This window comes from Nocardia terrae (assembly GCF_009760405.1).
Lineage (GTDB): Bacteria > Actinomycetota > Actinomycetes > Mycobacteriales > Mycobacteriaceae > Nocardia > Nocardia terrae.
The window spans coordinates 1-115343 of sequence record NZ_WRPP01000011.1 but is presented as its reverse complement, the minus strand read 5'-3'; the positions used below and the strand labels follow the sequence as shown (position 1 = coordinate 115343).

Annotated in this window: 80 protein-coding genes (1 of these 80 running past the window's edge); 41 read left to right on the top strand and 39 right to left on the bottom strand. The window is 69.1% G+C overall.

Features of this window, described 5'->3' with window-relative positions; all coding sequences use genetic code 11:
* The 3 genes from pdxR to GPX89_RS37460 form a co-directional block, all read left to right on the top strand.
* Positions 1-475: the end of a MocR-like pyridoxine biosynthesis transcription factor PdxR gene (gene pdxR / locus GPX89_RS37470; RefSeq protein WP_328602779.1), read on the top strand. Its footprint begins 920 nt before the window's first position; 475 of the gene's 1395 nt are visible here — the last part of the coding sequence; its start codon lies off the left edge, out of view; the stop codon is at positions 473-475.
* Complete coding sequence (locus tag GPX89_RS37465) at positions 472-717, top strand: DUF2630 family protein (protein WP_157392503.1); 246 nt, start codon at positions 472-474, stop codon at positions 715-717. Before pdxR ends, GPX89_RS37465 begins: the two co-directional genes overlap by 4 nt.
* A gap of 120 nt (positions 718-837) precedes the next feature.
* Complete coding sequence (locus tag GPX89_RS37460; protein ID WP_157392502.1) at positions 838-2451, top strand: carboxylesterase/lipase family protein; 1614 nt, start codon at positions 838-840, stop codon at positions 2449-2451.
* A gap of 16 nt (positions 2452-2467) precedes the next feature.
* Here GPX89_RS37460 and GPX89_RS37455 read toward each other — a convergent pair whose 3' ends face one another.
* Complete coding sequence (locus tag GPX89_RS37455) at positions 2468-3334, bottom strand: Fpg/Nei family DNA glycosylase (protein WP_328602754.1); 867 nt, start codon at positions 3332-3334, stop codon at positions 2468-2470.
* Positions 3335-3387: 53 nt separating this feature from the next.
* Positions 3388-4050, bottom strand: a complete 663-nt coding sequence (locus GPX89_RS37450) for a nitroreductase family protein (protein WP_157392501.1) — start codon at positions 4048-4050, stop codon at positions 3388-3390.
* Positions 4051-4119: 69 nt separating this feature from the next.
* On the opposite strand from GPX89_RS37450, the gene GPX89_RS37445 reads away from it, so the two are divergent.
* Positions 4120-4506 (top strand): winged helix-turn-helix transcriptional regulator, encoded by a 387-nt coding sequence (locus GPX89_RS37445; protein WP_328602753.1) that lies wholly within the window; start codon positions 4120-4122, stop codon positions 4504-4506.
* On the opposite strand, the gene GPX89_RS37440 is transcribed toward GPX89_RS37445, so the two are convergent.
* Both GPX89_RS37440 and GPX89_RS37435 read right to left on the bottom strand, forming a co-directional pair.
* Positions 4491-6101, bottom strand: coding sequence for an AMP-binding protein (locus GPX89_RS37440; protein ID WP_157392500.1), 1611 nt, complete (start codon positions 6099-6101; stop codon positions 4491-4493). The genes GPX89_RS37445 and GPX89_RS37440 overlap by 16 nt on opposite strands.
* A 98-nt stretch (positions 6102-6199) precedes the next feature.
* The gene (locus GPX89_RS37435) at positions 6200-7105 is read right to left on the bottom strand and encodes a LysR family transcriptional regulator (protein ID WP_157392499.1); all 906 of its coding nucleotides are present in this window, start codon (positions 7103-7105) and stop codon (positions 6200-6202) included.
* Positions 7106-7184: 79 nt separating this feature from the next.
* Here GPX89_RS37435 and GPX89_RS37430 point away from each other — a divergent pair, with 79 nt between their 5' ends.
* Positions 7185-7862, top strand: coding sequence for an SDR family oxidoreductase (locus GPX89_RS37430; protein ID WP_157392498.1), 678 nt, complete (start codon positions 7185-7187; stop codon positions 7860-7862).
* Positions 7859-8410, top strand: coding sequence for an ester cyclase (locus GPX89_RS37425; RefSeq protein WP_157392497.1), 552 nt, complete (start codon positions 7859-7861; stop codon positions 8408-8410). The genes GPX89_RS37430 and GPX89_RS37425 overlap by 4 nt, the downstream gene beginning before the upstream one ends.
* Here the strand turns inward: GPX89_RS37425 and cobF are convergent.
* Positions 8407-9171, bottom strand: a complete 765-nt coding sequence (gene cobF / locus GPX89_RS37420; protein ID WP_328602752.1) for a precorrin-6A synthase (deacetylating) — start codon at positions 9169-9171, stop codon at positions 8407-8409. The genes GPX89_RS37425 and cobF overlap by 4 nt on opposite strands.
* A 20-nt stretch (positions 9172-9191) precedes the next feature.
* Here cobF and GPX89_RS37415 point away from each other — a divergent pair, with 20 nt between their 5' ends.
* The 5 genes from GPX89_RS37415 (at position 9192) to GPX89_RS37395 (ending at position 12880) form a co-directional block, all read left to right on the top strand.
* Positions 9192-9998 carry a thymidylate synthase gene (locus tag GPX89_RS37415; protein ID WP_328602751.1) on the top strand — a complete coding sequence of 269 codons (807 nt, stop codon included), beginning with the start codon at positions 9192-9194 and terminating at the stop codon, positions 9996-9998.
* Positions 9999-10068: 70 nt separating this feature from the next.
* On the top strand, positions 10069-10554 hold the full coding sequence (locus GPX89_RS37410) for a dihydrofolate reductase (protein ID WP_328602750.1): 486 nt from the start codon (positions 10069-10071) through the stop codon (positions 10552-10554).
* 113 nt (positions 10555-10667) lie between these two features.
* The gene (locus GPX89_RS37405; protein ID WP_157392495.1) at positions 10668-10994 is read left to right on the top strand and encodes a cupin domain-containing protein; all 327 of its coding nucleotides are present in this window, start codon (positions 10668-10670) and stop codon (positions 10992-10994) included.
* A gap of 61 nt (positions 10995-11055) precedes the next feature.
* On the top strand, positions 11056-12066 hold the full coding sequence (locus GPX89_RS37400; RefSeq protein ID WP_157392494.1) for a Dyp-type peroxidase: 1011 nt from the start codon (positions 11056-11058) through the stop codon (positions 12064-12066).
* Positions 12067-12082: 16 nt separating this feature from the next.
* Positions 12083-12880 carry a family 1 encapsulin nanocompartment shell protein gene (locus GPX89_RS37395; RefSeq protein ID WP_157392493.1) on the top strand — a complete coding sequence of 266 codons (798 nt, stop codon included), beginning with the start codon at positions 12083-12085 and terminating at the stop codon, positions 12878-12880.
* Positions 12881-12903: 23 nt separating this feature from the next.
* Here the strand turns inward: GPX89_RS37395 and GPX89_RS37390 are convergent, their stop codons facing one another.
* Positions 12904-13890, bottom strand: a complete 987-nt coding sequence (locus GPX89_RS37390; RefSeq protein ID WP_328602749.1) for a GlxA family transcriptional regulator — start codon at positions 13888-13890, stop codon at positions 12904-12906.
* 136 nt (positions 13891-14026) lie between these two features.
* Here GPX89_RS37390 and GPX89_RS37385 point away from each other — a divergent pair, with 136 nt between their 5' ends.
* On the top strand, positions 14027-14617 hold the full coding sequence (locus GPX89_RS37385) for a cysteine hydrolase family protein (RefSeq protein ID WP_157392492.1): 591 nt from the start codon (positions 14027-14029) through the stop codon (positions 14615-14617).
* A gap of 73 nt (positions 14618-14690) precedes the next feature.
* Complete coding sequence (locus GPX89_RS37380; protein ID WP_157392491.1) at positions 14691-15089, top strand: DUF4870 domain-containing protein; 399 nt, start codon at positions 14691-14693, stop codon at positions 15087-15089.
* Positions 15090-15154: 65 nt separating this feature from the next.
* Here the strand turns inward: GPX89_RS37380 and GPX89_RS37375 are convergent, their stop codons facing one another.
* A complete protein-coding gene (locus GPX89_RS37375) occupies positions 15155-16525 on the bottom strand; it encodes a serine hydrolase domain-containing protein (protein WP_157392490.1) in 1371 nt (456 codons plus the stop codon).
* A gap of 70 nt (positions 16526-16595) precedes the next feature.
* Positions 16596-17627, bottom strand: a complete 1032-nt coding sequence (locus GPX89_RS37370; RefSeq protein ID WP_328602748.1) for a zinc-binding dehydrogenase — start codon at positions 17625-17627, stop codon at positions 16596-16598.
* 112 nt (positions 17628-17739) lie between these two features.
* On the opposite strand from GPX89_RS37370, the gene GPX89_RS37365 reads away from it, so the two are divergent.
* From GPX89_RS37365 to GPX89_RS37345, 5 genes are all read left to right on the top strand, one after another.
* The gene (locus tag GPX89_RS37365) at positions 17740-18372 is read left to right on the top strand and encodes a TetR/AcrR family transcriptional regulator (RefSeq protein ID WP_328602747.1); all 633 of its coding nucleotides are present in this window, start codon (positions 17740-17742) and stop codon (positions 18370-18372) included.
* Positions 18373-18397: 25 nt separating this feature from the next.
* Entirely contained in the window at positions 18398-18940 is a 543-nt protein-coding gene (locus GPX89_RS37360) for a hypothetical protein (RefSeq protein ID WP_157392489.1), read from the top strand.
* 148 nt (positions 18941-19088) lie between these two features.
* A complete protein-coding gene (locus tag GPX89_RS37355; RefSeq protein WP_157392488.1) occupies positions 19089-19535 on the top strand; it encodes a hypothetical protein in 447 nt (148 codons plus the stop codon).
* Positions 19536-19568: 33 nt separating this feature from the next.
* Positions 19569-19964 (top strand): NUDIX hydrolase, encoded by a 396-nt coding sequence (locus GPX89_RS37350; RefSeq protein ID WP_328602745.1) that lies wholly within the window; start codon positions 19569-19571, stop codon positions 19962-19964.
* A 141-nt stretch (positions 19965-20105) separates the two neighbouring features.
* Complete coding sequence (locus tag GPX89_RS37345) at positions 20106-20588, top strand: hypothetical protein (protein WP_157392487.1); 483 nt, start codon at positions 20106-20108, stop codon at positions 20586-20588.
* On the opposite strand, the gene GPX89_RS37340 is transcribed toward GPX89_RS37345, so the two are convergent.
* On the bottom strand, positions 20576-22201 hold the full coding sequence (locus GPX89_RS37340) for an MFS transporter (protein ID WP_157392486.1): 1626 nt from the start codon (positions 22199-22201) through the stop codon (positions 20576-20578). The two genes, GPX89_RS37345 and GPX89_RS37340, sit on opposite strands and share 13 nt — an antisense overlap.
* Positions 22202-22369: 168 nt before the next feature.
* On the opposite strand from GPX89_RS37340, the gene GPX89_RS37335 reads away from it, so the two are divergent.
* A complete protein-coding gene (locus tag GPX89_RS37335) occupies positions 22370-23677 on the top strand; it encodes a TerD family protein (protein ID WP_157392633.1) in 1308 nt (435 codons plus the stop codon).
* Positions 23678-23702: 25 nt separating this feature from the next.
* Here the strand turns inward: GPX89_RS37335 and GPX89_RS37330 are convergent, their stop codons facing one another.
* Positions 23703-24377 (bottom strand): TetR/AcrR family transcriptional regulator, encoded by a 675-nt coding sequence (locus tag GPX89_RS37330; RefSeq protein WP_328602744.1) that lies wholly within the window; start codon positions 24375-24377, stop codon positions 23703-23705.
* Between the two features lie 184 nt (positions 24378-24561).
* Between GPX89_RS37330 and GPX89_RS37325 the strand changes: the two genes are divergently transcribed.
* From GPX89_RS37325 to atzF, 6 genes are all read left to right on the top strand, one after another.
* Positions 24562-26115, top strand: coding sequence for an amino acid permease (locus GPX89_RS37325; RefSeq protein WP_157392484.1), 1554 nt, complete (start codon positions 24562-24564; stop codon positions 26113-26115).
* A gap of 16 nt (positions 26116-26131) precedes the next feature.
* Positions 26132-26290, top strand: coding sequence for a hypothetical protein (locus GPX89_RS37320; protein WP_157392483.1), 159 nt, complete (start codon positions 26132-26134; stop codon positions 26288-26290).
* A gap of 2 nt (positions 26291-26292) precedes the next feature.
* Positions 26293-27039 (top strand): DUF1989 domain-containing protein, encoded by a 747-nt coding sequence (locus tag GPX89_RS37315; protein WP_328602743.1) that lies wholly within the window; start codon positions 26293-26295, stop codon positions 27037-27039.
* Positions 27036-27653, top strand: coding sequence for an urea amidolyase associated protein UAAP2 (locus GPX89_RS37310; protein ID WP_157392482.1), 618 nt, complete (start codon positions 27036-27038; stop codon positions 27651-27653). The genes GPX89_RS37315 and GPX89_RS37310 overlap by 4 nt, the downstream gene beginning before the upstream one ends.
* 62 nt (positions 27654-27715) lie before the next feature.
* The gene (locus GPX89_RS37305) at positions 27716-29662 is read left to right on the top strand and encodes a 5-oxoprolinase/urea amidolyase family protein (RefSeq protein ID WP_235949024.1); all 1947 of its coding nucleotides are present in this window, start codon (positions 27716-27718) and stop codon (positions 29660-29662) included.
* Positions 29663-29814: 152 nt separating this feature from the next.
* A complete protein-coding gene (gene atzF, locus GPX89_RS37300) occupies positions 29815-31422 on the top strand; it encodes an allophanate hydrolase (RefSeq protein WP_157392480.1) in 1608 nt (535 codons plus the stop codon).
* A 23-nt stretch (positions 31423-31445) separates the two neighbouring features.
* Here atzF and GPX89_RS37295 read toward each other — a convergent pair whose 3' ends face one another.
* Positions 31446-32288, bottom strand: coding sequence for a patatin-like phospholipase family protein (locus GPX89_RS37295; RefSeq protein ID WP_157392479.1), 843 nt, complete (start codon positions 32286-32288; stop codon positions 31446-31448).
* An 88-nt stretch (positions 32289-32376) separates the two neighbouring features.
* On the bottom strand, positions 32377-32850 hold the full coding sequence (locus tag GPX89_RS37290; protein WP_328602742.1) for a MarR family winged helix-turn-helix transcriptional regulator: 474 nt from the start codon (positions 32848-32850) through the stop codon (positions 32377-32379).
* A gap of 110 nt (positions 32851-32960) precedes the next feature.
* On the opposite strand from GPX89_RS37290, the gene GPX89_RS37285 reads away from it, so the two are divergent.
* Positions 32961-34103 carry a GDSL-type esterase/lipase family protein gene (locus GPX89_RS37285; protein ID WP_235948997.1) on the top strand — a complete coding sequence of 381 codons (1143 nt, stop codon included), beginning with the start codon at positions 32961-32963 and terminating at the stop codon, positions 34101-34103.
* On the opposite strand, the gene GPX89_RS37280 is transcribed toward GPX89_RS37285, so the two are convergent.
* From GPX89_RS37280 to GPX89_RS37265, 4 genes are all read right to left on the bottom strand, one after another.
* Positions 34104-35522, bottom strand: coding sequence for a vanadium-dependent haloperoxidase (locus GPX89_RS37280; RefSeq protein WP_157392476.1), 1419 nt, complete (start codon positions 35520-35522; stop codon positions 34104-34106).
* Between the two features lie 158 nt (positions 35523-35680).
* A complete protein-coding gene (locus tag GPX89_RS37275; RefSeq protein ID WP_157392475.1) occupies positions 35681-37249 on the bottom strand; it encodes a hypothetical protein in 1569 nt (522 codons plus the stop codon).
* Positions 37234-38001 (bottom strand): ABC transporter ATP-binding protein, encoded by a 768-nt coding sequence (locus GPX89_RS37270; RefSeq protein WP_157392474.1) that lies wholly within the window; start codon positions 37999-38001, stop codon positions 37234-37236. The genes GPX89_RS37275 and GPX89_RS37270 overlap by 16 nt, the downstream gene beginning before the upstream one ends.
* Positions 38002-38085: 84 nt before the next feature.
* Complete coding sequence (locus GPX89_RS37265) at positions 38086-39099, bottom strand: TIGR03617 family F420-dependent LLM class oxidoreductase (RefSeq protein WP_157392473.1); 1014 nt, start codon at positions 39097-39099, stop codon at positions 38086-38088.
* A gap of 113 nt (positions 39100-39212) precedes the next feature.
* Here GPX89_RS37265 and GPX89_RS37260 point away from each other — a divergent pair, with 113 nt between their 5' ends.
* Both GPX89_RS37260 and GPX89_RS37255 read left to right on the top strand, forming a co-directional pair.
* The gene (locus GPX89_RS37260) at positions 39213-39953 is read left to right on the top strand and encodes an IclR family transcriptional regulator (RefSeq protein ID WP_157392472.1); all 741 of its coding nucleotides are present in this window, start codon (positions 39213-39215) and stop codon (positions 39951-39953) included.
* Complete coding sequence (locus tag GPX89_RS37255; protein WP_157392471.1) at positions 39950-40750, top strand: enoyl-CoA hydratase/isomerase family protein; 801 nt, start codon at positions 39950-39952, stop codon at positions 40748-40750. The genes GPX89_RS37260 and GPX89_RS37255 overlap by 4 nt, the downstream gene beginning before the upstream one ends.
* Before the next feature lie 140 nt (positions 40751-40890).
* On the opposite strand, the gene GPX89_RS37250 is transcribed toward GPX89_RS37255, so the two are convergent.
* Positions 40891-41730 (bottom strand): hypothetical protein, encoded by an 840-nt coding sequence (locus tag GPX89_RS37250; RefSeq protein ID WP_157392470.1) that lies wholly within the window; start codon positions 41728-41730, stop codon positions 40891-40893.
* Positions 41731-41812: 82 nt separating this feature from the next.
* Here GPX89_RS37250 and GPX89_RS37245 point away from each other — a divergent pair, with 82 nt between their 5' ends.
* Positions 41813-42265 (top strand): MarR family winged helix-turn-helix transcriptional regulator, encoded by a 453-nt coding sequence (locus tag GPX89_RS37245; RefSeq protein ID WP_157392469.1) that lies wholly within the window; start codon positions 41813-41815, stop codon positions 42263-42265.
* Between the two features lie 51 nt (positions 42266-42316).
* Here the strand turns inward: GPX89_RS37245 and GPX89_RS37240 are convergent, their stop codons facing one another.
* The 7 genes from GPX89_RS37240 to GPX89_RS37210 form a co-directional block, all read right to left on the bottom strand.
* Positions 42317-86554: a non-ribosomal peptide synthase/polyketide synthase gene (locus GPX89_RS37240; protein ID WP_235948995.1), complete on the bottom strand. Its 44238-nt coding sequence runs from the start codon at positions 86552-86554 to the stop codon at positions 42317-42319.
* A 298-nt stretch (positions 86555-86852) separates the two neighbouring features.
* A complete protein-coding gene (cobM, locus tag GPX89_RS37235) occupies positions 86853-87611 on the bottom strand; it encodes a precorrin-4 C(11)-methyltransferase (protein WP_157392467.1) in 759 nt (252 codons plus the stop codon).
* A gap of 22 nt (positions 87612-87633) precedes the next feature.
* Positions 87634-87990: a DoxX family protein gene (locus GPX89_RS37230; protein ID WP_157392466.1), complete on the bottom strand. Its 357-nt coding sequence runs from the start codon at positions 87988-87990 to the stop codon at positions 87634-87636.
* A complete protein-coding gene (locus GPX89_RS37225; RefSeq protein ID WP_157392465.1) occupies positions 87987-88595 on the bottom strand; it encodes a TetR/AcrR family transcriptional regulator in 609 nt (202 codons plus the stop codon). Before GPX89_RS37225 ends, GPX89_RS37230 begins: the two co-directional genes overlap by 4 nt.
* A 49-nt stretch (positions 88596-88644) precedes the next feature.
* Entirely contained in the window at positions 88645-89070 is a 426-nt protein-coding gene (locus tag GPX89_RS37220) for a PPOX class F420-dependent oxidoreductase (RefSeq protein WP_157392464.1), read from the bottom strand.
* Positions 89071-89088: 18 nt separating this feature from the next.
* Entirely contained in the window at positions 89089-89724 is a 636-nt protein-coding gene (locus GPX89_RS37215) for a LuxR C-terminal-related transcriptional regulator (protein ID WP_157392463.1), read from the bottom strand.
* A complete protein-coding gene (locus GPX89_RS37210; protein WP_328602741.1) occupies positions 89721-90875 on the bottom strand; it encodes a sensor histidine kinase in 1155 nt (384 codons plus the stop codon). The genes GPX89_RS37215 and GPX89_RS37210 overlap by 4 nt, the downstream gene beginning before the upstream one ends.
* Before the next feature lie 129 nt (positions 90876-91004).
* Here GPX89_RS37210 and GPX89_RS37205 point away from each other — a divergent pair, with 129 nt between their 5' ends.
* Entirely contained in the window at positions 91005-92054 is a 1050-nt protein-coding gene (locus tag GPX89_RS37205; RefSeq protein ID WP_157392462.1) for an ABC transporter permease, read from the top strand.
* A gap of 35 nt (positions 92055-92089) precedes the next feature.
* The gene (locus tag GPX89_RS37200) at positions 92090-92815 is read left to right on the top strand and encodes an ABC transporter ATP-binding protein (RefSeq protein ID WP_157392461.1); all 726 of its coding nucleotides are present in this window, start codon (positions 92090-92092) and stop codon (positions 92813-92815) included.
* Between the two features lie 16 nt (positions 92816-92831).
* Here the strand turns inward: GPX89_RS37200 and GPX89_RS37195 are convergent, their stop codons facing one another.
* Positions 92832-93794, bottom strand: a complete 963-nt coding sequence (locus GPX89_RS37195) for a helix-turn-helix transcriptional regulator (RefSeq protein ID WP_157392460.1) — start codon at positions 93792-93794, stop codon at positions 92832-92834.
* 201 nt (positions 93795-93995) lie between these two features.
* Here GPX89_RS37195 and GPX89_RS37190 point away from each other — a divergent pair, with 201 nt between their 5' ends.
* The 3 genes from GPX89_RS37190 to GPX89_RS37180 all read left to right on the top strand — a co-directional run bounded on the left by GPX89_RS37190 (position 93996) and on the right by GPX89_RS37180 (position 95985).
* A complete protein-coding gene (locus GPX89_RS37190) occupies positions 93996-94577 on the top strand; it encodes a TetR/AcrR family transcriptional regulator (protein WP_157392459.1) in 582 nt (193 codons plus the stop codon).
* A gap of 79 nt (positions 94578-94656) precedes the next feature.
* Positions 94657-95418, top strand: a complete 762-nt coding sequence (locus GPX89_RS37185; protein WP_157392458.1) for an SDR family NAD(P)-dependent oxidoreductase — start codon at positions 94657-94659, stop codon at positions 95416-95418.
* Positions 95419-95559: 141 nt separating this feature from the next.
* Entirely contained in the window at positions 95560-95985 is a 426-nt protein-coding gene (locus GPX89_RS37180; RefSeq protein ID WP_157392457.1) for a DUF4254 domain-containing protein, read from the top strand.
* Here GPX89_RS37180 and GPX89_RS37175 read toward each other — a convergent pair.
* Genes GPX89_RS37175 through GPX89_RS37160 form a run of 4 tightly spaced genes read right to left on the bottom strand, consistent with a single transcriptional unit; the run spans position 95968 to position 97658 of the window.
* Entirely contained in the window at positions 95968-96123 is a 156-nt protein-coding gene (locus GPX89_RS37175; protein ID WP_157392456.1) for a hypothetical protein, read from the bottom strand. The genes GPX89_RS37180 and GPX89_RS37175 overlap by 18 nt on opposite strands.
* Entirely contained in the window at positions 96098-96322 is a 225-nt protein-coding gene (locus tag GPX89_RS37170) for a hypothetical protein (RefSeq protein ID WP_157392455.1), read from the bottom strand. Before GPX89_RS37170 ends, GPX89_RS37175 begins: the two co-directional genes overlap by 26 nt.
* Positions 96319-97365: an isopenicillin N synthase family dioxygenase gene (locus GPX89_RS37165; RefSeq protein ID WP_157392454.1), complete on the bottom strand. Its 1047-nt coding sequence runs from the start codon at positions 97363-97365 to the stop codon at positions 96319-96321. Before GPX89_RS37165 ends, GPX89_RS37170 begins: the two co-directional genes overlap by 4 nt.
* Positions 97362-97658, bottom strand: coding sequence for a hypothetical protein (locus GPX89_RS37160; protein WP_157392453.1), 297 nt, complete (start codon positions 97656-97658; stop codon positions 97362-97364). The genes GPX89_RS37165 and GPX89_RS37160 overlap by 4 nt, the downstream gene beginning before the upstream one ends.
* Before the next feature lie 135 nt (positions 97659-97793).
* On the opposite strand from GPX89_RS37160, the gene GPX89_RS37155 reads away from it, so the two are divergent.
* Positions 97794-98390, top strand: a complete 597-nt coding sequence (locus tag GPX89_RS37155) for a helix-turn-helix domain-containing protein (RefSeq protein ID WP_328602740.1) — start codon at positions 97794-97796, stop codon at positions 98388-98390.
* A 9-nt stretch (positions 98391-98399) separates the two neighbouring features.
* Here the strand turns inward: GPX89_RS37155 and GPX89_RS37150 are convergent, their stop codons facing one another.
* From GPX89_RS37150 to GPX89_RS37125, 6 genes are read right to left on the bottom strand one after another with little or no spacing between them, the layout of a single operon-like run.
* Positions 98400-100331, bottom strand: a complete 1932-nt coding sequence (locus tag GPX89_RS37150; RefSeq protein WP_328602739.1) for an acetoacetate--CoA ligase — start codon at positions 100329-100331, stop codon at positions 98400-98402.
* A gap of 11 nt (positions 100332-100342) precedes the next feature.
* On the bottom strand, positions 100343-101176 hold the full coding sequence (locus GPX89_RS37145; protein ID WP_157392452.1) for an HpcH/HpaI aldolase/citrate lyase family protein: 834 nt from the start codon (positions 101174-101176) through the stop codon (positions 100343-100345).
* Positions 101173-101652, bottom strand: a complete 480-nt coding sequence (locus GPX89_RS37140) for a MaoC family dehydratase (protein ID WP_328602738.1) — start codon at positions 101650-101652, stop codon at positions 101173-101175. The genes GPX89_RS37145 and GPX89_RS37140 overlap by 4 nt, the downstream gene beginning before the upstream one ends.
* Positions 101649-102809, bottom strand: a complete 1161-nt coding sequence (locus tag GPX89_RS37135) for an acyl-CoA dehydrogenase family protein (RefSeq protein ID WP_157392451.1) — start codon at positions 102807-102809, stop codon at positions 101649-101651. The genes GPX89_RS37140 and GPX89_RS37135 overlap by 4 nt, the downstream gene beginning before the upstream one ends.
* On the bottom strand, positions 102806-104827 hold the full coding sequence (locus GPX89_RS37130) for an acetyl/propionyl/methylcrotonyl-CoA carboxylase subunit alpha (protein ID WP_157392450.1): 2022 nt from the start codon (positions 104825-104827) through the stop codon (positions 102806-102808). The genes GPX89_RS37135 and GPX89_RS37130 overlap by 4 nt, the downstream gene beginning before the upstream one ends.
* A 5-nt stretch (positions 104828-104832) precedes the next feature.
* Entirely contained in the window at positions 104833-106392 is a 1560-nt protein-coding gene (locus GPX89_RS37125) for a carboxyl transferase domain-containing protein (RefSeq protein ID WP_157392449.1), read from the bottom strand.
* Positions 106393-106480: 88 nt separating this feature from the next.
* Here GPX89_RS37125 and GPX89_RS37120 point away from each other — a divergent pair, with 88 nt between their 5' ends.
* The 3 genes from GPX89_RS37120 to GPX89_RS37110 all read left to right on the top strand — a co-directional run bounded on the left by GPX89_RS37120 (position 106481) and on the right by GPX89_RS37110 (position 108585).
* A complete protein-coding gene (locus GPX89_RS37120) occupies positions 106481-107074 on the top strand; it encodes an SACE_7040 family transcriptional regulator (protein WP_328602737.1) in 594 nt (197 codons plus the stop codon).
* A gap of 219 nt (positions 107075-107293) precedes the next feature.
* Positions 107294-108013: a hypothetical protein gene (locus GPX89_RS37115; RefSeq protein ID WP_157392448.1), complete on the top strand. Its 720-nt coding sequence runs from the start codon at positions 107294-107296 to the stop codon at positions 108011-108013.
* Complete coding sequence (locus GPX89_RS37110) at positions 108010-108585, top strand: hypothetical protein (RefSeq protein ID WP_157392447.1); 576 nt, start codon at positions 108010-108012, stop codon at positions 108583-108585. The genes GPX89_RS37115 and GPX89_RS37110 overlap by 4 nt, the downstream gene beginning before the upstream one ends.
* Here GPX89_RS37110 and GPX89_RS37105 read toward each other — a convergent pair.
* Positions 108582-109343 carry an enoyl-CoA hydratase gene (locus tag GPX89_RS37105; protein ID WP_157392446.1) on the bottom strand — a complete coding sequence of 254 codons (762 nt, stop codon included), beginning with the start codon at positions 109341-109343 and terminating at the stop codon, positions 108582-108584. The two genes, GPX89_RS37110 and GPX89_RS37105, sit on opposite strands and share 4 nt — an antisense overlap.
* 21 nt (positions 109344-109364) lie before the next feature.
* Positions 109365-109808, bottom strand: a complete 444-nt coding sequence (locus GPX89_RS37100) for an SRPBCC family protein (RefSeq protein ID WP_157392445.1) — start codon at positions 109806-109808, stop codon at positions 109365-109367.
* Between the two features lie 70 nt (positions 109809-109878).
* Between GPX89_RS37100 and GPX89_RS37095 the strand changes: the two genes are divergently transcribed.
* Complete coding sequence (locus tag GPX89_RS37095; protein WP_235948993.1) at positions 109879-111096, top strand: TetR/AcrR family transcriptional regulator; 1218 nt, start codon at positions 109879-109881, stop codon at positions 111094-111096.
* On the opposite strand, the gene GPX89_RS37090 is transcribed toward GPX89_RS37095, so the two are convergent.
* Positions 111065-111271 carry a hypothetical protein gene (locus GPX89_RS37090; protein WP_157392443.1) on the bottom strand — a complete coding sequence of 69 codons (207 nt, stop codon included), beginning with the start codon at positions 111269-111271 and terminating at the stop codon, positions 111065-111067. The two genes, GPX89_RS37095 and GPX89_RS37090, sit on opposite strands and share 32 nt — an antisense overlap.
* A 131-nt stretch (positions 111272-111402) precedes the next feature.
* On the opposite strand from GPX89_RS37090, the gene GPX89_RS37085 reads away from it, so the two are divergent.
* Both GPX89_RS37085 and GPX89_RS37080 read left to right on the top strand, forming a co-directional pair.
* Complete coding sequence (locus GPX89_RS37085) at positions 111403-112278, top strand: esterase/lipase family protein (RefSeq protein ID WP_157392442.1); 876 nt, start codon at positions 111403-111405, stop codon at positions 112276-112278.
* A gap of 168 nt (positions 112279-112446) precedes the next feature.
* Positions 112447-114168 carry a hydroxysqualene dehydroxylase gene (locus GPX89_RS37080; protein WP_328602736.1) on the top strand — a complete coding sequence of 574 codons (1722 nt, stop codon included), beginning with the start codon at positions 112447-112449 and terminating at the stop codon, positions 114166-114168.
* Between the two features lie 402 nt (positions 114169-114570).
* On the opposite strand, the gene GPX89_RS37075 is transcribed toward GPX89_RS37080, so the two are convergent.
* Positions 114571-115343, bottom strand: a 773-nt coding sequence (locus tag GPX89_RS37075) for an HNH endonuclease signature motif containing protein (RefSeq protein WP_198347779.1), incomplete at its 5' end; no start/stop codon positions are given.

Sequence of the window (115343 nt, the reverse complement as noted above, 5' to 3'; positions counted from 1 at the left end):
CCTGACCCCGACCCTGGGCGTCGGCTGGATGGTGGCCGATCCCGCCGTCACCGAGGCCGTGCTGGCGTACCGCGAACTCACCGGCACCAGCCCGGCCCCCGCGGGCCAGCAGGTGGTCGCCGAACTGGCGCGCCACGGCGACCTGGCCCGGCACCTGCGCCGCCTGCGCCGCGACATGCCGCACCGCCGCGCCCTGGTCGTGGCCGAACTGCGCGGCCGCGGTCTGGAAGTTCGCGGCGACGATGCCGGTTCGCACGTGTTCGTGCCCCTCCCTTCGGCCGAGCACGAGGATCGCGCGGTCGCCCACGCCCGCGAGCTCGGCGTCTATCTCGACGCCCTCGCCCGTCACCACGTCGGTCCCCGCCACACCTTCGGCATCTCCCTCGGCTATGCCGCCCTTCCGCGCGCGGACCTGCCGAAGGCCGTCCGGTTGGCCGGAGATGCGCTGAGCCGAGTCGTAGAGTGGACCGCATGACCGAAAAGGACATCCACGCGCGCATCAAGGACCTCGTGGATCGTGAGCACGAGCTGCGCGCCAAGACCACCCGCGGTGAACTCGACCCGGAAACCGAGCGCCGCGAGCTGGCCGAGGTCGAGGTCCAGCTCGATCAGTGCTGGGATCTGCTGCGTCAGCGTCGCGCCCGCCTGGACCAGGGCCGCAACCCCGACGAGGCCGAGGTGAGCTCGGCCCGCCAGGTCGAGGGCTACCTGCAGTAAGAGTTCTAGAACTCTTGATCCCTGGGCCGCCCCTGATGGGGCGGCCCAGGGGCCAGTTTTTTCGAGGTCCCGGGGGCCCGAGGGCTCCCGGTGTGATGGCCGCCACCGTACAGTCGATGAATGGTGGCAACGACAGACATCACGACAGCGGACGGTGTGGTCCGCGGGCTTCGGGGCCGCCGCGTTTCACGCTGGCGGTCCATTCCTTTTGCGGCTCCTCCGATCGGAGAGTTCCGCTTCCGCGCGCCGCAGCCGGTGCAACCGTGGAGCGGGGTGCGTGACGCCACCGACTTCGGTTATGCCGCAATGCAACACCGCGACGGGGCACGGATCGGACCGCGGCAAGCGCAGTCGACGGGCGAGGACTGCCTGACGCTGAACGTCACCGCACCGAACCAGCCGTCGTCGACACCGCGCCCGGTGATGGTTTTCATCCACGGCGGCGGCTACATGATCGGAACCTCCGCGCTGCGACTGTATTCCGGTGCCCGGCTGGCGCTGCGCGGTGACGTGATCGTGGTGTCGATCAACTACCGGCTCGGCGCGTTCGGATACGTCGATTTCGGCGAATACTCCACGCCCGACAGCCAATTCGACTCCAACCTGGGCCTGCGCGATCAGGTCGCGGCCCTGGAGTGGGTACAACGCAATATCGGGGCGTTCGGCGGTGACCCGAACAATGTCACCATCTTCGGCGAATCCGCGGGTGCGCACGCGGTGCTCGCGCTCATGTGCACACCCGCCGCGGCTGGCCTGTTCCATCGCGGCATCGCCCAGAGCGCGCCCGCGGACTGGGCTCCGACCCGGGACGAGGCGCGGCTGTTCGCCCGCCGCTGCCTCGACGAACTCGGCGTCGATCCCGCGGACGCGGCCAAGGCCCTGCGCGACGCCCCCGCGAACGACCTTCGCAAGGCCGTCGACCACACCGTCTCCAAGGTGATGCACGAGCAGCCCGGCCTCTTCCCGGTCGCGCCGACGGTGGACGGCGACTACCTGCCCACCGCGCCCATCGCCGCCTTCACGAACGGGACCGCGCACCGGGTTCCGCTCATCATCGGGACCAACCGCGACGAGGCCACCCTCTTCGTCCGCTTCGACGACACCCTCCCCACCACCCCCGACCGCATGCGCTGGCTGTTGCGCCACGTCGATCAGGCCCTCAGCGAGGGCGGCGACAGCCCCATCTTCACCAAGCTCGGCCAGACCATGCCGACGTCGGAGGAGCGCCTGCACGAGGCCCTCGCCGACTACGGCGTCGCCATCGAATCCCGTGTCGCCGCGGCCTATCCCGGCTTCCCCGGCAAGCGGGCGACCGTGCGCATGGGCGGCGATTTCACCTTCTGGCGTCCGTCGGTGCGAGTCATGGAGGCGCACAGCAAGTTCGCCCCGACCTACGCCTACCGCTACGACTTCGCCCCGCGCGCGGTCCAATTGGCGGGTTTCGGCGCGACCCACGCCTTGGATCTGATCCCGGTCTTCGGCGCGGTGGACTCGGTCTTCGGTCGCGCGATGACGAGCGCGGGCGGTCATCGGGCCTTCCGCGAGGTCTCCCACCAGTTCCAGGACAATTGGCTGTCCTTCGCGAAAACCGGTGCTCCCCTGCCGAACTGGCTCCCCTACACCGAGGACCAGCGAGCCACCCTCATCATCGATTACCCGTCCCGCATCGAGAACGACCCCGAGCGCGTCAAACGCCTGGCCTGGCAGGGGGTCCGCATCCCGGCCCTCACCTGAGCCGAGACCATCGCCGCTATTTGAGCAGGCGGGACATGCGACGGTCGGCGAGGATCTTGCCGGAGGTCTGGCAGGTCGGACAGTACTGAAAGGACTTGTCGGCGTAGGAGACTTCGCGGACGGTGTCACCGCAGACCGGGCAGGGCAGGCCGGTGCGGGCGTGGACCTGGAAACCGGAACGCTTCTCGCCCTTGAGGCGGGCGGCGTCCTGGCCCACCGAGCGCTGGATGGCGTCCGAGAGGGTGGCCCGCATGGCGGAGTACAGGCGGGCCGCCTGTTCGGCGTCCAGCGTGCCCGAATTCGCGAACGGGGAAAGCTTTGCGGTGTGCAGGATTTCGTCGGAGTAGGCGTTGCCGATGCCGGCCAGCAGGGTCTGGTCGGTGAGGGCGTTCTTCACTCTTTGCGAGGTGCTGTGCAGGATCTCCGCGAATTCGGGTTCGCTCACCGCGAGGGCGTCGGGGCCGAGGCGGGCGATGCCGGGGACGGAGAGCGGATCCTCGGTCACCCAGACGGCCAGCCGCTTCTTGGTGCCCGCCTCGGTGAGATCGAAGGCGGGCGTTGCCCCTTCTGGGGTGAAGAAGTGCACCCGCAGCGCGAGCGGCCCCTTCCCCGGCTTGGGCGGGTTCGCCGCGGGCTCGTCGATCCACCGCAGCCAGCCACCGCGCGACAGGTGCGTGATCAACCACAGCCCGCCGCACTCCATCCCCAGATGCTTGCCCCAGTGCCCCACCCCGGTGACATCGCGCCCCTGCAGTGCGGTCACCGGCGGATCGAAGGTTTTCAGCACGCTCAGCGCCGCCACATCGACCCGCCCGACAACCGCACCCACCGCATGCTCGGCCAGGAACTGCTCGAGCGCCACGATTTCTGGCAATTCAGGCACAACCGCAGCCTACCGACCAGGACCGACACTGTCCTTCCAGCGCCGATGGCGAGTCAGTTACCCGATTCGGGGCGGGGTCCGGCGAAGGTGTCGCGGAAGACATTGCGGTCCGATGCGCGGCGGCCCGGGTGGCGGCGGGTTTCGGCGGGGTGGCCGACGGACACGAGCAGGGCGATGGCGAGGTCGTCGCGGTCCGCTATGCCGATGACCTTCTTGACCTTGGCCTCATCCCAGCCGTTCATGGGCGAGGTGGCCAGGCCGAGTTCGGTGGCGGCGAGCATGACGTAGGTCGCGGCGATCATGGCGTCCTTGACCGCGTACTCGCGCAGCAGGTCGCGTTCGGCGAGGCCCTGCTGGAATTCGGTGGAAGCGGCGGCGAATCCGGCGATGAACTCGTCGTTCCAGGCGTGATTGCGGCGGGCCAGGTCGAAGATGTCGGTGCGGTCGTTCTTCCAGGCGTGCGGTTCGGCGACGAAGACCAGGGTGACGGGGGCCTCCTGCGGCTGCGGTTGGCCGCCGGTGGCCCAGACCAGGCCCTCCCGCACGGCCGGGTCGGTCACCACGACCACCGACCGGTCCTGCAGATTCCAGCTCGAAGGGGCTTCCATGGCGAGTTCGGTCAGGGTGTCGATGTCCTGCGCGGCAACCGGATCGGGCAGGTAGTGGCGGACGGTGCGGCGGGTGCGGATCGCGTCGGCGACGCTCATCTGTGTCATGCCACTAACTATTGGAGAGTGACACTCTTTTCGGAAGACAGCACTAATTAGTGCGCTACTCTCCTAGAGGTGACAACCGTCGAATCCTCCGGCCTCCCCGCCGATGTCTACTCCGCCAAATGCCCCACCCGACAGGTCCTCGACCACATCGCGGGCAAATGGACCGTGCTGGTGATCGATTCGCTGCTGCAGCAGGGCACCATGCGCTACACCGACCTGTCCCGCCGCATCGGCGGGGTCTCCCAGAAGATGCTCACCCAGACCCTGCGCAGCCTGGAGTCCGACGGGTTCCTCACGCGCACGGTGCATCCCACGATTCCGCCGCGCGTGGAGTACGAACTGACCCCGCTCGGCCGCAGCCTGGCCGAACCCATTGCCGCCCTGCGGGTGTGGACCGAGCGGCACATCAACGAGATCGAACAGGCCAGGGACCGAATCGCTCAGTCGCGGAACTGATTCCGCAGCAGGTAGCGCTGCACCTTGCCGCTGGGGGTCTTGGGGAGTTCGGGGACGAAGTGGATGCGGCGGGGGTAGACGTGCGCCGCGAGTTTCTGTTTCACCAGTCGCTGGAGATCGGCCGCCAGCGCGTCGCCGGGTTCGATGCCGGGTGCGGTCACCGCGATCGCGATCAGGACCTCGCCGCGCAGCTCGTCGGGCACTCCGATGACGGCCGCCTCCGAGATGGAATCGTGGCTGGTGAGAACGCTTTCCACCTCGAAGGGGCCGATGCGGTAGCCGGCCATGAGGATGACGTCGTCGTCGCGGGAGGCGAAGGTCAGATACCCCTCGGCGTCACGGGAGGCGACGTCGCCGGTGAGGTACCACTTGCCGTCCGCGGTGAAGCGGGACGCGCTGGCCTCGGGGGCGTTGCGGTAGCCGCGGAAGGTGAGCAGGGGGCTGTCGGTGGCGATGGCGACACGGCCGGGTTCGCCGGGCGCGGCGAAGTCCTCGGAGTCCAGGGCGAGGATCTCGACGGTGTAGCCGGGCATCGGGTGACCCATGGAACCGATCTTGATGTCGGCGCGCAGATCCGGATGCCAGGCATTGACGACGGTCATGCCGGTCTCGGTCTGGCCGTAGTGGTCGCGGATCTCCACGCCGAGAGCCTGTTTCGACCAGGTGATGACATCCGGGGTCAGCGGTTCACCGGCCGAGGAGATGCGGCGCAGCGAGATGCCCTCGGGCACCGGGCTGTTGCGCAGCGCGCGGAAGACCGTCGGAGCGGCGGCGAAATTGGTGACGCCGAACTCGCGCAGCACCCGCCAGGTGAGGGCCGGGTCGAAGGGCGCGCACACCAGCAGGCTGCGCTTGCCCTTCGCCATCGGCGCGAGGATGGCGATGTAGAGCCCGTAGGCCCAGCCGGGATCGGCGATGTTCCAGAACACGTCCCCGTCGGCGTAGTCGATGCCGTATTCGAGGTACATGACCACGCCGGCCATGCCGCCCAGGCGCATGGGCACGGCCTTGGGCGTTCCGGTGGTGCCGGAGGTGAACAGTTCGACCAGCACCCCGTCACCGCCGATGGTGACGGATTCCGGTGCGGGGCCGGTGTTTTCGAGCAGGTCGGCGAAGCGCACGTCGTCGCCCTCGGGCTCGCCGGTGGTGATGACCCGCCACTCGCGCTCGGCCGGAAGATCCTCGCCCGGCGCGAGTTTGGCTCGCTGCGCGCCGTCGGTGATGACGAACTTGGTGCCGTTCCCGGTGACGCGCATGGCGATCGCACCGGGCGCGAAGGCCGTGAACAGCGGGACGTGGACCGCCCCGAGCCGCCAGATCGCCAGCAGCGCGATCACCAACTCCTGCGACTTGCCCATCAGCGTGGCAACCCGATCCCCTTGCACCACACCGAGTTCCGTGAGCGCTGCGGCGACCCGCTCGGATTTCTCCCGCAACTCGCCGAAGGTCACGTCGACACTGCCCAGATCGGACCCCACGAAGGTGAAGGCGACCGCGTCGGCGGGATGCCGGTCGCACAGCAGCTCGGCGGCGTTGGCGTCGGGCGCGCCGTACTCGTCACGGAGTTGTCCGGCCCGCTGGATCGGAGTTGTCATGCAGAACCTCCACACGCGAGGGGGCCACAGCCACCCAACCTCCGGCTGTGACCCCGCTACATCAGTTGACCCGACTATTGACGCTCCGCCAGTAACAGTCAAGGGGTGAGTTTCGCCCTGATCGACGGGTGCACGGGCACTCCGCGATCGACGACGTCGGAAACGAAGCGGCGCACGAGCAGGTCGGCGGGGGCCCCGATCAGGCAGACGAGATCGCGAGACACGATGGGGTGCAGGCGCTTCAGGGTCCCGGGCAGACCGGGGCCGAGGGCCGAGACGGGGACCAGCGCGATCCCGAGTCCGGCGGCGGCGAGCTGCGCCGCGGTGGCCGCCTGCCGGGTGCGCATGACGGGGTCGAGCGTGACGCCGTGCCCGGCGGCCTGGGCGTCCAACCAACCGGCGAGTCCGTTCTCGGGGTGGTAGTGCACCAGCGGCCGATCACGCAGGTCCTCGAAGCCGAGCCGATCACGGTGGGAGAGCGGGTGATCGGCGGGCAGGACGGCCACGACCTCCTCCACGCCGATGAGTTCGGACGCACCGGTCCAGCGGGTCGGCCGGGGACCCAGCGCCAGGTCGGCGGTTCCGGATTCGATGTGGCGGACGAGGTCGTCGGCGCTGGCGGCCTCGGTCAGCATCACCTCCACCCCGGGCCGGCGGCGCAACCAGTGCCGCAGCACCGGGGCGAGCAGGCTCGCGGTCAGGCTCTCCGCGCAGGCCAGTCGCAATTGACCGCCCGCGCCCCGCGCCGCGGCCCGGCCGCCGTCGACGACACGGGTGGCCGCGGCCAATGCCGCACGGGCGTCGGCCTCGACGGCGCGCCCGATGACGGTGGCCCGCACCCCGCGCGGCAGTCGTTCGAGGACCGGCGCACCGATCTCGCGTTCGAGCGCGGCGAGTTGATGCGACAGCGCCGGTTGCGACATGTGCAGGGCCTTGGCCGCGTCGGTGATCGACCCGGCGTCCAGGACGGCGATCAGGCACTCCAGGGCACGCAGCGTAGGCATTCGAAAATCTTATGGCAACGATCGAAAACCTTCATTCCACGAAGGGATTATCCGTTGCCGGGGCGATGCTGAACCGGGCATGACGACAACACTGCAAGACCAGACAACACTGCAAGACAAGACGATGGTGATCATCGGAGCCGGATCGGGGATCGCCCGTCGTATCGCCGAGGACGCGACAGCACAAGGAGCCCAGGTGATTTCGGTGGGCCGCTCCGAGGTGGACCTGGCCGACGAGGCGACCGTGCGAGCCTTCGCCGAACGGGTCGGCCAGCTCGACTACCTGGTCTCCCTGGCCGCCGACCACGCCAACGGCCCCGTCACCGAATTGGACCGCGCCGCCGTGCACCGCGCCTTCGACGCCAAGGTGATCGGACCGATCCTGCTCGCCAAGCACTTCGCTCCCCGCTTCCGCCCCGGCGGCGCGATGCTGCTGTTCTCCGGCGTCGCCGCCTGGCGCCCCGCCCCGGGGCGCACGGTGATGGCCACCACGAACGCCGCGGCCGCCACCCTCGCCGAAGCCCTCGCGGTCGAACTCGCACCGGTCCGCGTCAACGCGATCTCACCCGGCATCGTCGACTCGGGCGCCTGGGACGGCCCCGGCAAGGAGGCGTTCTTCCAGGCCGTAGCCGAGCGCAATCCGGCACACCGGGTCGGAACACCGTCCGATATCTCCGCCGCTGCACTGCTGGCACTGACCAACCCGTTCCTCACCGGCGCCACCCTGCATGTCGACGGCGGCGGGAGACTGGCATGAGAATCGCTGTTTTCCTTTGCGCCGCGCTGATTCTCACCGGCTGCTCGACACGGTCCGCGCACCCGGCCGACCCCGTCGACCGATCCGGCGACCTGGTCGTACCGCTGGCGGTGCACGTCGACGGCGGACTCGGCACCGACCGGGCCGCACGGGAAGTCCATGTGGCACAGCTGCTGTACACGTTCTGGAATACCGGGAACACCGACTACCTCGACCGGGCGATCACGCCGTCGTTCCGCGACAACACGCTCCCGGCCGGGCGACCGCAGGGACCGACCGGCCCCGCGGTGGCATCGAAAGCCTTCCGCGCCGCCGTACCCGACCTCACGTGCGAGCTCTCGGACCTCTATGTCACCGGGGATACCCTCACCGCGCGGCTGGTCTTCCGAGGCCACTTCACCGGGGTCTACGACGGCGCCCGAGGTGCCGGTCAGCCCGTGGAATTCGACGCGATCGATCTGCAGCGCCTCGGCGGTGACCACACCCTGATCACCGAGGACTGGCACCTCGAGGACAACCTCGCCTTCCTGCGCCAGATCGGCCGCTAGAGCCCGGGGCGCAGCAGGTAGATGTCCATGATCCAGCCCTTGGCCTCACGCAATGCGGCTCGGCGGCGGGTGATTCGGCCCTCGACCACCCGCAGCGGGCCCTCGATGACGACTTCGTCCGGCATGCCCAGATAGGCGCCCCACCAGATGTAGACGTCATCGCCGGGGACCTGGGTGAACGAGCAGTCGCCGTCCAGCATCACCAGCGTGGACTGCCCGGCGGTCAGGCCCTCGTCGCGCAGTCTGCGTCCGGTGGTGATGTGCAGGGGCTCGCCGATCTCGTGCAGGACCATGCGATGCGCGGCGGCGAGCGCCTGCACGCTGGTGATGCCCGGAATCACCTCGTAGTCGAAGGAGATTCGCTCGCGTTCCAGGACCCGTTCCACGATGCGCAGGGTGCTGTCGTACAGCGACGGGTCGCCCCAGACGAGAATGCCGCCGACGCCGTCGGTTTCGGCGAAGGCCCGCTCCAGCAGCTCGGCTCGCGCCTCGTGCCAGTCGGCGACCGCGCCCTGGTAGGCGGCGTCCGCGCCGCTGCCGGGCACGGTCCGGTCGCGCGGCGGGTCGACGATCTCTACGATCGTGTGCGGCTGCCGCGCGTGCTCGGCCAGGATGGCGGCGCGCACGTCTACCAACTCCTGTTTGTCGGCCCCCTTGCCGATGACAAAAAACACGTTTACCTGGCGCATCGCCTTGATGGCCTGCACCGTCACCTGGTCCGGGTCCCCCGCCCCGATTCCGATCACAAACAACTTCCGCACGGTGCGTAAGCTTGCCAGGCGTGGAGAGCGCCCGAGATACCCAGTACGAGGACCTGCTCCGACTGGTCCTGGAGTCCGGTACCCCCAAGGCGGATCGGACGGGTACCGGCACCCGCAGCATCTTCGGGCATCAGCTGCGTTACGACCTGTCGCAGGGCTTTCCGCTGATCACCACCAAGAAGGTGCATCTCAAGTCGATCGTCTATGAGTTGCTGTGGTTCCTGCGCGGCGACTCGAACGTGAAGTGGCTGCAGGAGCACGGCGTCACCATCTGGGACGAATGGGCCGACGCGAACGGCGAGCTGGGCCCGGTCTACGGCGTGCAGTGGCGGTCCTGGCCGACGCCGGACGGTACCCACATCGATCAGATCTCGCAGGTGCTGCAGACGCTGCGCACCGATCCGGATTCGCGGCGCATCATCGTCTCGGCGTGGAACGTGTCGGAGCTGAACAAGATGGCGCTGGCCCCCTGCCACGCCTTCTTCCAGTTCTACGTGGCCGACGGCAAGCTGTCGTGCCAGCTGTACCAGCGCAGCGCGGACCTGTTCCTGGGTGTGCCGTTCAATATCGCCAGCTACGCGCTGCTGACCCACATGGTGGCGCAGCAGACCGAACTGCAGCCGGGCGAGTTCATCTGGACCGGCGGCGACGTCCACATCTACGACAATCACCTCGCCCAGGTGCGCGAGCAGCTGACCCGCGAGCCCTATCCGTTCCCGAAGCTGCACCTGCGGCCCACCACTTCGCTGTTCGACTACGAATACGAGGACGTGGAAATCCTGGATTACCAGCACCATCCGGCGATCAAGGCTCCGGTGGCGGTATGAGTGGTCAGGGCCGGAGGCGGCAGCGAAGCGTAACCATGGAGGCCCCCGGCTCATACCAGGTGGGCACAGCGTGAGCCGGACGATCGGGCTGATCTGGGCGCAGACGCCGAAGGGAATCATCGGGCGGGACAACGCGATTCCGTGGCGCGTGCCCGAGGACATGACGCACTTCAAGGACGTCACCTGGGGGCATCCCGTGGTGATGGGCCGCAAGACGTGGGATTCGCTGCCGCCGCGCTTCCGGCCCTTGGAGGGCCGCCGCAATATCGTCGTGACCCGGCAGGCCGACTGGTCGGCCGAGGGCGCTGAGCGGGCCGGTTCGCTGGCCGAAGCCCTCGAGATGACCGGCGACAGGTCGGTGTGGATCGCCGGGGGCGGTGAGATCTACCGTGCGGCAATGCCTTTCGCCACCGAGCTGATGGTCACCGAGGTGGAGGCCGACGTCGACGGCGACACCCTGGCCCCGGTCATCGACCCGGAGTGGCAGGCCGACGAGGACGATTGGCGGGAGTCTTCGAAGGGGCTGCGCTACCGCTTCCGCCGTTATACGCGGTAAGTCCGATAACGCGGCTATCCCACCTCCGGCAATTCCTGTACACACGCCTCGAAACCGCCGATCCGTCCGGTCGCGTCCGGCATACTCAGCGATACTCCGGCGAAAGGCAGTCCATGGACAAGAAATCGCTGACCGCGGTCGCTCGCCAGCAGCTGAAGCTGGCGGCCACCGCTTCGAGCGGACGCAGCTCGATGACCGTCTGCGGCGGTCACACCCACAGCCTGCGTCAGACGGTGATCGCCATGACGGCCGGACAGACCCTGGCCGAGCACGAGAATCCCGGCGAGGCCACGCTGGTGGTGTTGAGCGGCGTGCTGGTCCTGATCAGCGGCACCAATGAGTGGAAGGGATCGGCGGGCGACCTGATTGTGATCCCCAACGCGCGCCACAGCGTCAAAGCCATCGATGACGTGGCATTTCTGCTGACCGTGGCCAAGTAGCCCGCGGACACGGGGCCACCGGTCGAATCCGCTGTCAGGGCCGGGGCCTAGGCTGGTGATCATGGTTGAGCCACAGCCGATCCTCGACCCGCTCACGCCGGCCGCGATCTTCCTCGTCGCCACGATCGACGAGGGCGGTGAGGCGGTCACGCGGGAGTTGCTCGCCGACCTGCCCGGATTGCGGCGCTCCGTCGGATTCCGGGTCCCCGGTTCCGGTCTCGCGTGCATCGCCGGCATCGGGTCCGAGGCTTGGGATCGCCTCTTCTCCGGGCCGAAACCCGCACAGTTGCACGAGTTTCCGGGGTACCAGGGTGAAAAGCATCAGGCTCCGGCCACGCCGGGGGACCTGCTGTTCCACCTCAAGTCCGAAACCCAGGACGCCGCCTTCGAATTGGCGATGAAGATCGGCGAGCGGCTGGCCGGTGCGGCCACCATCGTGGACCAGACGGTGGGCTTCCGCTACTTCGAACAGCGCGATCTGCTCGGCTTCGTCGACGGCACCGAGAATCCGGAGGGTCAGCTCGCCGCCATCGCCGCGCTGGTCGGTGACGAGGATCCCGAATTCACCGGCGGCAGTTATGTCATCGTGCAGAAGTACCTGCACGATCTGGACTCCTGGAAGGCGTTGTCGACCACCGAGCAGGAAAAGGTCATCGGGCGAACCAAACTCGACGACTTCGAGCTGCCCGATGCCGACAAGCCCGCGAATTCCCATGTGGCCGTCAACGATCAGGACACCAACGGCAATATCGTGCGCGCGAACATGCCGTTCGGGTCGGTCAAGGACGGCGAATTCGGCACCTATTACATCGCTTACGCCGACGACCCGGCCATTACCGAGAACATGCTGATCCGCATGTTCCTGGGCAGCGCCGACGCGGCCTACGACCGGATCCTGGATTTCTCCACCGCCGTCACCGGCACCTCGTTCTTCGCGCCGGCCGCAGGGTTTTTCGACGCGCTGCCGGACCCGCCCGCTCCGGCGGCTGCGGTAGCGCGGGAATCTCTGGAAACCAATGGCGTTGTGTCCGGGGACGGGTCCCTGGGCATCGGGTCGCTACGGAACCGTTGAAAGGACGGAACTGCGCATGAACAACCTGCACCGCGAACTGGCCCCCATCACGTCCGAGGCCTGGTCGGCCATCGAGGACGAGGCAACGCGAACCTTCAAGCGGCACATCGCGGGTCGTCGCGTGGTGGACCTGTCGGGTCCGCACGGCACCGACTATTCCGCGGTCGGCGTCGGCCGCACCGCCGCCATCAACTCCCCCGGTGACGGCGTGCAGGCCCGCCAGCGCGTGGTGCTGCCGCTGGTGGAGCTGCGGGTGCCGTTCGCGCTGTCGCGCGACGAGCTCGACAATGTGGAGCGCGGGGCCCGCGACACCGATCTGGACGCGGTGAAGGAAGCCGCCAAGAAGATCGCCTTCGCCGAGGACCGCGCCATCTTCGAGGGCTATCCGGCGGCCGGGATCACCGGCATCCGCTCGTCCACCTCGTGTGAGCCGGTGAAGCTGCCGGGCGATCCGCGGCTGGCGCCGGAGGCGGTCGCGCAGGCGCTGAGCAAGCTGCGGCTGGCCGGTGTGGACGGCCCGTACTCGGTGCTGCTGTCGGCGGATCTGTACACCGCCGTGAGCGAGACCTCCGACCACGGCCACCCGATCCGCACCCACATCGAGCGGCTCATCGACGGCGAGATCATCTGGGCTCCGGCCATCGACGGCGCGTTCGTCTTGTCCACGCGCGGCGGCGATTTCGATCTCCAGCTGGGCCAGGACCTGTCGATCGGCTACCTGTCCCACGATGCGGAGACGGTGCAGCTGTACTTCCAGGAGAGCCTGACGTTCCTGGTGTACACGGCCGAAGCGGCGGTCGCCCTCGAGGCGTGATCGGGCGAGCCCTCGAGGCGTGATCAGTTGATCCGGAAGCGGTTTCGATACTCCGTCGGCGTCGTGTCCAGCGTGCGCCGGAAGGCCCGGGTGAGGGTGTCGGTGGTGTTGAAACCGCACAGGGTCGCCACCCGTTCCAGGGTGTTGTCGGTCGTCTCGAGCTGATTGCGCGCGAATTCGACCCGGGCGGACTCGATATAGGCGGCCGGGGTGGTGCCGAGATCGGTCTTGAAGATGCGCGTCAGCTGCCGCTCGCTGACGTGCGCCTGCTCGGCCAGGTCGCCGACCGTGAGCGGCTTCGCGATATTGCGGGTGATGTAGTGCCGCAGGTCATCGATGCGCCGGGTGGTCGAGATCGGTTCCAGGGACACGCTGAACTGGCTCTGCCCGCTGGGCCGTTTCAGGAACATCACGAGCTGCCGCGCCACCCGCAGCGCGAGCGCGTCGCCGAAATCGTCGGCGACGAGGGCGAGCGCCAGATCCAGGCAGGCGGTGAGTCCCGCACCGGTCCAGACGTTCTCGTCGCGGATGAAGATCGGGTCCGCGTCCACCTCGATGGCGGGATGCTCGGCCGCCAGCTGCTGCGCGGTCGACCAGTGGGTGGTGGCGCGCTTGCCGTCCAGCAGTCCCGCCTCGGCGAGGATGTGCGCGCCCACGCACACCGAGGCGATCCGGCGGGTATGCGCGGCCAGCCCGCGCACCCGCTCGACGACCGCCGGATCGCACAGCGCTCGTACGCGACCGTCGGCGTCCATCTCGACCGCGCCCGGGACCACCAGCGTGTCGATCCCCCGCTCGGCGATCTCGGCGAAGGTGACGTCGGGCAGCACCCGCACCCCGGCGGAGGTGGTCACCGGGTCGAGGGTCTCGGCGGCCAGCACCACGTGATAGCCGGTCTCCCCGTTGATCTCCCGCTGCAGCAGCGCGAAGACCTCCGGCGGTCCGGTCACATCCAGCAGGTCGACGCGGTCGAACAGCACGATGACGACGAATCGTTCGATGGGGGCCACGGCTCTCCGTCCGGTCGTTCAGGGCATGTCCGGATCTGCAGGTTACATGACATTTCCGACACGCCCGTCGGCCCATAGCGTGGACAACGTCCACCGCACCCGGCGGTTCGGACCATCGACTTCCGGAGGAAATCCCATGTCCGCCACCACTTTGCGCGAACTCAGCGGCCTCGACCAGACCCCGGCCACCCTCGCCGACGCCACGCTGATCCTGGTCGACTATCAGAACACCTACACCCGGGGCGTCATGGAACTGACCGGCTGGCAGCCCGCCCTGGAGGCGGCCGCCGACCTGCTGTCCCGCGCCCGCCGGGCGGGCACGAAGATCATCCACGTCATGAACGACGGCGGCGTCGGCACGCCCTACGACATCACCGCCGAGATCGGCCGGATCCACCCGCGCGTGGCTCCCCTCGAGGGCGAAACCGTTGTCGTCAAGACGGTTCCGAACGGCTTCGTCGGCACCGACCTCGCCGACCATGTCGATGCCGCGGGCCACGAGAACCTCCTCATCGCGGGCTTCATGACCCATATGTGCGTCACCTTCACCGCCGAAGGCGCCTTCCTGCGCGGCAATCGCCCCACGATCGTCGCCGACGCCTCCGCCACCCGGCCCCTGAAGTCCGCGGCCGGCGCGGTCACCGCGGCCCAACTCCACGACAGCGCCCTCGCCACCATCGCCGACCTCTACGGCGTCGTCGTCGCCTCGGCCTCCGACGTGAAGTGATATGAGCTATCGCCCGATGGTTCGCGCCGAAAGTTGGGATCGGTAGGAGACGCGTGCGGCATCTACTTGCCGCATGACATTTTCTCAACCTCCCGCGAACCCTCCTCAGTCCTCCGGCTTGGACAAGAAGACCAGTGCGATCCTGTCCTACGCGCTCGGGTGGGTCACCGGCATCATCTTCCTATTCGTGGGAAAGAACGATCCCGACGTGAAATTCCATGCCTCGCAATCGATCGTCTTCTTCGGGGCGGTGTCGGTCGTGAATATCGTGCTGAGCATCGTCGGGGGCCTGCTCGGATCCCTGGGGATCATCTTCAGCCTCGCCGGACTCTTGGTCGCGGTCTTCGCGCTCGTCATCTGGATCATGGCCATGGTCCAGGCGAACAACACCGGCGGCGTCCGCGCGGAGCTGCCCGTCGTCGGGAAGTACACCGCCCCGTACGCCGATCGGCTGGCCGCCTCGGTCAAGTAACTGCGCCGCCGAAGATCGACGGCCCGGGGCCCGGCCCCGGGCCGTTGTTCGGTTGTCGACAGGGGTCAGGGCTGGCGGGGCATGGCTCGGCTGGTGTGGAGGTAGCGGGCTGCGGGCCGGCCGTCGCCGTCGATGAGGGCGTAGACATTGTGGCGGCCGCGCACGGGGTGGGCGGCGATCAGCGCGTCGGGGCGCAGGCGCAGCAGTTCCATGCGGCCCGGGGAGGGCGCCAGGGCGGCTTCTTCGGTCAGGGGGGTGGTGGTGAGCCAGGCTCGGCCGTCGGCGTCCACGTCGATGGCGTGCTCGACCATGGCCGAGCGGTAGCGTCCGCTGACCAGTGCGGCGTCGATCGGTTCGGGGCGGGCCGGGGGTACGGCGCGGGCGGGGAGGCGAACGCCGGCGTGCACCCACAGCAGATCTCCGACCAGGTCCTGGAACAACGCGAAGGTGTCACCGCCATTGGCCAGCAAGGCGATTGCCACACCGGCGGCGGGGGCTATCCGCAGGAACGCGGTCTGGCCGACGGTGCTGCCGTCGTGGCCGTACAGGCCCGTTCCGGCCGGATCGAACAGCTGCCAGCCCAGGCCCCAGTGGCTGCCGTACCCGATATCGGGCACTGCCACCTCGGGCCGGGTCATCGCGGCGACTTCGGACTCGGCGAGCAAGGGCAGGCCCGCCGCGGTGCGGCCGCCGGACAGGTGCAGCCGGGCGAATCCCATCAGGTCGCGCGCGGACATGGCCAGCCGCGCGCCCGCCGGGGCATTGGAGGCCGGGAGCGCCCAGACCGGCGTGGGTTCCGAGCCGTTGCCGGACGCGGACGCGAAATGCCCCACCGCGGCGCGGAACAGGATCGCCTCGTCGGCGTCGGCGGCCACCCTGACCAGCCCGAGCGGGGTGGCCAGCCGTTCCCGCAGCACCGCGTCGAAAGGCTTGCCGCGCAACACTTCCACGATCCGGCCGAGCAGGACGTAGCCGCTGTTGCAGTAGGAGAACATGGCGCCCGGCCGGTGCACCTGCACGGCGTCGGCGATGGCGGGCACGAACTTCTCCACCGCGTCCGTGCCGCGCCCGGTGTCGAGGAACAGGTCGCCGTCGATTCCCGAGGTGTGGCTGAGCAAGTGGCGAACGGTGACGGCCGCCGCCGCGGCCTCGTCGCGCAGCCGCAACTCCGGCAGGTACCGCCGCACCGGCGCATCCAGCTCGACCCGCCCCTCCGCGACCAACTGCATGATCAGCGTCGCGGTCCACGGCTTGGTGATCGAGCCGATCTGGAACACCGAATCCGTCGTCGCCGCAACACCGGTCGCGGTATTGAGCACCCCCGCCGCCGCGTCGGTGACGTCCCCGCCGATCAACACCGCCACCTGCGCACCGGGAACCCCGTGCTCCGCGATCAGATCGGCCAGCCGGCGCTCGAGGTCGACGACAAACGGCATGGGAGCTCCTTCACCTGTCACAGCCCCTCGATACTCGGCCCCGCGACAGAGCGAGAGAGGGCACCGTAGGTTAGGTCGATCGGAGCGCCGATGTCGAGGTCGAATCCGGGGCCAGAGCGAGCTTGCCCACGGTGGCGCGGTTTTCGAGTTCGGCGAGCACCTTCGATCCGTCGGCCAGGCGGTGGACGGCCGGGTCGACCGGGGTGATCACACCGGTGGCGACGAGCGCGGACAGCTCGCCCATGAGCTCGCCGAAGACCGCGGGGGCGGACCCGATGAGCACACCGATATTGAGGCCGATCAGCTGAACCTGATGCTCGAACACCAAGTCCCGGTTGGTGATCGAGGCGTCGCCGCCGGCGGTTCCGTAGACGACGACACGGCCGGTCACGCGTTTCGCGACGGCCAGGCTCGCCGCGAACGTCTCGCCACCCGCCGATTCCAGCACCAGATCGACACCGGCACCGCCGGTCAGCCGGAACACCTCCGCGGCCAGATCGGCGGCGCGCGAATCGAGTACGTGATCGGCGCCGAGCGCGCGCACGGCGTCGTGTTTGGCGGGTGACGCGGCCGCGAGCACGATCGCACCGTAATGCTCGGCCAGGATCACCGCGGCCCGGCCGGTCGCTCCAGCGGCGGCATGAATGAGCACCGTCTCCCCGGACGCGATGCGGCCCAAGGACTTCAGGGCGGCCAGCGCGGTAGGCCAGTTGATTCCCAAACCCAGGACCTGCGCGTCGGTCCAGCCCGGCGGGACCGGCATGGCGGCCGCGGCGGGGAGTGTCGCGTACTCGGCGAACGCCCCGCCCCGCATGTCCACGCCGACGACATGCGTACCGAGCGGCGGGAATTCGACCCCCTGCCCGATCGCGACCACCTCACCCGCGGCTTCGATGCCCGCCACGTAGGGCGGCCGGGGTCCGCCGGGGTAGGCGCCGTGGGCCTGCATGAGGTCGGCGTAATTGACGCCCGCCGCGGTGACCCGGATCAGGATTTCACCGGGACCGGGTCCGGGCACCGGTGCGTCGGTGACCGGCCGCAGGTCACCGGGACCGTTCAGGGACATCTGCCGCAGGGCGAACATGGTGGCGGGAAGGTTCACGGGACACCGCTCCTAATTTCCGATCGAACGACAAGAAAACCCTGTCACTCCTGTTCGAACGACGTCAAGGTATATTCGATCGAACGACAAAGAATTCTCTGGAGGTGCGACGGTGGCAGGGCGAGGCAGGCCGCGCTCGTTCGATCGCGACGCGGCGCTGCGTTCCGCGCTGGATCTGTTCTGGGAGCACGGCTACGAGGGAACCTCGATCAGCGATCTGGCCGCGGCCATGGGCATCGCCTCGGCCAGTCTCTACGGCAGCTTCGGCAGCAAGGAGGCGCTGTTCCGGGAGACCATGGCGCTCTACGGCGCGACTTCGGGTGCGCCGCCGCGGCGCGCGCTGGCCGAGCAGCCGACCGCGCGCGAGGCGATCCACGCCATGCTGCGGGCGACCGCCGACGAGATCACCCGGCCCGATGCCCCGCCCGGCTGCATGCTCGTCCTCGCCGCTCCCACCGGTGCGGTCGAAAACCATTCCGTACGAGAGTTTTTGGCCGATATCCGGCGCGACCAGCACGACACCATCGCCGATCGACTACGCCGCGGCATCACCGAGGGCGATCTCGCCGTGACCGCCGATCGCGTCGAGGCCGTCGCCCGCTACTACACGACAGTGGTGCAGGGCATGTCCATTCAGGCGCGCGACGGCGCGACGCGCGCCGATCTCGAATCGGTCGTCGCCTGCGCGATGGCGGCATGGGACACGCTCACTTCCCGCGAGCCACTTCGGCGCGGGGTACCGTGACCCCGCAGTCGGTTTCGGGAGGCGGATGACGATGGTGCGGGCGGGTGTGGTGCCGGGACACCGGATGGCCGGGTATGTGGTCGTCGGGGTGCTCGTGGTGGCCTCGGTCGCCGCGGCGACGGTCGGGGTCTTCGGGTGGAATCGGGTGTTCACCGGGCTGTTCTTCGGCGCCGCCGTCACGGTCGGGGTGATGTTCGCGCTGTTCGGGCGGGACGGGGTGGAGCTGACCGAGGACGCGATCGTGCGGCGTACGCCGTGGGGGACCTCGACGGTGGCGTGGGATCGGGTGGTGGCCGGACGATTCGCGCTCGGGGAGAACGGGCGCTGGACGCTCGCGCTGGATCTCAACGGCGGTGACGAGCCGCATCGGGAGCTGGTGCTGCTGTCCGTTCCGCCGGTGGCGCGGCCCATCGGCAGCGCCTACGACATGCGCAAACGCGAGCAGGTCGACGAGATTCGAACCATACTGCGGCACAAGCGGATTCCGGTGACCATTCTCCCGGAGATCGCCGATGGCCTGCAGCGGCACTGGAAGATCGCCCCGCCGGCCCCCGGACCGCATACCTAGGGGATCACCCCGAGAGATCGGCGACCACAGGACGATGTGATCGCCGGGCCGGCGTTCCAAAATCCTTGGGGTGGCTGGTGATCGCAGCGTCCTCTGAGGAACCTCACAGCCACGGCGGATGGGACGCACAGCGGCAAGTGTGAGGGTGATGATCGTGGCGTTGAGCGTTGTGGCGGAGGACTACCGCCGGTACGGATGGACGATCGAGGCGACCGGCGACGGCGTCGACTTGATCACCGACGAGCAGATCGCGGCCATCGAACTGACCGGGTCCGTCGCAGCCGGAGTGCGCCGATACCTGCGCGCCAACAATATGTCCGGCCCCGTTCTCGAGGTCCACGGCGGGCAGCGGCGGGAGATCCATCTGGTGGTCGGCGTGGCCAAGGCCGCGCGCGCCATCGAGAGCCTGCGGGCGGCGGGCGCGATCGTGCACACCGACGGCGCGCGGGTCCCGCTGCCGCAGGGCACTCGGCCGATCGGCTGGAGTGTCATGCCGCACGAGGCCCGCTGGGTGCCGCCCGTGGTCGCTCTGGCCGCGGCCGTGCGGGCCGTCGGGGCGATGGACCGCAAGCGGCAGGCGCGAGTGGCCTGCTGATTCAGCGTGCTCGCGGATAGCTAGGGTGGACCGGTGATTCGCACCGCGGCTCTGGCTCATATCCGGGATCGGCGCATGCTGCAGACCCGGTCCACCGGCAAGACCGTCTTCTATATGGCGGGCGGCAAGATCGATCCGGGTGAGACGCCGGAGATGGCCCTGCACAGGGAGATCCACGAGGAGCTCGGCGTGGCCACCACCGCCGTCAGCGAATTGGGGGTGTTCGAGGCCGAGGCGTACGGCCACGCGCCCGGCACCCGGCTGCACATGACCTGTTTCCTCGGCGAGCTCGCCGCCGAGCCGCGGCCCTCGGGCGAGATCGCCGAACTGCGCTGGTTCACCCTCGACGAGTACGCGGCCATGGACGAGGTCGCCCCCGGATCACTGCTGGTCTTCCGCCGTCTGCACGCCCTGGACCTGATCGACTGATTCGATCCCGAGGACGAATGGGTGCTCGAGGGCCCTGTAACCACCCCCGCTATTCCTGAATGGCATCTATGCCAACCGGATCCGCGTCTGTGCGGCGCTTCGGTCCGGATTCCGGATCGCACCGAATCAAGGGTGATTGCAGTGATCAAACCGCTTACTCTGCTCGCCGCGGCCGCATTGGCCACGGGTGGTCTCGGCTTCGGAACGGTGTCCGACACCCGTTTCGAGGCCGCCTGCCTGTGGGCGGGTGAGGCGCACGCGCAGGGCTCGCAGGTGGCCGCCGGGGGCATGGCCTTCACCTGCGGAAACGATGCGGCCGGGCCGCACTGGTTCCGCGGTGGCGGGGCGGGCGCGAGCACGGTGCCCAATCCCGGCGCGAATTCGAATCCGTCGGGCCTGTTCAGCGCGGGCGCGCGGCAGCCGGGCACCGACTACGACGACTACTGCGTCGGCGACCAGCTCATCTCCGGGGTCGAGGACGTGTTCGAGGCCGTGCCGACCAGCGGCGGCCTGCTGTGGAAGTCGGCGGGTTCGGTCTCGCAGTGGACCTTCGATCCCGGTGTGGTGCAACCGAAGACGTCGACCCGTTCGACGGGCCTGTGCCACGACGGTCAGCTGCTCTGAGCGCTCGCGTCCGGTTCCCCGCGGTAGGGCCGGTTCGGGATGCGGGTGGCCGAGGCCAGCCCGATGAGCAGGAACAGTGCCGCGGCCAGCAGGGTGGTGCGGGTGGAGTCGGTGAACGCCCGGCTCAGCGCGTCCAGAACGGCTGCGGCACCGTGGTGTTCGCGCACCCCGCTGATCGCGCCACCGGCAGATTCGCGGGTGGCGGTGGCGAGGGTGTCGGCCGACGACTTGGGCAGGTCCGGCACCTTGGCCAGCCGTTTCGGCAGATCGTGCGCCAGTGCCGCGGACAGCAGCGCACCGATGAGCGCGGTGCCGAAGGCCGATCCGACCTGCCGCACGGTGGACTGGGTGGCCGACCCCTGGCCCGAATTCTGCGGCGGCACATCGGCGAGCACGGTGCCGGTGAGCTGGGCCGAGGCCATGCCGAGCCCGATGCCGTACCCGATCAGCAGCACCGCCAGCCACCAGCCGGAGATGTGCGGGGTGACGAACAGCGCGGTCAACGCCACCGCGACCGCCTCGAATCCGAGCCCGAGCTGCACCACCCGCACCGGACCGTATTTGCGCACCAGCCCCTCGGCGATCCCCGCCGCCAGGAACGCGCCGACCGCCATGGCCGCCAGCACGTATCCCGCGCCGAGCGTGGACAGCCCGAGCACGTTCACCATGAACAGCGGCAGCACGAACAGCAGGCCGAATTCGCCCAGTGCCACCATGAACGCGGTGATGTTGCCCCACCGGAAGCTGGGGATGGTGAACAGCGCGGGATCCAGCAGCGCCGAGCGCCCGATCAGCACGCGATGCTTCTCCCAGCGGATGAACAGCACCAGCGCGATCACCCCGAGCGCGAGCAGGATCGGGATGGGCGAGACGGGCGCGGAGACCGGCCAGTTCCAGCCTGCCAGCGGGAATTCCCGCAGCGGCTTCCACCAGCCGTAGGTCTGCCCCTCGATGAGCGCGAACACCAGCAGTGCGAAACCCGCTGCGCTGAGCAGGAATCCGTCCACGTCCAGGCCCGGCGCGGCCTTGCCCATGCGGGTCTCGGGCACGAACAGCACCAGCCCGATCAGCACCACCGCGCCCAGCGGCAGGTTCACCAGGAAGATCCACGGCCAGGTGAAGTAGGTGGTGAGCCAGCCGCCGAGCAGCGGGCCGATGGCCGCGACGCCGGAGATGACCGAACCCCACACCGCGAAGGCGATGATCCGGTCGCGGCCCCGGAAGATGGCGTTGACGGTGGCCAGCGTGCCCGGCATGACCCCGGCCGCGCCGATGCCCTGCACGATGCGCCCGATGATCAGCGGCCACGCGCCGTGCGCCCGCGCCGCGAGCACGCTACCGATCAGGAAGACGACCACGCCCAGGGCGAACATGGTGCGCCGCCCGAGCCGGTCGCCGAGGCGTCCGCTGGTGATCAGCAGTGCCGCCAGGACGACCGCGTAGATGCTGTTGATCCATTGCGCCTGAGTGAAATTCAGCTGCAATTTGTCGATGAGCACGGGCAGCGAGACCGAGACGATGGTGCCGTCGAGCACGACCATGGACAGGCCCAGCGCGAGTACGCCGAGCGTGATCCATTTCTTAGGACCCAGATCGAGCTGCGTTTCCGTCATCCATCGCTCCTGAACAGCCGTCCGAAGAATCCGATGTGTGCGCTAGCCATCAATGTGCCCTATGACCGTTTGACATTCTAGGTCGGGGTGACCGGCCAGCTGAACATTTGCAGACCACTTACCCCGGAACGGCGCGGGGTCGAATCGGATACGTTGGAATCTGTGTCGATGTTGAAGGGTTCCAACGTTCCGGTGGCGGTGTCCGAGGTTCGGATCGAGCTGGGGTGGCAGACGGGACCCGGGGTTCCCGACGCCGACGCCTCGGCACTGTTGTTGTCGAGCGGGCGGGTCCGCTCGGACGCCGATTTCGTCTTCTACAATCAGCAACTGCACGCCTCGGGCGCGGTCCGCCATCTCGGCAAGCAGCAGGGCACGCAGGTCGTCGACGTGCTGTCGGTGCATTTCGCGCAGGTCGAACCGCAGATCGACACGATCGTGCTGGCCGCGTCCGCCGACGGCGGCACCTTCGCCCAATTCCACGGCCTGCACGTGCGTTTGGTGGATATGTCCGGCACCGAACTGGCCCGCTTCGACAGCACCGACGCCTCTTCGGAGACCGCGTTCGTGCTGGGCGAGCTGTACCGGCGCGACGGCGGCTGGAAGTTCCGCGCGGTCGGACAGGGCTATGACACCGGATTGGCGGGCTTGGCAACGGATTTCGGCATCTCGGTGGACGAAGCGCCCGCGCCCCAGCCGGTTACGCCGCAGCCCGCGGCCCCCGAACTACAGCCCTTCGCGCCCCCGCGCCCCCCGACCCCGCCGCAGCCCATCAAGCCTCCGCCGCCGCCCACTCCCCCGCAGCCGATCGTGCCGCCCCCGCCGCCGGCGCGTGAGCCCCGCGTGAACCTGGGCAAGATCTCGCTGACCAAGGACACCCCGGCGGTCTCGCTGACCAAACAGGGCGCGACCGGCGGCATCATGCGCGTGAACCTGAACTGGTCGGTCCCAAGCTCCGGTGGCCTGTTCGGCCGCAAGCGTGCGGGCAACGGCGGACTGGACCTGGATCTGTGCGCGTTCTGGGAGCTGGCCGACGGGTCGAAGGGCGCGGTGAGCGCACTGGACACCTTCGGCAACCTGCACAAGCCCCCGTACATCGCCCTGGACCAGGACGACCGGACCGGCGGCAGCGCGGCGGGCGAGAACCTGTCCATCAACCTCGACCACACCGCCGACTTCCGCCGCATCCTGGTGTTCGCCTCGCTCTACGAGGGTGCGCAGGACTTCCGCGGCGTGCACGCCACCGCGACCCTGTACCCCCGCGATGCCCCGCCGATCGAGATGGAAGTCGGCGGCTGCCACGATGATTCGCGCGAGATGGTGCTGGCGCTGATCGAGAACATCAACGGCGAGCTGGTGGTGCGCCGCGAGGGCCGCTTCGTGCGCCCGCCGGAGGGCCGCCGCTTCTGGGGCAAGCTGGCGGTGGATCAGGCCTACGGGTGGGGCCTGAAGTGGGGCACCTCGAAGGGCAAGTCCTGAGCCCGCCGTCCGGGAATCCGGCCGGTCAGTCCTGGTCGGGCGGGAATTGTGCCGCCAATTCCAGTGCGGCCACCCGGGTTTCGACGAGTGATCCGGTCCAGCAGAGCAGTCGCAGGATGGCGTCGGGGATGAGCTGCTCGGCGTACTCGGGGGCCGCGCCCTCGTCCGAGCGCATATTGATGACCGATTCCACCAGCCGGAACGGCAGCAGTTCGGCCCCGGCCACGGCGTCCGCCCCGGCCTCGGCGATGACGGCGGCCGAGAGCGTCTCGTAGTGTCTGCGCAGCGCGTCGCGGCCCTCGCGGAATTTGGCGAACCGGTCGCTGCGCAGTTCGGGTAGTAGATACAGCGCACCCAGATTCCAGCGGCTGGCCAGCAGCTGGCTGATGTCGTACCAGGCCAGGGCGTAGAGCCGCACGGCCGCGGGTTCGGGACGGTCGGCCAGCTTGCCCGCCAGTTCCAGTGGCGTGCTGACGGTTTCGCCGAGCAGCGCGTCGAGGATGTCGTCCTTGGCGGCGAAGTGGTGGTAGAGCGAGGCCTGCCGGATGCCGACGGCGTCGGCGACCGCGCGGGTGGAGGTATTGCCGTAGCCGTGACTGGTGAACAACTCGGCGGCGGCGTCGAGGATTTCGGCGCGCGGGGTCTGGCCTGCGCGGCGGCGGGGTTCGAGTCGGGGACGGCCGGGTCCGAGTTGGGTCACGTAGTCATTCTGTCCTACCGACCGGGACGACCTGCGAGGTGAGTTTTCTGTCATTTGACAGAAATACCGGCAACCCAGAAGTTACGCCAGGCCACGCGACCGATACAACAGCGTCACCGGGTGAGCGATCGCGGACGGAAAACTTTCAATCGATAGATATTCCCCTCGCGAAAGACTCGCCGCCATGGTTGCCCCCACCGACGCCATAGTCCCCGACCACCCGCCGAGCCTCCCCGACGACAGTGCCGACCTGGCGCGCTTCGGCTACCAACCCGTCCTGCACCGCAAGCTCGGCCGCTACGCCTCCTTCGCGGCCGGATTCTCCTTCGTGTCCATCCTGACCACGATCTTCCAGTTCTTCGGCTTCGGCTATTCGTTCGGTGGCGCGGCCTTCTTCTGGACCTGGCCGATCGTGTTCGCCGGGCAGTTCCTGGTCGCCCTGAACTTCGCGGAACTGGCCGCGCGCTACCCGATCTCGGGCTGTATCTACCAGTGGTCGCGCCGCTTGGCCGGGGAGGTGATCGGCTGGTTCGCGGGCTGGATGATGATCATCGCCCAGATCGTGACCGCCGCGGCGGCCGCCATCGCGCTGCAGGTGGTGCTGCCGAGCATCTGGTCCGGCTTCCAGATCATCGGCACGAACAGCGATCTCACCTCGCACGACGGCGCCTCGAACGCGGTGCTGCTGGGCAGCGTGCTGCTGGTGCTGACCACGGTCGTGAACGTGGTGGGCATCGACTGGATGGCGCGCATCAATTCGCTGGGCGTGACCATCGAGATCATCGGCGTGTGCGCGGTGATCGCGGTGTTCTTCACCCACACCGATCGCGGGCCCGGTGTGGTCCTGCAGCACGATCAGGCCGCGCCCGGCGCGTACTGGGCCGCCTTCCTGGCCTCGGGGCTGATGGCCGCGTACGTCATGGTCGGATTCGACTCCGCCGGTGAGCTTTCCGAGGAGACCAAGAACCCGCGCCACGTCGCGCCGCGCACCATCCTGTCCGCGCTGGCCGTCTCGGCGCTGGGCGGCGGGCTCATCCTGCTGGGCGCGCTCATGGCCGCTCCGAGCCTGACCGACGGCTCGCTGGGCAGCGGCGGACTGGCGTACGTGATCGAGGCCAAGCTCTCCACCACGCCCGGCAAGGTGGTGCTGGCGTGCGTGGCGTGCGCGATCACGGTGTGCACCTTGGCGATTCAGACGGCCGGTTCGCGACTGCTGTTCTCCATGGCCCGCGATGGACGGCTGCCCTTCGCCAAGCCGCTCTCGACCGTGCATCCTCGCTTCGGCACCCCGGTGTGGCCCGCCGTGGTGATCGGTGCGCTGGGCATCGGCCTGCTGGCCCTGAACCTCGGCAACGCGGCCATTTTCGCCACGCTGGCCAGTGTCTGCATCGTCATGCTCTACCTCGCCTACCTGCTGGTCACGGTCCCGCTGCTGGTCCGCCGGATCAAGGGCTGGCCCGCCGACATCGCGGGCGACGCGGCGGGCACGAAACTGTTCGCCCTCGGCCGCTACGGCATCGCCGTCAACGCACTGGCCGTGATCTGGGGCATCGCCATGGCGGTGAACCTGGCCTGGCCCCGCCCCGAGGTCTACACCCCGACCGGCGGCGGCTGGTGGATGCTCTGGGCCGCACCGCTGTTCGTGTTGCTCACCGTGGCGGTCGGCGCGATCGTCCACCGCATCGTGACACCCGTCCGCGGTCTCGCCGAGAGCGCACCGGCAGTCCAGATCGCCTGAGCACCCGGAGATTCCGATGATCGCACCACAGCCCGACCCCCGGCTGCACGGCCGCCCCGAACTGGCCCTGCTGCTCGAGGACCTGGCGCGGCGCGGCTGGCGGCGGTGGCGCGATCACCGGACCGGCGGCGCACCCGAACAGCGGGTCAGCGACGACCCCCGAGGAACGGAGTAGTAGTGAGCACAGCGAACACCACCGGCGCGCGGGACCACGCGCGCTCCCAGGCCGCGGCGGCCGCCACCGTCGGGCCGGACCTGCCCGCGGCGGTGCCGAGCGCGAAGATCACCTTCGCCCAGCGGATTCCCGCGGGGGGATACGCGAACACGGTGCTGGCGCGCGGCACCCGGGTCCGCTTGTCCGATCCGATGGGAGCGGCTTGTGCGCATCTGCTCCTACTGCGGGCCGAATCTCCCTGGGAGCGGCTCAATGTCGCCGACACCGTGAAGGTGCCGTGGCAGGCGTACCTGGGGGTGGGGCATCCGCTGCTGTCGGATCAGGGCCGGGTGCTGGCCACCGTCGTGGCGGATTCGTCGGGCCATCACGACACCCTGTGCGGGCCTTCGCCCATGGGCCGGGAGCGACTGCGGCTGGCCGGGGTCAAGCAGGGACTGGAACCCCGCGACGTCGGGCCGACGGTGTCGTTCTTCCGGGGTGTGCGCGTGGAATCGGATGGGGCGCTGACGGTTACCGGTGGGGCCGGAGCGGGAGCCGCGATCGATCTGCTCGTGCACCTGCCGGTGACGTTGCTGCTGGCCAATGCCGAGCATCCCCTCGACGCCACACCGATCACCCCGCTCGACGTCGTGGCCTGGTCCGCGCCCGAGGAGCTGGCCCTCGCGCACAACACCGACCCGGAATACCTGCGCGCGGTGGAGAACACCGAGCAGGACTGGCACGCACGCACTCTGGAGGCCCACGCATGATCACGACCGCTCGCACCGTCGTCCTGGACGAGACCGTTCCCGCCCGGGCGCCGTGGTCGGCCGTCGTGCGGGCCGGGGAGCAGCTGGAGATCATCGACCTGCACGGCAATCAGGCCGTGGACTGCCTGCTCTACAACGCCGCCGATCACACCGACCGGTACAGCGCGCAGGCGACGATCACCGCGCAGCGCACTATCTTCCTGACCACCGGCAGCGTGCTGCGCACCGACGCCGGGAACGCGCTCATGACCGTGGTCGCCGACGAGGTCGGCAATCACGACACCGTGGCGGGCGCGTGCTCGCAGGAGTCGAATACGCTGCGCTACGGGCACCACACCCGCCATCAGCACGCCTGCGTCGAGAACTTCCTGGCGGAGGGCCTGAAGTGGGGGCTGGGCAAGCGTGATCTGGTGTCGAACATCAACTGGTTCATGAACGTTCCGGTCGAGGCCGACGGCACGCTCGGCATCGTGGACGGGCTCTCCGCGCCGGGGAAGAAGATCACGCTGCGGGCCGAGACCGACACCCTGGTCCTGGTGTCGAACTGTCCGCAGATCAACAACCCCTGCAACGGTTTCGACCCGACGCCGGTCCGCATGGTGGTGACCCGATGACGGCCGTGCTGCCCGAACTCGAAACGGTCGAGAACACTTCTCCCGCCGCGACTTTCCAGGTGATGCGGCCGGGAATGCAGACCACCGTGCAGGATTGGCCGGGCCGGATCGGCTACTGGCATGTGGGCGTGCCGCCGTCGGGCCCGATGGACGATCTGTCGTTCCGGCTGGGCAATCGGGCGCTCGGGAATCCGGAGGGCGCGGCCGGGCTGGAGTGCACGCTGGGTGGCCCGGCCCTGCGCTTCGAGACCGCGACCTGGGTCTGCGTGACGGGCGCACCGGTGCCGGTCACCGTGAACGGCCGCGCGGTGCGACAGTGGCGCAGCGTGCCGGTGCCGGCGGGCGGCGTTCTCGATATCGGAATGGTGCGCGGACCCGGGATGCGCTGCTACATCCTGGTCGCGGGCGGCCTCGAGATACCCGAATACCTCGGCAGCCGAGCGACTTTCACGCTCGGCAAGTTCGGCGGCGGCACCGGCCGGGCACTGGCGGCCGGTGACGAATTCACGCTCGGGACGCCCGGACGGGTGACCGCCGGGGTGACCGGCGACAATCAACCCGTCCTGACCCGCAGGTGGGAGCTGGCGGTCACCGAGGGCCCGCACGGTGCGCCGGAGTTCTTCACCCGCACCGATTTCGACACCATTGTGGGCACCGACTACGAGGTGCACTTCAACTCCGACCGGACCGGGGTGCGCCTGATCGGGCCGAAGCCGCAGTGGGCGCGGCTCGACGGCGGTGAGGCGGGCCTGCATCCGTCGAACATCCACGACACCGCGTATTCGGTTGGCGCACTGGACTTCACCGGGGACACCCCGATCCTGCTCGGTCCGGACGGGCCGAGCCTGGGCGGGTTCGTCTGCCCGGTCACCGTGGTCGCGGCCGACCGCTGGAAGCTGGGTCAGCTCACGCCCGGCGACAAGGTGCGCTTCGTGCCGGTGCGGGCGGACCGCGCGGCCTCGCTGCGCGAACTCGGGGCCGAGCGCCGCGCGGCCTGGCCCGTGGTGCTGTCCACGGGCGGCGACGGTGACGACGGCGTGCTCGCCCGCCGCGACGGCGCGGACACCTCGGTCACCTACCGCCGCGCGGGAAATGACGGCCTGCTCGTCGAATACGGCGACATGACACTGGATCTGGAGCTGCGCGCCCGCGTGCACGCCTTGCACCGGGCGCTGCTGGAACGGTCGACGCCGGGTATCACCGAGCTGACGCCGGGCGTGCGCTCGCTGCAGGTGCGCAACGACCCCGACCGCCTGCCCACCCGCAAGCTCCTGGACCTGCTGGCCGAGGTGGAGGCCGAACTGCCATCCGCCGACGAACTGGTGGTCCCCAGCCGCACGGTCCGACTGCCGCTGTCCTGGGACGACCCGTCCACCCGGGAGGCGATCACCCGCTACATGCACGGCGTGCGCGCCGACGCCCCGTGGTGCCCGTGGAACATCGAGTTCATCCGCCGGATGAACGGATTGTCCTCCGTGGACGAGGTTTTCGACACCGTCTTCGCCGCCGAATACCTCGTCCTCGGCCTCGGCGACGTCTACCTCGGCGCACCCGTCGCCACCCCGACCGACCCGCGGCACCGCCTGGTCACCACCAAGTACAACCCCGCCCGCACCTGGACCCCCGAGAACGCGGTCGGCATCGGCGGCGCGTACCTGTGCATCTACGGCATGGAGGGCCCCGGCGGCTACCAGTTCGTCGGCCGCACCACCCAGGTCTGGGACCACCGCTCGGCGGGCATCGGCGAAGACCCGTGGCTACTGCGCTATTTCGACCGCATCAGCTGGTACCCGGTGAGCGCCGAAGAACTCCTGGACCTGCGCGCCGACACCGCCGCCGGTCGCGGCACCCTGCTCGCCGAGGACGGCGAATTCCGGCTCGTCGACTACCGGAAGTTCCTGTCCGACAATGCCGCATCCATCGCCGACTTCCGCGCCCGCCAGGCTGAAGCCTTCACCGCCGAACGCCATTCGTGGCGTGAGGCGGGCGAGCTCGCCGAAACGCCCTGAGCGCGTACGGCCGCGACCACCGCCGATCCGGCAGATCCTCGGCCGGAATTTCACGAACAGTACGTGGATCCCGGCCGACGGCCCTCCGGGACGACGCCGCGCCGTCGCCGACGCGTAACTCACGCCAAGTCTTCTGATCGAGGAGTACTCACATGACCGTGTGGATCCATCGCCGTGCCGACGACGACGTGGACGCCGAAATCCTTGGAGCAGCCGGTTCTTTGGCCGGACTGCGGCTGGCCGTCAAGGACAACGTGGATGTCGCGGGACTGCCGACCACCGCGGGCTGTCCCGACTACGCGCACGTCCCGGAGCGGGACGCCCCCGCGGTCGCGGCGCTGCGCGCGGCCGGGGCGGTGGTGGTCGGCAAGACCAATCTCGATCAGTTCGCCACCGGCCTGGTCGGCACCCGCTCGCCCTACGGGGTGGTCGAGAACGTGCTGCGGCCCGGATACGTCTCGGGCGGTTCGAGTTCCGGCTCGGCCGCGGCGGCGGCGAGGGGCGAGGTGGATATCGCCATCGGCACCGATACCGCCGGTTCCGGGCGTGTCCCGGCGGCGTTTCACGGGCTGGTCGGGATCAAGCCCACCATCGGCGTGGTCTCGACCGGCGGAGTGGTGCCCGCCTGCCGCTCCTACGACTGCGTGACCATCTTCGCGCGGGATCTCGGCACGGCGAGCCGGGCCATGGGCGTGATGGCCGCCGGTGCGCGCGGCCGTGCGTGGCCCGCCGACACCCGGCTGGCCGCACCGCCGCAGCCCGTCGTCGCCGTGTTCAGCGAGCTTCCCGACCTGGAACCGGAGTGGCGCAAGGCATTCGAACGCACCGTCGCCGCAGTGCGCGAGCAGGGCGCGACCATTGTCGAAGTCGATCCCACCCCCTTCCTGGCCGCCGCCGAGCTCCTCTACAACGGCGCGCTGGTCGCCGAACGCTATTCGGCGGTAGGCGAATTCGTCGATGCCCACCCCGAATCCGTCGATCCCACGGTCGGTTCCATCATCCGGGCGGCCCGGGATCTGCCCGCCCACCGGCTGGTCACCGACCTGGCGGCGCTGGAACGGCTGCGTGCCACCGCCATGGCGAGCCTGGCCGGTGCGGACGTATTGCTGACCCCGACCACGCCGACCCACCCGACCATCGCCGAGGTCGCCGCCGACCCGATCACGGTCAACTCCCGATTGGGCACCTACACGAACTTCTGCAATCTCTTCGACCTGTGCGCGGTCGCTGTCCCCACGGACACACCGTATTTCGGCGTGACTGTGCTCGCGCGGGCCTTCGAGGACGCCGTCGCCCTCGACGTCGCCGCGCTCATCACCGGCACCGAACTCGAGGAACCCGCCTGGCCCGCGACCGTCGCGCCGGTCACCGATCTGATCGTCTTCGGCGCGCACCTGCGCGGCCAGCCCCTCGAACACCAGCTGACCGAACTCGGCGCGCGCTGGTCCGGACCCGTCGAGACCGCTCCGCGCTACCGGCTGGCCGCACTGGACACCGTGCCGCCCAAACCGGCGGTAACCCCGGTCACCACAATGGAATCCGGTGTCGAGGTGGCCGGGGAACGCTGGCTGCTCTCCCCCGCCGCCCTGGGCCGCTTCCTGGCGAACCTGCCCGCCCCGATGCAGCTCGGGGCCGTCGAACTCTCCGACGGCACCTGGCACACCGGCTTCGGCTGCACCGGAGCCGCCGCCGAATCCGCCAAGGACATCAGCGAATACGGCGGCTGGCGTGCGGCACTCGCGGCCGGGGCGGTCGGCTGACGACCGGTTCCCCTGAGCGCGGCTCAGTCCTTCCAGAGCGCGGCAACCCGAGCCGCGTCCGCCTTCGCCTGGGCGCGGCCGGCTTCCAGCGACGGCACCCGGGTCGCGGTGTCGAGCGGATTGGCCCCGAAAGCGGCGACCGATGCCTCGTCCGGGACGATCACCTCGACCCGCGCGCCACCGGCAACCAGACCAGCCACCTGGGTCTCGAGGTTCTCGTCCGGCATGGGCGCGATCACCAGGACCCTGGCGTAGCCCGCCGCCAGGTCGGCATTGACCGAGGTCCGCACGCCGCCATCGGTGTAGCGGGCGCCATCGAGGGTGACACACGGCCACACCATGGGCACCGCGGAGCTGGCGGCGACCGCGTTGACCAGGCTGATGCCGGAGTTCCGGTCCAGCACCCGCGATTCGCCGGTCTCGGCGTTCACCGTGGTCACCCGCAGATCCCGCTCCGGCCACTCGTGCACCGGCAGCCGGGTCTCGATCACCGCCAGCCGGTCGGCTTCGGCCACCGTCTCGGCGGACAGCGCCAGCGCACCGACACGCCGCTGTCGAGCCTCCGGATCTCCTTGCGTCTCCTCGAGAATCGCCGTGAAGACCTCCCATAGTCCGGCGATCTTGTCCATCGACGGCACGATCTCCCGGCTCTGCACCTCCGGATCCACCTGCCGCCGCACCAGTTCCGCGATCGGCAGGCCGCTACCCAGCTGCGCCGCCACATTCGACCCGGCCGAGGTGCCCAGTAGCAGATCCGCCCCGGTGACATCCACGCCCGCGTCCGCCAGTCCGGCGACAACACCCGTGGCCCAGGAGATCCCGGCCACCCCACCGCCGCCGATCACCAGCGCGCGTTCGGTCGTCATACCCGTTTCCCACTTTCTCACCGCTCGAAAGACACCCTGCGGTCTGCAAACTACCGGCCGAACGACCGCAACGAGGGGCGAGCGGAATTCATTCCGTCACCTGCGTGGCTTCGGGATTGGTGGCGTCGCGGATGATGCGCAGGCTCGCGGTCAGCTCATCGAGCTGCTGCGGGGTGAGCAGGCCGATGAACCAGCGGTCGATGCCTTCCAGGTAGGCGGGCAGCACGCGGGCCACGCGGGTCGCCCCCGCGGCGGTGAGCACCGCGTAGGAACTGCGGCGGTCGCGTGGATCGGCCTCGCGCCGTACCAGCCCGTTGCGCTCCAGGCGATCCACCAGGCGGGTGACGCCGCTGGTGGACAGGTCCGTCTGGCTGGCGAGGTCGGTCATGCGGAGTTTGCGGCCGGACGAACGGCTCAGGCGCATCAGGGCGTTCATGTCGAGACCGGAAAGCCCATGACGTTTCCAGGTCTCCTCCAGCCGGGCGAGGAGCCCGTGGTGCGCCTCGTACAGCAGCCCGACAGCGGTCAGGCGGGGGTCGTCGAAGAGTTGCTTGGGATCCACGGTGAGCAGCCTAAACCAGGCGTTTTCGATGGGGATAGTTGACACGCGGAACATTTCCGATATCTTGTTGTCAGCGCAATATTCCGCAGTGCAACTAAATGGAGGTTCCGATGACTACGCAGCGCTGGGCGGCGGGTTACCGTGCGCCGCTGGTGAATCCGGCCGAGGCGATCAAGCTGGCCGAGCCGCGCGCCTTCGCCGACGAGACCGTCCGGCAGGTGGTGCGGGTGGCCGGGGGCGGCTCGCGGGTGCGGGTGCGGCTGACCAATCGGTACGGCGCGCAGGACCTGGCGATCGGCGCGGTCCGGATCGCGGTGCGCAAGTCCGGCGGCGAGATCGTGCCCGAGACCGATACCGAAGTGCGGTTCGGCGGGTCGGCGTCGACGCGCGTTCCCGCCGGAGCCGACGCGGTCGGTGACCCGGTGGACTTCGCCGTCGAGGCGGGTACCGAACTGGCGGTCAGCGTGTACCTGCCGGAATCGGCGCTGCCGGCCTTCGCGCAGATGCCGATCGAGAGCAGCTGGATCGGCGCCGGCGATCGGACGGGCGACGCTGCACCGTCCGATGCCGAGGAGACCGCCGCACGGTTTCTCCTCACCGGAATCGACGTCGCTGTCGATTCCACATCCTCCGACGCCGGGGCTCCGGTGCTGGTGGCCTTCGGCGACTCGTGGTTCGAGGGCGTGGGTTCCACCCATGGCGCGAACCGGCGTTCGGTCGATGTGCTCAATGAGCGACTGGCCACCGGATGGGCGGTCAATCAGGGCATCAGCGGAAACCGGTTGCTGGACGACGAGATCGGCGAGCACGGCCTGGCCCGGTTCGAGCGGGACGTGCTGTCGGTGCCGGGCGTCGCGGCGGTGTGGGCCAACTTCGGCATCAACGACCTGATCCTGGCCGGCACCGCGAGTGCCGAGCGGCTCATCGCGGGTTTCACCGCGCTGGCCGAGCGGGCGCACGCGGCCGGGCTGCCGATCTACGCGAACACCATCGGGCCGTTCGGCGGGGCGATCTATCCGGGTCTGTCCGTCGCCGAGGGCATTCCGGTGCGGTGGGCGGTCAACGAATGGCTGCGCACCACCGACGTGTTCGACGCGGTCTTCGATGTGGCCGCGGCGGTGGCGGATCCGGCGGACCGCGATCGCATCCGCCCCGATCTCGACTGCGGCGACGGCATGCACCTCAACGACGTCGGGGCCCGGATCATGGCCGAGACGGTGGATCTCACCGCGCTGCCCGCATCGTTCCGCTGATCACGGCAGCCGCGGCCCGGCTGCCTGGTCCTGCCGTAATCCGCTGGCCCACAGGTCATCCGCGACATCGCGGCCCAGCCTGACGCCACCGACGTTCTGGGACAGATCCATGTGCCCGGCCAGGTCGGTGGCGAAGGCGTCGAAGGGCCAGTGCACGCCGAGGAAAACCCGGGCGCGGGCGTTCTCCTCCATCATCTGCCACAGGCCGCCCGTGAAACGCCGGACATGGCGGGGACGCACCACCCCGCGATTGTCGGTGCTGTGCCCGTCGAGCTCCTCGGAGACGAAACCCATTCCGTCGGTGAGGATGTCGGGTCCGTCGGCGGCGACGTCGTAGTAGCGGCGGATGGTCTGGAAGGCCGCGCCGCCGAGGGCCGCGTGCGCGGAGGGGTAGGAGGGATAGGGCGGGGTGAGGTTGCCCGCGATCTCGTTGCTGCGGGGCACGCCGAGGGGCAGCCAGCCCGGGTCGCAGTCGCCGTCGAGTCCGTTGCCCGGCACGGCCTCCGGCCCCATGGCCGGGTCGTATTCACGGATGCCGAGGATGGGCCGCCACAGGTTGTGCCGGTACTTGTCGTCCCAGCACAGGATCGCCGCGTCGGCGATGGCGACATTGACCAGGGCGAACAGCCGGGCGTTCTGTTCCACGTCATTGCCGCGGGCGACGGCGATCTCACGGGTGACGAGGTTGTAGTGCCGCGGCGGGCTGCCCAGCCGTTTCGCGCCGTCGTAGGCCCAGTACACCGCGCGCAGGGTCTCGTCGGCGGTGCGGGCCGCCATCCCCGCGGGCAGGCCCGCGACCGCCTCGGCGGCAATGCCTTTGGCCCGGACCTCGCGCAGGGCCGCCAGGTAGCGGGGGTCGTTGTCCTTGGGCGGCGGGTCGAGGGTGTAGCGGCTGGTGACCCCGAAGCAGCGGGAACGGGCGCCGTAGTGCGGTGCGTAGTAACCCTGTTTCGGGTTGGCCGGGTCGGGGCGGTGGTTGGGCGGGGCGGTGTCGGGCACATAGTCGGCGTCGCCGAGGCTCGGATCGCCGGCGCGGGCCTCGAGCACCGCGCGGCCCACGGCCTGGCCGTGGGTGCTGCCGCGACCCGTGCCGGGTCCGCGTAATCCGGCCTCGCGCAGGGCCTTGTCGAATCGCGCCGTCTGCGCGGGGTAGAGCGCGGACAGGGTGGTGTGCGCGGCCACCGCGATGGCCGCGTCGGGGGCCGCGCCGTTGGCGGCCACCGGCGGGCTGGTCAGCCACGTGCCGTGCGGTGCACCGAAGATACTGAAGATGGCATCGTGCATGGCCAGGTGCACCACGGCCAACGCACGAGAACTGCCGGCCGGACCGCGTGACCCGCGTTCCACGGGCTTGATCTCGGTGTGCGCCATGCGATCCGACTCCAGCGCCACCGTATTCCAATACAGGATCTGATCCACTTTCGCTGTCTCCCAGAAGATTCGAGAACTGCGCTCGCGGGATTCAGAATGAGCCTCGCATCGGGAGAAGTCCGCAGTAGTGCGCTACCCGAATTCCGGACGGAGATCGACCTACGTCCGAGTAGCGCGCCGGCGCGCCGGCGTGATCCGATACCGGCTCAGCGCGGCTTGACCTCGGCCAGCAGCTCGGGACCGCGGGTCTCCAACCGGGTGGTCGCCCAGCGGATTCCGAGGGCCGCGCCGAGGCCGCCGAGCACCACACCGATCGGGACGGCCGCCCACTGCAGCGGCGAATTGTGCAGGCCCGCACCGACTCCCAGCATCACCAGCACCGGAGCCGCCACCAGCAACTGCACCAGGCCGACGCTCAGCTGCATGAGGATCTTCATACAGCCCGGGTTGCCCGAGCCCGCGAAGGGATTGCCGCGCTGCGGCGGCAGCGCGAAGGCCGCGTGCGTGGACAGGAACAGCACGCTGCCCGCACCCACTCCGAGCAGCACCGGAAGTATCGCCAGCGCCCACGGATACAGATAGGCACGGCCGAGCGCGCCGGGCAGGATCAGCGTGGCCAGCACGGCGAGCGGCGCGACCAGCAGCAGCCAGGCATAGGCCCGGCCGCGCACGTCCGCGCGTTCCGCGCCGGGCGTCACCAGCGTTTGCCAGACCGCGGTGCCGTCGAATCCGTACAGGTTGGTGCTCGACATGGTGGCCAGCCAGATCACGAAAGCGCCCGAGAACGGGATGGTTCCGCTACCCCCCGAGCGCACGGACAGGAAGATCGGCAGCACGAAGCCGATGAGCAGCAGCGGCAGCAGGGCCGCGCGACGGCGGCCGTCACGCCACCAGGTGCGCAGTTCCTTGGTGACCACCGCGCCCACCGGGGTGGCCGGGATATAGCGATCCAGCAGGCCGCCACCGGTGTCCACGATCTGTCCCGCCGGGGCGGGCGGGGTGGTGAGCCGCCGCTCCAGCAATACGGCCCAGCCCTGGAACAGCACGAAGGCGAGTACCACCAGGCCGAGCAGCGGCAGCAGGGCCAGCAGGTAGTTGCCGCGGGACGCGGCGTCGACAGCGTAGGGCGCCCAGCCCGACGGCACCGCGCGCAGGGCCACCGACGCCGGGCCGTCGTCTTTCTCCAGTTTCGGCCCGATCGCCGAAACCAGCAGGTTCAGTGGGTAATACGACAATCCGATGAGGGCCGTGAGCAACACGCCCAGGTCCTTGCCGCGCCGCGAGCGCATGGCCGCGCCCAGCCAGGCCACCACCACCCGCGACAGCAGCACCACGAAGACCACCTGGAGCACCGCGGCCACGGCCGCGATCGCCATGGCGCCCAAGCCGATCGGGGCGGCCAGCAGCACCAGGCCGCCGAACGCGATCAGGTTCACGATCGGGGCGGCGCCCACGAAGGCCGTCGCGGCGAGACCGTAGGCGAGTTGCCGAGTCGTCAACGGCAGCAAGCGGAATTGCTCGGGTTGCAGCGTCTCGTCGCTGCTGCCGGTGAGCACCGGACCGCAGATCCAGCCGAGGGTCCAGGCCGCGAACAAGGCCGCCGCGACCGTCACGCCGCCGTGCACGGTGTCGTGGGCGGTGGCGATGAGCATCACGGTCACGCCCGCGGCGATCACTCCGAAGCAGGTGCCGAGCCAGAAGCTCAGCGCCGCACGGCCGCCGCGCATATTGCGCCGCATGAGGGTCAGGCGCATGCGGATCAGGACGCCAACCACGACAGCCCCTCCTCGCCGCCGACGCGGCCGCCGACGAGCCGGACGAACGCCTCTTCGAGGGTGCCGTCCCCGCGGACCTCGGCGAGGGTGCCGCCCGCGACGACGCGGCCCCGATTGATCACGGCCACCCGGTCGCAGATGGTTTCGACCAGGGCCATGACGTGGCTGGACAGCACCACCGAGCCGCCGGCCGCCACGAATCGCTGCAGGATGGTGCGAATGGTTCCGGCCGAGACCGGGTCCACCGCCTCGAACGGCTCGTCCAGCACCAGCAGCTTCGGGGCGTGCAGCAGGGCGGTGGCCAGGCCGATCTTCTTGCGCATACCGGCCGAATAGTCCACCACCACGGTGTTTTCCGCGTCGTTGAGCTCGAGCACGTTCAGCAGTTCGTCGGCGCGGCCGACCACGGTCGCCTTGTCCATGCCGCGCAGCAGGCCGGTGAAGTTGAGCAGCTCGCGGCCGGTGAGCCGCTCGGGCAGGGCCAGGCCGTCGGGCAGCACGCCGACCGCGGCCTTGGCGCGCGCCGGGTCCGACCAGACCTCGGTGCCGAAGATGCGCGCGATCCCGTGGTCGGGGCGCAGCAGGCCCACGGCCATCGACAGGGTGGTGGTCTTGCCCGCGCCGTTCGGGCCGACCAGTCCGAAGAACGAGCCGGGCGGCACGGTGAGGCTCACTCCCTCCACCACCCATGGCCCCCCGAACTTCTTGTACAGCCCATCCAGCTCGAGTGCAGATTGCCCGTTGGTCGTCATTGCCCCTCCTTGGAGCCTTCCGGTGGCCCAACGCCCACGATACGTGTGAAGCCGCTGTTCACAGACTTATCGCCGCGTGCGTTGTCACCGCAACGCATGGAGGGCACGGGCCAGGTCGGCGAGATGTTCACCGGCGGGCGTGTAGCCGGGGAAATAGACGCACACGCGGTCGGCCTCCCCGCCGAATCTGGCCTCGATCTCGTGGGCGCAGTCCTCGGGTGTGCCGACGACCGCGAAGGTCGACAGCGTCTCGTCGTCGATGTGGGCGGCCATCTCCGCGAAGGCGGAGCGTTTGGCGAGGGCATCGAGCACGGGTTGCAGGTGCGCGTGGCCTTCGATGTCGAGGACGGGGAGGTAGGCGGGAGTGGAGGCGTAGAAGGCGAGGAGAGCGCGGACTCCGGCCCGCGCCCGGTCGACTTCGGCCGGGGTGCGGCCCAGGGCTGCCATGACCTGCGGGACGACGGTGAAATCCGCGCGGTCTCGGCCCGCGCGGGCGAGGCCGTCCCGCACCGCGGGCAGGGTGCGCTCGCGGAAATGCCGGGCGCTGTTGAAGGGCATGACCAGCAGTCCGTCGGCGGTCGCGGCGGCGGTCCGGGTCATGATCGGGCCGAGCGCGCCCATCAGGACGGGCGGGACGCCGTACGGGTTGGGGCCCGGGTCGAAGGTGGGCGGCATGAGCGTGTGGCGGGTGAATTCGCCGCGGAAGTTCAACGGCTCGCCGGTCTGCCAGGCGTCCAGGATCGTCTTGACCGCGCGGACGAATTCGCCCATGCGGGCGGCCGGGCGGGACCAGGGGGTGCCGTAGCGGTGTTCGATGTGCGGGCGGATCTGGGATCCGAGGCCCAGGCGGAATCGGCCGCGGCTCAGGTGGTGCAGGTCGTAGGCGGCGTGGGCGGCGTGCAAGGGGCTGCGGGGCAGGGCTACGGCCACATTGGTCATCAGGTCCAGCTCGGCGGTGGGTGCGACGGCCGCGAGCGGGACGAAGACATCGTGGGAGCCTTCGAAGGTGAACAGGCCGTCGAGGCCGAGGGCGGCGAATTCGGCTGCGCGGGTGCGGAGTTGGTCCGGGGGCGCGTCGAGTTGAACGTCGAGGAGCATGGGCCCTGCTCTATCAGCCGGTGCGGCGCGGCGGTGCCGACCGTTCCGGCCAATGGAATCGGGGGTATCGACCGGACCGGTGCCGGAGGTTAGCTTCGGCTCGGAGGTATGCGATGCAGAGCAGAGAGAACACGCCGGGCCGGCCGTCGATGATCGAGCGCATGACCCAGGTGCTCGACGTCTTCGGCGCCGAGACCGCACCCGTCGGGCTCGACGCGGTGGCGGCGGCGACCGGGCTGCCCCGGACCACCGCGTATCGCATCATTCGCGAACTGGTGCGGCTCGAGTGGCTCGAACCCGATTGCGGTGGACATCGACTCGGCCGGCGGGCCTTCGATCTGACCGCGCGGCAACCCGAATGCGCGGAGTTGCGGGCGGCGGCGGGGCCGGGGCTGCTGGCGCTGCACCGGAGCACCGGGGTGGGCGCGCATCTGGGCGTGCTGGAGGGTCGCCGAATCCGCTACCTGGACAAGGTCGGAACGACATCGGCGGTGCCGCCGCTGTCCGGGGTCCGCATCGCGGCGGATCGGACCGCGCCGGGATGGGCGGTGCTCGCCACCATGGGACCCGAGCGCGTCGACGCGCTCTTCACCACCCGTCGGCCGGATCATCTGCGGCAACTGCACAGTCGCCTGCACCGGACTCGCACTCGGCACGGATTGGCGGTGAGCGAGGCGGATCGCTGCCCGATGCGGATCGTCAGCATCGCCGCGCCCGTCCTTCACCCCGACGGTGCTGTGCTGGGGGCGATCTCGGCGACGGGACCCGGCCTGCGCGTCGACCGCCTCGGCCCCCTGGTATTGGCCGCCGCCCGCCGCACCACCGAAGCCCTGCGCGCGCGGGACGCCCGATGACCGACTACCGCACTCTGAATGTCGAAGTCTCCGAACGCATTGCCACCATCACCCTGGACCGCCCCGAGCGCCGCAATGCCTTCACCCGCGAGATGGGCGCGGAGCTCTCCCACGCCTACCGCGCCTGCGATGCCGACGACGACGTGCGGGTGCTCATCCTGACCGGCCGTCCGCCCGCCTTCTGCGCGGGCGCGGACCTCTCCTCGGGTGACGAGACGTTCACCGATCCGCACACCGATTTCAGTGCCGCGGGCGTCAACCCGCCCGCCTGGCGTCTCCGCAAACCGGTCCTCGCCGCCGTCAACGGCCACGCCATCGGAATCGGCCTGACCCTGGCCCTGCAATGCGACCTCCGCATCATGGCCTCCGACGCCAAATACGCCATCCCCCAAGTCCGCCGGGGCATGATCGGCGACGCCTACTCCCACTGGACCCTCCCCCGCCTCATCGGCATCTCCCGAGCCGCCCAATTACTCCTCACCGGAACGACATTCACCGGCTCCCAGGCCACGGACTGGGGACTGTGCCTTCAATCCCTCCCCGGCGATCAGGTCCTCGCCGCCACCCACGCCCTGGCTCGCGACATCGCCGTGAACACCGCTCCCCTCTCGATCGCAGCCTCGAAACGCCTCCTGTGGTCCACCTTCGAACGCGACGCCGCCCACATCGGCGCCTCCGAAACCGACCTCCACCTGATCTTGATGGCACAGGACGACGCGAAAGAAGGAGTCCGCGCCTACCTCGACCACCGCGCCCCGGCCTGGACCGGCAGCCCCAGCGCTCTCCCCGAGGAGTAATCGACGCCCGCTCAATATCGTTGATACACAACGCCACCCGGTGATACACCATCACCGGACATTCGTCGTGACGGAGGTGCGCCATGGCCACCGAGCAGCAGCAGCGTTATCGAGACCGCCTGATGTTGTAGCGGCTGGGCTCAGCGCCGGAGCAGATCCCCGGATGCGCTGAAGCGGGTTCCGGTGAGGTCGGTGCCGTACATCGCCGAGAGCTGACGGTGTCCGTCGGTGACGATCGTCCAATAGCTCAGCGTCACAGCGGCATTCGCAAGGGTGCAGGTTTGGGCGGGCGGGTCGAGCTTGGCGGTGTCGCCGCGGGCGACGAGGGTCCAGTCGCACCCGTCGTCGGTGTGCGCGGTGACCCGGTCGTCGTAGTCGGGGGTGATGCTGACCGCACCGGTCAGGGGTTTGGGCGCGCCTCCTGCCGCCAGGCGTGTGTTCGCACCAGACCCGAGGTCGGGGGCACCGTAGGCCCAGGTGCCCTGGAATGCCTTGGCAGCCTTGGGATCATCCTCGGCGGCACGCGTTCGGGCACCGCGGGACAGGTCGAACTCGTAGTCGCGGTCTTCATGGTGGCTGACGGCCTTGATGGATTCGGTCTCGTGGCCGCCGGAGACGTGAACCGTCCATTCGGTCATGGTGTAGGCGTATCCCGCGGTCGGGTTGTAGCAGGTCTGTCCGGGTGATGCGAGTGCGAGACCGGTTGCGGTGACCGCGAATTGCCACGTGCATCCGACATCGGTGCGGCCGACGATCCGGTCGGGCCCGGCGGCGGTGAACACGATGTCACCGATCTGCGGGCCCCGCACGCCGTCACCGATGTTCATGATGGCGATATTGGTCATGGTGGCCGCGTCGGGCAGGTCGTAATTCCAACGGCCCTGGTACATCTCGGCGGCGGTCACGGTGTGGTTCGATCCGCAGGCGGTGGCGAGCGCCGCGGCGAGTACGAGCAGAAGCGGGGTCGAATGACGCACCATCGCCATTCCTCTCGATAAGCTGATGTCAAGGAAATCTAATTACTAGGATTCCTAGTTATCAGGATGCCGAGAGGACTGCGGGATGTCAACGGAGAAGGCGCATTTGATCGACGCCGTGCTGGCCGGAGTCGGCCGCACCGCCGAGCTCGGCATGCGAATGAACCAGCAGGCCGCAAGCCGCCTGGGCATCAACCCCACCGACATGCAGGTCCTGCAACTACTCCAAGCTCGCCCCCGCACCGCAGGCGACCTGGCCCGCCTCACCGGCCTGACCACCGCCTCCATGACGGGCCTCATCGACCGCCTCGAAAAAGCCACCCTGGTCCGCCGAGAACGCGACACCACCGACCGCCGCCGAGTCCTCATCCACCTCGACGAAACCCGAGCCCGCTCCGACATAGCCCCCATCTACGGCCCCCTCTTGGGCACCTGGCGTCGCGAGATCTCCACCTACACAACAGCCGAACTGACCCTGATCACCGACTTCCTCACCCGCATCGAGAAAGGCTTCACCACCGAACTCGACCCGTCGTAGCCGCGGCCACCCGCCGGTGACGAACGGTTGTTCGCCACCGGCGAGCCGGGGCTAGCTCGTGATGGTGCGGATGTCCTCGCCCGCTTCGTCGGTGGGGTCGCCCGCCACGGTGAACCAGTGGGTTACCTCGCCGTCTTCCAGGTCCGCGGCGATGTCTGCGGTTGGGAGGACCGAGAGGGCGCCGGCGGTGGCGGAGGCCAGGAACTCGTTGATGGCGGGGGTGCCGGTGGAGGCGGTGGTGTAGGTCGTCGACTCGTAGTCGAGGTCGTACTCGGTGCGCAGGGTTGCTGCGCGGTCGAGGGCCTCGGACTGGGTGAGGGTGGCCCAGGAGTCGGCTTCGCGGTAGATGAAGGCGGGGTCGGATTCGGAGAGGGGGCGGACTCGGTCGGTGTAGGAGACCGGGTGGGCGGGGCGGGATGCCAAGTCTGCCTGGACCTTCGGGTCCGAGGGCACGAGCCAGCGCACCGAGCTGGCGGCCGGTTCCTGGGCGATGCCGAAAGTCGTTCCGGCGGCCAGGATGTCGCCGAAGGACAGGCCGTCGGCGAACAGGACGGCGGCGCCCGCCTTGTGGATGGCCCAGACCGCCACGACGGCGTCGACCGTGTGCGGGAGGGCGACGGCGACGATGTCGCCGGGGCCCGCGCCGCGGTCGATGAGCAGGCGTGCCAGCTGGGAGCTGCGGCGGTCCAGGACGTGGTACGCGATTTCCTGGCCGTCGGACAGCAGGGCGGGGGCCTGCGGGTCCTCCTCGACGACCTCGGCGAGCACCTTGGCGAGGGTGGCGGTGCCGACGCGGGCCGCGTCCACGGCCGAATCCGCCGGGGCGACGGAGCTTTCGGCGAGGATGCGGGCGCGTTCGGCGGCATCGAGGATGTCGATGTCGCCGACCAGACCCTCCGGGTCGCCCAGCAGGGCGTCCAGGATGCGGTCGAGGCGGGCGGCCAGGGTGGCGACCTCGTCGGCGGTGAAGCGGCTGCCGAGGTAGCGCATCGAGATGTCGATGGCCTCGCCGGCCATGATCACGAGCGACATCGGGTAGTGGGTGTCGTCGTTGATGCCCACACCGCTGACCGACATGCCGTCGATGGAGCTGGCCTCGGCGATGGCGTCCTTGTCGACCGGGTAGGACTCGAACGCCATCATGGTGTCGAATTCCGCTCCGGCGCCGGCCAACCGCTGAATCTCGGGCAATCCGATGTGGTGGTGCTCGAGCAGCTCGGCCTGATCGCTCTGGACCCGCTGCAGCAGGCCCGCGATGGTCAACCGGTCATCGACGCGGATGCGCACCGGCACCGTGTTGATGAACAGACCCACCATGGATTCCACGCCCGGCAGGTCGCCGGGGCGGCCGGACACGGTCGCGCCGAACACCACGTCGCTGCGCCCGGTGAGGCGTCCGATCAGCACCGCCCAGGAGGTCTGGATCAGCGTGTTCAGCGTGACGTTGAGTTCCCCGGCGCGCTTGGTGAGCGCGCGGGTGCGGTCGGCGTCGATTTCCAAAGTGTGGCGGCCGATTTCGTAGTTCTCGGCCCGGGTCGGGGCGGGCGCGAGCGCGGTGGGCTCGCTGACCCCGGCCAGCGCGCGCTTCCACACTTCCAGGGACTCTTCCCGGTTCCGTCCGGCCAGCCAGGCCAGGTAGTTCCGGAACGAGGGCACCCGCGGCAGCACCGACTGGTCCCCGCGCACCGCGTACAGCACCAGCAGGTCCTGCATGAGCAGCGGCATCGACCAGCCGTCCACCAGGATGTGGTGGGTGGTGATGACCAGGTGCACCAGCTCGTCACTGATCCGGAACACGTTGAACCGCATGAGCGGCGGCGCGGACAGGTCGAAGTGCGCGGCCCGGTCGGCGTCGATGAGCTCCCGCATGCGCGGATTGCGTTCGGCCTCGGGCAGATCGGTGAGGTCGACGACCTGGAACGGCACCTCGACCCGGTCCAGCACCACCTGGTGGGCCTGACCGTCGGAGTCGGTGACGAACGCGGTCCGCAGGCTCGGGTACCGGTCCAGGATGGCTTGGGCGGCCACCTTCAGCCGGTCGATGTCCACCACACCGCTCAGGTCGAGCACGGTCTGAATGGTGTAGACGTCCACCGTGTTCTGGGTGAGCATCGCGTGGAACAGCAGACCCGACTGCAGCGGCGAGAGCGGCCACACATCCGACAGCGCCGGATACTGCTTCTCCCACACCTCGATGTCGGACTGGCCGACCTTGACCAGCGCCAGGTCCGACGGCGTGAAGCCACCGGCGTCGGGACGCTTGGCGTGTTCGGCCAGCGCGGTCAGCGCCGCCACGAACAGGTCCGCGAATTCCTGGACCCGTTCGGTCTCGAGCAGCCCGCGCGGGAAGGAGAAGGCCGCGCCCAGCTGCGGGCCGTCCTCTCCGTCGGTGACGATGGCGTTGATGTCGAGGGTGGCGTTGGCGGGCATGTCGGCGTCCATGTCGCCGTCGAGGCGACCCAGGTCGTCGACCGGCACCCAGCCCAGCTCGGCCATGCCCTCGGGCACCTCGCCTGCCGACATGCGGCCCAGGTAGTTGAAGCTGATCTGGCCGACATCCCGCAACTGCGAACCGGTTTCGCTGTTGAGGTAGCGCAGCAGACCCCAGCCCAGACCCTTGTCGGGCAGTGCCAGCAGCTGCTCCTTGACCGATTTCACGACCTCGCCCAGGGCGTTTCCGCCCGCGAACGCCTCGTCCAGGTCCACGCCGGGCAGGTCCAGCCGCACCGGGAAGGCCGCGGTGAACCAGCCGACCGTGCGCGAAAGATCAGCGCCCGCAACGATTTCCTCTTCGCGACCGTGGCCCTCGAGCTTGATCAGCGCCGAGCCGCCCGCGGTCTGTCCGCGCCAGCGCGCGACCGCGAGAGCCAGCGCCGAGAGCAGGCCGTCGTTCACGCCGCCCCGGAACAGACCCGGCACCGCGGTGAGCACGGCGTCGGTGACCGCGGCCGGAACACTGACCTCGATGCGCTCCAGCGTGGAGAACGTGTCGATCTTCGGATCGAAGGCCCGCGACCCGAGCAGCGGATCCGGAGTCTCGGTAACCCGCTGCCAGAACGGCAGTTCCGCGATCCGCGCCTCGCTGCGCGACTCCTCGACCAGGGCGTGCGCCCAGCGCCGCATGGAGGTGCCGGTCTCGGGCAGCGCGATCGGCTGCTCGAACGCCACCTGCGACCAGGCCAGGCCCAGGTCCGGAATCAGGATGCGCCAGGACACGCCGTCGACCACCATGTGGTGCGCGACGATGAGCAGCACATCGCGACGGACGCGCGCCTCGTCGGAACCCTCGGGGGCGAAGGCGAACCACACGAACTGCACCATGGCGGCATTCGCCGGATCCAGTCGGCCCAGCGCGGCATCGAATTCGATGCTGCCGACCCGCGTCAGCTCCTCGTCGGAGACGTCCCCGGCCAGCTCGACCCGGTGCACGAGCGCGTCGACATCGACGGCACCCCGCGGCAGCGCCTCGTATTCGAAGCCCTCCGCGGCGTTCCCGCGCAGTCGCGACCGCAGCACATCGTGGTGATCGAACAGCGCCGAGATGGCACCGACCAGCACGTCGCGCGTGATGCCGTCCGGCAGCCGCAGCGGCATGGACTGCGAGAACCGCTGGAACGACGCACCACTCGACAGGGTCGCGTGCATGATCGGCGTCAGCGGAATGTCGCCGACACCGCCGCCCGGCAGCTCTTCCAGCTTCACCTGCTCGGTGTCACCACGCAGGGTCGCGACCTCGGCCAACCCCGCCGGGGTCCGCTTGTCGAACACGTCGCGCGGCGAGAACACGATGCCGCGCGCCTTGGCCTGCGAGACCAGCTGGATCGACAGGATCGAGTCACCGCCGAGCGCGAAGAACGAGTCGTCCGCGCCGACCTGCTCGGCCCCGAGCAGCTCCGCGAACACCTCCGCGATGGCGGATTCCATTTCGGTGACCGGAGCGCGGAAGTCGCGCGCGGTGAACACCGGCTCGGGCAGCGCCCGGCGGTCGAGCTTGCCCGCGGGGGTCAGCGGAATGGCGTCGAGGACCGTAATGGCCGTCGGCACCATGTATTCCGGCAGTCGTCCCGCGACATGCTCGGTGAGCGCCGCGATGTCGATGGTCCGGCCCGCCACCGGCAGCACGTAGGCCGCCAGCACGGTCGCGCCCGCCGCGGTCTTGTGCCCCACGGTGACCGCGAAGTCGACGGAGTCGTGGGAGACCAGCGCCGCGTCGATCTCGCCCAGCTCGATGCGGAAACCGCGCACCTTGACCTGGAAGTCGTTGCGGCCCACGTACTCCACCGCGCCGTCGGCGGTCCACCGCACGACGTCACCGGTCCGGTACATGCGCTCGCCCGCGACATACGGGTTGGCCACGAAGCGATCGGCCGTCAGGCTGGGACGCTCGTGGTAGCCGCGCGCCAGCTGGATGCCGGACACGTACAGCTCACCCGCGACGCCGACCGGCACCGGACGCAGGCGCGCGTCCAGCACCATGGCCCGCATGCCGCGGATCGGGCCGCCGATGGTGACCGGCTCGCCCGGCAGCAGCGCACCGCTGATGTTCGTGGCGACGGTCGCTTCGGTCGGGCCGTAGGCATTGTGGAACGCGCGGGTCGCGCCGTCCTTCAGCGTCCCGTCCGGAATCGGAATCGCCCACTTGGCGACCACATCCGGCGACACCGCCTCACCACCGGCGACGAGCACTCGCAGCGAGTCCAGGCCCTTGGGATCGAAGGTCGACAGCGCCGCGGGTGTGATGAACGCGTGCGTGACCCGCTCGCGCTGCATCAGCTCCGACAGCTCCGCGCCACCGAAGACGCCCGGCGCGACGACCACCATGGTGCCGCCGGCGCCGACGGCGAGCAGGAACTCCAGGATCGACGCGTCGAACGACGGCGAGGCGAAATGCAGTGTCCGCGAACCGGAGTCCAGCCCGTACCGCACGACCTGTTCGACCGCGAAGTTGGCCAGACCGGCGTGGGTGACCACGACGCCCTTCGGCACACCGGTGGTGCCGGAGGTGTAGATCACGTACGCGACGTGCTCCGGCCGGACTACTCCCCACCGCTCGGCGTCGGTGACGGGTTCGGCGGAGTGCGAGGCGATTTCGGCCTGCACCATCGGATCGTCGAGCGAGATCCAGCCCGCCAGGCTCTTGACCGGCGGCAGCCCCTCGAGCTCGGCGTCGACCGTGAGGCCGAGCACCGCGCCCGAGTCGTTGACCATGTGCGCGATGCGGTCACCCGGGTAGGACGGGTCGACCGGCACGAAGGCCGCGCCCGTCTTGGCGACCGCCCAGATGGCCAGCACCGATTCGAACGAACGCCGGATGGCAATGGCGACACGGGTTTCCGGACCCGCGCCGCGCTCCATGAGCACGCGCGCCAGGCGCGAGGAGGCCGCGTCGAGTTCGGCGTAGCCCAGGCCCTGGCCCTCGAAGACGACCGCCTCGCCGACCGGGTTGTTGGCGACGGCGTCGGCCAGCAGTTCGGGCAGCGTGCGCGGCGCGATGGCCGGACCGCCCGTGCGGGTGATCAGGTCGGCGCGCTCGTCGGTGGACAGGATGGACAGGTCACCGACCGCGGTGCGCGGCGCGGCGACGATCTCGCCGAGCAGTCGCAGGAACCGGTCCGCGAAGCCCTCCACCGTGGACTGGTCGAACAGGTCACGGGCATAACCGAATTCGGCGTACATGCCCGCGTCCCCATCGGCCGGAGCCTCGGTCAGCGTGAGCTGCAGGTCGAACTTGGCGACCTCGTTCTCGAACTCGACCGCCGCGACCCGCAGCGCCGGCAGCTCGAAGGAGCTGTCGGGCAGGTTCTCGAACGACAGCGCCACCTGGAACAGCGGATGCCGCGCGGTGGACCGCTCCGGGTTGAGCAGCTCGACGAGCCGCTCGAACGGAATGTCCGCGTGCGCGAACGCCGCCAGGTCGCCGTCCTTGGCCTTGGCCAGCAGCTCGGTGAAACTCTCGCCGCCGTTCACCTCGGTGCGCAGCACCAGGGTGTTGACGAACATGCCGATCAGGTTGTCCAGCTCGGCCTCACCACGGCCCGCGATGGGCGCGCCGATGGCGATGTCGGTGGTGCCGGACAGGCGCGCCAGGAACACCGCGAGCGCGGTGTGCACGACCATGAACATGGTCGCGTTGTTGGTGCGCGCGATCTGCTGCAGCCCGCGGTGCAGGTCCTTGCCGATCGGGAACAGCACCCGGCCGCCGCGGAAGGACTGCGCATTGGGGCGCGGGCGATCCGAGGGCAGGTTCAGCTCGTCGGGCAGATCCGCCAGCGTGGTCCGCCAGAAGTCGGCCTGCGAGGCAATCAGACTCGTCGCGTCGTCCTCGGCACCGAGCACCTCGCGCTGCCAGATCGAGAAGTCCGCGTACTGCACGGGCAGCGGGGCCCAGCCGGGCGCGACACCGGCGGCGCGGGCGGCGTAGGCCACCATGACGTCGCGAGTGAGCGGGCCCATGGACCAGCCGTCTGCCGCGATGTGGTGGGTGACGAAGACGAGCACGTGCTCGACCTCATCGGTGCCCTCCACACGGAACAGCTTGGCGTGCACCGGAACCTCGGTGGTGACGTCGAATCCGGTACCGATGACCGCGGCGATGCGCTCGGTCACCGTCTCGGCCGACACCACGACCGGCGTCAGATCCGGAACCGCCTGGGCCACAGGCACGATCACCTGCGAGGCCGCACCGTTGACCTGCGGGTAGACGGTGTGCAGCGTCTCGTGGCGGCCGATCACATCGGCGACCGCCGACTGCAGCGCCTCCACATCCAGCGCACCGGTCAGGCGCACCGCGACGGGCACGTTGTACGCGGCCGAGGCGGTGTCGAACTGGTTGAGGAACCACATGCGCTGCTGTGCCAGCGACAGCGGCACGCTGTCCGGACGCGGAGCGGCGGTGAGCGCCTTGCGATCTCCCGCACCGGCGTGCTGCTCGACCTTGGCGGCCAGACCCGCGACGGTCGACGCCTCGAACACAGCGCGCACCGGGACCCGCGCGTCCAGGGCCGCGCCGATGCGCGCGGCGACCTGGGTGGCGAGCAGCGAGTTGCCGCCGAGAGCGAAGAAGTCGTCATCCGCGCCCACGCGCACAGCGCCATTCTCCGTGCCGGAGATGCCGAGCACCTCCGCGATGACGCCCGCCACGATCTCCTCGATCGGGGTGGACGGCGCGCGGAACGCCGTGGTCTCGAACTCGGGCTCCGGCAACGCCTTCCGGTCCAGCTTGCCGTTCACGTTGAGCGGCAGTGCATCCAGCACCACGAACGCCGACGGCACCATGTAGGACGGCAACGCCGCCGACAGCGCCGACTTCACCAGCGGCACATCCACACCCGAGCCGGACGGCACCAGGTAGGCGACCAGCCGGTCACCGGTCTTGGCATCCTGCTTGGCCAGCACCGCGGTCTGCGCGATCTCCGGCAGCGCCAGCAGCGCCGCCTCGATCTCACCGAGCTCGATACGGAAGCCGCGGATCTTCACCTGGAAGTCGGTGCGGCCCCGGTACTCCAGCTCGCCGCCGTTCCAGGCCACCAGGTCACCGGTGCGGTACATGCGCGCTCCGCTGACGTCCCCCGAACCCGCCCCAACGAACGGGTTGGCCACGAAGCGATCAGCGGTCAGGTTCGGCTGCGCGAAGTATCCGCGCGCCAGCTGCGCACCGGCGAGGTAGAGCTCACCGGACACGCCGTCGGGCACCGGGTTCAGCCGGGCGTCGAGGACGTAGACCCGCGAGTTCCATTCCGGCACGCCGATGGACACCGAACCGGAGTCGGCGTCGGTGACCAGGTGCGTGGTGATGGACACCGCGGCCTCGGTCGGGCCGTACAGGTTGAACAGCTGAGCCCGCGGGTTCCCCGCGCGGAAGCGCTGCGCCACCGAGGCGGGCAGCGCCTCGCCGATGGCCAGCACCCGCCGCAGCGAATCGTTGAGCGTCCCTTCGGAAGCGGTGAGCAGCGCGTCGAGCATGGACGGCACCACGTGCAGCGTGGTGACCCGCTCACGCGCCATCAGCTCGTTCAGGTACGCCGGATCACGATGGCCGTCGGCCGCCGCGATCACCAGACGCCCACCGGACACGGCGGCCGACCAGAACTCCCACACCGACAGGTCGAAGGTGGCGGCGGTCTTGAGCAGCACCGCGTCATCCGCGCCCAGCCCGAATTCGGCGGTCTTCCACTGCAACTGGTTGGCGATGGCCGCGTGCGGCAGCGCCACACCCTTCGGCCGACCGGTCGAACCGGAGGTGAAGATGACGTACGCGGTGTTGGCGGCGGTCAGCTCGCGCACCCGCTCGCCAGCGGTGACCTGCGCGGTCGAGCGGCCGGACAGGTCCAGCTCGTCGATGCGCAGCACCCCGGGCTGGTCCCACTCGAAACCATCGCGCGACGTAGTCAGTACGCACGCGGGGGCGGCGGTCTCCAGGATGTAGCCCACACGCTCAGCAGGCTGATCCGGGTCCACCGGCACGTAGGCGGCACCGGCGACCGAGACCGCGTACATGGCGACCACGAGGTCCACGGAGCGGCGCATGGCCAGGGCCACACGGTCTTCCGCACCGATACCGCGCGCGATGAGCTCACGAGCCAGCTGGTTGACCCGCGCACCGAGCGCGGCGTAGGTCACCGTCTCGCCGTCCGGTCCGACCAACGCGATGGCGGTCGGCTTGGCCGCCACGGTCGCATCGAGCATCGACACCAGCGTCGCGGCCGAATCCACCTGGTGCGCGGTCGCATTGCGGGCGTCCAGGATCTCGGCGCGCTCGGCCGGGGTCAGCAGTTCGATCTCGCCGACCGCGGTGCGCGGCGCGGCCACGATCTCACGCAGCAGGTGCGTGAACCGGTCGGCGAACTCGGCCGCGGTGTCGCGGTCGAAGATATCGGTGGCGTAGGTCAGGATGCCCGAGATGCCCTGTGCCGCACCGTCGTCGCCGTAGATGTCGGAGACGATCAGGTGCAGGTCGAACTGGGACAGCTCGGTGTCCACGTCCAGGCCGGACACACTCAGCCCCGGTAGTTCCAGGGTGGAGCGGGTCAGGTTCTGGAAGGACAGACCCACCTGGAACAGCGGGTGCCGCGCGGTGGAGCGGGCCGGGTTGAGCACCTCGACCAGTCGCTCGAACGGCACGTCGGCGTTCGCGTACGCCTGGATGTCGGTTTCACGCTGGCGCGCCAGCAGTTCGGCGAACGGCTGCCCGCCGTCGACCTGCGTGCGGAACACCAGGGTGTTGACGAACATGCCGATCAGGTCGTCGAGGACGGCCTCGCCACGACCGGCCATCGGGGTGCCGATGGCGATGTCGTCGGAGCCCGACAGTCGCGACAGCAGCACCGCGAGCGCGGTGTGCACGACCATGAACAGCGTCGCGCCCTCGGTGCGGGCCAATTCGACCAGGCCCGTGTGCAGTTCGGCGTCGATCCGGATGTCGATCTTGCCGCCGTGGAAGGACTGCACCGCCGGACGCGGCCGGTCGGCCGGGAGGTCCAGCTGATCGGGCAGCCCGGCGAGGGCCTGCTTCCAGTAGGCGACCTGCTTGGAGGCCAGCGAGTCCGCGTCGTCCTCGCTGCCCAGCAGTTCGCGCTGCCAGATGGAGTAGTCGGCGTACTGGACCGCCAGCGGCGTCCAGCCCGGCTTCTGCTTGATGGAGCGCGCCGCGTAGGCGGTCATCAGGTCGCGGGTCAGCGGGGCCACCGAGGAGCCGTCACCGGAGATGTGGTGGATCACCAGGGCCAGCACGTATTCCGCGCTCACCGGGGCGTTCGGATCCACGGCCGGGTACTGGCCGGTGGGGGCGATGTCGGCGAAGTCGAAGGTGTAGGCCGCCGCGTGCGCGGCCGCCTCGGTCTCGACGTACTGATAGGTCTCGCTGCCCTCGATCTTGAACAGCGCCACCTCGAGCGGCACCTCGGCGGTGACGTCGAAGGAGGTGGAGGTGAGCTCCACGACCGCGCCGACGACCTCGTCCGCGCCGACGGTGCGCACCGTCAGCTCGGGCACGGCCTGCGCGGGCGGCAGGATGACCTGCACCGCGCCGTCCTCGGTCTGCGGGTAGATGGTCCGCAGAATCTCGTGGCGGGCAACGACATCCGCGATCGCGGCGCGCAGCGCGTCCTCGTCCAGCACGCCGGAGAGGCGCACCGCGACCGGCACGTTGTAGGCCGCGGACTGGGTGTCGAAGCGGTTGAGGAACCACATGCGCTGCTGTGCCAGCGACAGCGGAATGTTCTCCGGCCGCGCCACCGCGGTCAGCGCCTTGCGGCCACCGGCACCCGCGTCCTGTTCCACACGCGCGGCCAGCGCCGCCACCGTGGACGCCTCGAACAGCAGTCGCACCGGCACCCGGGTGTTGAGCGCCTCGCCGAGGCGCGCGGCGACCTGGGTGGCCAGCAGCGAGTTGCCGCCCCACTGGAAGAAGTCGTCGTCCAGGCCGATACGCCCGGACTCGACGCGCAGCACCTCCGCGAACACGCCCGCCACGATCTGCTCGATCGGGCTGACGGGTGCGCGGAAGACCGCCTTCTCGAAGGTGGGCTCGGGCAGTTCCTTGCGGTCGAGTTTGCCGTTGGCGTTGAGCGGCAACGCGTTCAGCGGCATGAAGACCGACGGGATCATGTAGGACGGCAGTTCGGCGGCCAGCGCCGACTGCAGTTCCTTCTTGTCCGGATCGCCGTCGGTGCCGACCACGTAGGCCACCAGGCGATCGCCCAGCACCGGATCGGTGTGCGCGACCACGGCGGCCGAGGCGACCGAATCCACTCGCAGCAGCGCCGATTCGATATCGCCGAGCTCGATGCGGAAGCCGCGGATCTTCACCTGGAAGTCGGTGCGGCCCCGGTACTCGAGCTCGCCGTTCTCTTCCCAGGCCACCAGGTCACCGGTGCGGTACATGCGAGCGCCGTCCTCGGCGAACGGGTTCGCTACGAACCGGTCGGCGGTCAGGTCCGCGCGGCCGAAGTAGCCGCGCGCCAGCTGCGCACCGGCCAGGTACAGCTCGCCGGACACGCCGACGGGCACCGGCCGCAGGCGCGAATCCAGCACGTACACCTGGGAGTTCCACTCGGGCGAGCCGATGGACACCGACAGCTGGTCGGCCTCGGTGACCCGGTGGTTGGTGATGGACACCGCGGCCTCGGTCGGGCCATACAGGTTGAACAGCTCGGTGCGCGGACGCTCCCGCAGCACCCGCTGCGCGAGCGGGCCGGGCAGCGCCTCACCGATGGCCAGGATGCGCCACAGCGAGTCGGGCAGCCCGTCGGTGAGCAGCGCGTCCAGCATGGACGGCACCACGTGCAGGGTGGTCACCCATTCCCGCGCCATGAGCTCGTTGAGGTACGCCGGATCCTTGTGCCCGTCGGGCGCGGCGATGACCAGGCGGCCACCGCAGGCCGCGGCGGACCAGAACTCCCAGACCGAGAGGTCGAAGGTGGCGGCGGTCTTGAGCAGCACCGCGTCGGCCGGGTCGAGGCCGAATTCGGTGACCTTCCACAGCAACTGGTTCACGACCGCGCCGTGCGGCAGCGCCACACCCTTGGGGCGGCCGGTGGAGCCGGAGGTGAAGATGACGTAGGCGGTGTTCGCCGCGGTCAGCTCCCGCACCCGCTCGGCGGCGGTGACCGGCTTGGCCGAGTAGCCGGACAGCTCCAGCTCGTCGATGCGCAGCACGTCGGCCAGCTCGGTCTCGAAACCGACTGCCGCCGTGGTGAGTACGGCCTTGGGAGCCGAGGTCTCCAGGATGTAGCCCACGCGCTCGGCGGGCTGATCCGGATCGATCGGCACGTAGGCCGCACCGGCCTTGGCGACCGCGTACATGGCGACGACCAGATCGGTGGAGCGGCGAATGGCCAGCGCCACCCGATCTTCCGCGCCGATGCCGCGCGCGATGAGCTCGCGGGCGAGCTGGTTCACGCGGGCATCGAGCTCGGCGTAGGTCAGCGACTCGGCACCGTCGGCCGTGTCGGCGACGATGGCCACGGCCTTCGGGTCGTCGGCCACGGCGCGGTCGAGCAGCGAGACCAGGGTGGCCTCAGCGTCGACGGTCTGCGCGGTGTTGTTCCACCGCTTCAGGATTCGGGTGTTCTCGTCCTCGTCGAGCAGGTCGAGATCGCCGACGGGGACGCTGGTGTCGGCCAGGATGGCGTCGAGCACCCGCACGAACCGGTCGGCGAAGGACCGAATGGTCGATTCGTCGAACAGGTCGGTGGCGTAACCGAATTCGGTGAGGATCTCGGCCGGGGTGCCGTCCTCGGTGTACCGGTCGTACAGCGTGACGTGCAGGTCGGTCTTGGCCAGCTGCGAGTCGAATTCGACCGCGGCCACGTGCAGGCCCGGCAGCTGGAAGGCGGTCTCGGCCAGGTTCTGGAACGACAGGCCGACCTGGAACAGCGGGTTGCGCGCGGTGGAGCGGACCGGGTTGATCACCTCGACGAGACGCTCGAACGGCACGTCCGCATTGGCGAACGCCTCCAGGTCGCGTTCGCGGACCTCGGAGAGCAGGTCGGCGAAGCTGGCGTTGCCGTCGACCTGGGTGCGGAACACCAAGGTGTTCACGAACATACCGATCAGATCGTCGAGTTCGCGCTCGCCACGACCGGCGATCGGGGTGCCGACCGCGATGTCGTCGGTGCCCGACAGCCGCGCCAGCAGCACCGCGAGCGCGGCGTGCACGACCATGAACAGCGAGGCGTTGTTGGCCCGCGCCAGCTCGTGCAGCTTGGCGTGGCGCTCGGCGTCGATGTCGAAGCGCAGCGCCTTGCCATGGAACGACTGCGCCGGGGGACGCGGCCGGTCGGTGGGCAGCTCCAGCTGGTCCGGCAGCCCGGCCAGGGCCCGGGTCCAGTACGAGACCTGCTTGGCGGCGAGCGATTCCGCGTCGTCCTCGCGGCCGAGCACCTCGCGCTGCCAGAGCGCGTAGTCGGCGTACTGCACCGGCAGCGGGGTCCACTGCGGCGCTTCGCCGTTCACCCGGGACACGTAGGCGGCCATGATGTCGCGCGCCATCGGGCCCATGGAGGAGCCGTCGGCGGAGACGTGGTGAACGGTGAAGGCCAGCACGTGCTGGGTGGCGACGGCGGAGCCGTCAGTGGATACAGCACTGTCGGTGATGCGGAACATCTTGACCGCCAAAGGAACCTCGACGGTGACGTCGAAGGTGGTCATGGCGAATTCGATGATCTTGCCGAGCAGTTCGCCCTCGGTCACCTCTTCGGGCACCAGCGTCAGGTCGGTCTGCGAGGCGGGCAGCACCACCTGGTGCGGTCCCTCGGCGGTGCGCGGGTAGACCGTGCGCAGCACCTCGTGACGCGCGATCACGTCGGCGATGGCCTGCTTCATGGCGTACAGGTCCAGCGCGCCGGTGAAGCGGACCGCGAGCGGAATGTTGTCGACCGCCGATGTGCTGGTGTCGAACTGGTTGAGGAACCAGTAGCGCTGCTGGGCCGGGGACAGCGGCAGGTGCGCGGGCCGCTCACCGGCGACCAGGCTCGGCCGCCGGCCGGAACCGGCATTGCGCTCCACGCGTGCGGCCAGCGCCGCGACCGTGGAGGCTTCGAACAGATCGCGGACCGCGAGCTGGGTGTCCAGGGCCGCGCCGAGGCGGGCGGTGACCTGGGTGGCGATCAGCGAGTTGCCGCCGAGTTCGAAGAAGTCGTCGTCGAGGCCGACCCGTCCGACGCCGAGGACGTCGGAGAAGGTGCCCGCCACGATCTCCTCGATCGGGGTCGAGGGGGCGCGGAAGACCTTGGCCTCGAACACCGGCGCGGGCAGCTGCTTGCGGTCCAGCTTGCCGGAGGCATTGAGCGGGAAGGCGTCCAGCACCACGAAGGCGGTCGGGACCATGTAGCCGGGCAGTCCGTCGGTCAGCTCGGCGCGCACGGCGTCGAGGTCGACGGTGTGACCCGCGGTCGGGATGACATAGCCGACCAGCTGCTCGCCGAGGCGTTCGTCGCTGCGGACCACGACCACCGACTGGGCGATCGACTCGATCGCCGTCAGCGCGGACTCGATCTCGCCGAGCTCGATGCGCAGACCACGCAGCTTGACCTGGAAGTCGGTGCGGCCCAGGTATTCGATCTCCCCGCGGCCGGTCCACTTCACCAGGTCACCGGTGCGGTACATGCGCTCGCCGTCATGGAACGGGTCCGCGACGAAGCGATCGGCGGTCAGGTCCGGCCGGGCGACATAGCCGCGCGCCAGCTGGACGCCCGACAGGTACAGCTCACCCGCGACACCCGGCGCGACCGGGTGCAGGCGCGAATCCAGCACGTAGACACGGGTGTTGAACACCGGCGCACCGATCGGCACCGACAGCGTGTCGGCGTCGTCCACCTCGTGGTAGGTGACGTCGACCGCGGCCTCGGTGGGGCCGTACAGGTTGTGCAGGCGCGCCCCGGTCAGCTCGCGCAGCTTCTGCGCGGTCGGCGCGGGCAACGCCTCACCGGAGGCGAACACCTGCTGCAGCGAAACGCAGTCGGCGGCCTTCTCCTCGGCCACGAACACCGACATCATCGACGGCACGAAGTGCGCGGTGGTGACACCGGTCTCGATGATCAGCTCGGCCAGATACGCCGGATCACGATGACCGTCCGGCTTGGCAATGACCAGCGACGCGCCGATCTGCAAGGGCCAGAAGAACTCCCACACCGACACGTCGAAGGTGGCGGGAGTCTTCTGCAGCACCACATCGTCGTCGAACAGGCCGTACTCGGTCTGCATCCACACCAGACGGTTGACGATCGAGCTGTGGCTGACCGCCACACCCTTCGGACGACCGGTCGAACCCGACGTGAAGATCACGTACGCGATGTTGTCGCCACGCAGCGGGGCGACCCGGTCAGCGTCTGTGACCGGGGCATCGGAGTAGCCCGACAGGTCCAGCTCGTCGATCAGCAGTGTGCGCGTGCTGGTTTCGAACCCGTCGCGAGCGGTGCTGAGCACGCACACCGGCCGCGCGGTGTCGAGCACGTACTGGTTGCGCTCGGCCGGGTGGTCGGGGTCCAGCGGCACGTACGCGCCACCGGCGACCGTGACCGCGTACATGCCGACCAGCAGCTCGAAGGAGCGGCGCATGCCCAGGGCCACATAGGAATCCGGTCCGACGCCCTCGGCGATGAGGTGGCGGGCCAGCTTGTGCACGCGCGAGGCGAACTCGGCGTAGGACAGCGTCTCGCCTTCGAACACCAGCGCGGTGAGGTCCGGGGTCTGCTTCAGCTGGGTCTCGAACATCGACGCGAGGGTGACCTCGGCGTCGATCTTCTTGCCGCCCAGCGCGACGCGCTTCACGTCGTACTCGGTGGCGTTCCAGCCCCGCAGCACCTGGCGGCGCTCGCCGGCGTCCAGCAGTTCGATATCGCCGACCAGCGCGGTCGGCTCGGCGACCACGGCCGTGAGCAGGCGCACCAGGCGCTCGCCGAAGCCCGCGACGGTGGCCACGTCGAACATGTCGGTGGCGTAGGCGAATTCGGCGGTCATGCCGTCGCCGTCCGCGTGCTCGGTGAGGTTGAGGTGCAGATCGAACTTGGCGGTGACCACGTCCAGCGGCACGCCCGCCACTTCCAGGTTCGGCAGCGCGAAGCTCGCGGTGCCGGTGTTCTGGAACGACAGCATCACCTGGAACAGCGGGTGCCGCGCCTGCGAGCGGGCCGGGTTGAGGATCTCCACCAGCCGCTCGAAGGGCAGGTCGGCGTGGCCGAAGGCGGCCAGGTCGATGTTCTTGGTGCGGGCCAGCAGCTCGGTGAACTGTTCGCCCGAGTCGACGCCGGTGCGCAGCACCAGGGTGTTGACGAACATGCCGATGGCGTCGTCGATCTCCTGCTCACCACGGCCGGCGACCGCGGTGCCGATGGCGATGTCGTCGCCGCCGGACAGCCGCGCCAGCAGCGCCGCGAAGGCCGCGTGCACGACCATGAACAGCGACGCGCCGTGCTCGCGGGCCAGGGCGTTGAGTCCGGCCAGCAGTTCGCCGTCGATCGAGAACTCGTGCACCCCACCGGCGTTCGAGGCGACGGCCGGGCGCGGGCGATCCGAGGGCAGGTCGATCTGGTCGGGCAGCCCGGCCAGCTCCTCGCTCCAGTAGGAGACCTGCTGGGCGATCAGCGAGTCGGCGTCGTCCTCGTCGCCGAGGGTCTCGCGCTGCCACAGCGCGAAGTCGGCGTACTGCACCGGCAGCGGAGCCCACTGCGGCGCATCGCCATTGGCGCGCGAGGCGTAGGCGACCATCACGTCGCGGGCCAGCGGGCGCACCGACCAGCCGTCACCAGAAATGTGGTGGACCACGAACACCAGGACGTAGGTGGGTTCGTCGACGTCGGAGACCCGGAACAGTCCGGCGCGCACCGGCGGCGCGGCGGTCACGTCGAAACCGGTGAGCACCAGCTCGGCGATGCGGTCGCGCAACTCGGTCTCGGCCACCTCGACCGGGGCGAGTCCGAGTCCGCCGCCGTGGATTCCGGCGTTGGCGGCCGAGTCCAGGCGCACCTGGTCGGCGGGCAGGATGACCTGCACGCCACGGCCTTCCGCGTTCTCCGGGTAGACAGTGCGCAGCACCTCGTGACGCTCGAGCACGTCGCCGACCGCGGCCAGCAGCGCGTCCACGTCCAGCTCGCCGGTCAGGCGGACCGCGAGGGGGATGTTGTTGACGGCCGAGGCGGTGTCGAAGCGGTTGAGGAACCACATGCGCTGCTGAGCCAGCGACAGCGGGATCTCGTCGGGCCGCTCGCCCGCCACCAGGGCGGGACGGCGACCGGTGCGGGCCTCGGTCTCCAGGCGCGCGGCCAGTCCGGCCACGGTCGGGGCATCGAACAGCGCGCGCACCGGAATGCGGGTGTCCAGGGCCGCGCCCAGGCGGGCGACCACCTGGGTGGCGATGAGCGAGTTGCCGCCCAGCTCGAAGAAGTCGTCGTCCAGGCCGATGACCGCGTCGGTGCCGAGCACCTCGGCGAACACCGCCGCCACGGACTGCTCGGCCGGGGTCTCGGGGGCGCGGAACTCGCGCGCCTCGAACTCCGGCTCGGGCAGCGCCCGGCGATCGAGCTTGCCATTGGCGTTGAGCGGCATGACATCCAGCGACACCAGCGCCGACGGGACCATGTAGGACGGCAGCTGGGCCGCCAGGTGCTCGCGCAGGGCCGCGAGGTCGACGGCACCGGCCGCGGGCACCACATAACCGACGAGGCGATCACCGGTACGCGGGTCGGAGTTCATCACCACGACCGCCTGCGCCACGGAATCGTGGGAGGTGAGCGCGGATTCGATCTCACCCAGCTCGATACGCAAACCACGCAACTTGACCTGGAAGTCGGTACGACCCAGGTAAGTGATCGAACCGTCAGCGTTCCAACGCACCAGGTCACCGGTGCGATACATCCGCTCACCCGTACCGAACGGACTGGCCACGAAGCGATCCGCGGTCAGGTCAGGGCGGCCCACGTAGCCACGCGCCAACTGATCACCCGCGAGGTAGAGCTCACCCGCCACACCCGGGGCGACCGGGTGCAGACGCGAATCCAGCACGTACGCCTGGGCATTCCACACCGGGCGACCGATCGGCACCGCGCCTTGCACGTCGTCGGAGACCGGCGCGTAGGTGGCGTGGACGGTGAACTCGGTCGGACCGTAGAGGTTGTGCAGCTCGGCAGAGCTGACGCGACGGACCGCGCGCACCACATCGGAGGTGAACGCCTCACCGGCGACGAGCAGCGCCCGCAGCGAGGTCAGCTGTTCGGCCGCGACGCTGCCCGCGAACACCGACAGCATCGACGGCACGAACGAGGTGATCGTGACGCCCTCGGCCGCAATGACTTCCGCCAGATACTGCGGATCCCGATGTCCATCCGGGGTCGCGATGACCATGCGGCCACCCACGGCCAGCGGACCGAACAACTCCCACACCGACACGTCGAAGGTCTGCGGAGTCTTCAGCAACACCACATCATCGGCCGACAACGCGTATTCGGAAGTGATCCAAGCGATCTGGTTGACCGCCGCCGAATGCGGCACCGCGACACCCTTGGGGCGACCGGTGGAACCGGACGTGAAGATGACGTACGCGGCGTGCGACGACCGCAGCGGCGCAACCCGATCCGCGTCCGTCACGACAGCCGCGGAGTAATCCGCGAGCTCGAGCGCGTCGATGACCAGCACCGGCGCGTTGTCGTAGGTGAACCCGTCGCGCTCGGTGGTCAGCACGGCCACCGGCTGCGCGGTCTCGAGCACGTAGTCGATGCGCTCGGCGGGCTGATCCAGATCCAGCGGCACATACGCACCACCGGCGGCCAGCACCGCGTACATGGCGACGACCAGGTCCGCCGAGCGGCGAATACCCAACGCCACCAGCGTGTCCGGGCCGACACCCGACGCGATCAGGTGGCGGGCCAGCTTGTGCACCCGGTCGGCGAACTCGCCGTAGGACAGACTCGTCCCCTCGAAGCTCAGCGCGATCGCCTCGGGCGTCCGCACCGCCTGCGCCTCGAACTGCGTGAGCAGGGTGTTCGCGAGGTCGCCGGAAGGCAGCCGCAGCGCGTCGGCGAGCTCCTGCTCCGGAACATCCACCCAGCCGAGGGCGGCGTCCTCACCGAACTCCGCGCCGGTCCGGTCGGCGAGCAGCCCGCTCACCGATCCGGCATTGCGGCTCCACGCGAATCGCACCAGGTTGCGCTCGGCGGTTTCGAGCAGGTCGATATCGCCGACGGGCAGCTCCGGCCGGGCCGCGACCGCCGCCAGCAGGCGGGAGAAGCGCTCGCCGAAGACGGCCATGGTGGCGGCGTCGAAAAGGTCGGTGGCGTAGATCAGTTCGGCGGTGATGCCCGCCGGGGTCGCCGTGTGTCCGTTGTCGGTGGCGGCGGCCGCCTGCTCGGTCAGCACCAGTTGCAGGTCGAACTTGGCGGTGTCGATCGGCAGATCGACCGCGCTCACGGTCAGGCCGGGCAGTTCCAGTTCGGTGATGCCGGTGTTCTGGAACGACAGCATGACCTGGAACAGCGGGTGCCGCGCCTGCGAGCGGGCCGGGTTGAGGATCTCCACCAGACGCTCGAACGGCAGGTCGGCATGACCGAACGCCTGAATGTCGGTGCCGCGCACCGCGTCCAGCAGCTCACCGAACCCGCGGCCGCCGTCGACCTCGGTGCGCAGCACCAGGGTGTTGACGAACATGCCGATGAGGTCGTCGAGGGCCCGTTCGCCACGACCGGCGACCGGCGTGCCGATGGCGATGTCCTGCTCACCCGACAGGCGCGAGAGCAGCACGGCCAGCGCCGAGTGCATGACCATGAACAGCGTCGCGCCCCGCGTGCGGGCGAGTTCGGTCAGCTTGGCGTGGGTTTCGGCATCGATCGTGAAGGTGTGCGTCGCGCCGCGACCCGAGGCGACCGCCGGACGCGGCCGATCGGTGGGCAGCTCCAGCTGGTCGGGCAGCCCGGCCAGCGAGTCGCGCCAGTACGAGATCTGCTGGGAGATCACCGATTCGGCGTCGCGCTCGTCGCCGAGCACCTCACGCTGCCACAGCGCGTAGTCGGCGTACTGGACCTCCAGCGGACGCCAGCCCGGTTCGCCGCCCTCGACGCGAGCGCCGTAGGCGGTCATGACATCCCGGGTGAGCGGGCCCATGGAGAAGCCGTCAGCCGAGATGTGGTGCACCACCAACGCGAGCACGTGCTCGGTGGGGCTGATCTCGAACAGGCGCGCGCGGAACGGCACGTCGACGGTGACGTCGAAGCCGGTCAGCACCAGCTCCGAAAGCGCCTGCGGCAGCTGGGCTTCGGTGACCTCGACCGGGGTCAGATCCGGAATGACCTGACCGGTCGGGACGATCTCCTGGAACGCCTGCCCGTTGACCTCGGGGAAGCGGGTACGCAGCGACTCGTGCCGCGCCAGCACGTCGGCCACCGCGATCTGCAGGGCCTGGCGGTCCACCAGACCCGACAGGCGCACGGCCGCCGGGATGTTGTCCACGGCCGATTCGGGATCGAACCGGTTGAGAAACCACATGCGCTGCTGCGCCAGCGACAGCGGCAGCCGCTCCGGACGCTGCTGCGCGACCAGCGGTGCGCGACCGCCCGCGCCGGAATGGGTTTCGGCCTTGGCGGCCAGCGCGGCCACCGTCGACGCCTCGAAGATCTCGCGGACACCCAGCTGGGTCTCCAGCGCGGCCGACAGGCGCGCCGCCACCCGGGTGGCGATGAGCGAGTTGCCGCCGAGGGCGAAGAAGTCGTCGTCCAGGCCGACCCGCTCCAGGCCGAGGATCTCGGCGAACACACCGGCCACGATCTGCTCGACCGGCGTGACGGGCGCGCGGAACACCGCGGCCTCGAACACCGGCGCGGGCAGCGCCTTGCGGTCCAGCTTGCCGGAGGCGTTGAGCGGGAACTCGTCGAGCACCATCAGGATCGACGGCACCATGTACGCGGCGAGGGTCTCGCCGAGCTGCGCGCGCACGGCGTCGACGTCGACGCCGTAGCCCGCCGCGGGGATGACGTAGCCGACCAGCTGATCACCGGCGTGCGGGTCGTTGCGGACCACGACCACCGACTGTGCGATGGAATCCAGTGCGGTGAGCGCGGATTCGATCTCACCGAGCTCGATGCGCAGACCGCGCAGCTTCACCTGGAAGTCGGTGCGGCCGATGTACTCGATCTCGCCGTCGGCGTTCCAGCTGACCAGGTCGCCGGTGCGGTACATGCGCTCGCCGTCGGCGAACGGGTTGGCCACGAAGCGGTCCGAGGTGAGGTCGGGGCGCGCCACGTACCCGGTGGCGAGCTGATCGCCCGCCAGGTACAGCTCACCCGCGACACCCACCGGGGCGGGCCGCAGACGCGAATCCAGCACGTACACCTCGGTGTTGAACACCGGGCGGCCGATCGGGACGGTGTCGACGTCGGCATCCACCACCTGGTGGTAGGTGACGTCGACCGCGGCCTCGGTCGGGCCGTACAGGTTGTGCAGCTCGGCCCCGGTCAGCTCGCGCAGCTTGTGCGCGGGTTTGGGCGCGAGCGCCTCACCGGAGGCGAAGACCATGCGCAGGCTGGTGCAGCGCGCGGCGGCTTCCTCGGCCACGAACACCGCCAGCATGGACGGCACGAAGTGGGTGACCGTGACGCCTTCGCGGGCAATGAGTTCCGCGAGGTAAGCCGGATCGCGGTGGCCTTCGGGCTTGGCCACGACCAGCGTCGCGCCGATCTGCAGCGGCCAGAAGAACTCCCACACCGACACGTCGAAGGTGGCCGGGGTCTTCTGCAGCACAACGTCTTCGGAGGTCAGGCCGTAGGCGGCCTGCATCCACACCAGACGGTTGACGATGGCCGAGTGCGGCACCGCCACACCCTTCGGGCGACCTGTCGAACCCGAGGTGAAGATCACGTACGCGTTGTTCGACTCCCGCAGCGGCACACGGCGATCCGCGTCGGTGAGCGGACGCGCCGAGTAGCTGGTCAGCTCCAGTAGGTCGATGCGCACCTGCGCGGTGTCGATCGGCAGATCCTCGCCGGAGGTCAGCACGGTCACCGGGTCGGCGGTCTCGAGGATGTACTCGATGCGCTCGGCCGGGTGATCCGGATCCAGCGGCACGTACGCGCCACCGGCCACGGCGACGGCGTACATGCCGACGACCAGGTCGATGGAGCGCCGCATACCCAGCGCCACGAACGATTCCGCGCCCACGCCGCGCTCGACGAGCCAGCGCGACAGGCGGTGCACCCGCTCGGCGAACTCGCCGTAGGACAGACTCGTCCCCTCGAAGCTGACCGCGGTCGCGTCGGGGGTCCGCTCGACCTGCGCCTCGAACATGGCGACCAGGGTCGCGGCCTCGGCCTTGCTCTCGGTGAGCACGGCCTCGACGTCGAAGGCGGTGTCGTTCCAGGTCTTGACGACCAGCTCGCGCTCGGCGGCGTCGAGCAGCTCGATATCGCCCACGGCCGCGGCGGGTTCGGTGGTGATGGCGGTCAGCACGCGGATCAGGCGGTCCGCGATGCTTTGGACGGTGTCCTCGTCGAACAGGTCGCGCAGGTACCCGGCGCGGACGCGCAGGCGGGTGTCGAGCTGGGCGATCAGCGTCAACGGGTAGTGGGTGGCGTCCGCGGCGTCCAGGCCGGTGACGGCCATGCCGTCGATATCGGCGGCCTGCGACCGGATGCCTTCGGCGTCAACGGGATACGACTCGAACACCACCAGGGTGTCGAAGAGTCCGCCGATGCCCGCCGCCGACTGGATGTCGGCCAGGCCCACGTAGTGGTGGTCGAGCAGGTCGGCCTGCTCGCCCTGGGTGCGGGTCAGCAGCGAGCGCGCCGACTCGGCCGGGTCGAAGGCGACCCGCACCGGGACGGTGTTGATGAACAGACCCACCATGGATTCGACGCCGGACAGCTGCGCCGGGCGGCCGGACACCGTGGTGCCGAAGAGCACGTCCTCGCGGCCGGTGAGGCGGCCGAGCAGGATGCCCCACGCCACCTGCAGCACGGTGTTCGGGGTGACGCCGAGCTCGGCGGCCAGCCCGGTCAGGCGCGCGGTGGCGGCCTCGTCCAGGTCGAAGAAGTACTCCCCGGACAGCGCGGTGATCTCGTGGCTCGGATCCGGACGCGTCAGCAGCGTCGGCTCGGAGACCCCGAGCAGCGAGCGCTGCCAAGCCGCGAGCGAGGCCGAACGATCCTGCTGCGCAACCCATTCCAGGAAGTAGCGGTAGGACCGCACCGGCGGCAGCACCGCGGTGTCGGAGTGCGTGGCGTAGAGCACCAGCAGGTCCTGCATGAGCAGCGGCATGGACCAGCCGTCGAGCAGGATGTGATGGTTGGCCACGGCCAGCCGGTAGCTGTCCGGGCCGGTGCGCACCAGCGTGTAGCGGATGAGCGGCGGCTCGGTCAGATCGAAGCGCTGGACGCGGTCGGCGGCCAGGATCTCGGCCGCACGCGCGTCGCGGGCGTCCGCGTCGGCGATGTCGGTGAGGTCGTGGTTGGTCCACGCCACCTTCACACCGTCGATGACCACCTGCACCGGGACGCCCGAGGCGTCGTTCACGTATGCGGTGCGCAGGATTTCGTGGCGGTCCAGCAGCGCCTGCGCGGCCGACCGCAGCCGGTCGGCGTCCACGCGTCCCTCGAGGGTCAGCACCGCCTGCGCGGTGTAGACGTCGACGGAGGTGGCGGCCAGCTGCGCGTGGAAGAGCAGACCCGACTGCAGCGCCGAGAGCGGCCACACCTGGTCGAGCGTGCCGTAGCGCTGCTCCCAGCCGTCGATATCGCGCTGGGTGACCTTGACGAGCCCGAAGTCGGAGGGCGTGTGCCCGCCCGCCTGCGCGGAATCGGCATGCCGGGCAACGGCTTCCAGCGCCGCGATCCACAATGCCGCGAATTCGGCGATCTCCGCGGCCGACAGCAGCGTGCTCGGGTAGCCGATGTTCGCGCTCAGCTTGTCGCCGGTCACGATGGCGTTGATGTCGATCGGGGCCATGGCGGGCATGTCGGCGTCGTAGGCGCCGGCCAGGTCCGCGAGCTCGGGGGCCGGGATCCAGCCGAAGCCGCGCAAGGCTTCCGGCACATCGGCGTCGTTGACGCGGCCCAGGTAGTTGAAGCTGACCTGGCCCGGCAGCTGCTTGGGCAGCTGAGAAGCGGTGTCGGAGTTCATGTAGCGCAGCAGGCCGTAGCCGATGCCCTTGTCGGGCACGGCCAGCAGCTGCTCCTTGACGGCCTTGATGGCCAGGCCCATGGCGGGCCCGCCGGTGAGGGCGGCGTCCACGTCGATGGCCGACAGGTCGAAGCGCACCGGGAAGATGGCGGTGAACCAGCCGACCGTGCGGGACAGGTCGGCACCGGGCACGACCTCTTCCTCGCGGCCGTGGCCTTCCAGGCGGACGAGGGCAGTGTTCTGCTCCCCGGCCTTCTCCCCCAGTCCCTTGGCGGCCCGGAACTTGGCCACCGCCAACGCCAGTGCGGTCAGCAGACCATCGTTCACACCACCGTGGAACAGCGCGGGCACGGTGGTCAGCAGCGCCTTGGTGACCTCGGCGGACAGCTCGACGCGGTGCTTGGCGATGGTCGAGGTGACATCGACGGCCGGATCCATGGCGCGCTCGGTGAGCAGCGGGTCCGGGCCCTCGACGACATCGCGCCAGAACTCGAGTTCGGCCACCCGCTCCTCGGTGGCGGCCTCACGCTCGAGAGCGTGCGCCCAGGTGCGCATGGACGTCGCGGGAGCGACCAGCTCGGGGGTCTGTCCGGCGGACAGCTGACCCCACGCGGTCACGAAGTCCGGCACCAGGATTCGCCAGGTGACACCGTCGACCACCAGGTGGTGGGCGGCGACGACGAGGCGGCCCGCGCGAGAGCCATCGGAGGGCTCGAGCCACACGAACCGGATAACCTGTCCCGCGGCCGGGTCCAGCTTGTCGAGGGTGGCATCCAGTGCGGCCGTGGCGATCTCGACCAGCTGCTCGTCGGTGATGCTCGCGTCGAACTCGGTGCGGTCGATCAGCGAATCCGCGTCGATGGTTCCCACAGCGGCGGTTTCGACGATCCAGTCCGCGTCCGGCACCCGGCGCAGACGCGCCCGCAGCATGTCGTGACGGTCGATGACCGCGCCGACGGTCGCCGCGATACCCGCCCGATCGATGCCGATCGGCAATTCCAGGGCCATGGACTGGTTGAACCGGCCGAACTCGCCCGGCCGTCCCGCCATGAACCGCACCACCGGGGTCAACGGCATGACACCCACGCCGCCACCGGGCAGCTCGCTCAGCTGCGGAGCCGAATCACCCTGGCCATCAGTGGCTTCCGCGACCACCGCCAGACCGGAGACGGTGCGCTGCTCGAACACGTCGCGCGGGCTGAACACCACGCCGCGCGCCTTGGCCCGCGACACCAACTGGATCGAGACGATGGAATCACCGCCCAGCGCGAAGAACGAGTCGTCGATACCGACCCGCTCCAGACCCAGCACCTCGGCGAACACCTCGGCAATGGTCTGCTCGAGGGTGTTGCGCGCGGCCCGGAACACCACCTCGGTGGCGAAGACCGGCTCGGGCAGGGCCCGGCGGTCCAGCTTGCCGACCGGGGTCAGCGGAACCCGGTCGATGACCATGACCGAGGACGGGACCATGTACGCGGGCAGGCGGCCCTCGACGTGCGCGGTCACCGCCGCCACATCGATCGAATGGCCCGGCGTGGCAACGACGTACGACACCAGCGAGGTCGCGCCCGCGGCGTTCTTGTGGCCGACCGTGACCGCGAAGTCGACCGACTCGTGCGAAGCCAACGCCGCGTCGATCTCACCGAGCTCGATACGGAAACCACGGACCTTCACCTGGAAGTCGGAGCGACCCACGTACTCCACCAGACCATCGGCGGTCCAACGGACCACGTCACCGGTGCGGTACATCCGCTCGCCGGCCACATACGGGTTGGCGACGAAGCGATCCGCGGTCAGACCCGGCCGCGCGTGGTAGCCACGCGCCAGCTGAATGCCCGACAGATAGAGCTCACCCGCGACACCGACCGGAACCGGGCGCAGACGGTTGTCCAGGATCAGCGACTGCATGCCGCGGATCGGGCCACCGATGGTGACCAGATCGCCCGGCACCAGCGCGTCGCTGATATTGGTCATGATGGTGGTCTCGGTCGGACCGTAGCCATTGTGGAAGGCACGAATCGTGCCGTCCGCCAACGGGACCGCCCACTTCTCGACCAGATCGGCCGGAACCGCTTCACCACCGGCGACCAGAACGCGCAGCGAGTCCAGGCCCGCCGGTCCGAAGGTGGACAGCGCGGCCGGGGTGATGAACGCGTGGGTGGCCTGCTCGCGGCGGATCAGCTCGGCGAGCTCCTCGCCGCCGTAGGTGCCCGGCGGGACGACCACGAGGGTGCCGCCCTTGCCGATGGCCAGCAGGAATTCCAGCATCGAGGCGTCGAACGACGGCGATGCGAAATGCAGTGCCCGCGAGGAGGAGTCGAGCGCGTAACGCTCGGCCTGCTCGACGGTGAAGTTGGCCAGACCCGCGTGGGTGACCACGACGCCCTTGGGCACGCCGGTCGAACCGGAGGTGTAGATGACGTAGGCCGGATGCTCCGGACGCAGCGGGCGGACCCGCTCGGCGGCCTCGATCGCGGTGTCCGCGAAGGAGTTCAGCTCCAGCTCGTCGAGCACCAGCCACTCGACCGAGTCCGGCATGTCCGCGCGTACCGACGCCACGGTCAGGCCGACCGGCGAACCGGAGTCGGTGACCATGTGCGCGATGCGATCGGCCGGGTAGTTCGGGTCCACCGGCACGAAGGCCGCACCGGTCTTGGACACCGCCCATTCGGCGAAGTAGGAGTCATCCGACCGCGGAACGGCGACGGCGACCAGATCCTCGGTGCCGATGCCACGCTCGATGAGCAAGCGCGCCAAGCGGTTCGAGCGAGCATCCAGTTCGCCGTAGGACAGACTCCGCCCCTGGAACACGACCGCGGGCGCGGCCGGATCGATGGCGACGGCGTCGGCGATCAGCTCGGGCAGCGTGCGCGCCGGGACGGCGGGCAGACCGAAACGGGCCACCAGATCGGTGCGCTCGTCCTGATCCAGGATGTCGATCGCGCCGACGCCGATCTCGGAGTCGGCCGCGACGGCCTCGAGCACCCGCAGCCAGCGCTGCGCGAACCCGGCCGCAGTGGCCTCGTCGAACAGGTCGGTGGCGTAGGTGAGCGCAAGCACCATGCCCGCGTCCTGCTCCGACAGCGTGAACTGCAGATCGAAGCGCGAGATGTTCTCGTCCAGATCCAGCGTGCCGACCGTCAGCCCCGGCAGTTCGATGCTGGTGCGGTCCAGGTTCTGGAACGCCAGCATGACCTGGAACAACGGGTTGCGGGCCTGCGAACGCTCGGGCGCGAGCAGTTCCACCAGCCGCTCGAACGGCACGTCGGCATTGCCGAAGGCGTCGAGGTCGGTGTGGCGCACCCGATCCAGCAGGTCGGTGAACGACTCGGCCGGATCGATGCCGGTGCGCAGCACCAGCGTGTTGACGAACATGCCGACCAACTCGTCCAGCGCGGCCTCACCACGGCCGGCGACCGGGGTGCCGACGGCGATGTCATCGCCACCGGACAGGCGGGCCAGCAGCACCGCGAGGGCGCTGTGCATGACCATGAACAGCGACGAACCACGCTGTCGCGCAACATCTTCCAGCGCGGACACGAGTTCCGGCGAGAGCGTCCGCCGCAGCGTCGCGCCGCGGTGCGAGGCGATGGCCGGGCGCGGACGGTCGGTCGGCAGCGCCAGCTCGTCCGGCACTCCGCCGAGCACGCGCTGCCAGTAGGCGACCTGCCGGGCCATGATCGAGGACGAATCCTCTTCCGAGCCCAGCACTTCGCGCTGCCACACGGCGAAGTCGGCGTACTGCACGGCCAGCGGGGCCCAGCCGGGAACCGCGCCCTGGGTACGGGCGGTGTAAGCGATCATCACGTCGCGTGCCAAGGGCGACATGGAGAAGCCGTCACCGGCGATGTGGTGGACAACGACGACCAGCACGTGCTCGCGGGTTGTGTCTGCGGCATCCTCCCCCGTCATCCCGGCATGCTCTTGGCCGGGATCCATACCGTCCGAGTGGATTCCGGCCAAAAGCGCGCCGGAATGACGGGGTTCGACGGGGCGAGAGTCGGTCACGCGGAACAGTCGAGCCCGCAGCGGGACCTGCTCGGCGACATTGAAGCCCAATGTTGCGAAGGCGGTGACCGTGGCGGTCAGATCGACGGCCGCGACATTCACCGGGCGCAGATCGAGGGCGATCTCCTCGGCCTGCACGACCACCTGCATCGGGGTGCCGCCGTGCTCCGGGTAGCGGGTGCGCAGCGACTCGTGGCGGCGGACCACGTCCGCGACCGCGAGTTCCAGTGCGGCGGTGTCGAGTTCACCGGTGAGGCGAATGGCCAGCGGCAGGTTGTAGGCCGCCGAGGAGGTGTCGTACTGGTTGAGGAACCACATGCGCTGCTGCGCGAACGACAGCGGCACCAGCTCCGCTCCACCTCCCTGCGCTTCCGGGGTCCGGGTGCGCGCCACCAGCTTGGCGCGCGAAGCGCCGTCGGCGTGCGATTCGATGCGGGCCGCGAGGGCCTCGACCGTGGTCGCCTCGAACAGCGTGCGCACCGCGACCGTGGTGTCCAGGGCCGCGCCGATGCGCGACACCACCCGCGTCGCGATGAGCGAGTTGCCGCCCAGGTCGAAGAAGTCGTCGTCCAGGCCGACCCGGTCCAGACCGAGCACCTCGGCGAAGACCGCCGCGACGGTTTCCTGCACCGGGGTCTCCGGCGCGCGGAACGCCCGCGCCTGCAGCGCCGGGGCCGGGAGCGCCCGGCGGTCCAGCTTGCCGTTGACGGTCAACGGGATTCGATCCAGCACCACGATGGCCGACGGCACCATGTACGACGGCAGCAGCTCGCCCGCGCCGTCACGGACGGCGTCCACGGCCGGCACGACACCGGCCTCGGGCACCACGTAGGCGACGATGCGCTGATCGCCCGGCTGGTCCTCGCGCACGATGACCGCGGCCTGGGTGATGCCCGGCTGGGCCAGCACGGCGGATTCGATCTCGCCGAGCTCGATGCGGAAGCCGCGCACCTTGACCTGATCGTCGGCGCGGCCCAGGTATTCGAGCTCTCCGAAGCGATTCCAGCGCGCCACGTCACCGGAGCGGTACAGCCGCTCACCGGCGATGCCGAACGGGCTGGCCACGAAGCGAGTCGCGGACAGGTCCGGGCGGCCCAGGTAGCCGCGCGCCAATTGCGGTCCGGCCACGTACATTTCGCCCGCGACACCGACCGGCACGGGGTGCAGGCGGTCGTCGAGGACGTACACGCGCAGACCCGCGATGGCCCGGCCGACCACCGAACCGGTGGCGGCGGCGATGGTGTCGGCGTCGAGCACGCGCACGGACACGTGCACGGTGGTCTCGGTGATGCCGTACATGTTCACCAGATACGGGGTCGAATCACCGTGGCGGGCGATCCAATCCGAGAGGCGACGCAGCTCGAGCGCCTCACCACCGAACACCACGTAGCGCAGCGCCAGCGACTGTTGGTCACCGGCGGCTCTATCCAATTCTCGGCCAGCCGAGGTGGCGATGCGGTCGGCCTCGGCCAGCTGGTAGAACGCCGACGGCGTCTGGTTGAGCACCGTAACCCGCTCGCGACGCAGCAGTTCCAGGAACTGCTCGGGCGAGCGCGAGACGTAGTAGTCGACCACGACGAGCTTGCCGCCGTAGAGCAGCGGACCCCACAGCTCCCACACCGAGAAGTCGAAGGCGTAGGAGTGGAACAGCGTCCACACATCGTCAGGGCCGAAGCCGAACTCGCGATCGGTATTGGCCATGAGCCGCACCACGTTCCGGTGCGCCACGGCCACGCCCTTGGGGCGGCCGGTGGAACCGGAGGTGTAGATGACGTAGGCGACGTGATCCGGGCGCAGCGCGGCACGGCGATCGGCATCGGTGACCGGCGCGTCGGCCGCGTCCTCGATATCGCCCGCTTCCAGCGAGAAGCCGTCCAGGAGCACGGTGTTCAGCTCGGCCGGCAACTCGACCTGCACGGTCGAGTCGGTGATCACGCTGGTGGGCTTGGCATCGGAGAGCACGTAGGCGATGCGGTCGGCCGGGTTGGTCGGATCCATCGGCACGTAACCCGCACCGGTCTTGATCACCGCCAGCAGCGCCACCACCAGATCCGCCGAACGCGGCAGCAGCACCGCCACCAGCGACTCGGGGCCCGCACCCTCGGCGATCAGCCTGCGCGCCAGCACATTCGCGCGCCGGTCCAGCTCGAAGTAGGTGAGCTCCTCCTCGCCGAAGCGCACGGCGACGCGGTCGGCATGGGCCGCCGCGGCCAGGTCGAACAGGCTCGACAGGGTGGCATCGGCCTCGACGAACGGGCTGGCCAGGGCGGCCAGGGGGTTGGAGAGCCGCTCGGCGGCCCCGCCCAGCGCGGCCAGCGCGGCGGCCTCGGGCGCGATGCCCGCGGTGCCTTCGAGCACGGCCAGTTCGGCCTGCGTGACAGCGGACTGCGCGATCTGCGCCAGCGCGACGATGTCCTCGCCCGCGGAAACCCAGTGCTCGGCCACATCGTGGCGCTCGCCCTCGCCCAACAGGTCGATATCCCCGAGCAGCGCGCCCGGATCCTCGGCGACCGCGCGCAGGATACGCACCAGCCGCTCGGCGAAGGAGATGACGGTCTCGACGTCGAACAGGTCGGTGGCGTAGTTCCAGGACAGGCCCAGCGACCCGTCGGCGCGCTCGCTGACGGTGAGCTGCACATCGAACTTGGCAGTGCCCGGGTCGAATTCGACGACCTCCAGGTCCAGGCCCTCCAGCGACACCGCCTGCGCGTCCTTGGCGCTGGCGGCCTCGAAAGTCAGCGCCACCTGGAACAGCGGGTGATGCGCCTGCGAGCGGATCGGGCTGAGCACGTCCACCAGCCGCTCGAAGGGCACGTCGGCGTGCGCGAAGGCGGCCAGGTCGGTGCGCCGCACCTGGGCGAGCAGGTCGCGGAACGCCGCGTCCGGGCGCACCTCGCTGCGCAGCACCAGCGTGTTGACGAACATGCCGACCAGGTCGTCGAGCGCGCGTTCGCCGCGGCCCGCGATCGGGGTGCCGATGGCGATATCGGTGGCGCGGGACAGGCGCGCGGCCCAGGTCGCCAGGGCGGCGTGGACCAGCATGAACAAGGTGACATCGTGCTCGCGGGCCACGCCGGTGAGGGCGCGGTGCAGCTCGGCGTCGATCGAGAAGTCGTAGGTGCCACCGGCATTGGTGGCGATCTCCGGGCGCGGCCGGTCGGCGGGCAGCTCGATCTGCTCGGGCAGGTCGGCCAGCTGGGCGGTCCAGTAGGCGATCTGCTGGGCGGCGACGGACTCGGAATCGGTTTCCGCGCCGAGGATCTCGCGCTGCCACAGCGTGTAATCCGCGTACTGCACCGGCAGCGGCGACCAGGCCGGGACCTCGCCGGTAGCACGAGACAGGTAGGCGGCCACCACATCCCGCAACAGCGGGCGCAGCGACGCACCGTCGGCGCTGATGTGGTGCAGCACCAGCACGACCACGTGCTCGGTCTCGCTGAGGCTGAGCACGGTTGCGCGGAAGGGCAGTTCACGGGTGACGTCGAAGTGGACGCTCGCGAGCTGCACGACGCGCGCGGTCAGCCCGGCCTCGGTCACCGTCTCGGCGGAAACCTCGAACTCGACGTCGGACAGCGGCAGGATGCGCTGGTAGCCGTCACCCTCGACCTCGGGGTAGACGGTGCGCAGCGACTCGTGGCGAGCCACCACATCGCCGATCGCGGCCCGGAAGGCGCCGAGATCGACAGCGCCGGTGAGCTTCAGCGCCACCGGGATGTTGTTGACGGCGGTGCGGTTGTCGAAACGGTTCAGGAACCACATGCGCTGCTGCGCCAGCGACAGCGGCACCAACTCCGGACGCTCCTGCGCGACCAGCGCCGCGCGCGCCCCGGTGCCGACCCGCGATTCCAGCTGCGCGGCAAGCGAAGCCACGGTGGTGGCCTCGAACAGCGTGCGCAGCGGGATGTCGGCGTCGAGGGCGGCCGACAGGCGCGCGATCACCTGGGTGGCGATCAGCGAGTTGCCGCCGAGCTCGAAGAAGTCGTCGTCCAGGCCGACCCGGTCCAGACCGAGCACATCGGCGATGGTGCCCGCGACGGTCTGCTGCACCGGGGTCTCCGGGGCCCGGAAGGCCCGGACCGCGAAGGTCGGCGCGGGCAGCAGCTTGCGGTCCAGCTTGCCGGAGGCATTGAGCGGGAACGCGTCCAGCACCATGAAGGCCGCCGGAACCATGTAGGCCGGGAGCTGTTCGGACACGGCGTCCCGCACGGCGTCGACGTCGAGCAGACCGTCGGCGGCGATCAGATAGGCGACCAGCTGGTCGCCGGTCCGCTCGTCGTGCCGGACCACGACCACCGACTGGGCGACCGACGGGTGCGCGATCAGCGCCGCCTCGATCTCACCCAGCTCGATGCGCAGACCGCGCAGCTTGACCTGGAAGTCGGTACGGCCCAGGTATTCCAGCTCGCCGCCCGCCGTCCAGACGACGAGGTCGCCGGTGCGGTACATGCGCTTGCCGTCGAAGCGCGGGGAGGCGGAGCGGAATGGGTTGGCCACGAAGCGATCCGCGGTCAGGTCGGGACGCGCCACATACCCGGTCGCGAGCTGATCGCCCGCCAGGTACAGCTCACCCGCGACACCGGCCGGAACCGGCTTCAAACGCGAATCCAGCACGTAGACCTGGGTGTTGAAGACCGGCGCACCGATCGGCACCGAAACCAGGTCGGCATCGACGACCTCGTGGTAGGTCACGTCGACCGCGGCCTCGGTCGGGCCGTACAGGTTGTGCAGGCGCGCCCCGGTCAGCTCGCGCAGCTTCTGCGCGATCGGCGCGGGCAGGCCCTCACCGGAGGCGAAGACATTGGTCAGGCTGACACATTCGGCGGCGGCGGGCTCGGCCACGAAGACCGCCAGCATGGACGGCACGAAGTGGGTGACCGTCACGCCCTCGCGGACGATGATCTCGGCCAGGTAGGCCGGATCACGGTGGCCGTCCGGCTTGGCGACCACCAGGTGCGCGCCGACCTGCAAGGGCCAGAAGAACTCCCACACCGACACGTCGAAGGTGGCGGGGGTCTTCTGCAGCACCACGTCGTAGGCGGCCAGCCCGTACTGGGCGTGCATCCAGACCAGGCGGTTGACGATGGCGGCGTGCGAGACCGCGACACCCTTGGGGCGACCGGTGGAACCGGATGTGAAGATCACGTACGCGGTGTTCTCCGGGCGCAGCGGGGCCAGCCGCTCCGCATCGGTGACGGGGGTGTCGGCGAACGCCGACAGCTCCAGCTCGTCGATCCGAACCTGGCGCGCCTCAACGCCTTCCACGCCCATACCACCCAACGGGCTGTCATCGCCGGAAGTGAGCACACAGACGGGCTGCGCGGTCTCGAGGATGTACTGGGTGCGCTCGGCCGGGTGATCCGGATCCAACGGCACGTACGCGCCACCGGCGACCGTGACCGCGTACATGCCCGCGACCAGGTCGATGGAGCGGCGCATACCCAGCGCCACAAAGGATTCCGGTCCGACGCCCTCGGCGATGAGCCAGCGCGCCAGCTTGCGCACCCGGGCGGCGAACTCGGCGTAGGACAGACTCGTCCCCTCGAAGCTGACCGCGGTCGCGTCCGGAGTCAGCGCGACCTGCGCCTCGAACAGCGAAACCAGTGTCGCCGCAGCACCTTCGGTGACCTCGGGCAGGGCGGCGTCCAGCTCGAACGCGGTGTCGTTCCAGCCGACCAGCACCTTGCGGCGCTCGGCCTCGCTCAGCAGCTCGACATCGCCCACCAACTGGGTCGGGTCGGCGGCCACGGCGGTGAGCACGGCGAGGAACCGCTGGGCGAAAGTGTCCGCGTACTGACCGTCGAAAAGATCGGTCGCGTAGACGAGTTCGGCATCCATGGTCGAGTCGCCATCGACGACCTCACTCAAGGTCAGCTGCAAGTCGAACTTGGCCGACTGCTGATCCACGGCCAGCTCGGACACGCTCAGACCCGGCAGCTCCAGCGAGGTGCGGCCCAGGTTCTGGAACGACAGCATGACCTGGAACAGCGGGTGCCGCGCCTGCGAGCGGGCCGGGTTGAGCACCTCGACCAGCCGCTCGAACGGCACGTCCGCGTGCGCGAACGCCTGAAGGTCGCGCTCGCGCACGGACTTCAGCAGTTCGGTGAAGCTCGCGCCGGTGTCCACCGGCGAACGCAGCACCAGGGTGTTGACGAACATGCCGACGAGATCGTCGAGCGCCTGCTCGCCACGACCCGCCACCGGAATACCGACGGCGATGTCATCGGTGCCGCTCAACCGCGCCAGCAGCGCGGCGAATGCGCTGTGCACCACCATGAACAGGGTCGTGCCATTGGTCTGCGCCACCCGGTTCAGCCCGGCGATGAGCTCGCCCGGCACCTGGAAGCGGTGTGTACCGGCGTCGTACGAGGCGACGGCCGGACGCGGCTTGGTCGACAGGCGCAGCTCGTCCGGCAGCCCGGCCAGCGTCGAACGCCAGTAGTCGAGCTGCTCGGTGATGAGCGACCGCGGATCCTCTTCCGAGCCCAGCGTCTCCCGCTGCCACAGCGCGTAATCCGCGTACTGCACCGGCAATTCGGTCCAGCCCGGGGTCTCGCCCTGGCTGCGCGCGATGTAGGCCGTCATGAGGTCGCGCACCAGCGGGTTCATGGAGAAACCGTCGGCGGCGATGTGATGCGCCACCAGCACCAGCACGTGGTCGTCGGCCGCGAGGCGGTAGGCGCGCACGCGCACCGCCGTCTCGGCGGTGACATCGAAGCCCTGCGCCGCGAAAGCGTAGACCGCGGCGAACAATTCGCCCTCGGTCACGTCCAGCACATCCAGCTCCGGCACGGCACGACCGGTCGGCAGCACCTTCTGGTAGGCAACGCCCTCGTGCGACGGGTAAATCGTGCGCAGCGACTCGTGACGGGCGATCACATCGGCGATCGCGCCCCGCATGGCATCGAGATCCAGTGCGCCGGTGAGCCGTACGGCCGCCGGGATGTTGTTGGCCGCCGATTCCGGATCGAACCGGTTCAGGAACCACATGCGCTGCTGCGCCAGCGACAGCGGCGGGTACTCGGGCCGGCTCTGGACCGTGAGCGCCTGGCGCACACCGGTTCCCGCGTGCGACTCCACGCGCGCGGCCAGCGCCGCCACCGTCGGGGCCTCGAACAGCACGCGCACACCGATCTGGGCGTTCAGCGCGGCCGCCAGCCGGGCCACGACCTGGGTGGCGACCAGCGAGTTGCCGCCGAGCTCGAAGAAGTCGTCGTCCACACCGACGCGTTCGACGCCGAGCAGGTCGGCGAAGATCTGCGCGATGATCTCCTCGATCGGGGTCGAGGGCGCGCGGAAACGCTTGGCCTCGAACACCGGAGCGGGCAGGGCCTTGCGGTCCAGCTTGCCCGAGGCGTTCACCGGGAAGGCGTCCAGCACCACGATCGCGGCCGGGACCATGTAGGCGGGCAGCGAGCCGCTCAGCGCCGCCTTGACGCCATCGACGTCGACAACCGCATCCGGCTCACGGACCACGTAACCCACGAGCTGATCGCCCGCATGCGAGTCGGTGCGCACGACCACCACGGACTGCGCGATGGTCGGCTGCGCCAGCAGCGCCGCCTCGATCTCGCCGAGCTCGATGCGCAGACCGCGCAGCTTCACCTGGAAGTCGGTGCGGCCCAGGTAGTTCAGTTCACCGTCCGCGGTCCAGGTGACGAGGTCACCGGTGCGGTACATGCGCTCGCCGACGGCGAAGGGGTTGGCCACGAACCGATCCGCGGACAGGTCCGGACGGCTGAGGTAGCCGCGGGCCAGCTGATCGCCCGCTAGATAGAGCTCACCCGCGACACCCGGCGCGACGGCGTTGAGGCGCGCGTCGAGCACATAGGTGCGGGTGTTCCACACCGGGCGGCCGATCGGCACGAACACGGTGTCGGCGTCCACGACCTCGTGGTAGGTGACGTCGACCGCGGCCTCGGTCGGGCCGTACAGGTTGTGCAGGCGCGCACCGGTCAACTCGCGCAGCTTCTGCGCGGTCGGCGCGGGCAGCGCCTCACCGGAGGCGAAGACCTGACGCAAACGCGGTGCGGGAGTGGTGGAGTCGCCGTTCTCGTTGCCGAGGGTGGCGACGAACACCGACAGCATCGACGGCACGAAGTGCGCGGTGGTGATGCCGGTCTCGGCGATGACCCGGGCCAGATAGACCGGGTCGCGGTGCCCGTCCGGCTTGGCGACGACCAGGCGCGCGCCGGTCTGCAACGGCCAGAAGAACTCCCACACCGACACGTCGAAGGTGGCCGGAGTCTTCTGCAGCACAGCGTCGTTCGCGTCGATCGGGTACTCGTGCTGCATCCACAGCAGGCGGTTCACGATCGCGCCGTGCTCGACGGCCACACCCTTCGGGCGACCGGTCGAACCGGACGTGAAGATCACGTACGCGGTGTGCTCGGGCCGGATCGCGCCGCCCCGTTCGGCATCGGTGATCGGCGCGGCGGAGTAGGCGTCCAGGTTCAGCGTGTCGACGTCGAGCACCGGCACATTGCGCCCGGTGACGAACTCGTCGCGGCTGGTGGTCAGGATCGCGACCGGCCGCGCGATGTCGAGCACGTAGTCGATGCGCTCGTCGGGCTGATCCGGATCCAGCGGCACGTACGCGCCACCGGCCTCCAGCACGGCGTACATGGCCACGACCAGATCCAGCGAACGCCGGATGGCCAGCGCCACATGCGATTCCGCACCCACGCCCTGCGCGATCAGCTTGCGGGCCAGCTTGTGCACCCGCGCCGAGAACTCGGCGTAGGACAGACTTGTCCCCTCGAATTCCACGGCAGGCGCATCGGGGCTGGTCAGAGCCTGCGCCTCGAACAGCGAAACCAGCGTTCCCGCTTCGATCTCGCGCTCGGTGTCGTTCCAATCCGCCAGCACCCGGCGACGCTCGTCGGCGACCAGCAGGTCGATATCGCCCAGCGGCAGCTCCGGGTTCGCGATCACCGCGGCCAGGATCAGATCCAGCCGGTGCGCGAACGCCTCGATGGTCGGCTCGTCGAAAAGGTCCAGCGCGTAGGAGATCTCGGCGGACATGCCCGCGTTCTCACCACGGTCGTCCTGCGCCTCCTGCAACGTCAGCTGCAGATCGAACTTGGCCAGCCGCGCGTCGTAGTCGATGCCGTTGACCGACAGACCCGGCAGCTCCAGGCTGGCCTGCCGCGTGTTCTGGAAGGTCAGCATGACCTGGAACAGCGGGTGGCGCGCCTGCGAACGGGCCGGGTTGATGACCTCGACCAGCCGCTCGAACGGCACATCCGCGTGCGCGAAGGCGTGCAGGTCGGCGTCGCGGGAACGGGCCAGCAGATCGGCGAAGGTCTCGGCGGCGTCCACCTCGGTGCGCAGCACCAGGGTGTTGACGAACATGCCGATCAGATCGTCGAGCGCGGCCTCACCACGACCGTGCACCGGGGTGCCGATGGCGATGTCGGAGGTGCCCGAGAGCCGGGCCAGCAACACCGCGAGCGCGCTGTGCATGACCATGAACAGCGAGGCATTGTGCCGGCGACCCAGATCCACCAGCGCCTGCTGGGTCTGCGCCGAGATGGCGAACGGGTAGGTGCCACCGCGGTAGCTCGCCACCGCCGGACGCTGCCGGTCCGCGGGCAGCACCAGCTCGTCGGGCAGGTCCGCGAGCGCGTCGGTCCAGTAGCGGATCTGCTTGGCGATCAGCGAATCCGGATCGTCCTCCGAACCCAGCACCTCACGCTGCCACAGCGCGTAGTCGGCGTACTGCACCGGCAGCTCCGCCCACGCCGGGGCCTCCCACGAGGTGCGGGCCGCGTAGGCGACCATGACATCGCGAGCCAGCGGGCCCATGGACCAGCCGTCGGCGCTGATGTGGTGGACCACCATGCCGAGGATGTACTCGGACTCGCTGATCTCGAAAAGCGCGGCGTGCAAAGGCACTTCGTCGGTGACGTCGAAGGCCATGGTGGCCAGCTCGACCAGGTGCTCGATCAGGTTGGACTCGGTGACCGGCACCGGCGTCAGGTCGGGCACGATCTGCGCGGCATCGAGGACCCGCTGCACCGGGCCGTGCGCGGTCTCGGGGAAGACGGTGCGCAGCGACTCGTGGCGGTCGATGACGTCGATGACCGCGACCTGCAGGGCCGCGATATCCAGTTCACCCGAAAGCCGGATGGCCACCGGGATGTTGTTGACCGCCGAGGCGGTGTCGAAGCGGTTGAGGAACCACATGCGCTGCTGCGCAAGCGAAAGCGGCACCTCGTTCGGCCGTTCACGGGCGACGAGCGCCTTGCGGCCGCCGTCGCCGACATGCGACTCCACGCGCGCGGCAAGCGCTTCCACGGTGGCGGCCTCGAACAGCATGCGCACCGGCACCCGGGTGTCGAGCGCCGTGCCCAGCCGGGTCGCCACCTGGGTCGCGATCAGCGAGTTGCCGCCGAGCTCGAAGAAGTCGTCGTCCACGCCGACGCGGGCGATGCCCAGCACCTCGCCGAAGATCTGAGCGACGATCTCCTCGATCGGCGTTGTCGGAGCGCGGAATTCGCGCACCTCGAAGCGCGGCGCGGGCAGCGCGCGGCGATCCAGCTTGCCGGAGGCGTTGAGCGGGAAGGCATCCAGCACCATGATCGAGCCCGGCACCATGTACGCGGGCAGGGTGCGCTGCAGCGAGGTCTTGACCCCGTCCAGGTCCACCGGCCCGCGGGTCACGATGTAGGCGACCAGCTGATCGCCGGCCACGGTGTCGATGACCAGCACCACGGCCTGCTGCACCTTGGGGTGGTCCAGCAGCGCGGTCTCGATCTCGCCGAGCTCGATGCGCTGGCCGCGGAACTTCACCTGGAAGTCGGTGCGGCCGATGTAGTCGATGACGCCGGGGTCGTTGTGGTTCCAGCGCACCAGGTCACCGGTGCGGTAGAGCCGGGTACCCGGCTCGCCGTACGGGTTGGCGACGAAGCGCTCGGCACTCAGGTCCGGGCGGCCGAAGTAGCCGCGCGCCACCTGCAGACCGCCCAGGTACAGCTCACCCGGGACACCGGCCGGAACCGGGCGCAGGCCCTCGTCCAGCACGTAGGTCTGCGCGTTCCACACCGGACGGCCGATCGGCACCGAGGTGACCACCGGCGCGTCGATGGGCGCGTAGGTGGCGTGCACGGTGAACTCGGTCGGGCCGTACAGGTTGTGCACGGCCGCGGTGGAGAAGCGGCGGAACGCGGTCACGGTGGCGGGCGGCAGCGCCTCACCGGCGACCAGAACCGCACGCAGGGACAGGCATTCGGCGGCCGAGGCGCTGGAGGCGAACACGCTCAGCATGGACGGCACGAACGAGGTCATGGTGACCCGGTGCCGCCCGATCACCTCGGACAGGTACATCGGGTCGCGGTGCCCGTCCGGCGCGGCGATGACCTGCTGCGCGCCCACCGCCAGCGAACCGAACAGCTCCCACACCGAGACGTCGAAGGTGACCGGCGTCTTCTGCAGGATCACATCGGTGTCGTCGATATCGTATTCGCCGGTGATCCAGGCGATCTGGTTGAGCACCGCGGCGTGCGGGATGGCCACGCCCTTGGGGCGGCCGGTCGAGCCGGAGGTGAACAGCACATAGGCGGCATTGGTCGGACGCAGCGGCGCGAGGCGGTCCGCGTCGGTGACCGGGGCATCGTCGTAGTCGCTCAGATCCAGCGAATCCAGCTGCAGCACCGCGCAATCCGAGGATTCCACGGCATCGTCACGGGTGGTGAGCAACGCCACCGGCTGCGCGGTGCGCAGCACGTAATCGGTGCGCTCGGCCGGGTGATCCGGATCGATCGGCACATACCCGCCACCGGCGGTCAGCGTCGCGTAGATGGCGACCAACATGTCCACCGAGCGGCGAATACCCACCGCCACCAAGGACTCCGGGCCGACACCCTCATCGATCAGCTTGCGGGCCAGGCGATTCACCCGCGCCGAGAACTCCGCGTAGGACAGTTCCTCGGCCGGGCCGAACATGCTGCCGCTGCGCTCGCCCGGATCGAAGATCAGGGCGGTAGCCTGCGGGCGGATCCGCACCTGCTCCTCGAACAGGTCGAGAACCGTTGTCGCGGCGGGAAGTTCACGCGCGGTGTGGTTCCACGCGTGCAGCACGGTCTCACGCTCACCGGCGTCGAGCACGTCGATATCGCGCACCACCGTCTCCGGCGCGGCGACAGCCGTCCGCAACACTTGCAGGTAGCGGTTGCCGAACTCGGCCACGGTGGCGGCGTCGAACAGGTCGGTGGCATAGGACAGCACCACCGACAGCCCGGCGGGCTCACCGGCCAGGCCGCGCTGCTCGGTCAGCGTCCACTGCAGGTCGAACTTGGCGATGTCGACCTCGAGCTCGTCCGCGGAGACGGTGAGCCCGGGCAGCTCCATGGAGCCGTGCGACATCTCCTGGAACGACAGCATGACCTGGAACAGCGGATGCCGGGCCTGCGAACGCGTCGGGTTGATGACCTCGACCAGGCGCTCGAACGGGACGTCGGTATTGGCGAAGGCGGCCAGGTCGGCGTCCCGGGTGGCGGCCAGGAAGTCGGTGAAGCGCTGCGCCCCATCGACTTCCGAACGCAGCACCAGGGTGTTGACGAACATGCCGATCAGGTCGTCGAGCGCCTGCTCGCCACGACCGGCGACCGGGGTGCCGATGGAGATGTCGCTGGTGCCCGAGAGCCGGGCCAGCAGCACCGCCAGCGCGCTGTGCATGACCATGAACAGCGAAACACCCTGTGCGCGAGCCAGACCCGCGAGCTGGGCATGCAGTTCGGCCGGGATCTCGAAGGTGACGCGAGAGCCGTGGAAGCTCTGCACCGGCGGGCGCGGGCGATCGGCCGGGAGGTCCAGCTGGTCGGGCAGACCCGCCAGAGCGCCACGCCAGTAATCGATCTGCCGCGCGGCCATCGACTCGGAGTCGGACTCCGAACCCAGCATCTCGCGCTGCCAGATGCCGAAATCCTGGTACTGCACCGGCAGCGGGGCCCACGCGGGCTCCTGACCGGCCACGCGCGCCAGGTAGGCGGCGGTCATGTCGCGCGAGAGCGGGCCGAAGGAGAAGCCGTCCGCGGCGATGTGGTGCACGACGAACGCGACGGCCAGATCGACCTCGCCGGTGTCGGACTCGGCAGGGCGGCCCGGCTCGGCGGCGACGCGGAAGACCCGCACCCGGATCGGCAGCTGCGTGGACACGTCGAACCCGGTGGAAGCGAATTCCGCCAGCGCCGAAGGCAATTCGGTCTCGGCGATATCGATGACCTCGATGCCCAGATCCACCTCGGACATCGGCAGCACCTGCTGGTACCCGCCGTCACCGGACTCGGGGAAGACGGTACGCAGCGACTCCTGGCGCTCGACCACATCGGTCAGCGCCAGCTGCAGGGCATCGATGTCGACCTGTCCGCGCAACCGCACCATGAACGGCAGGTTGTAGGTCGGGACGTTCGGGTCGAACTGGTTGAGGAACCACATGCGCTGCTGCGCGAGCGACAGCGGAACGCGCTCGGGGCGTTCCTGCGCGACCAGCGGTGGACGCGAGACATCCGACGGCCCCGCGGCTTCCACGCGCGCGGCCAGCCCGGCGACGGTCGGGGTCTCGAACAGCGCGCGCACACCGATACGGGTCGAGAACGCGGCCGAGATCCGCGCCACCACCTGGGTGGCGACCAGCGAGTTGCCGCCCAGATCGAAGAAGTTGTCGTCGACGCCGACCCGGTCGTGGCCGAGCACATCGGCGAACACGCCCGCCACGATCTCCTCGGCGGCGGTGCGCGGGGCCCGGTAGCCGGCGGCGTCGGCGCTGAACACCGGCTCGGGCAGGGCCTTGCGGTCCAGCTTGCCGGAAGTGTTGAGCGGGAACGCCTCCAGCACCATGATCGAGGCCGGGACCATGTAGGTCGGCAGCTTCTCCGCGGCGAAGCGGGTCAGCTCCGCTGGGTCGATGCTCTGGCCCGGCACCGCAACCACATAGGCGACCAGCTGCTGACCGGTCGCGGTGTCCATCACCAGGACGGCGGCCTGGCTGACGGTCGGATGCGCCAGCAGGTCGGTCTCGATCTCGCCGAGCTCGATGCGCTGACCGCGGAACTTCACCTGGAAGTCGGTGCGGCCGATGTACTCCAGCGCACCGGACTCGTTCCAGCGCACCAGGTCACCGGTGCGGTACATGCGTTCGGACGTCCCGAACGGGTTGGCCACGAAGCGATCCGCGCTCAGGTCCGGACGGCCCTTGTACCCGCGCGCCAGCTGGCGACCGCCCAGGTACAGCTCACCCGAAGCGCCGATGGCGGCGGGCCGCAGCCGCGAATCCAGAACGTAGACTTCGACATTCCACTCGGGCACACCGATCGGCACCGTGACGGTATCGGCGGCGGTGTTCTCCCAATAGGTCACCGAGACCGCGGCCTCGGTGGGGCCGTACAGGTTGTGCAGGCCCGCGTCGGTGATCTCGCGGAAGCCCGCACCGGTCTCCGGCGGCAGCGCCTCACCGATCACGAAAACATACTTCAACGAGGCACATTGGGCCCGCGTCGCATGGGCGACGAACACCGTCAGCATGGACGGCACGAAGTCGGTGACCGTGACGCCGTGCCGCTCGATCATGTCGGCCACGTACAGCGGGTCGCGATGCCCGTCCGGAGTGGCCACGACCAGCTTCGCGCCCACCAGCAGCGGCATGAAGTAGCCCCACAGCGACACGTCGAAGGTCTGCGCCGTCTTCTGCAGGTACACGTCGTCTTCGGTCATCGGATACTCGTCGAGCATCCAGAGTTCCTGGTTGACGATGGCGTGATGGGTGACCGCGACACCCTTGGGGCGGCCGGTCGAACCCGAGGTGTAGATGACGTAGGCGGTGTTGTCCGGGCGCAGCGGGGCGACGCGGTCGGCGTCGGTCACCGGCACGGGCGAGAACCCGGACACGTCGAGGGTGTCGATCTCCAAGCGCCGCACCGACTCCGGCAACTCGAGCGCGTCACGCGAGCTGGTCAACACGCAGACCGGTCCCGCGGACTCCAGGATGTAGGCCGTGCGATCGGCCGGATGATCCGGGTCGATCGGCACATACGCGCCACCGGCGCGCAGCACCGCGTGCATGCCGATGACCAGCTCCAGCGAACGCCGCATACCCAGGGCCACCAGCGATTCCGGCCCGACGCCGTCGGCGATCAGGTAGCGCGCCAGACGGTTGACGCGCTCACCGAACTCGGCATAGGTGAGCTGCTCGCCCTCGAACTCGACGGCGACCCGATCCGCGGACAACGGAATCTGCTTGTCCAGCAACGCCGGAAGGGTCGTGGTCGGCACCTCGTGCGCCGACTCGTTCCAGTCGAGCAGCGTGCGGAGCCGCTCGTCCTCGGTGGTGATGGGCAGACCCCAGACGGCCTGCTCCTCCCCCGCCGCCAGGAAGCGGTCGAAGAACTCCAGGAAGCGCGCGTGGTGGGACTGCGTCTCGCCCTCGGAGTACAGGTTGGGGTTGGTCTCGAAGTCGATGTGGTTCCGGGTGCCCTTCACCGACTGGTAGAAGTTGACGCCCAGGTCCTCGATGGAACCGGTTGAGAGAACGCTGTACTCACCGGTGATGTCGCCGAGCACGACCTCGTTGTGGAACAACATGATGTTGACCCACGGGCCGAAGAACTGCGCGCCGACGTCGCCGCCGGTGAACTCGCCCGCGCTGTCACGGCGAATGTCCTCGGCGCGATAGCGCTGGTGGCGCAGCGCGCCCGACACCGCGACCGTCACCTGTCCGAGCAGTTCCGACACCGTGGTGCCGTGCCCGACGTGCAGGCGCAGCGGCACGATGTTCGACGCGGCGCCGCCCGAGCGGCGCATGATCGCGGTCGTACGCGCGGTCACCGGGAGGCTGAGGATGACGTCCTCGTTGCCGGTCCACTGCGCCAGGTAGGCGGCGAACCCGGCGATGAGCAGACCCGCGGGCGAGGATTCGTGGCGGGCCACGGCGGCGTCCAGCAGCGAGGACTGATCCCCGGTGAGCGCGCCGGTGGCGATCCGGTTGATGGCGGCCGGCGGCGCGGAACGGCCGACCAGGCTGGTGCCGTCCTCGAGCCCGGCGACCCGCTCGGCCCAGTACTCCTTGTCGGCCTTGAATCGACTGGACTCGCGGTAGGCGAACTCCTGCTCGACCAGCGTCGGCAGATCGGTGAGCTTGTGCGGCGCGGGCTCCACGCCCTTCACGAACGCGGTGTACAGCTCGGCGACCCGGGTCAGGTAGGTGACCGCGCCGAAACCGTCCAGCACGATGTGGTGAATCCGCGCGTACCAGTAGTAATGGCCGTCGGCCAGTTTCAGCATGGCCGTCTTGATCAGACGGTCGCGGGTCAAGTCCAGCGGGGCGGAGTACTCGGCACGCATCCACGCGTGGGCCGCCGCGGCCGGATCCGCTTCGCCGGTGAAGTCGACGTGGTAGATGGTGCGGTCCAGCGAGTGGTCCACCATCTGCATGGGCTCACCGTCGCGTTCGACGATGCGCAGGAAGCCCGACCCGAACTCCTCCGAGCCGTGCACCATGGCGCGCTCGAGCAACTCGATGTCGAGCTCGCCGCGCAGCTCCACGTACTGGGCGATATTGATCGGTACCTGCGGGTCCAGGTGCTGGGAGTACCAGATACCGAGCTGTGCAGGAGACAGCGGGAAAAGCGCGCCCGAGCCCGGTGCGATTTCGCTGCCAGCTTCGCCGTTGCCGCCGAAATCCAGCCGGTTCAACCCAAACCTCGCTTCCGGAACACCACGCAGCGCAGCGTTCCCCGCCATAAACCCGAACAGGACGCCAACCGCTTCAGCGTGGCGTCCAGTGCTCGGGGCTCACTACAAAGTAAATTGAGACTCCCTGGGGTATCCCCCAAGCTGGCCGATCTTGTTACATGGGCGCGACCACACCCACCGGCCATTGCCGGGCCACAGTCGCAATCTTGGTGACGGACACTCGATCCAATCTACCGTCAGCGCGCAAGCCGCAACCATAAAGGGCCATAGCCCTTCGCTATCATCCCTTTTCGGCCATTCAGCCAGTGATGTGCGACCTATCCCGGGCGGGATCGTACAGGTGCGACTGCGCGCAGTTGACCGATTCCGCCAGCGCCCGACCGACCAGGATGACCGCGGCCCGCCGCAGGTCAGCGGCCTCTACCCGGTCCGCGATATCCGCGAGAGTGCCGCGCAGCACCTGCTGTTCGGGCTGGGTCGCGCGATACACCACAGCAACCGGGCAGTCCGCCCCGTAATCGGGCGTCAACTCCTCTGTCAGCGCTCGGATCCGCGTGATAGCCAGATGCAATATCAAGGTCGCCCGGGTCCGCGCGAAGTTCGCGAGCGACTCCGATTCGGGCATAACGGTCGAACGCGCCTGTGTCCGAGTCAACACCACCGACTGCACCTGCTCGGGCACCGTCAGCTCCGCGCCCAGCAGCGCCGCCGCCGCGGCATACGCGGGCACCCCCGGGGTCACGTCCCACGGAATCCCCAGCGCGTCCAGCCGCCGCTTCTGCTCGGTGAGCGCCGAATATACGGACGGATCCCCCGAGCACAGCCGGGCCACGTCCTTGCCCTCGGCGTGCGCTCGCGCACAGTGCGCGATGATCTCGTCCAGATCCAGCTTCTGTGTATCGATGAGCTCGGCCTCGGGCGCACAGTGACCCAGCACCTCGGGATCCAGATAGGTCCCCGCGTACAGGCACATCGGCGACCGCCGCAGCAGCTCCACGGCCCGCACGGTCAGCAGATCCGCCGCTCCCGGCCCGGCTCCGATGAAGTGCACTGTCATCGGCCGAGTCTCGCATACGCCGTCAGAACCGCCCGACGGCCACCAGCACCGCGATCGCGAACAACACCACGTTCGACAGCGACCGCCCATATTCACCCCGCCGGATGTGAACGCCGAATCCGCCGACCATCACGACGGCCAGCCCGACCGCTGCGATCGGCGTCAGCACGCTCGCGATCCCGGTCGCCCAGGGCAGCACCACCCCGAGCCCGCCCGCGATCTCCACCGCCCCGATCCCCCGCACCGCCCCCTGCGACATGTCGTCCACCCACGGCATCCCCCCGCGCAGCTTCTCCTTGGGCAGCGCCGCCTTCGCAACGCCACCGAGAACGAACGACAGCGCCAGCACGACCTGCCCGATCCACAGCCATGAATTCATGCGTTTCTTTCCTTCTCGTACGCCCAGCTCGCCGCGACCGAATCCGCGACGCGATCGATGAGTTCCCGGTCTCCGTCACCGCCGAGCATGGTCAGCCAGAGGAAGACCGGTCCCGCGAATTGCGCGTGCGCCCAGCGCAGCTCGGGCAGGCAGGTCAGCTCGCCGCGCGCGACGGCCCGCTCGGCCACGGCAGTGATGAGCTCGCGCTCGGGCAGCAGGCAGACCTGCTCGAACACCGCCTGCAGCGCGCCGTCGTGCAGCAGATCCGCCATCATCTCCGGCAGCACGGCCCGGACCCGCGAATGCGCCATGCGCGCAACGAAATCCGCCGCCACCTCCGCCAGATCACCACGCAGGCTTCCGGTGTCGACGTAGTCACGCGGCCGCAGATCGCCGATCAGATGATGCAGCGCCAGGGCGGCCTTGGACGGCCAGCGCCGATACAGCGCGGCCTTGCCCACCCCGGCCCGGGTGGCCACGTCCTGCATGCGCAGTCCCGCGTAGCCCACCTCGGCGAGCAGCTCCTCGGTCGCCTCCCGCACGGCGCGATCGGTGTCGGCCGACATGGGCCTGCCCGGCCGCGGCCCCTCAGATACGGAACTCATGGTTCCGAATTTAACACATAACGGAACCGCAGGTTCCGTAAGTGAGATTTCAGCCGCTGACCTTGAAATCGGTCAGCACTTTGGTGGGCCGCAGCCGCACGACGAGTTCGCCGGGCACGGCATTGCGCTCACCGAATTCCTGGGCGCGATCCGCGCCCATGTAGCGCGCGCCGATCTCGGTCGCGGTGCGCAACAACTCCGCCGGCTCCTCCGAGACCTCGGCCACACCTTGCACCTGCACGAAGGAGTACGGCGGCTCGGCCACATCCACGACCAGTGTCAGCCGCCCGTCCCGCAGGATCGACCGCCCCTTGGCGGTGTCCTTGCCGGTGTTGAAGACGATCTCGTCGCCTTCGAGCACGAACCAGATCGGCGCGACCAGCGGACGGCCGTCGCCGGCCACGAACGCCAGCTTGCCGGTCCGGGTGCCCTCGGTCAGGAAATCGCGTACACGCTGATCGGACAGTGAGGCCATGGGCCACACCGTACGACCTCAGATGGCCCCGCGCTCGCGAGCCCTGGCCACGGCGGAGGTTCGGGATTTCACGCCGAGCTTCGAATAGATGTGGACCAGATGGGATTTGACGGTGGTCTCGGAGAGGAACAGGCGCTTGCCGATCTCGCGGTTGGAGTGGCCGTCGGCGACCAGGCGGAGCACCTCGATCTCGCGGGGGCTCAGGGTGGTGTCGGGCTTGCGGACCCGGGTCATCAGCCGGGAGGCCACCGACGGGGACAGCACGCTCTCGCCCTCGGCGGCCGAGCGGACCGCGGCGAGGAGTTCGGCGGGCGGGGTGTCCTTGAGGATGTAGCCGACCGCGCCCGCCTCGATCGCGCCGAGGATGTCGGCGTCGGTGTCGTAGTTGGTGACCACCAGGACATTCGGCGGATTCGGGAGGTCGCGCAGGGCGGCCGTGGCGTCCGCGCCGGACTTGCCGGGGCCGAAGCGGAGATCCATCAGGACCAGATCGACCGGGGTCGTGGAGCAGAACGCCACGGACTCTTCGGCGGTCGCCACCTCGCCCACGACTTCGATGTCGTCGGAATCGGTTTCGGTGACGCTGGAGTCGAGCAGGGCGCGCAGGCCCGCGCGGACGATCGCGTGGTCGTCGGCGAGGAGGATGCGGATCATTCGTCCTCCAAGGGGAACGAGACGGTGACGGCGGTGTGGCCCGGTTCGGATTCGACGTCCATGGTGCCGCCCTGTTGTTCGACACGGCTGCGCATGGCGTTGAGACCGAAACTGCCGGAGGGTGATTCGGCCAGCACCGCGGGATCGATGCCCACACCGTCGTCGACGACGTCCAGGTGCACCGCGTCGTCGGCGTAGGTGAGGGTGATCCGCATGCGCTGAGCGTGGGCGTGGCGCACCACATTCGAGACCGCGCCCTGCGTGATGCGCACCAGGGCGGCCTCGATCGGCATGGGCAGCCGCTGCGGGTCGCCCTCGACGAGGACCTGCGCGTCCAGGCCGGGCGCGGCGGCGCGCTCGGCGACGCGGGTGAGCGCACCGGCCAGGGAGTGCCCCTCGAGCGGGGCCGGCGTGAGTTCGGCGATGAGATGACGGGTTTCGACCAGGCTGTCGGCGGCGGTCTCGCGGGCGAGCCGAATCTTCTCCAGCGCGGGATGATCCGGCGCCGCGCGCTCCACCGCGTGCAGCAGCAGCTGAATGCTGCTGAGCCCCTGGGCGACCGTGTCGTGGATCTCCTGGGCCAACCGTTCCCGCTCGGCCATCTTGCCCGCGGTGCGCTCCTGCTCGGCGAGAGTGTTTCTGGTGTCGAGCAATTCGTCGATGAGGCGCTGGCGTTCGGCGGCCTCCCGGAACAGCGCCCCGTAGCCCAGCCCGATGGCGACCGCGACCAGCGCGCCCAGCAGCGGGCCGATCACTCCGGCCAGGGTCCAGCCGCGGTGTGCCGCAAACCCGACCACCGACACCATGGTCGCGGCGGTCACCGCGATCAGTCCCCAATAGCGCGGCAGCAGATGCAGATAGAGGAAGAACAGCCCGAAGACGAGGTAGACCGCCAGCGGGGCGAAGGCCACCAGCGCCAGCCAGATCGCCGTCAGCACCGCGAGCCACACCCGCGCGCCGACCAGGTTGCGCCGGAACCGGCCCCCGATGAAGTAGACGCCGAGGAAGAGCACCGCCAGCACGACGATCACGGAGGGATGCGATCCGGCGACCACCTCCTGCACCGCGACCACCACGGTCAATGCCACCACCAGCGCGTGCAGACCGAGCTGCAGGGCGGAGAAGACCGGGGTGAGGGGCGAGCGATGCACGCGACCAGCTTATGCCCGGCTATTGCCCCGGCATCCATCGAAAGTAGGAAACGCCGCCGTGCCGTTGGCGGACCGGGTTTCGTTCGGCGGCGCGATGGCGCGGGGGGCTTTCCCCGACAGAGTGGAAGTATGTTCGTAGCACTCCGAGATCTGCGGGCCGCCCGCGGCCGCTTCCTCCTCATTTCCCTGGTGGTCACGCTGGTCGCGCTGCTGGTCAGTTTTCTCAGCGGCCTGACGGCCGGTTTGGCGCATCAGAACATTTCCGCCATACAGGCGCTGAACACCGGCACCGTCGTGTTCTCCGATACCGGCTCGTCCCCGTCCTTCGACGCCTCGACCCTGAGCCAGGAACAGGTCCAGACCTGGGAGCAGACCGGCGGCACCGTCGACCCGATCGGCATCAGCCGCACCCGCGCCACCCTGAACGGCGCGTCGCCCACCCAGGTGGCATTGTTCGGCGTGCAGGGCACCCCGTTCGGCAAGCGCGTGGCTACCGACTCCGGTTCGGTCATCCTGTCCAAGGCGGCCGCGAAGGATCTCGATGCCGAGGCCGGTGACACCGTCGAACTCGGCGCTGCCGGCTACACCGTGCAGGGCGTGACCGACGACGACTGGTACGCGCACACCCCCGTGGTGTGGATGACCTTGTCGGACTGGCAGACCCTGAACCCGCACGCCGGTGCGGCCACCATCCTCGCCGTCTCCGGCGTCAGCGACGAGAAGGCCGTGAACGCCACCGCGCACACCACCACGACCAGCGCCAAGGATTCGCTGTCCGCGATGGCGTCCTACAAGGCCGAGAACGGCTCGCTGACCCTGATGACGGTCATGCTGTTCGCCATCTCGGCGCTGGTGATCGGCGCGTTCTTCACGGTGTGGACCGTGCAGCGGCAGCCGGACATCGCGGTCCTGAAGGCGCTCGGCGCGACCACCGCGTCGCTGATCCGAGATGCCTCGAGCCAGGCCCTGATCGTGCTGCTGCTGGGTGTCGGCGCCGGCGTCGGCATCACCGTCGTCGCGAGCCTGTTCATGGGCGGCGCGGTGCCCTTCGTGCTCAGCGTGAGCACGACGCTGTTCCCCGCCGCGGCCCTGATCGCGCTCGGCCTGCTCGGTGCGGCCTTCGCCCTGCGCTTCCTGGTCACCACCGACCCGCTCACCGCCCTGAACCAGGCCCGCTGATGACCCCGTTTCCCTTGCCTCCCAGGAGTATCGCGATGACCAACGCCCTCACCGTCTCGGACCTGACCCTCACCTTCCCCGACGGCGCGGACCGCATCACCGCCCTGAACCACGTCGACCTGCACGTGGCCGGGGGCGAGATCGCCGCCATCACCGGCCCCTCCGGCTCGGGCAAGTCCACCCTGCTGGCCAGCGTCTCCACCCTGCTGCGTCCCGACTCCGGCCGCGTCGAACTCGAAACACCCACGGGCACCCTGGATCTGGCGAACCTCAGCCGCCGCGACGCCGCGACCCTGCGCCGCGATTCGATCGGCATCGTCTTCCAGCAGTCCAACCTGGTTCCCGCGCTGACCGCCCTCGAGCAGCTCGAGGCCATGGCCCACCTGGGCCAGAGCCTGTTCGCCTCCCCGGCCAAGCGTCGCGAAGCCCGTTCGCGCGGACGGGATCTCCTGGCCGCGGTGGGCTTGTCCGGTCACGAGAACAAGCGCCCCGCCCAGCTGTCGGGCGGCCAGCGCCAGCGCGTGAACATCGCGCGCGCCCTCATGAACGATCCGGCCCTGCTGGTCATCGACGAGCCGACCAGCGCCCTGGATCAGGAGCGCGGCGCGGCCATCATCGACCTGATCGTCGGCATCGTCCGCGAGCACGGCGCGGCGACCCTGCTGGTCACCCACGACCTGTCGCACCTGGACCAGATGGATTCCGTCTACCGCATGGTCGACGGGGTCCTCACCCGGCAGCAGGCGGCCCTGGCCGCCTGAACGAGGCGAATACCCGTCACCCCGCGACGCTCCGCGCGGCCCGCTCACCGATCCGCCGGATCTCCTCGATCAACTCTTGCGGCCCGTGCACCCGGATCTCGAAACCCAACTCCAACAACCGATGCGCTACCCATTCGGGAAGGTCGTCGCGCCGCATGTCGAAGACGCAGGCGTCCTCGCCCCGAGGCACGACATCGCCCGGCCCCTCCCCCAATCTGCCGATCACCTTCGAGGCGGGACCGGCGATGTCCACCAAGTAGTGCAATCCCGGAGCGCCCCAATCGGTTCGGGCACCGAGGACATAAGCCGCCGGATCGGCGGCGGGCAACTCCCGAGGCGCGAACCGGGCGCCGGTGGCCTGTGCGCGCTCGATCCGATCGACGCGAAAGACCCGCCAATCGTTCCGGTCGAGATCGAATCCCACGAGATACCAACGGTGTTTGTGCGGCACCAGCCCCACCGGCTCGATATTCCGACGCGTCTCGTCACCACCCGCCGACGAGTAGGCGAACCGAACTCGCTCCTTGTTGGTAATCGCCGCGGCGAGCGTAGTGAGCAATTCGGGATCGATCGGATTCGTGGACGCACCGGGCGAGACGGTGGCCGCCCCCAGTACTCGCACCCGCCGCCGAAGTTTCGCCGGAAGCACTTGCTCGAGCTTGGTGAGCGCCCGAACGGCGGCCTCCTCGATCCCGGCGATAGCTGAACCCGCCGCGGCCCGTAGGCCGACGGCGATCGCGACGGCTTCGTCGTCATCGACCAGCAGCGGCGGCATGGCGGCTCCCGCGACCAATCGGTAGCCGCCGGTAGCGCCCATGGTCGCCTCCACGGGATACCCGAGCTCCCGGAGCCGATCGATATCGCGGCGAACCGTGCGGTCGGTGACGCCGAGTCGCTCGGCCAGTTCACTTCCGGGCCATTCCCGCGGGGTCTGCAGAAGGGACAGCAGCCGCAGCAGCCGTGCCGGCGTATCGCTCATGAACTCCACCTTCCGCTCCAAATAGGACCAGACTAGTCCTAGATAATTCCTCCATTGCCCATACGCACAGCACCGAGTTCCGCCCGTTCCGCCTCGCCCGCGCCCGCTGGTCGGCACAGCTGCCGGGCCAGCAGCGGGGCCGCCAAGTTCCGCTAGCCATCTTTCTTGACCGATCGGTCTAAATACTCGTAGAGTGCCGGCATGGCCAGGACCAAGGAGTTCGATCCGGACACCGTGTTGCGCCGCGCTCTCGAATTGTTCTGGGAGCGTGGCTACGACGCGACGTCGATGTCGGATCTGGTTGAGCATCTTGGGATTGCCAAGGCGAGCATCTACGCCACCTTCGGGGGCAAGCGCGAGCTGTATCTGAAGTCCCTCGAGCGCTACCTGGAGAGCACCGATCCGGTGATCATGGCGGAGCTGTCGCAGCCCGGCCCGGTCATGCCCGCGGTGCGCGCGCTGGTCGAGCGGTTCATTCGCGAAGCCTCCAGTCCGGACTCGTATTTGGGCTGCATGGTCGTGAACAGCGCGGTCGAGATGGCCAGGCGCGACGAGGCGGTCGCGCGGCTGGTCGAGTCGAGTTGGGCACACCTGGAGACGACGCTGAACTCAGCGCTGCTGCGCGCCAGATCGCAGGGTGAACTGTCCATGGAATCGGACCCGCGCGCCCTCGCCCGATTCCTGCTGGTGTTCTTCCAGGGCATCCGAGTTCTGGAGCGAACACCGGATTCCGCTGCACGCCTGCGTGATGCGGCGAAGATCGCCGTATCCGCCCTCGGCTGAACAGGTTTGCGAGTTATCCACAGCCGTTTTGCCCCTCTTCAATCAAGACCGATCGTTCTACATAAGGAGCCGCAGTCTCATGAGCGCCCGTTTCGATGAAAAAACTGTGCTGATCACCGGTGGCGCCGGAACGATCGCCGGGGCGACCGCGCAAGCCTTCGCCGACCGCGGCGCGACCGTGGTCCTGGCCGGCCGCGATGCCGATCAGCTCGCTCGCGCGGCCGCGGAAATCCGCGCCGACGGCGGCAAGGTCGACTGGGTGACCGCCGATGTCACCGACGCCTATCAGGTCGAGGCCATGGTCGAGGAGGTCGTGCGCCGGCACGGCGGTCTGCACGTCGCGTTCAACAATGCCGGAATCCTGGGCACCCCGGCGCCCGTGGGCGACCTGGAGGACAACGACTGGCATCGGGTGCTGGACGTCAACCTGACCGGTGTCTTCTTGTCCATGAAGCACGAGATCGCGCATATGCGCGGCAATGGCGGCGGCGTCATCGTGAATATGGCGTCGAATATCGGCACGCACGGCCGCCGCCCGGGATTGGCCGCCTACGCCGCGTCCAAGGCTGCCGTCAGCGTCCTGAGCCAGACCGCGGCTCGCGACCATATCGGCGAGGGCATCCGCATCAATGCGGTGAGCCCGGGTGCGACCGATACTCCAATGTCGTTCCGCCCCGGCGAAACTCGCGCGGATCGCGACGCGCGCATGGCCACCGCGAATCCGATCGGCCGGGTCGGCGACCCGGCCGAGATCGCGGCGGCCGTGGTGTGGCTGGCCTCGCCCGAGTCGAGTTTCGTCATCGGACACGATCTCGTCATCGATGGCGGCGCGACCGCCTGAGCCCTCACAGTTCAATTGCCGACACCGCGAGCTTTCAATAGCAAATTCGCAGTGGGTTGTTGAACCGGCAGACATCCCCTTGTCACCTGCACTGACTAATCTGCTTGGAATTCGCAGGTCGCGGTATTAGGAGCAGTAGCGATGAGGGACACACTGCCATCCAAGAACCAGGTCCTTCAGGCTTGCCGAGGGACCGATGAACCCGGGCACCCGCTACTACGCGCCGCGCACGATCTCACCGCGCTCCATGAACGCCTACTCGGTGCGGAATCGGACGAAATTCTCGAACTCGACACGGTCCGAGCCGATTTGGTGAATGAGATCGATTGCTGGGTCACCACTCAGCTCCCCCCGTCGCACGGCGCGGCGCGGGTGCACACCGAAACCCTGGGTGCGGTCATCGACCGCCTGGCCCGGCTCACCGCCGCCGCCTACGCCGCGCTCGCCCGCCAATCCGGCCGGGAACTCACCATCGCCTGGGAGCACCTGGCCGAATTGGCGGTCGGCTACGAGGATTTGGCGTCCGAGGTGACTACCGGCCGCCGCCGGTTACCCGGCACGCACTGACATCCGTTCGGCCTTGTCGGTTTCATCGAGCCAGCACCCTTCCACCGCCGCCAGGGTGAAGGCCAGCAGCTGTTCGGTGTCATAACCCAGCGCCTCGTGCAATACCCGGAAGTCATTGGTCGGGTCGGTGCGCCGCAATCCGGCTCGCCCCGCCGGCGCGCAGGAATTCGTCCACGACCTCGTGACTGTCGATGTCGTACAGATCAGCGGCGCCGCGCCCGCCCGGCGGAGCGACCCCGTATTTGCGGGCCGGATCCAGCACCGTCCCCGGCAGCACGGACCCGGTCGGATGACAGTGCAGACTGACCTTCGGCAACATCCGAGAGGGAATGCTCAAGGCCGCTCCCCCCGCTGCGCCGCCAGCACCCGGGCCGCCTCTCGCGGTGCGCTCGTATTCGGTTGCAGGTAGCGCGAACCCGCCAATTTGACGCGCAGATGCTCGGCCACCGTGACCGGCTCGTATTTGCTGCCCTCGCCGATGCACGACGGCAGCGTCTCGATGACCGCGTCGGCATTCCCGTCGCAGAAGTAGGCAGCGCTGCGGCGGCGCTCGATGGTCCCGTTCACCACCGGCGGCTTCACCCGATGCAGCGTGGACAGCCAGCGTTCATTGGTCCAGCGGGCCATGAGATCACCGAGATTGACCAAGAGCGCCCCGTCCGCGGGCACGACGTCGTGCCAGACTCCGTCCGCGCCGAGCACCTGCAATCCCGCGACCTGATCGGCCCACAGCACGGTGAGGATCCCGTAATCGGTGTGCTCGCCCATGCCGGTGAGCTCGCCGTCGATGTCCACCGTGCCCGGCGGCAGCGCATAGTTGTTCATGCGCAGGACATCCTGCGAGTGGTCGATGAACGGTTCGAAGTATCCGTCGGGCAACTCCAACGCCCGGGCGAACGCCGTCGCCAACGTGCGCGCGACCCGAGCGGCCTCGGCGAAGTACGCTTCCACCGGCTCCCGGAATCCCGGAATCTCCTCCGGCCACACGTTTTCGGCGTAGTCGAGGATGGACAGATCCAGCCCCGGATGCTCGGAGGCCGCGACACCGATATTGAACGCCTCGAAGAAGTCGTTCATCCGCGACGCCTGCGCCACGCCCAGACTCAGGCTCAGACTCTCGCTCTTGGGCGGGGAATAGCCCCGGTTGATCGGCGGTGGCACCCGATACCGCTTCTTCACCGTCAATTCCATTCCGAAGAAGCGGTCGAGGGCGGCGGCGAAGTTCTCCAGGATTTCCTGCGGCACACCGTGTCCGACGACCTGCATGAACCCGACCGTGCCGGCGGCCTCGTCGATCGCGCGCGCCACCGCATCGCGGGCTTCGCCATCGCCGTCGGTGACGAAGGCGGTGATATCGATGATCGGTACTTCGAATGTCATAGTTCTTCCTTCCGAGCGGGACGAGCGGAAAAAGCCAGGTAGTCGATGATGTAGATGGCGGCCCAGGGCGCGAACCAGACGATCATGAACAGCAGGAAGTTGCTGACGAAGGTGTTGAAGTTCGCCGAGAGCACCACGAGCAGCGCGACTTTCAGGCCGGTGGAGCTGACCGCGAAGGCGGTGGTCCCGGCGGCGGATCCGGGCAGGCTGGCCAGCCCGGTGAGCGACCAGGCGCGGGGCGGGCTGGGGTGGTGGTGACTGGCGGGTCGCCATCGATGACCGACATCGGGCACGCTCCGAGTAAAACAGGAGTGATAAGTGACAGCAATCAGATTGGCGGTCTTGTATGGCGTGAACGTTCACCCGAGTCACGATCGCGTTAACGCCCGCATGGTCGCGCGAAACCCGGATCGGGCACACTGGCCTGTGTGAACGACACTGCCGCCACCCCTAGGGACCCCGATGAGGCCACCCTGGCCGGACTGGTCGGGAGCATGGTCCGGGAACTGCGCGAGAAGTCAGGGCTGTCGATGCGCGAGCTGGCCAAGCGCGCGGGCATCAGCCAGCCGTTCCTGAGTCAGATCGAACGCGGGGTCAGCGCGCCCTCGATGGTCACCACCTATCGCCTGGCCACCGCGCTCGGGGTGACGCCCGGCGATCTGCTGCCCGCACCCGAGTCCGAGCGGGTCACGGTGGTGCGGGCCGATGAGGGCCTGCGGCTCCCCGTCGGCGACCGCCCCGACGCCGCGGTGGGCCGGGCGCTGCACATGCGCCCGAACAGCCCGCTGGAAGTCATCGAATACCTGGTGGAGCCGGGCCAATTCATTGGCGGCTGGTTCGAATCCACCGGCGTGACCGGCGTGTACGTGGTGTCGGGCCAGCTGGAGGTGGAGCTGGTCGGGGTGGGACGGATTCGCCTGGGCCCCAGGGATTTCGTCGACTTCCCCTCGACCATCCGGGACCGCTGGCACCTGGTCGACAACCAGCCGGCCCACGTCCTGCTGGTCATCGCCCAACCCCGCTGAGCCCGGCCGCTACCGCTTCCGGGCGGCGTACCAGTCCAGCAGCGCCGGATCGTCGACGGCCGTCGGAGCCACCACCCGGCTCGGGTCCGCGCCCTGGAGCAGCTTCTTGATCGGCACCTCGAGCTTCTTGCCGGTGCGGGTGTGCGGAATGCCCGGCGCCTCGATGATGTCGTCGGGCACGTGCCGCGGCGACACCTCCGCGCGAATGGTCGCGTTGACCCGCCCCTTCACCTCGTCGGTGAGCTCGACACCTGGTGCGAGAGTGACGAAAAGCGGCATCCAGTAGTCGCCCTCGGGCAGTTCGACGCCGATGACGAGGGCCTCGGCGATCTCCGGGAGCGCCTCCACGGCCTGGTAGATGTCGGCGCTGCCCATCCGGATGCCCTGGCGGTTCAGGGTGGAATCCGAGCGGCCGTGCACGATGATGCTGCCGTGCTCGGTGATGGTGATCCAGTCGCCGTGCCGCCAGACACCGGGGAACATCTCGAAATAGGCTTCGCGATAGCGGGACCCGTCCGGATCGTTCCAGAACGACACCGGCATGGACGGCATCGGCTCGGTGATGACCAGTTCCCCGACCTCGTCGCGAACCGGCCTGCCCTGTTCATCCCAAGCATCCAGTGCGACACCGAGATACGGCGCGGACAGCTCACCCGGCCACACCGGAACCGTGCGCACGCCGCCGATGAACGCCGACACCACGTCGGTGCCACCGCTGATGGAAGCGACCGGCACGTGCTCGCCCACATTGTCGCGCAGCCACAGCGACGAGGACGGCGGCAGCGACGAGCCGGTGATGCCGACCAGCCGCAATGCCGAGAGATCATGATCGGCGCGCGGGACCGATCCCGCCTTCGCGCACGCCAGCACATATCCGGGACTGGTCCCCAATACGGTCGCACCGGTCCGGGAGGCCAACTGCCACAGCGCATCCGGAGTCGGCGCGGCCGGGCTGCCGTCGTAGCAGACGATCGTCGCGCCGACCAGCAGCCCGGCGATCTGGAAGTTCCACATCATCCAGCTCGGGCTGGTGTACCAGAAGAACGTATCCTCGGGCCCGATATCCGACTGCACGGCAACGGCTTTCAGATGTTCGACCAGCACGCCGCCGTGCCCGTGCACGATGCCCTTGGGCTTGCCGGTGGTGCCGGAGGAGTACAGCACCCACAGCGGATGCGCGAAATCCACCTGCACGGTGTCGATGTCGACGTCTTCATCGCCCGGCTCGACCTGCTGCCAGGGCACCGTATCTGCCAGTTCCGCACCGATCCGCGAGACCAGCACCGTGGCCGCCAGCGAGGGCAGTCCCGCCCGCAGCGCCTCGATATCGGCGGTCTTCTCGTGCCTTTTCCCGCCGAACCGGTACCCGTCGGCGGTCACCAGCACCTTGGGTTCGAGCTGCCCGAGCCGGTCCAGCGCCGCCTGGGCGGAATAGTCCTGGCCGCAGGCACTCCAGACGGCGCCGATGCTCGCGGTGGCGAGGAAGGCGATCACCGCCTCGGGAATGTTCGGCAGATACCCGGCGACCCGATCGCCCGGCCCGATACCCAGCTCGCGCAGCGTGCGCGCGAAGGCCGCCGCGGTGGCGATCAGTGCGGCCCAGGAGATCTCGGTGATCTCACCGGTCTCGTCGACGGACAGGATCGCCGGCCGATCATCGCGGACCTGGCGCACCACCTGGTCGACGTAGTTCAGCGTGGTACCCGGAAACCACTGCGCTCCAGGCATATCCGAGGATCCGAGCACCTCGTCGGACCGCTCGCCCAGATCGAAGTAGTCCCAGATCGCGCCCCAGAACCCCGGCAGGTCATCCACCGACCACTGCCACAGAGCCCGGTAGTCCGGCAGGCTCAACCCGGTGCGCTTCTCCACGAACAGCGCGAAGCTCGTCACCTGCGCCTCGGCGATATCGACCTCACCTGGCACCCACTGTGGTTCCACCGCAATACCTCCTACGACGCGAATCCCGCGCTACCGGCCGTGGCCGCCCGCTGCACGATCCGCTCGGCATGCCGGATGACCGGCATGTCCACCATGCGTCCCTCGAAAGTGAAGACGCCGCGATGATTCGGCGCTTCGGCCAGTACCCGGCGTGCCCAGTCGACCTCATCGACCGCGGGCGCGTACGCGGTGCGAATGACCGGCACCTGGCTGGGATGAATGGCCACCTTGGCATCGAATCCGATAGCGACCGCGTCCAGCGACTCGGCCGCCAGCCCCGCCAGATCCTTGATGTCCAGGTACACCGAGTCCAGCGCGAACTTCCCGTACGCCTTGGCGGCCAGCAGCGATTGCGATCGCACGTGGCGCGCCACATCCCGATACCCACCGTCGGCATGGCGCGAGGAGTTCCCGCCCAGCGCCGCCACCAGATCCTCCGCGCCCCACATGACGCCGATGGCGTTGCGCACCATGACCGCCCGCCCGACCGCGAGCGCGCCCAGCGGGGATTCGATGAGCGCGATCACCTCGTAATCGGTCAGCCGCGTGATCTGTTCGGCCGACTCGCATTTCGGCAGCATGATGCGCCGGTAGTCGGTGCGCACCAGCGCGTCGAGGTCGAGCATGTGCTCGAGGGTCCCCGCGGCGTTCACCCGGACCACGGTGCGCTCGGGATCGAGCGGCGTGGCGATCAATGCCTCACGGGCCGCCGCCTTGTCCGCCTCGGCGACACCGTCTTCCAGATCGATGATCACCACGTCGGCGGCATCGAGCGCCTTGCCGTAACGCTCCGGCCGGTCGGCGGGGCAGAAAAGCCAAGCGGGCCCGGGCATTTCCCAGCTCATGCGGGCTTCTTCCTCACGAGGGTCTTCCGGACGGCGGTGGCCACGACGTCACCGTGCTGATTGCGTCCGGTGTGCGCGAAGGTGACGATCCCTTCGCCCGGACGGCTCTTGGATTCCCGTAGCTCGGTGACCTCGGTCTCCGCGTACAGGGTGTCGCCGTGGAAAAGCGGTTTGGGGAAGGCGATATCGGAGAAGCCGAGGTTGGCCACGATGGTGCCCTGCGTCAGTTGCGCCACCGACAGGCCCACCAGCGTGGACAGCGTGAACATCGAATTCACCAGCCGCTGATGGAAAGGCGGCAGCGCATCGGAGAACGCCGCGTCCAGGTGCAGCGCCTGCGTGTTCATGGTCAGCGTCGTGAACAGCACATTGTCGGCCTCGGTAATGGTGCGCCCCGGCCGGTGCTCGTACACGACCCCGGTCTCGAACTCGTCGAACCACAAGCCGCGCTGGACGACCCGCTTAGCAGAGCTCACAGCCCGAGCTCCCGCCCGATCAGCATCAACTGCACCTCCGTGGTGCCCTCACCGATTTCCAGGATCTTGCTGTCGCGATAGTGCCGGGCCACAGCATATTCGTTCATGAAGCCGTAGCCGCCGAAGATCTGCGTGGCGTCGCGGGCATTGTCCATGGCGGCCTCGCTGGCGACCAGCTTGGCGATGGCGGCCTGCTTCTTGAAGGGCTTGCCGGACAGCATGAGCGCGGCCGCGTCGTAGTAGGCGGTGCGGGCCATGTGGGCGCGCGCCTCCATGCGGGCGATCTTGAAGGCGATGGCCTGGTTGGCGCCGATCGGGCGGCCGAACGCCTGGCGATCCTTGGCGTAGCGGACGCTCTCGTCCACACAACCCTGCGCCGCGCCCACCGAGAGAGCCGCGATGGCGATCCGGCCCTCGTCGAGAATCCGCAGGAAGTTGGCGTAGCCGCGGCCACGCTCGCCGAGCAGGTTCTCCGCGGGCACCCGCACATCGTCGAACGAGAGCGGATGGGTGTCCGAGGCGTTCCAGCCGACCTTGTTGTACGCGGGCTCGGCGGTGAAGCCCGGGGTGTCGGTCGGCACGATGATGGTGGAGATCTCCTTCTTCCCATCCGTGCTGCCCGTCACCGCGGTGACCGTCACCAGCCGGGTGATATCGGTCCCCGAGTTGGTGATGAACTGCTTGGAGCCGTTGATGATCCAGCTGTCCCCGTCCAGCACCGCCGTGGTCCGCGTGCCGCCCGCGTCACTGCCCGCGCCCGGCTCGGTGAGCCCGAACGCACCCAGCGCCCGGCCACTGGCCAGCAGCGGCAGCCACTCCGCCCGCTGCTTGTCATTGCCGAACCGATAGATCGGCATGGCCCCGAGCGATACGCCGGCCTCCAGCGTGATGGCCACGCTCTGGTCGACCTTGCCCAGCTCCTCGAGCGCCAGGCACAGCGCGAAGTAGTCGCCGCCCATGCCGCCGAACTCCTCGGGGAACGGCAGGCCGAACAGGCCCATGTCCGCCATGCCCGCGATCACCTCGTAGGGGAAGCTGTGCTCGGCGTCGTGCTCGGCGGCGACCGGGGCCACCACCTGGTTGGCGAAATCGCGGACGGTGAGGGCGAGTTCGCGGTACTCGTCCGGCAGGGTTCCGGTGGACAGGAAGTCGGTCATGACGGAGTGTTCTCCTCGGCAGATTCATTCAGAGCGACGATGCGAGCCAGCGGCTGTTCGAGTTTGACCTGCGCGCCCGCTGCGACCAGCAGTTCGACGCGCCCGGCAATGGGGGCGGTGAGCGAATGTTCCATCTTCATGGCCTCGACCACCACGATCGGCGTCCCAGCGGCCACGACGTCGCCCTCGGCGACGGGGGTGGCGATGACGGAACCCGGCATGGGGCTGATGATTTCGGCGTCGCCGGCATGAGCTTCACCGGCCCGGATATCGACCTCGGCGACCTCGCGCAGCAGCGCGGTACCGGTGCGATCCGCCACCCAGATCTGACCCGGCTGGGTGGCGACACGGTAGGCGGTACGCAGCCCGTCGAGGGTCAAGGTCAAGGTATCGCCGTCGGAATCGACTGTCAGCGGCTGCTTTTCGCCATCCTCGAGCCAAGCGGTGGCGGACTCCGGGCTACCGGCCAGATACACATGCGCCGTCCGGTCGCCGCTGGTCAGCCGGATGCCGACGGCCGCGTGCTCCCCGACCCGCCAGCCCGTCGGCTGCTGCCACGGATCGGCCGACGCACCCGCCCACCGATCCAGCCAGAGCCGGGCCGCCGCCGCGATGAACTGCTCGTCACTGACCGCAGCCGGCGTGAAGTCCACGACCCGCCGATCCAGCAGCCCGGTATCCAGCCGCCCCTCGAGCACATCCGGGTCCGCCAGCAGGAACCGCGCGAAGTCGATATTGGTCCGCACGCCCAGAATCTGCGTATCCCGCAGTGCCGCGTCGAGCTTGGCGATCGCGGCCGCGCGATCCGCGCCACCGGCGATCACCTTCGAGAGCATCGGGTCGTAGTCGGTCCCGACCACGGTCCCGGCCCGCAGCCCCGAATCCACCCGCACGCCAGGCCCTTCCGGCTCCGACAGCGCCAGCACGGTGCCGCCGGTCGGCAGGAAGTCGCGGCTCGGATCCTCGGCGTACACGCGCGCCTCGATGGCGTGCCCGGTCAGCCGGATGTCCTCCTGGGCCGCGGCCAGCTTCTGCCCGGCGGCGATGCGCACCTGGCATTCCACCAGATCGACCCCGGTGACCAGCTCGGTCACCGGATGTTCCACCTGGAGACGGGTATTCATCTCCATGAAGAAGAACTCGTCGGGCCGATCCGCGGAAACGATGAACTCGACGGTGCCCGCGCCCACGTAATCCACGCTGCGGGCGGTATTGCACGCCGCCGCACCGATCCGAGCCCGGGTCGCGGCGTCCAGCAACGGCGACGGCGCTTCCTCGATCACCTTCTGATGCCGCCGCTGCAGGCTGCATTCACGCTCACCCAGATGCAGCACATGCCCGAACTGATCGGCCAGAATCTGTACCTCGATATGCCGGGGCCGCGTCACGAACCGCTCGAGGAACAAGGTGTCATCACCGAAGGCCGCACCCGCCTCGCGCCGGGCGCTGACCAGCGCCGCGGGCAGATCCGCCGGATCCTCCACCCGCCGCATCCCCTTGCCGCCGCCACCGGCCGACGGCTTCACCAGCACCGGATACCCGATCTCGGTGGCGGCAGCGATCAATTCCGCATCGGTGAGCCCGGGCTTGGCGATGCCGGGCACCACCGGCACCCCGTACTCGGCCACCGCGTTCTTGGCGGTGATCTTGTCGCCCATGACCTCGATGGCCCGCGCCGACGGACCGAGGAAGGCGATGCCCGCCGCCTCCAGCGCCGCCGCGAAGGCCGAATTCTCCGACAGGAAGCCGTATCCGGGGTGCACGGCCTGCGCACCCGAACGCACGGCGGCGGCCACCACCTTGTCGATGTTCAAGTACGACTCGCGGGCGGGCGCGGGCCCCAGCCGGACCGCCGTATCGGCCTCCCGCACGTGGCGGGCGTCGGCGTCGGCGTCGCTGTACACCGCGACCGATCGAATCCCCATGGCGCGCAGGGTGCGAATGACCCGCACCGCGATCTCGCCGCGATTGGCGATGAGCACGGTGTCGAACGAGACGGGGTGCGCTTTGTTCATCATGGTCATCACATCCGGAATACGCCGTAGGAGACGGGCTCGAGCGGGGCCTGCGCGCAGACCGAGAGGGCCAGGCCCACAACGGTTCTGGTATCGGCCGGGTCGATCACGCCATCGTCCCAGAGCCGGGCCGTGGAATAGTACGGATTGCCCTGCGCCTCGTACTGCGCCCGGATCGGGGCCTTGAACGCCTCCAGATCCGCCTCGTCCCGCCCGTTCTGCACGGTCGCCAGCACCGAGGCCGCCTGCTCGCCGCCCATGACCGAGATGCGGGCATTGGGCCACATCCACAGGAACCGCGGCGAATACGCGCGCCCGCACATGGAGTAGTTGCCCGCGCCGTAGGACCCGCCGATGACCACGGTCAGCTTCGGCACCCGCGCGCACGCCACCGCGGTCACCATCTTCGCGCCGTGCTTGGCGATGCCGCCCGCCTCGTAGTCGCGCCCGACCATGAACCCGGTGATGTTCTGCAGGAACAGCAGCGGAATCTTGCGCTTGTCGCAGAGCTCGATGAAATGCGCGCCCTTCATGGCGGATTCGGCGAAGAGCACACCATTGTTGGCGACGATCCCGACCGGGTGGCCGTGAATACGGGCGAATCCGGTGACCAGGGTCTTGCCGTATTCGGCCTTGAATTCCTGGAACTCGCCACCGTCGACGATCCGGGTGATGACTTCCCGCACGTCATAAGGCGTCCGCAGATCCACCGGCACCACGTCGTACAGCTCGTCCTGCGGCGCGATGGGATCCACCGGCGGCGCGACATCCCAAGGCGTCGGCGTCTTCGGTCCCAGCGTGGCCACGATGTTCCGCACGATCCGCAGCGCGTCCTGGTCGCTCTCGGCCAGATGATCGGTGACACCCGAAGTGCGCGAATGCAACTCGCCGCCGCCCAGCTCCTCGGCGGTCACGACCTCGCCGGTCGCCGCCTTCACCAGCGGCGGGCCGCCCAGGAAGATGGTGCCCTGATTGCGCACGATCACGGTCTCGTCGCTCATGGCGGGCACGTAGGCGCCGCCCGCGGTGCAGGAGCCCAGCACGGCCGAGATCTGCGCGATCCCCTTGGCGCTCATGGTCGCCTGGTTGTAGAAGATGCGCCCGAAGTGCTCGCGGTCGGGGAACACCTCGTCCTGCCGCGGCAGGTACGCGCCGCCGGAATCGACCAGGTAGACGCACGGCAGATTGTTCTGCAGCGCGACTTCCTGCGCCCGCAGGTGTTTCTTCACCGTCATCGGGTAGTAGGTGCCGCCCTTGACCGTCGCGTCATTGGCGATGATCACGCACTCGCGGCCCGACACCCGGCCGATGCCGCCGATGACGCCCGCGCCCGGGCATTCGTCGTCGTACATGCCGTTGGCGGCCAGCGGGGCCAGCTCCAGGAACGGACTGCCGGTGTCCAGCAGCTGGTCCACCCGCTGGCGCGGCAGCAGCTTGCCGCGCGCCAGGTGTCGTTCCCGGCTCTTCTGCGGCCCGCCCAGCGCACTGGCGGCCAGCCGCTCCCGCAGCTCACCCACCAGCGCGAGATGCGCGGCCCGGTTCCCGGTACGCGTGCCCTCGGTCAGCATTCGCTCCCCGCTCGGTTAGTCACCAATAACTGGAAAATAAGATAATCTTCACTAACTGAGTTGTCCAGCATCGACGAGAGGAGCCACGGTGAACAGCACGGAAACCGTTACCCTCACCCGTCGCGAGCAGCTCAAGGCGCAGCGACGGCAGCAGCTGCTGGACGCCGGGGCACGGCTCATCGCCGACCGCGGGTTCCTGGGGATGCGGCTCGACGATCTGGGCGCGGCGGTCGGCATCAGCGGGCCGGCGGTCTACCGGCACTTCCCGAACAAGGAAGCGCTGCTGGTCGAACTGCTGGTCGGAATCAGCCAGCGACTCCTGGACGGCGGCAAGGCCGTGGCCGAACAAGCGGGCACCCCGGAATCGGCCCTGCACGGCCTGATCGACTTCCACCTCGACTTCGCCCTGGGCGAGCCCGAACTCATCCGCATCCAGGACCGCGACCTGGAGAACCTGCCCGAATCGGCCCGCCGCCAGGTCCGGCGCACCCAGCGCCAATACGTCGAGGTCTGGGTCGCGGTGCTGCGCGAACTCCACCCCGATCTCCCCGAACCGGCCGCCCGCGTCCAGGCCCACGCCACCTTCGGCCTGATCAACTCCACGCCGCACAGCGCCCCGGCGACGCTCGCCACGCGGGCGCGACCGGTGCTGCGGCAGATGGCACTCGCCGCGCTGTCCTGAATTTCCCACTCATTCACGCCGAAATACGGATGTGATCTGCGCTGCACGCGATAGCGGGTCGTTTGACACGCCCCCATGAACACCGATCTACTGCGGCGTGAATTGCCTTACCGGAAAGCCGATTCCGTGACGCGGAATTTAGAACTCTGGTATGGCGCGCTACTGAAGGGTCGGGGAATACACGTGGCGAGACATCGCAGGCAAACAGGAACTCAGCGCTTGGCGGCGCGCGCGGCTATGGGCGTCGTCCCGATGGCCGCCCTCGTCACCGGCACCGCGGTCGCCCAGGCGGCCCCGCAATTCATCACCCCGCAGCCGGGCGTCACCAATCCGGCTCCGGCGCAACCGACTCCGAGCCCGGCCCAGCCCGGCGTGACGGACCCGCCGGCCGCACCCGCCGCCGTGCGCACCCCGCCCCCGGCCACCTATGTCTCGCCCGCCGATGACGCCAAGGGCGTCGCCCCGGACTCCGACTACAACGCGCCCATCCGCCAGGTCCCCCAGCACGACTACATCACCCCCATCCAGCCCGACACCCTGCACGCACCCGAGCCGACCCCGCAGGTCGCCGAGATCGTGCCGCAGCCCCGGGTCCTGCGCGCGGGCGATGTGTCCATCGAGGCTCCGGATCAGTTGAGCGCCGAGCAGATCGACCAGATCAATTCGACCTTCGCCCAGCCGGAAGCGCAGATCTCGCAGTTCGCGCGTTCGGTCGGCGTCGCCCCGAGCCGGGCCGACAGTGTCGCCTCGGGCGCGGTCGGCGGCGCGGTGACCGGTGCGCTGATCGGCTGCGCCGTCGGCAGCGCGCTCCAGATCGCGACGGCTCCGGTCGTGCTGTTCCTCACCCTGCCGCTCACCCCGCTCACCTGCGCCACCTGGGGCGCCACCGGGGGCATCGCGGGCGCGTTCATCGGCGCGGGCCAAGGCGGACTGCGATGAGGCGCGCGATGGCGGTGAGCGCACTGGCCGTGGGCGTCGCCTGCGGGGTCGCGGCAGCCGCGCCCGCACAGGCGAACCCCGCCCCCGTGACCGCCGTGCACGGAACCCAGAGCGGCATAGCGTATTCCGCGAGTCTGACTCCGGACGGCGTGGTCACCACCCTCGAATCCGGCACCTTCACCGCGAACACCGATGCCCGCGCGGTCATCGTCTCCGATGCCGCGGGCACGCCCGTCGCCGCCGTGCCGCTCAGCTTCACGGCCGCGGACCGGGAGATCACCCTGACGCCCGCCATCGAACAGAACGGGACCCGGCTCACGCTGCGCCCGACGGCCGCTCCGCTGCACGACATCGATTCCGATGCCCAGCAGCGCTGGAACGAGCAGGTTCAGCGCGGCGTCTTCGGCGCGCTCATCGGCGGCGCGATCGGCGGGGTCATCACGATTCCGTTCTGGATCTTCGTGCTGCCGCCGCTGCTCGGAATCGCCATCGGCGCGGGCATCGGTTTCCTCGCAGCGGGCGGACAGCCACTGATCGACGCGGGCATCGCCTACTTCACCGGACAGCCTTAGGCGGAACCGGAGATTCGAGCCTGGATCGCCGCCAGCCGGGCGGCGAATTCCGGGGACTCGAGCGAGGCCAGCTGCGGCACCACCTCGGTGCTCACGGCCTCGGCATGGGCCGCGATGGAGCGGGTGGCCCGCATGGTGCGCTTGGTGGTGATGAGCAGCTCGCGCGGGACATCGGCTGTGGCGGAGGCGAATTCGACGGCGGCCTCGACCAGGGCGTCATGGTCGCCGTCGACGACCCGATGCACGAGTCCGGCCTGCTCCGCGGCCGTCGCGGAGAGCACCTCGCCGAACAACGTCATGGCCGCCGCCTGCTGCGGGCCCACCGCGCGCTGCAGCATCCAGGTCATGCCGCCGCCCGGGTGGATCCCCAGCTTCAGGAAGCGAGCATCGAAGCGCGCCTTGGGATTCGCGAACCGGACGTCCGCTGCCAGCGCGAGGTTCAGCCCCGCGCCGACGGCTTGCCCGCCGACCGCCGCGACCGTCGGCAGCTTGCACCGCGCCACCGCGAGGAACCCCTCGTAGATGGCCCGCAGTCCCGCTTCCTTCGCTTCGCCCAGCGCGGTCAGGTTCGCGCCCGCGCAGAAGGCCGGGGGCGTGCCGGTCACCACCAGCGCGTGCACCGATTCGTCATGTTCCGCGTCGGCCACCGCGTCCGCGAGATCGGCGGACAGGTCCAGCGTCAACGCATTCCGCTTGTCGGGGTCGTGCACCGTCACGAGCGCCACCGAGTTCCGGCGCTCCACCTTGATCTCCGCCATGAGCCCAGATGGTAGCCCGGCTCACCCGCCGCGCAGTTCGCGCTCGGCGGTTCGCAACACCATGACGAAGCCGCCGCGCACGACGGGCAGGAACAGCCGGGTCCAGATGGGCGCCAGGAACGGCGCGGCGATCTCGAAGGTCGACGACCACCGCACCTTCGTTCCCGACGCACACGGCTCACAGGTGATGGAGCCCTCCTGATGTCGTAGCGGCGGAACGGAATTCAGCAGCCGATACCGCATCAGTCGCGGCGGCTCGTATTCGACGATCTCCTCGGTGAGCCGCAACAGCGGGGTCACCACCAGCCGCACCGCGCCCTCGCCGTTGCCCGCGGTGTGTCCCGGCCGCACCAGGGTGACGCGGCGAACCAGCGGGACCCGTTGGTAATTGGTGACATCGGTGAGCCAGTCGAAGACGTCGGACTGTGGGGCCGCGAGGGTGCGCTCAACACCAACCGTGCGCATGCGGGCAGCCTACGCCGCGCGCCCGCAACCAGCAGGAGATCAGATCATGCCTGGTGATTACCATTGCCGTATGACCGTCGAGGAGCAGCCGCAGCGCGTGATCCGCCGCCGCCCGAAGAACCGGCGCGCCCAGATCGCCGCCACCTCGGCCGCGGCCTTCGGTTCGCTCGGCTATCACGGCGTCAGCATGGAGGACATCGCGGCCCGCCTCGGAATCTCCTCGGCCGCACTGTATCGGCATTATCCGAGCAAGTACGCGCTCTTCCGGGAAGAGCTGCTGCGTCTGGCCCGCATCACCGCGGAATCGGCGACCCCGCCCGACGAGAGCGAGGACCTGTCGCCCCGCGATCGCCTGGACCGCGTCCTGGACAAGATGATCGCCGAGACCATCGCCAACCGCTCCACGGTGACGCTGGTGCGCTGGGAGCGCCGCTACCTCGACGACACCGACCGGGCCACCCTCGAGGACCAGTTCACGATCGCGCTCACCACCCTGCGCGCGCTGATCGGCGGCGTCCGCCCCGAGCTCGACGGCCACGACCGCGCGGTGCGCGCGGTGTCACTGCTCAGCGTGATCTCCAGCATCGGCGACCATCACGCCACCCTGCCCGCGAAATCGCTGACGGCCCTGCTGCATTCGGCCTGCGACGCCATCATCGACACCGACCTGCCGCCGGAGGGCACCGCGTCGGCCGCGCCGCGGGCAGTCGAGATCCCGCAGAGCTTCAAGCACGAACTGCTGCTCAAGAAGGCCGTCGAACTGTTCCACGCCCGCGGCTATCCCAATGTGAGCGTGGAGGACATCGCCGCGGCCGCCGACCTGTCCGCGGCGTCGGCGGTCTATCGCTACTACCGCAGCAAGGGCGACCTGCTGGCGGCCGCCTTCCGCCGCGCCGCGGACCGGGTGTCGGGCGCGATCGGCCCCGCGGTGGCCTCCTCGTCGAGTCCGGCCGAGGCGCTGAGCAAGCTGGTCGATCTCTATGTCGCCGGTTCGTTCGCCGAACGTGAGCTGACTTTCGTCTACTACGCCGAATTCGGCCACGTGTCCGCCGAGGAACGCACAATGCTGCGCAATGTGCAGCGGCTCATCGTGGCCGAATGGGTGCGGCTGCTGGTGGCGGTGCGCCCCGAATTGACCGAGGGCGAGGCGCGCATCCTGGTGCAGGCCGCATTCGGCCTGGTGGTCGACCTCGGCCGGGAATTCGGCGATCACCCGTCGATCTGCCCGCAGCCCAGGGTGATCCGCCTGATGGAAGTTACGCTGTTCGGATCGCGGCCACCGGCGTGAATGGCGCGTAATCGCGCACACACCCGTTATCCCACTCCCACAGCGAGATCGGATCGACGGCCACGCCGCTCTGCAATATGAGCCGCCAGCCGGCATCCTCCCGCTGCCAGATATCCCCGTCTCGGTCCCAGTAGAGGCCGATGATGTTCGGTTCGACGATGTCACTCCGGCTCATGGCATTCCTCTCATGGCTACCCGGCAACGAAATCGATAATCTCGGTTGGGGTTCTCCTCTGAGCAATATATTTGCCAAACATTCGCCTGTGCAGGAAGCTGCATGCGCGAGTCGAATTGACGGGTCACACATTGAGAATCAGAGCGAAGGTCGCCGTAGCCATTCTGAGCGCGGCAATGTTGTCCACGGCCACGGCGCAGGCCGCTCCGGACAGCGGATCGAGCAGCAAACCGCTCCCGGTAGGAGCCACCATCGAACCGCCGATCGATTGCGCACCCACCTCCGCGCATCCGTATCCGGTAGTCGTATTGCCCGGCGGCGACGGAGCTCCGGAGCAGACCGATGCCCAGTGGGCGACCATGCTCGGCGCATTGCGCGACGCGGGATACTGCACGGTGCTGTTCCAGGGCGGCATCGTCGAAGACAAGCGCTGGAACGGAGATATCCCCGGCGAGGCACAGCAGGTCGCTGATTTCATCGCGAAGGTCCGTGCGACCACGGGCGCGGACAAGGTCGAGATAGTCGCGCATTCCGCGGGAACCATCGTCACCAACTACTACCTGAAACTCCTCGCCGGAGCCCCCACGGTGAGCCACGCGGTCTTCATCACTCCGGAAGTCCGCGGCTGCGACGGCGCCGGAGTGTTCGGCATCAAGAACCCGCCCGTCACCCCGGTGCAATTGATGACCGCACTGCCGCTGCTGGCGTCCGTACTGGCCGCGAGCTCACCGGACATGGCGACCGCCATGCAGATGGCACCCACCTCTCCGGTCTACAAGTCCATCTTCGACACCCAGGTCACCCAGCCCGGCGTCACCTATTCCGTGATCGCCACCCGCAACGACCAATTGGCCACCCCCGCCCCCGCCTGCTCGACCCTGGACGAGCCCGGCGTGGTCAACGCCGTCTACGAGGACCTGTTCCCCGGTGCGGACGCGGTCGACCACTCCCTCATCCGCTCCAGCACCAACACCGCAGGGTGGGTCCTGCAACAGCTCAACCGCTGACACATCAAGAAGAATGTCCATCGACTTAGCGCCGAAAGATCCAGCGAAACCATCCATTCCAGCCGAGAACTGTCATTAACATAGCCGCCAGTTGCAGACCAACGGGCGGAGGCTCGCATGCGCCGGACACGACGACAGTTCATCCAGACGGCAGCCAAGGCGGGAGGGGTGGCGGCAGCACTGACACTGGCGCCCACCGGCGGCCGGGCCCACGCGGACCCCGGCCGCACGGTGGCGGTGTTCGGCGCCGGACCAGCCGGACTCACCACCGCACACGAGCTGGCCGAAAGAGGTTTCTCCGTCACGGTTTTCGAGAAACTCGCGGATTTCGGCGGCAAGACCCGCAGCATCTACACCCCCGACGGCCTGCCCGGCGAGCACGGTTTCCGCAGCTTCTTCGGCTTCTATCACAACCTGCCGGATACCTTGCGGCGCATCCCGTTCCCCGGCAATCCGCACGGCGTGTGGGACAACCTCACCCGATTGAACGCCGCCATGATCGCCGGGATGGGCCGGCACAACCTGACCATCCCGCTGCCGTTCCCGCTGCCCTTCAGCCAGTTCCCCGAGACACCGAAACAATTCGTCGATTCCATTGTGGCGGTGTTCGAAACCCTGTTCCGCCTACCGCCGCAAGAGGCCGTCTTCGCCGCGGAACGCCTGGCCGTGTACGTCTCCAGCTGCGACGAACGCAAACTCGGCCAGTGGGAGAAAATGACCTGGACCGACTTCGCCCGCCTCGACAACTCCTCCCCCGAATACAACCGCTTCCTCGGCGACGGCTTCATCCGAGAGCTGGTCGCCACGAAATCCCGCAACTGCAGCGCACATTCGATCGGCTTGGTCGGCGAGGAATACGTCTGGTCCCTGCTCAACCTGAACAATGACACCGACGGCAAGGGCAACGACCGCGTCATGAACGGCCCCACCAGCGAAACCTGGATCAACCCGTGGATCGACTACCTCCGCTCGATCGGCGTCACCTTCAACCAGGGCTACAAACTGACCGCCCTAACCAACGACGGAGCCCACATCACGGGAGCCACCGTCACCGACGCGAATGGGTCCCGCCACAACGTCGACGCGGATTATTACGTCGCCGCAATCCCTTTGGACAAATTCCCCGACGTCCTCACCGACGACCTCACCACCGCCGACCCCAGTCTCGACCGCATCCGGAATCTCCGGGCCGCCTGGATGGTAGGCATCCAATTCTTCCTCACCCGCCCCGCTCCCCTGGCGAACGGACACGTCGGATACAACGACGCGCCCTGGGGACTGACCTCGATCAGCGAAGCCCAATTCTGGCGACGATCAGTATCCAGCTACGGCGACGGCAGCGCACAGGAAGTCCTGTCCGCCATCATCTCCGAGTGGGACGAGCCCGGCACCTTCAACGGGAAACCCGCCCGACAATGCAGCCCCGAGGAATTGGCGCAGGAAACCTGGGCCCAGATCAAGGCACACGTAAACCACGACGGCGACAACCCACTCGCCGACGACATGCTCCGCGCCTGGCAAATCGACCCCGCCCTCACCAACGCCGGAACCCCCGACATCGCCTACGACGACGCCATATTCATCCAGAACCCCGGCTCCTGGGACGACCGACCGAACGCGTGGACCAACCTCGACAACCTCTTCCTCGCAGGCGACTGGATCAAAACCCAGATGAACGTCGCCTGCATGGAAGCCGCCAATGAAGGCGGCCGGCTGGCCGCCAACGCCGTCCTCCACGCCTCGGGCTCCGGCCAGCCCGAAGCCCAGATCACCCCCCGCTTCCGAATGCCGCTCTGGGAACCACTGAAAGCGGTAGACCTCCAGCTCTACCGCGCAGGCCAACCAAACGCCTTCGACATAATCGACCGCCACTACCCCACGGTGAGGTAGGAGCCAATGCTGCGGTCCCAGCCTCCGCAAGGCCCGAACCGCGTTAACCTCCCCGCGCGGATGCCCGAGTTGTCGGGTTCCACCCCCGCCCTTGCGTCGAGTGGCACATTTTTCCGGATGAACCGGACATAACCCCTCGATACTGTGCCACTCGATGAACGAGAGGGCGTTTGGGGTGTTTTGGTTTTGGGTTTTGGGTTTTGTCTTTTGTCTCGAGAAGGTGATCCGTGCAGTCCGTGGGCCGGTAGGCGAGGTGACGGCTCCCAACCCGGCGTCAGCCCAAGTCCGGTAGGGCAGGCGAGGCGACCACACTTCAGGTACCTCCGATCGATGCGCAATCCCGTTGCCAGTTCATGCGCCCTGGAAGTCTTCCCCCGGGTTACCTGACCTCGAGCATCTGAATCACATGTTGTGCCGAGCCCGCCGGGCAATACGGTCAGCACGTCGCTGTGCGGGTGTGGTGTAGACGTGCGCCCATTCGGTCAGCTCGTTGACCGCGAACCCCGGATCCCACACCGACCCAGCCGGTTCGGCATCAGGCACCCCGGCAGCGGTGACCGGCGGCACGAACACCGTCGGGAACAGGAACGGCACCCCTTCGGGAGTGGTGGTGGCCGATTCCCCGGTGGGCGTGACCCATTCGACTTCTCGGCCCGGGTGGTGAATGACCTGCCATTGGTTGCGATGGTTGTCGGCGTGGGTCTTGAGCCGATGATGGCGGCGACACCGGGCCCCGAGGTTGTCTTCGGTGGTGCGACCTCCGTGGGCGGGGTCATGGTGGTCGAAGCGGTCTTGATGGTCCAGATCGGTGGCCGCGGCCGGGATCTGACAACCCGGGGCACGGCAGGTCCCGTCGAGGGCCCGCACGCGCGCGGCGACGCGGGCACCGGGACGGTACCGCAATTCCGTTTCCGCGCAAGGGGTGTCGCCCGCGCTGGGTTCGTCGGGTGTCTTCTGGTCGGGGATGCCGTTGACGGAGGTGGTCTCGGTCGTGGCGGCGGGTGTCGCACTGGTATGGGCAGGCGCTGCGTGAGTGTCGTCCGTCTGTGCGGTGGTGGTGTCGGTGATGATGTCGAAGCGGGCATGGCGGGCAAGCTGACGAGCCAGATCCGCATCGATCGCACCGAACCCCGCCAACAACGCCGGATTGTCGCGCAACCCGGCCAGAGTCTCGG

Coding starts and splice junctions, on each gene's coding strand:
- GPX89_RS37465 (WP_157392503.1), top strand. CDS start 472: ATGACCGAAAAGGACATCCACGCGCGCATCAAGGACCTCGTGGATCGT.
- GPX89_RS37460 (WP_157392502.1), top strand. CDS start 838: ATGGTGGCAACGACAGACATCACGACAGCGGACGGTGTGGTCCGCGGG.
- GPX89_RS37450 (WP_157392501.1), bottom strand. CDS start 4,050: ATGACACAGATGAGCGTCGCCGACGCGATCCGCACCCGCCGCACCGTC.
- GPX89_RS37440 (WP_157392500.1), bottom strand. CDS start 6,101: ATGACAACTCCGATCCAGCGGGCCGGACAACTCCGTGACGAGTACGGC.
- GPX89_RS37435 (WP_157392499.1), bottom strand. CDS start 7,105: ATGCCTACGCTGCGTGCCCTGGAGTGCCTGATCGCCGTCCTGGACGCC.
- GPX89_RS37430 (WP_157392498.1), top strand. CDS start 7,185: ATGACGACAACACTGCAAGACCAGACAACACTGCAAGACAAGACGATG.
- GPX89_RS37425 (WP_157392497.1), top strand. CDS start 7,859: ATGAGAATCGCTGTTTTCCTTTGCGCCGCGCTGATTCTCACCGGCTGC.
- GPX89_RS37405 (WP_157392495.1), top strand. CDS start 10,668: ATGGACAAGAAATCGCTGACCGCGGTCGCTCGCCAGCAGCTGAAGCTG.
- GPX89_RS37400 (WP_157392494.1), top strand. CDS start 11,056: ATGGTTGAGCCACAGCCGATCCTCGACCCGCTCACGCCGGCCGCGATC.
- GPX89_RS37395 (WP_157392493.1), top strand. CDS start 12,083: ATGAACAACCTGCACCGCGAACTGGCCCCCATCACGTCCGAGGCCTGG.
- GPX89_RS37385 (WP_157392492.1), top strand. CDS start 14,027: ATGTCCGCCACCACTTTGCGCGAACTCAGCGGCCTCGACCAGACCCCG.
- GPX89_RS37380 (WP_157392491.1), top strand. CDS start 14,691: ATGACATTTTCTCAACCTCCCGCGAACCCTCCTCAGTCCTCCGGCTTG.
- GPX89_RS37375 (WP_157392490.1), bottom strand. CDS start 16,525: ATGCCGTTTGTCGTCGACCTCGAGCGCCGGCTGGCCGATCTGATCGCG.
- GPX89_RS37360 (WP_157392489.1), top strand. CDS start 18,398: ATGACGATGGTGCGGGCGGGTGTGGTGCCGGGACACCGGATGGCCGGG.
- GPX89_RS37355 (WP_157392488.1), top strand. CDS start 19,089: ATGATCGTGGCGTTGAGCGTTGTGGCGGAGGACTACCGCCGGTACGGA.
- GPX89_RS37340 (WP_157392486.1), bottom strand. CDS start 22,201: ATGACGGAAACGCAGCTCGATCTGGGTCCTAAGAAATGGATCACGCTC.
- GPX89_RS37335 (WP_157392633.1), top strand. CDS start 22,370: ATGTTGAAGGGTTCCAACGTTCCGGTGGCGGTGTCCGAGGTTCGGATC.
- GPX89_RS37325 (WP_157392484.1), top strand. CDS start 24,562: ATGGTTGCCCCCACCGACGCCATAGTCCCCGACCACCCGCCGAGCCTC.
- GPX89_RS37320 (WP_157392483.1), top strand. CDS start 26,132: ATGATCGCACCACAGCCCGACCCCCGGCTGCACGGCCGCCCCGAACTG.
- GPX89_RS37310 (WP_157392482.1), top strand. CDS start 27,036: ATGATCACGACCGCTCGCACCGTCGTCCTGGACGAGACCGTTCCCGCC.
- GPX89_RS37305 (WP_235949024.1), top strand. CDS start 27,716: ATGCGGCCGGGAATGCAGACCACCGTGCAGGATTGGCCGGGCCGGATC.
- atzF (WP_157392480.1), top strand. CDS start 29,815: ATGACCGTGTGGATCCATCGCCGTGCCGACGACGACGTGGACGCCGAA.
- GPX89_RS37295 (WP_157392479.1), bottom strand. CDS start 32,288: ATGACGACCGAACGCGCGCTGGTGATCGGCGGCGGTGGGGTGGCCGGG.
- GPX89_RS37285 (WP_235948997.1), top strand. CDS start 32,961: ATGACTACGCAGCGCTGGGCGGCGGGTTACCGTGCGCCGCTGGTGAAT.
- GPX89_RS37270 (WP_157392474.1), bottom strand. CDS start 38,001: ATGACGACCAACGGGCAATCTGCACTCGAGCTGGATGGGCTGTACAAG.
- GPX89_RS37265 (WP_157392473.1), bottom strand. CDS start 39,099: ATGCTCCTCGACGTTCAACTCGACGCGCCCCCGGACCAACTCCGCACC.
- GPX89_RS37260 (WP_157392472.1), top strand. CDS start 39,213: ATGCAGAGCAGAGAGAACACGCCGGGCCGGCCGTCGATGATCGAGCGC.
- GPX89_RS37255 (WP_157392471.1), top strand. CDS start 39,950: ATGACCGACTACCGCACTCTGAATGTCGAAGTCTCCGAACGCATTGCC.
- GPX89_RS37250 (WP_157392470.1), bottom strand. CDS start 41,730: ATGGTGCGTCATTCGACCCCGCTTCTGCTCGTACTCGCCGCGGCGCTC.
- GPX89_RS37245 (WP_157392469.1), top strand. CDS start 41,813: ATGTCAACGGAGAAGGCGCATTTGATCGACGCCGTGCTGGCCGGAGTC.
- cobM (WP_157392467.1), bottom strand. CDS start 87,611: ATGACAGTGCACTTCATCGGAGCCGGGCCGGGAGCGGCGGATCTGCTG.
- GPX89_RS37230 (WP_157392466.1), bottom strand. CDS start 87,990: ATGAATTCATGGCTGTGGATCGGGCAGGTCGTGCTGGCGCTGTCGTTC.
- GPX89_RS37225 (WP_157392465.1), bottom strand. CDS start 88,595: ATGAGTTCCGTATCTGAGGGGCCGCGGCCGGGCAGGCCCATGTCGGCC.
- GPX89_RS37220 (WP_157392464.1), bottom strand. CDS start 89,070: ATGGCCTCACTGTCCGATCAGCGTGTACGCGATTTCCTGACCGAGGGC.
- GPX89_RS37215 (WP_157392463.1), bottom strand. CDS start 89,724: ATGATCCGCATCCTCCTCGCCGACGACCACGCGATCGTCCGCGCGGGC.
- GPX89_RS37205 (WP_157392462.1), top strand. CDS start 91,005: ATGTTCGTAGCACTCCGAGATCTGCGGGCCGCCCGCGGCCGCTTCCTC.
- GPX89_RS37200 (WP_157392461.1), top strand. CDS start 92,090: ATGACCAACGCCCTCACCGTCTCGGACCTGACCCTCACCTTCCCCGAC.
- GPX89_RS37195 (WP_157392460.1), bottom strand. CDS start 93,794: ATGAGCGATACGCCGGCACGGCTGCTGCGGCTGCTGTCCCTTCTGCAG.
- GPX89_RS37190 (WP_157392459.1), top strand. CDS start 93,996: ATGGCCAGGACCAAGGAGTTCGATCCGGACACCGTGTTGCGCCGCGCT.
- GPX89_RS37185 (WP_157392458.1), top strand. CDS start 94,657: ATGAGCGCCCGTTTCGATGAAAAAACTGTGCTGATCACCGGTGGCGCC.
- GPX89_RS37180 (WP_157392457.1), top strand. CDS start 95,560: ATGAGGGACACACTGCCATCCAAGAACCAGGTCCTTCAGGCTTGCCGA.
- GPX89_RS37165 (WP_157392454.1), bottom strand. CDS start 97,365: ATGACATTCGAAGTACCGATCATCGATATCACCGCCTTCGTCACCGAC.
- GPX89_RS37145 (WP_157392452.1), bottom strand. CDS start 101,176: ATGAGCTGGGAAATGCCCGGGCCCGCTTGGCTTTTCTGCCCCGCCGAC.
- GPX89_RS37135 (WP_157392451.1), bottom strand. CDS start 102,809: ATGACCGACTTCCTGTCCACCGGAACCCTGCCGGACGAGTACCGCGAA.
- GPX89_RS37130 (WP_157392450.1), bottom strand. CDS start 104,827: ATGATGAACAAAGCGCACCCCGTCTCGTTCGACACCGTGCTCATCGCC.
- GPX89_RS37125 (WP_157392449.1), bottom strand. CDS start 106,392: ATGCTGACCGAGGGCACGCGTACCGGGAACCGGGCCGCGCATCTCGCG.
- GPX89_RS37110 (WP_157392447.1), top strand. CDS start 108,010: ATGAGGCGCGCGATGGCGGTGAGCGCACTGGCCGTGGGCGTCGCCTGC.
- GPX89_RS37105 (WP_157392446.1), bottom strand. CDS start 109,343: ATGGCGGAGATCAAGGTGGAGCGCCGGAACTCGGTGGCGCTCGTGACG.
- GPX89_RS37100 (WP_157392445.1), bottom strand. CDS start 109,808: ATGCGCACGGTTGGTGTTGAGCGCACCCTCGCGGCCCCACAGTCCGAC.
- GPX89_RS37095 (WP_235948993.1), top strand. CDS start 109,879: ATGACCGTCGAGGAGCAGCCGCAGCGCGTGATCCGCCGCCGCCCGAAG.
- GPX89_RS37090 (WP_157392443.1), bottom strand. CDS start 111,271: ATGAGCCGGAGTGACATCGTCGAACCGAACATCATCGGCCTCTACTGG.